Genomic DNA, 111,009 nt, shown 5'->3' on the forward strand with positions numbered 1-111,009 from the left:
AATGAATGCAAAACCCGATCGCGTGCTGTTTCCGAAGAGCAATTTGAGGTGAACTTCCTCACGCCCCCCGCGTCGCGGCAGGCAAGCCGGATGACCGACTATATGGGCTCCGTTTATCGGGCTCGTGCATGGATGTATCACGGGGACAATTCGCTGATCCGGTATCTGCAGGGCAATAGTGCGAGCTGGCGGGGCTTTCATGCATGACAACACCCGTTCTTCGCCGGGTGCACCCATTTCCGGAAGCCGAATGCATGCGAGATTGTCGCGGATGAAATCAGCCCCGATGGCTGGTGCCGCTTTTACAAGGCCGCGGCCCGGCCTGATCAGTCGAGCCGTCCTGGTATAACACACCCCCAACCGACAACACTGTATCACCGTTCCTCTGGCGGCTTGAGGTGCCGGAATTGCATCAGCAGCAGCAGGTCATAAATGATCTTTAGGGCACCGCAGATCAGGAGGGGCCATGCCCGGAACGAGGCAGCGAACAGAGCGCCCGCCAAGGCGGGACTGGCTGCGGCGGCTAGGCTGCGCGGGACAGATGTGAAGCTCGCGGCCGTCGCCCGCTCTGCCTCCGTGACGACGGCCATGACGTAAGACGATCGCGTCGGGACGTCCATCTGCGAAAGCGCAGCGCGGATCAACAGCAGGGCGAGTGCCAGAGGCAGCGTGGGCGCAAGCGCCGCCAACATCAGAGCAATGCTGGACGGAATGTGAGTGAACACCATCGTGTTGATGAGCCCGATGTGCCGGGACAGCCAAGCAGCAACGGGGAATGAGAACGCCGAAAGTACGCCGGACCAGAAGAAGAAAAAGCCCGCTTCCGAGAGCGACAGGTCGAATGTTTCGAAAAGCCACAGGGCAAGCAGCGACTGGACGACGAAGCCGCCGGCGAAGGCATCAAGGCTAAAAAGGGCCGCGAGCTTGAACACAATATTGCGCGAGGGGCCGAGCGCGGACGCGGTGCCGGAGTCCGACGCTGGACGGCGCTGCGGGATCCGCGCGTAGAGAAGGCCGCCGAGCAGGCCCAGAAATGCATAGAGCACGAACATCGCCTTGATGCCGGTGAGTTGGTCGAAGCCGGCTGGAGCCAGAAGATCAGGTGTCGCCGAAGCAAGCGCGCCAACCGCGCCTGCGAGCGCACCCACCAGGCTGTAACGCGCGAACATTTTGGTCCGGGCGGCATCAGTGACTTCGCGCGTGAGCACGGCATGCTCTAAAGGCACGAATACGCTGACGCTGCCGGCCGACGGGTTGATGGTGCCTGCGAAGGCGATCACCAAAAGCAGCGCGTAGTCGTGGACCACAGCAAGGGCCACACCTGTGGCGACCATCAGACTGGCGGCGGCAAGCAGGAGTTGGCGGTGATCGTGTCGGGCACCAAGGAGTCCGGCGGCGATGGTCATGAGCGCTGAACCGAGCAGCGATGCGGTTGCTATGATGCCGACCTGCAGAGGCGCGAAGCCTAATGCCAAGAGATAGACCGGCAACAGAATTGCCACGAAGCCGTCGCCCATGTCGCGCAGGGCTCGTGCCGCAAAAAGAAAAGTCGCCGGGCGGATCTGCTGCACTGATCTAGCCTGCCCTCATCACCTCGGCGTCACCGGCTTTGGCAGCGTCGCTCGACGGGGCCGGAAGATCATGACGGAGTCGCATTAGACATTTCAGCGAAGCGCATATCGGCTTCAATCCTCAGGCTACCGCCCAACAATGCTGATTCATATTGTGTCAAAGGGCTTGCAACGACCGAAGACGCAGCTGGCGCATATTGCACTTGGCTGTCAAGGGTCGGGATTGGGGGTCAGAATACCTGCTCGTCATCTTGCATTTAGGGAAGGTCCGAGAGGGGTCAGTTCACGTCGATGCACGCAGGGCACCAAAATGTCCGCTTCTGACATTCCGAGCCTCGAAGCCGCAAGTCCGCTTGCGGCCCAGAACGCGACGTTAGAGTATCTGCTCGGCAATAACGGCTTCTGGCGCTACCCGCGCATTGCGGTATTGGGCCCGGACGGCAAATCCCACCCAAAGCGGTGTCCAGCCTCGGGTAGCAGGCATCAGGTTTTCACCACTGGTCAGGCCGCCTTGACGAGCCTGGTTTCCGGCGTCGATGAAATCTGGCCGGCCCGATCGTCCTCGGTATCTTCCCACCAGTCGCCCAGGGCGTCGATGAGCGGCACAAGCTTGAGGCCGGGCGCCGTGAGGTCATAGTCGACGCGTAGCGGATAGCCGGCATGCGCAGTTCGCCGCACAATCCCGGCTTCTTCCAGCTTGCGCAGTTCCAGCGCCAGAATGCGGTGCGACACGGTCGGGTTGTCACGCCTCAGATCGCTGAAGCGCTTGGTTCCGTCCTTGAGATAGTAGAGCAGCAAGGTGGGCCAGCGACCGCTGAGCACGCGCATGGTCTCTTCGATCGGGCAGCGTGAGACGACATCTTTCATGGCGGGTCCCTGGTTACAGAATAGTGCGTAATTTACATGGGACGACCAGCGTTTAGGGTCAAGCTTCGCTGCGCAGCGTGATCCCTAACATGGAAGAGACAAAGAAATGGAACCTATCCTCCTTTACGGCGTCCCGGCGGGAAGTTCGATGGGGCTTGTCGCTGCTTTTGAACGCCTCGGACAGCCTTACCGCCTGTGTCGCGTCGACATGCTCACCGAAATGAAGAACGACGCCTATGCCAGCATCAACGGCCGTCAGGAAACGCCGGTGTTGATCACGGACCAAGGCAGAGTGCTCACCGAGACCATGGCGATTGCCGCTTGGCTCGAAGCCCGCGACACGCAACGTCGCATCAGCTTCGATCCTCGCTCGCCGGAAGCCGACCGGATGCATCAGCTGATGGCTTTCGTGAACACCGGTTTCACCGCCGCTTTCACTCCGCTCTGGGTTGCATATGAAATGGAATCGGCCGAGCCGGTCCTGCTGGCGACCTTGCGCGACTTTGGCCGCAAGGCCGTTGCCGAACGCCATGACCGGCTTGAGGCGATGATCGTCGACACGGACTTTCTGGTCGGCGATCGCCTGACGCTGGCGGATACCACGCTGATTGGCGTGGCACGCTGGGCGGAGTTCCACAAGGCGGTCGACGGCGCCTCCTACCCCAAGCTGGCGGCGTTGCGCCGCCGGATCGAAAGCGATCCGGACGTGCGGTATGCGCAGGCCATCGAGGATGGCGAAAAGCCGGCGGGTTCGGGTGCCTGCCTTGGCCACATTCGGCTGACCGAGGTAATTGAACGATTTGGTGCCTAGACTAGCACACGCCAGCCGCGCGGCACGGACGCGCCCTGTGCCGCGCGGCGCTTGCTCCGACACCACCCGATTCGCGACAATCACATCGAATTCGGCTATTATGCCATCGCTTTTGAAATGGCAGCTACGGGCGGCCATCCTGGCGGTGGCCGCCCCGACACACGGGAGAATGGTATGGCCAGCTTTCATGTCATGTCGGACGCGCGTGGAATGCACGTGCAGCCCACGGTGCGCCGCATCACCACGGCAGACCTGATGGATGTGCTACGGCTCGGCGTCGAGGATTTCTGGGCAAAGCCATCGCATTACGTGTTCATGTGCCTGATCTATCCGGTGGTCGGATTGATCCTGGCGCAGTGGACGACATCCGGCTCCAACGCCATCCAGCTCCTCTATCCCCTGATGTCCGGCTTCGCCCTGCTTGGACCGTTCGCCGCGATCGGCCTCTACGAGATCAGCCGCCGCCGCGAACTCGGCATGGACACGTCTTGGTGGCACGCGCTCGACGTGCGCCACTCGCCGGCGCTGCCGGCGATCGCAGTCATCGGCGTCATGCTGGTCGCACTGTTCCTGCTCTGGCTGTACACCGCGCAATCGATCTACACCGGCCTGTTCGGCAATCAGCCGCCCGCCTCGATCGGCGGCTTTTTGCGCGAGGTGCTGACAACGCCCAAAGGCTGGACGCTGATCCTACTCGGCAATGCGGCTGGCTTCGTCTTCGCCGCGATCGTGCTGGCGACGACCGTCGTCGCTTTCCCGCTGCTGCTCGACCGCGATGTCGGCGCGGTCTCGGCAATCGAGACATCGTCACGGGCGGTGATGACAAATCCGCTGCAGATGGCGCTGTGGGGCCTGATGGTGGCCGTGTTGCTGGTCATCGGCTCGATCCCGCTGTTTGCCGGGCTCGCCGTCGTCATGCCCGTGCTGGGCCATGCGACGTGGCACCTCTATCGCAGGGTGGTCGAACCGGAGCGGGCGCAGCAGGACCGGCGGCCGATGTAGGCTACGGCGGCAGTGCCGCCGCTCTATCTTTTCGTTTGAGCATCGGATTCTCCCAAAACCGGTACCCACTTTTGGGTCCGATGCTCTTAGTTAACGCTGCGCGTCGGTTGCCATCTTCAGGGCCAGTGCGGTCAGCACCGTGCCCATCATCCAACGCTGGATCACCAGCCATAGCGGTCGGCCGGCGAGGAAGATGGCGATCGAGCCGGCCGTAACCGCGATGATCGCGTTGACGGTGAGGCTGATCCCAATCTGCGTGGTGCCGAGCACCAGAAGCTGCGAAAGCACGTGGCCCTTGCCGGGGCTGATGAACTGCGGCAGCAGCGAAAGATAAAGCACCGCGACCTTCGGGTTGAGCAGATTGGTCATCAGGCCCATGGCGAACAATTTGCGCGGCCTGTCCTTCGGCAGTTCCCGGACCTGGAACGGCGAGCGTCCGCCTGGCCTCACTGCTTGCCAGGCAAGCCACAAAAGGTAGAGGGCGCCGGCAAAGCGCAGCGCATCATAGGCGTAAGGCACGGCAAGCAGCAGCGCGGTGATGCCGAATGCCGCCGACAACACGTAGAAGACAAAGCCGAGCGCCACGCCACCGAGCGAGATCAGGCCGGCTTTCGGCCCCTGAGACAGCGATCGCGAGATCAGATAGATCATATTCGGGCCAGGCGTCAGCACCATGCCGAGGCAGACCAGCGCGAAGGCGAGATGATTGGCGGCTTCGGGCACAGGTGCATCTCCGGATGGCGACTCCGCGCCTCCCGATGATCTCCATCCGATGTGCACGGTCAGGCGAACGCTCCAAGTGCCCTCGCTAGTCCGCACGCGCAAGAGCATGACAGCGCAAGCCATTGCGCCAGCCCGTCGCATCGCCGCTTACATGTCAGCCGACGATGCGCAGGTTCGACAATTCGTTGGCGATTTGCTTGAAATTGTCCGACAACGTCGCCCCGATCGCGTTCCAGAACAGCTTGGCCGGTTTGGTCGGATCGGTGGGATCCATGCGGAAGCGCGAGTCCGACGAGCATGCCTTCAGCGCATCGAGCGCTTTCTTATCGCCGGCATCGGTGGTCGACAGGTCGAGCGCGACGGTCATGACGAGAATGTTCGAACTCTTCGCGTTGGCGCAAAGGGTCTGCATCTGCTCGTCCAGAGCGGCGGTGTAATTGGCGCCCGTATAGGTGGTCTTGCCGATGTCCGTGCTCGTGTTCATGAACAGGCGCGTCACGCTTCCAGAGCCCGGATATGTCAGGCCGGTGTAGCCGTAAGCGGCATAGGTCGACCTGTTGTTGGCATAGCCGCTGTCGCTGACGGCGCTGTAGGTATTGGCGCCGTCAGTCAGCACGATCACCACTTTGTCGTTGCCCCTTTCGGTGTTCGGCCGGCCCTCGGTGAAAGGTTCGTTGCTCGACACCGTCCGCCAGCCCCAGGCAAGGCCTTCCGGAACGTTGGTATTGCCGTTCGGCGCCATGGCGTCGATGGCGTTCTTGATCTCGTCTTTCTGGGCAAGCTGGCTCACGTCTTTGAGCGTCGTGATCGGGTTGGTCGTGCAGGACGCATTCGGGCCGTCGCCCGAGGCAGCCGACTGCGAGCCGTAAGGCTTGACCAGGAAATACTTGCGCATGTCCGACTGCCGCTGTGAAGCGGTTGGGCTGCCGGTGTAATTGGGCCAGTCGGCCCACCAGTTGTTGCCGTAACCATAGGACAGATAGGTCACGTCGTTAGCGCCGTCGCGGTTGAAATCGAGCCAGAGGGTGCCAGCCTCGTCCGGCGCAAACATCGGCACGAACAGCGTGGCAGGCGTGGCGGTGTTCGGCGTCGTATCGTCGTTATTATACGGGTGCGGCCTCGCCTCGACGCAACCCTGCCAGCTCGCATAGCGACTAGTGGTGTAGATATATTCCGGAGTGGTCCAGTGGCCGCTGCTGCAGTTGCCTTTTTTGTTATAAGTGTCGCAGATATACTGTTTCGTGTTAGGCACTTCTTCGCGGCCGGACTCGACCGTGATGTCGGCGTAAAGGCTGAAGCGGGTCAGTGGTTGATCCTCGCTGTCGCCCCAGCCGGCGCCGCGCTTGTACCAGACGCCGTTGAGCTTCTCAGCGTATTTGTCCGGATCGTTGGCGGGGGTCATCTTCGTCCAGTCGAAATCCTCGTGCTGGATCGGGGAGATGCCGTCCTGGTCCATCCAGCTATCCTGGTCATGGGTGGGACCGACATTGACCGAAGCAGCGAACGGCACCAGGGAGAACTGCACCGGTTTAGTGACCTGCTTCATCTGCTGTGCCTGCAGTGCCAGCGTATCGACAAGCTGCTTGGCGGCAGTCTTCAGCAGGTCTATTCGCTTCGCGCCGGTGCCGGAACCCAGATTATTCATCGAGCCGGAATTATCGAGCACAAGGGCTACTTCCAGCGTGTTCTTGAGGCGGATTTCCGAGCACGCCGTGAAGGTTGTATCGCTGGTCGTCCCGCCGCCCATCAGCATAGCGGCGGCCGGCAGAAAATAGGGGCGATACGTCAGGGCGCTGCAGAGCTTCAACGTGCCGCCACCCGCATTGCTGTTGGGCAGGGTGACGGTAAGCACCGTATTGGCCGGATCGACAGGGCCGAGATTGGCTTCGAAGAAAGTCTTGGCATAGGCCTTGGCGTCGTCGTCGCTTGCGCCGGCGACGATCTTATGAGCGGTAGCGAGGCCGGCGCCGTCCAGGGCATTCAACGTAGCGTTCTTCTGGCGGAGCAGTTCCGAGTAGTCGACGCTGAGCGCCAAGCCGCCCATGAGCGGCACCATGGTGATGACCGTCATCAGCGTATAAGTGCCACGCCGGTCCCTACCGAATTTTCGGATCATTGCCGTCAGCACGCCGCCAGAACCCCTTTGTCGGCGAACAGATGCCACCAATCCTTAAATTTCAGATTGCTGAAATATGTCCAAGATCGACACACTTTTTCAAAGCTCGTTAACCACGCCGCCGCTGGGGCCAATGCCGCCCGCGATCGGGCCCGCCGCGGAGTGTCCGGAATCGGCTAAAGCTCTGGAAACGAAAATTTTTGTGCTTTGGGATTATGCCTTCATTGCTGGGCGGCGATGCTGAAACTCGGCGAAAGCTGGTGACAGGGTGAAGAGCTTCGGTTAATGCGGTCCAGTCGCTGCGGATCGTCGGCGGCGGCGCTCGCAACCATCATGACTTGGGAAACGATATGGCGGATTCGCCCGATATCATCGGCTCGCTCGCGGATTTGTCGGCAGCCTATTCTGCCATTCTTTGCGACGTGTGGGGTGTGGTCCACAATGGCGAACGACATTTTCCGGCCGCCGCTCTGGCGCTGGCCACCGCACGCGAAGCCAAGATACCTGTGGTGCTGATCACCAATTCGCCACGCCGCAGCGCCGATGTGGTGGCGCAAATGAATGCGATCGGCGTTCCCTCGGCGGCCTACGACCGCGTCGTCACCTCCGGCGATGTGACCCGCGACCTGATCATCGAGGGCCCGCGAAAGATCTTTCATATCGGCGCCGACCGCGACTTCACGCTCTATGACGGGCTTGATGTCGAGCTGGTCGAGGAGTTCGAGGCATCCGGCGTGGTCTGCACCGGGCTGTTCGAGGACGAGGTCGAGAAGCCGGAGGACTACGCAGATCTTCTGCGGCGGCTACGCGCCAGGAACCTGCCCTTCATCTGCGCCAATCCCGACATCGTGGTAGAGCGCGGCGAGCGGATGATCTGGTGCGCCGGGGCCTTGGCCCGCGACTATGCCCAGCTCGGCGGGCGGACGCTGATCGCCGGAAAACCTTATGCCCCGGTCTATGACGTAGCGATGAAGGAGATCGCCGATCTGCTCGGCCACCCGGTCGAGCGCTCGGACGTGCTGGCCATCGGCGACGGCATGATGACCGACATCAAGGGTGCTGCCGACAACGGCTTCGACGTGCTCTACGTGTCGGGCGGCATCCATGCCCGCGACTACGGCGATCCGCTACAACCGGATCCGGCCAGGCTAATCGCCTTTCTGGAAAGGCACGGCTACCGGCCGGTCGCGGTCATTCCGAGACTGCAGTAGGGTCGCTCGATGACGGAAGCCTTCGAACGCGTTTCTGCAATCTCGCCGCTGCCGGCCCATTTGCGGGGTGGCGTGGTGGCGATCGGCAATTTCGACGGTGTGCACCGCGGCCACCAGGCGGTGCTCGAGCGCGCGCTTGCCGAGGCCCGCCGGCGCGGCGTGCCGGCTCTGGTGCTGACCTTCGAGCCGCATCCGAGAAAGGTGTTCCGGCCTGAGATACCGCTGTTCGTGCTGACGCCGCCGCCGATGAAAGCACGGCTGTTGTCGTATCTAGGCTTTGCCGCACTCGTCGAACAGCCGTTCACGCGCGACTTCGCCGCATTGTCGGCGGAAGTGTTCGTGACCGACGTGCTGGACAGGAATCTCGGCATCAGTCACGCAGTGACCGGCTTCGACTTCCACTTCGGCAAGGACAGGCAAGGCGGCCCGGCCTATCTGATGGCGGCCGGCGAACGCCACGGCTTCGGCGTCACCCTGGTTGACGCGTTTCGCGACGAGGGCGCCGAGGTGGTGTCGTCGAGCCGGATCCGCGCGCTGCTGCGCGAAGGCGCGGTGGCCGAGGCCGCCGGCCTGCTCGGCTACCGCTTCACGGTTGAGAGCGAGGTGATCGGCGGCCAGCAGCTTGGCCGGACGCTCGGATTTCCAACCGCCAATATGAGGCTTTCGCCGGAAGCCACTCTGAAGGAAGGGATTTATGCCGTCCGCTTCCGTCGCGCAGACGGCACGCTTCACGATGGTGTTTCCAGCTTCGGCCGCCGCCCGACCGTCGATGACAACGGCGCGCCGCTTCTGGAAACCTTCGTCTTCGACTTCTCCGGCGATCTCTACGGCGAGATATGCGCTGTGATCTTCTTTGGTTTCCTGCGCGCCGAGGTGAAGTTCGACGGGCTCGACGCGCTGGTCGCGCAGATGAAGCGCGACGAGGTCGAGGCGAGGGCGCTGCTTGCCGGCGTCCGCCCGCTTTCCGATCTCGACGCGGCCATTGCTTTTTGAGCTTATTTTTTTAGCGCCAGGCCGACCGCAATGAAGGCCCAGCCCTGGAAGATCAGGTCGACGGCGAGAAACAGCCCCAGCACCCATACGCTGTTGACTGGCCAGCCCATAGCGATGACCAGGCCCGCCAGCGCGCTGATGACGCCGGCCGCCACCAGCCAGCCCCAGCCTTTTTCCGGTCTGTGCTTGTACCCGACCCAGGCCCTGAGCACGCCAGAGGCGAGAAGGGCGACCGCCAGCAGGAAGGTCAGCACCGCCGACGCCAGCAGCGGATTGTAGAAGGCGAAGAACCCGGCGACGGCATAGAGAAGGCCGCTGAGCAGCCAGTAGAAGAACCGGCTCCATGTCTTCACACCGAAGGCATGCATGATCTCGATGATTCCGGCCATCAGCATCAGCCAGCCGACGACATAGACCGAGGCGACCGTGGCGATGAACAGATTGCCGAATGCGATGCCGCCGAGGATCAGCAGCAGCACGCCGAGCCCGACGAACCATCCCCATTTCGCCCGCGTCTGACCAATCGCATCTTTTAAAGCATCGCCTTGCAGGGTCATCGCCGCCATCTCCATCGAGGTCGCCTGGCATCTTGCCGATTTGGAGGGTAGCGCCGAAGGCCTTGCCCGTCCAGCGAGCAGCTTGCACCGGACGCACGCCAAAAAAGCGAGGCAGCGTTTCGAATTTAAATCAAAGTTTACTGAACCGGCGCCATGGCTCTTGGCCAGGCCGGTTGTTCCCGCCGGCGTTTCGTGCGTATGGAGTGACGATGCGTTCTGTCAGGGTGTTTCAGGTGGTCTTGGCCAGCTTCGTGCTGTGCGCGCCCGCTGCCGCCGAAGCCGGCGAGGGCGCTTTGGGCTGGCTGTCCGGCGACTGGTATCTGACGGTCGGCGCCACCGGCATGGTCGCGCCGAACTTTGAGGGCGGCAAGAAGTACCTGCTCAGCGCCCAGCCGATCATCTCGCTCGGCAAGGCCGGTCCTGCGGCCCGCTTCACCTCGCGCAACGACAACATTTCGCTGGCGTTGATCGACGACGGCGGCCTCCGCGCCGGCCTGACCGGAAAATTGCTGTTTTCGCGCGATGGCGACGACGCCGACGAGCTGAAAGGCCTCGACCCGGTGCGCTGGGGTGGCGAAGCCGGCGGCTTCTTCGAATTTTATCCTTTTGACTGGTTGCGCGCCCGCGCCGAATTGCGGCGCGGCATTCGCGCCCATAGCGGCTTTGTCGCCGACATCGCCGCCGACGCATTCTATGATGTGACGCCCGACGTCAGAATTTCGGGCGGGCCGCGCGTCTCGTTTGCCTCGTCAGACTATTTCGACGCCTATTACGGCGTCAACGCCGAGGAAGCCGTGGCTTCGGGCCTCAGCCGATACCGTCCGGGCGGCGGCGTGAAGTCGGCGGGCCTCGGCGGCGCGGTGACCTGGAAAGTGACCGAGCCGATGACGGCCAGCCTGTTCGGCGAATATTCACGCCTGATGGGCCCGGCGGCCGATTCCAGCCTGGTCAAGGAGCGCGGCTCCAGAGATCAGTTCATGATCGGCGTATCGACGACCTATCGCTTCGATTTCTCGATGTGAGTGCTTAGCCCGGCAATCGCCTATCGGCCGGATGCGTTATGACGTCATTAGCTGCAATAAAGGCACCGAGAGTTCGGGCTTTTCAATATCGCCTGTCTCGGCTAAAAGCCCAGCCATGACGAGCGTTTCACGCCCTCTCGCGATTGCGATACGAATTACGAGCCCGGTGTTCCGGACGGCTTGAGCGCCGCCGGAGCCGCCGGGAATTTTGCGCTAGGCCTCTCGCGCTTTTTCCAGATCATGATAGTTCAACGCCCGGGCTCTTTTGCCGGGCAATGCATATGGCAGACCAATGACCGATACCCCAATGACCGACACTGTTGAAACGATCGACTATTCCAAAACGCTTTATCTGCCGCAGACGGATTTCCCGATGCGCGCCGGCTTGCCCGAGAAGGAACCGCTGCTGGTCAAGCGCTGGCAGGACATGGACCTTTACCGCAAGCTGCGCGAAAACGCCGCCGGCCGCGAAAAATACGTGCTACATGACGGCCCGCCCTACGCCAACGGCAACATCCATATCGGCCATGCGCTGAACAAGATCCTCAAGGACGTCATCACCCGCTCGTTCCAGATGCGCGGCTACGACTCGAACTATGTGCCCGGCTGGGATTGCCACGGCCTGCCGATCGAATGGAAAATCGAGGAGCAATACCGCGCCAAGGGCAAGAACAAGGACGAGGTCCCGGTCAACGAGTTCCGCAAGGAATGCCGCGAGTTCGCCGCGCACTGGATCAAGGTGCAGGGCGGCGAGTTCCAGAGGCTCGGTGTCGTCGGCGACTTCGACAATCCCTATACGACGATGGCGTTCCATGCCGAGGCGCGCATCGCCGGCGAACTGTTGAAATTCGCCATGTCGGGCCAGCTCTATCGCGGCTCCAAGCCGGTGATGTGGAGCGTTGTCGAGCGCACCGCACTGGCCGAGGCTGAGGTCGAATACCAGGACTATGAGAGCGACACGATCTGGGCGAAGTTTCCGGTCGTCAGCCTCGCTCGTCAGGTCACCAACGTCGAAGATGGGCAGCCTGCCTTGGATCCAAAGCTGACGCAGACGTCACTGGACTTGCTGGAGGCCCATGTCGTCATCTGGACGACCACGCCGTGGACCATACCCGGCAACCGCGCCGTAAACTATTCGCCACGCATCAACTATGGCCTCTACAAGGTCACTGCGGCCGAGAATGCTTTCGGCCCGCAGCCTGGCGAAAAGCTGATCTTTGCCGACGCGTTGGCGGACGAGGCTGCGGCCAAAGCCAAAGTGACGATGAATCGCTTCCGTAGCATTTCGGCCGAAGAGCTTGGAAGCCTTACACTTTCTCATCCCTTCAAAGATTTGAATGGCGGCTACGACTTCCCCGTCCCAATGCTCGCCGGCGACCACGTCACCGACGATGCCGGCACCGGCTTCGTTCACACCTCGCCCAGTCACGGCCGCGAGGACTTCGATGCCTGGACGGATGCTGCATCGGAACTGCGCCAACGCGGCATCGACACGGCGATCCCGTTCCCTGTCGACGACGCCGGCTTCTTCACCAAGGATGCGCCGGGCTTCGGCCCGGACCGCGAGGGCGGTGCCGCGCGCGTGATCGACGACAACGGCAAGAAGGGCAATGCCAATCAGGCGGTCATCGACGAGCTGATCAAGCGCAACGCGCTGTTCGCGCGCGGCCGGCTGAAGCATTCCTATCCCCATTCGTGGCGGTCGAAGAAGCCGATCATCTTCCGCAACACGCCTCAATGGTTCGTCTACATGGACAAGGAGCTCGGCGACGGCACGACGCTGCGCAGCCGTGCCTTGAAGGCCATCGACGACACCCGCTTCGTGCCGGCCGCCGGCCAGAACCGCATCCGCGCCATGATCGAGGAGCGCCCCGACTGGGTGCTGTCGCGCCAGCGCGCCTGGGGCGTGCCGATCGCCGTCTTCGCCGATGCCGACGGCAATGTCCTGCGCGACGAGGCCGTCAACCAGCGCATCATGGACGCCTTCGAGAAGGAAGGCGCCGACGCCTGGTTTGCGGCCGGCGCCAAGGAGCGTTTCCTCGGCAACCACGATGCCTCGAAATGGCAGCAGGTGATGGACATCCTCGACGTCTGGTTCGATTCCGGCTCGACCCATGTCTTCACCCTGGAGGATCGACCTGACCTGAAATGGCCGGCCGACGTCTATCTCGAAGGCTCCGACCAGCATCGCGGCTGGTTCCACTCCTCGCTGCTTGAAAGCTGCGGCACCAGGGGCAGGGCGCCTTACGACACCGTCGTCACCCATGGTTTCACCATGGACGAGGAGGGGCGCAAGATGTCGAAGTCGCTCGGTAACACCGTGGTGCCGCAGGACGTCATCAAACAGTCGGGCGCCGATATCCTGCGGCTATGGGTGGTGACGACCGACTACTGGGAGGATCAGCGGCTCGGCAAGAACGTCTTGCAGACCAATGTCGACGCCTACCGCAAGCTGCGCAACACCATCCGCTGGATGCTGGGCACGCTTGCCCATGACGATGGCGAGGACGTGCCGCTGGACAAGATGCCGGAGCTGGAGCGGCTGATGCTGCACCGGCTTTCCGAACTCGATGAAGTCGTGCGCGCGGGCTACGACGCCTTCGAGTTCAAGCGCATCACCCGCACGCTGCTCGACTTCATGGTGGTCGAGCTGTCGGCCTTCTATTTCGACATCCGCAAGGACGCGCTCTACTGCGAGGCGCCGTCCAGCGTAAAGCGCAAGGCGTCCGTGCAGGTGGTACGCCATCTGTTCGACTGCCTGGTGAAATGGCTGGCACCGATGCTGCCCTTCACTATGGAGGAGGCTTGGCTCGACCGCCATCCGGACGCCGTCTCGGTGCATCTCGACCAGTTCCCGCCAATCCCGTCCGACTGGAAGAACGAGGCGCTGGCGGAAAAATGGCGCAAGGTGCGGCAGGTCCGCCGTGTCGTCACCGGCGCGCTGGAGATCGCACGTGCCCAGAAGGTCATCGGCTCGTCGCTGGAAGCGGTGCCGGTCGTCATGCTCGACGATGCGGCGCTCGAAGCGGCGATATCAGATGTCGACATGGCCGAAATGGCGATCACCAGCGATCTGGTCATTGCGCATGGCGACGCGCCTTCTGGTGCCTTCACGCTGGACGACGTCAAGGGCGTCGCCGTGGTGGTCGAGAAGGCCGAGGACCGGGGCCTAGTCAAATGCGCGCGCTCATGGCGCTACACGGCCGATGTCGGGCAGAACGAGGAATTCCCCGACGTTTCGGCGCGGGACGCGGCGGTCCTGCATGAATTGAAGGCGCTTGGTCGTATATAAGGCGGTGCACAAATGCCACGGCGGGCGGCTGATCAGCCCCCGCTCGTTGCCCTTAACGAGCGGTTGAGGTAAACACGCGAAACTCCGGCCGACAAATTGTCGCCGGATTTCCGTCGGAAGCATAGGCGATGGGGGACCGAGCCTTTGGCCGGTGGCGATCGAGAGGCTGCTAGAGTGGGACTTTTTGCCATGACCGAAAGAACTTGCGCGCGCGTTGCGCTGCTGGCGCCGCTTGTCGTATCCGGCTTGGCCCTGTCCGGCTGCATGGGCTCGCCGACCTACGGGACCGACAAGACCGCCTCCGCCCAGCTTGCCGGCGATCTCACCAGCGCTTTCACAGTCATGCCGAAGAACAAGGAAAAGATCGACTACAAGCCGCGCCCCGAACTGGTGAAGCCGGCGCCGGGTCAGAAGGAACTGCCGCCGCCGCAGGACAGCATCGCGACGGCAAGCGCCGATTGGCCGGAATCGCCCGAGCAACGCCGCGCTCGCCTGCGCGCCGAGGCGACGCTCCATCAGGACGATCCGGACTACCAGGCGCAGATCGTCGATGACGTCCAGACGGATCCGTCGGCGGTCAAGACTGCGATGGCGCAGTCGGCTTCCAGTCATCCGCCGGCCTGGACGCCCGCGGATTCGGACAAGGGCCGCGCCGCCGAGGTCAAGCGCCGCCTCGCCGAAGCCAAGCAGGGTGATCCGAACACCCGCAGATATCTGAGCGAGCCGCCGGTGCAATACCGCGCCGCTGCCGCCACCGCGCCGGTGGACGACCTCGGCGAGGACGAATACAAGAAAGCACGCCGCCTCAAGAAGGAAGCGGCCGCCAAGAACAAGAGCGGCGGCATGTTCGACTGGCTGCCGTGGTAAGCTGCCGGCCCCAGGGAAATCCGGCGACGCTACGGTTCGCGTCGCTCTCTGAAAAAATCCTTCAGGAGCAGCGCCGCGTCGTTTTCGGCCATGCCTGGATAGATTTCTGGCACATGGTGGCAGGTCGGTGAGGCGAAGAAGCGCACGCCGTTGACCACAGCGCCGCCCTTCTCGTCGGCGGCGCCGAAATAAAGCCGGCGCAACCTGGCGAAGGAAATGGCGCCGGCGCACATGGCGCAGGGCTCCAGCGTCACATAGAGATCGTGGCCGGTGAGCCGCTCGCTCGACAGCTTGCGGCAGGCCTCGCGGATCGCCAGCATCTCGGCATGGGCGGTGGGGTCGGAAAGCTCGCGGGTGCGGTTGCCGGCACTGGCAACGACCATATCGCCGCTGGCGATGACCGCGCCGACCGGCACTTCGCCGCGTAAGGCGGCGGCTTCGGCCTCCTTCAGCGCCAGCGCCATGAAATCCGGCCGCTTCAAGCGGTTTCCATTCCTATTATCTCCTCGCTACTCCGGCGTGATCCTGTTATCTAGCGCATGACCCCGAAAACCGGAATCGGTTTCGGAAGGGATCATGCGCCAAATCAAAGTCCTACAGCGTCCTTTGCGCGTCCGTACGGACGCGCGGCGCTGTAGTGCAAACGAGCAAAAGCCACATGGACGACAAAGACAAGAAATTCCCGCGCCAAAAGGGTCCCCGCAAGAACGGCCCGAAACCGTCGGGCCCGCGTGGTCGTGATACCGCTGCCGGCAAGGGCGGTAAGCCGTCCTTCGGCGCGAAAAAGCCGTACGCGCCGCGCGACGATCGACCGATGGCGGCTGACGGCGAGCGGCCTAAGCGTGACTTCAAAAGCGGCGACCGGCCGATCAGCAAGGGGCCGCGCCCTGAAGGCAAGCCCTATAAAAAGCGTGAGGGGCCGCGCAAGCCATACGCCCCGCGCGGCGACCGCCCGATGGCGGCTGACGGCGAGCGGCCGAAGCGCAACTTCAAAAGTGGCGACCGGCCGTTCGGCAAGGGGCCGCGCCCTGAAGGCAAGCCCTATGAAAAGCGCGAGGGGCCGCGCAAACCCTATGCGCCACGCGGTGACCGGCCGGCAGCTGCCGCAGGCGAGCGCGGCGAAAGGCGCTTCGACCGTCCCAAGGGAGACTTCAGTGATCGCCCCAAGCGCGATTTTGCCGGTGATCGGCACCAAGGGGCATCGGCCGGCGGCTTCAAGCCTCGCCCGCGTCCCGCCGAAGCGACGGAAGAGGCTGGTGAGCGCATTGCCAAGCGGCTGGCCCGCGCCGGCCTTGCCTCGCGCCGCGATGCCGAGGAGCTGATCGCGGCCGGCCGCGTCAAGGTCAATGGAAGGGTGCTGTCCTCGCCCGCCTTCAATGTTATGCCTGGCGACATCATCCATCTCGACGGCATGGAGATCCCGCCGATCGAGCGCACCCGGCTGTTCCTGTTCCACAAGCCGGCCGGCGTCGTCACCACCAACCGTGATCCCGAGGGCCGCAAGACCGTCTTCGACGTGCTGCCGGCCGAGCTGCCGCGGCTGATGACTATCGGCCGGCTCGACATCAACACCGAAGGCCTGCTGCTGCTCACCAATGATGGCGGACTGGCGCGCGTGCTCGAACTGCCGGCGACCGGCTGGCTCAGGCGCTACCGCGTGCGCGTCCACGGCAAGGTCGAGGAAAGTGCGCTCGCCGGCTTGCGCGAAGGCATTGCCGTTGACGGCGTCTTTTATGGCGCCATCGAGGCGACGCTCGACCGCGAGCAAGGCACCAACGCCTGGCTGACGCTCGGCCTGCGCGAAGGCAAGAACCGCGAAGTCAGGAACATACTGGGCTCGCTTGGCCTCGACGTGACGCGACTGATCCGCATTTCCTACGGACCGTTCCAGCTCGACGACCTGCCGGAGGGCCATGTGCTGGAGATCAAGGGCCGGGTGCTGCGCGACCAGCTCGGCGAACGCCTGGTCGAGGAGTCCGGCGCCAATTTCGACGCCGACATCACCAAGCCGTTTTCCAACAGGCCGGTGCGGCGCGAAGCGGTGCGAGAAGAGGAACCTGAGCGGCCGAAATTCACCCGCGACGGCGAACGCCGCCCGATCGGCGAAGGCGGATTGATCAAGAACCGCAAACGGCGCGAAGGCAGCCGCGACGAGGCGCTGGGCAAGCTGTCGACAAGTCCCGGCAGAAGCTTTGGGCCGGAAAAGAGCTTTGGTGAGCGTGGCCCAAAATCTGAACGCAGCGGGCCTGAACGCGGCGGCTTTGGCGATCGCGGCCCCAAATCTGAACGTAGCGGGCCGGGCGGATTTGGCGGAAAACCGGGCGGCGGGAAAAAGTCCGAACGCGAGCAGCGTCCGATCGAGCCGCCGGGCCAGCGCAAGGCCAATGTCTGGATGGCGCCGGGCGCGCGGCCGATCGGCAAGGGCAGGGCGGACGCCGACGCCGCCAAGGCGGCCGAAGCCAAGGAACGCAAGGCCTCGTTCAAGCCGTCTTACGGCAAGCCGGCCAAACCCGGAGGGGCAAAGCCGTTCGGCAAGCCGCATGGCGAACGCCCATATTCCGGCAGCAGTGATAGCGGCAAAGGCGGCGACCGGCCGCGCAGCGGCCCCAAGGGATCAAGGGGAGGCAATGCGGATCGTCGGCGGTGAGTTTCGCGGGCGTCCGCTGGCGACGCCCCGCTCAAGCGCCATCCGCCCGACCACCGACCGCACCCGCGAGGCTGTCTTCAACGTGCTGGCGCATCGCTTTCCCGTTAGGCTGGTCGGCGCGCGCGTGCTCGACCTGTTCGCCGGCACCGGCGCGCTCGGACTCGAGGCGCTGTCACGCGGCGCATCTTATGGCGTCTTCATCGAAGAATCGGCGGAAGGGCGCGGCCTGATCCGCACCAATGTCGAGGCCTTCGGCCTCACCGGGCGTACCAAGATATTCCGTCGCGACGCTACGGCTCTGGGCGACGCGGGCACGATGGCCGCGTTCGGCCTGGTGTTCGCCGATCCGCCCTATGGCAAGGGCCTGGGCGAGCGTGCCTTGCGCTCGGCCAAGGCCGGCGGCTGGCTCGCCCCCGGCGCGCTCTGCGTCGTCGAGGAGGCGGCAGCGGCGCCGTTCGAGGCAGGGCCGGGCTTTTCGGTTGTCGATGAGCGCAGCTATGGCGAGACGGTTATCCGCTTCATCGAAGCCGCCTGAGTTCGGCCTCCTTTGCGCGCGAAAATGACGAACAAATCACTTTGCCTGTATCGCCATCCCCGCCTATCGTCCCGCCCATGACAACCGGAGCCATTGATGACATCTCACGCTGAATGGCTGCGCGGAACGCTCTTGGCGCTGGCTCTCGTGATGACCGGCCCGGTGCTGGCCGACAACAAGCCGGACGACGGCAAGGTGACGAATTTCCTGCTAGACAACGGCATGGAGGTTGTCGTCATTCCCGATCACCGGGCGCCGATCGTCACCCATATGGTGTGGTACAAGATCGGCAGCGCGGATGAGCCGCCCGGCAAGTCCGGCATCGCCCATTTCTTCGAGCATCTGATGTTCAAGGCGACGACCAATCACGCGGCCGGCGCGTTCGACCGCGCCGTCTCCGCGATCGGGGGTTCGAACAACGCTTTCACCTCCTATGACTACACCGCGTTTTACGAGACGGTGGTGCCGCAGGCGCTCGAGCAGATGATGGATTTCGAGGCTGATCGCATGCGCAACCTCATCCTCAACGACAATGTCATCGCCACCGAGCGCGACGTGATCCTGGAGGAACGCCGCTCGCGCATCGACAGCAATCCGCAGGCGGTGCTCGGCGAGGAGGTCGACGCCACGCTGTGGCAGAACCAGCCCTATCGCATTCCGGTGATCGGCTGGATGCAGGAGATGGAGAAGCTGAACCGCGCCGACGCCAAGGCTTTCTACGACAAATATTACACGCCCAACAACGCCGTGCTGGTGGTGGCCGGCGATGTCGACCCGGAGGTGGTCAAGGCGCTGGCCGAAAAGACGTATGGCAAGATTGCGCGTGGTCCAGACCTGCCGCCGCGCATCCGTCCGGTCGAACCCGAGCAGAACACCAGGCGCACGGTGACGCTCACTGACGCGCGTGTCAGTGTGCCGAACTTTTCGACGCAATGGGTGGTTCCCTCCGATCACACTGCAAAGCCGGGCGAAGCGGAAGCGCTGGACTTGCTGGCGGAGATCCTCGGCGGCGGTAGCCGCAGCCGGCTCCACCAGCAGCTTGTCGTCAAGCAGGGCATCGCCGCCGAGGCCGGCGCCTTCTTCCAGGGCACCATGCTCGATGCCACCAACTTCACCGTCTATGGCGCGCCGCGCGGCGATGCCAAGCTGGCCGATGTCCAGGCGGCGGTCGAGGCCGAGGTCGCCCGCATCGCCAAGGACGGCGTCACGTCAGGCGAGCTGGAGAAGGCCAAGGATCGTTTCGTCCGCTCGATGATCTTCGCCCGCGACAAGCAGGATTCGATGGCCAACATCTACGGCGCGACGCTCGCCACCGGCGGCAGCGTCAGGGATGTCGAGGAATGGCCGGGCCGCATCCGCAGGGTCACCGCCGACGAAGTCAGGGACGTTGCAGCTCGCTATCTCAATCTCAACCATTCGACATCAGGCTATCTCTTGCCGCAGACACAGGCGGGGAATTGATTTGATGAGGAACTTGAACGTTGGCGCTGCACCTCATCGCCCTGCCGGGCACTTCTCCCCGTATAGTGACGGGGAGAAGGGGGCTGGCCGCAACCCCAGCGCTGTTTCTGCAACGCTGGTGGTTGGCGAAACCGCCGACGAGAGCGCCCCTCTACCCGTCACTATACGGGGAGAGGATGCCGGCAGGGCAATGAGGGGCGGCGCTGACACCGACAGCTATTCGTCTCGAACATTAGTTGGAAGCTACCATTTGTCCGAAGCGACTGTCCTGAAGCGTGCCGCCACCCCTCTATTCACCCTGCTCCTCTCCCTATTCTTCCTCATCCTGCCGTCACTCACTGCTCGCGCGGCCATGAGCATCCAGGAGGTGACGTCGCCAAAGGGCATCACCGCCTGGCTGGTTGAGGACTATTCCGTGCCGTTGGTCGCCATCCGCTTCGTCTTCGACGGCGGCACGACGCAGGATCCCGCTGGGAAGGAAGGGCTTGCCAATCTGATGAGCGGCCTGTTCGACGAGGGCGCCGGCGATCTTGACAGCGAGGCCTTCCAGATAAAGCTGGACGACGTCGGTGCCGAGATGAGCTTCGAGGCGGCGCGCGACGGCACCTACGGCTCGATGCGCATGCTGGCCGAGCAGCGCGACGCGGCGTTCGACCTGTTGCGGCTGGCGGTCACAGAGCCGCGTTTCGACCAGGCGCCAATCGACCGCATCCGCGCGCAAGTGCTGTCCGGCATCATCGCCAACGAGCTTGACCCCGACACGCTCGCCCAGCGCAAATGGCTTGAGGCACTATACGGCACCCATCCCTATGCGCGGCCCGACCAGGGCACCAGGCAAAGCATCACCACGATCACGCCGGACGATCTCATCGCCTTTCACAAGGCGAACTTCGCTCGCGATGGTCTGCATGTGGCGGTGGTCGGTGCCATCGATGCCGAGACGTTGAAGAAAAAGCTCGATATGGTCTTCGGCGGCCTGCCGCAACACCAGGCGCTCGCGCCCGTCGCCGATGTCGATCCGAAACTCAACCAGCAACTCGAGGTCAATTACGACCAGCCCCAGACGTCGCTGCAACTCGCCTATCCCGGCGTCAAGCGGAGTGCGCCGGATTTCTTCGCCGCGGTTCTGATGAACGAGATCCTCGGCGGCAGCGCCTTCACCTCGCGGCTGTTTGAAGAGGTGCGCGAAAAACGCGGCCTGGCCTACAGCGCCAGCTCCGACCTGGTCGACCACCAGCACGCCAACGCCCTGGCCATCACCACGGCGACCCGCGCGGACCGGGCGGCGGACACCCTGGCCGTCGTGCGCGACGTGGTGAAGCGCATGGCCGAGGAGGGGCCGACCGAAGCGGAACTGGCGGCGACCAAGAAATACTTGATCGGCGCCTATGCCATCAACAATCTGAACTCCTCCGGCGCCATCGCCGCGACGCTGCTCGAACTGCAGCTCGACAAGCTCGGCATCGACTACATGCAGCGCCGCGCCGCCCTCATCAACGCGGTGACGCTGGATCAGGTCAAGGCGGCGGCGAAAAAACTGCTCTCCGCCGAGCCGGCCATCATGATCGTCGGGCCGAAGCACGGCGAGGCCAAGGAGGAATGAGCCCAAATGGGGGGCAAGTAATGAGCCCGAGCTTCGGCATCGCCTTCGGCGGCGGCGGCGCGCGCGGGCTGGCGCACATCCATGTCATCGAGGCGCTGGACGAGCTGGGTATCAGGCCGGTCGCGATATCAGGCTCATCGATCGGCGCCATCATGGGCGCCGGTATGGCTTCGGGCATGGCCGGCAGCGACATTCACCACTATATGCGCTCGATCCTCGGCCGCCGCGCCGAGGTGGCGGCGCGCATGTGGCGGGCGCGGCCAGGCACCTTTGCCGAGGCGCTGCAGGGCGGGCTGCGTGTCACCCAGTTCAATGTCGAGCGCATCCTCAAGGCATTCATGCCCGACGCCATACCCGAAAGCTTCGCCGAGCTGAAAATACCGCTGAAGGTGACGGCCACGGATTTCTTCGGCCATAAGCTCGCCGTGCTTAGCGACGGCGACCTGCATTCGGCGCTTGCCGCCTCGGCGGCTATTCCCGCGGTATTCCGCCCGGTGATGCGCGACGGCAGGCTGCTGATCGACGGCGGCATCTACAATCCGGTGCCGTTCGATCTGATCGAGCACGACGCCGATATCATCATCGCCGTCGACGTCGTTGGCGCGCCGACCAAAAGCGGGCGCAAATACCCGACCTCCGTCGATCTGATGTTCGGCGCCACGCAATTGATGATGCAGTCGATCATCGCCGCCAAGCTGAGGCAATGCCAGCCGGACATACTGGTCAGGCCGGCGGTGTCGAAATACCGCGTGCTCGATTTCATGAAGATCGACGCCTTGATGGCCGAAACGGCTGATATCAAAGATGAGCTGAAGCGGGAGATCGAGAAGGCGGTGGAGGCGCGGGCCAAGGTCGACACGGGCAAGCGCACCAAGCAGGTGGGGGGCGTGGCGCGGAAAGTCTGACGTTTGGTGGCCTCAATCGAACGAGCGCACTGCGATAAGCCCAGCAGACCCTTCGCGATATGACTATTCCGCCGCGGCCTGAACCGTTCGCTGGTCGATCGAACGGTTGAGGATCAGCGCCCGGGCATCGCTTTCGCACGTCGCTGTCCTTGGCTGTTGCTGCACATCCGGGCAGATCGCCGCAAGCCCCTCCATCGTGAGCACGTCGGGTATTCTGGTGTGGCTGACGCAAAGCGCGCCGTCGGCACCCCAAGCCGCCTCGAACGACATATCAGGCGCGGCCTCGTTCTGTTGAATGCCCTTGCGATCGTAGATCACGATCGGCGTCCCGTTGCGGGTATGGCCGAGGCCATCGCCGCAATAATCGGCGCGGATCATACGGGTGCATGCCTGATGATGATCCCACAGCGGTGTGCCATCCGGCGACCTTTCCCAGGGCCGATATCCGAAGCGCACGCATTTCGCCTGCGCGCCGCCGGTGCAGGTAATGCTGAACGCAGTGTCGGACGGCAAATGGCGGCCGTCCTGCGTCCAGGTGCCGGCGAGCGGAAAGCCCATGCGCCGGCCCTCGATGTCCGGTTCGCAAATGTTGCGCCATGCACCGCCAGCCGGGTCGCGGGTCGACATGGCGTAGAGCATGATCCCGCCATCCGGATTCCTCGGATCGATCTCGACCGCGTCGATGCGAAGCGGCACCTGGTCTTGTCCATCGCCAATCGTCAGAACGGCGCCGACGAGATCCGCTTGAGGAACAACGCGACCTTCTCCCATCGATACGTCGAACCTTGTGCCGACAACGGAGATCGAGCTGATCGCTTGCCCGGTCCCGGCCTCTGCGAGAGGCACCGCTGCCACGCTGGAAATGGCTGCGGCGACGGCGACCAATGCGCGGCGGCCGATATGGGCGAGGCGGTTTCTGTAGGCTGACATTGTTGGCTCCTGAAAGCACGTCTTGCGAGCGGGGATCGGGTGAAGCGCGGCCAAAGGCCGGGGCGTTTCGTAGCTGTATCGTTTGACGCAGAACGGAGGGCGCGAGGCCGTCCGTTCCTTTAACAAGTGAGGCCTAGCGCCTCGGCGAGGGGGTCGGCCGATCATGGTTGGTCCCGGCGCCGCTGCCAGTGCCGTGCTCGCCAGCCGGAAGGCCGTTGCTTTTCTTGCCGGCGGTCGATGACCGGACATTGTCCTTCTGGACAGCGGGCAAGTTGCGGTCGTTCGGGTCAACGACGGAGCGGTCGTTCGGGTCGACGACGGACCTGCCGGCCGGAGCGGGATTTTTCGCCAGAACGATGCCTTCGGCATGCACGCCGTTGAGTGCGTAGACGCCGAGACCGTTCGGGAAGATGGTATTGCTGGTGAGCGAATTGCTGGTCAACGAGTTGTGCTTGAGGCCGTTCAGCGATTTGCCGTTCCCGGTGCCGACGGGCCACTCGGCGCTGGCCGGGGTCGCGAGGCATGCCATTGCCGAGGCAGCAGCCAGGTAAGTCTTGAAGCGAAACATTTAATTTCCCTTTTCGTTTTCAGCGGAGCCGTCCCATCGGGTTCGCTCCATGCGGCGGCTTCTCGCTCCCGACTGTTTCGGACGAATGCCGAATTCGGTCCGAATTGTTTCGATTGTTGCGATGTGTCCGGACGCCGCCCCTGACGTGCCTGCGCGGCGACACAAAGGAAACCTTCGGCCGGCAATTCGGCAAACCCGCGCAACATCCCTGCGTCATCGGTGACGCCAGAAACGAGGAGATTTCTGGCGATGCAACCTTTGCGAAAAACCACTGACCGATCGATTGGCGAGGCGACGGCTGCCCGCACGGCACGTCTGGCGGTGCTGGCCGGCAGCCCGGGCCTGCTGCTGACGGCATATGCGGCGGCGACGTCCACGTCGCTGACCATCCGCGCCGATCTCGCACTGACGCTGATGGACATGCTGGTGCTGGCCACCGTCGCGATCGTGACTGGCGGCCGCAACAACGAGGGCACCGGCCGCAAGCGTCAGACGGCCTTGGCTGAGACGCTCGCCAATGCGTTCGCTGCGCTGGGCATGTGCCTTTCAATGGCCGTCGTCGCCAGCATCGCGGTCCAGCGGATCGCGGCCGGCGGAACCGAACCCCATGGCCAAGGCGTCGTTCTCGCCATGGGTCTGAACCTAACCTACGCAGTGGTCAATTTGTGGATCCTGGGCCGCTGGAAAGCGCGCAATGCGCTTGCCGCCTCCGCGCTGGCACGCGCGCAAATCTGTCTGTTTTCGGATAAGCTCTCATCGAACCTGCTTATCGCGGCATCGCTCGCAACCGCAATGATCTGGGAAGGCACGATGATTGCCCGCTTCGTCGATCCGGTTGCCGGACTGCTGATTGCGACGATGACCGCGCGCTGGACCATTCCCGTGGTCCGCGACGCCATTCGAAGCCTGCGACGGGAATATCGCCGGGCGCGCAGGCCGATCGCGTAGGGCAAAGCCATAAACCGTACCAGCTGGACGGCTCAGCCTCTTTAAAGCTCTGTATCTAGCGGCGCCGCGCCTCAGCTTGAACGGGCTCGTAGACATAGCCTTCGCCGCGAACCGTCACCAGGACCACCGGAGCGTCGGGTTCGGTCTCGAACTTCTTGCGCAGTCGGGTAATGCGGATGTCGATGCTCCGGTCGCCCGGCTCGAGGTCGCGGTTGTGGGCCAGCCTGCACAGCTGGTCGCGCGACAATATCTGCCGGGGATGGCGCGCGAAGACGCATAGCAGGTCGAATTCCATGGAAGTCAACTGCACGTCGACGCCGTCCGGATCCACCATGGTGCGGCCGTCCATATCGAGGATGCAGCCGCCGAAACGGATGCGGTTTTCCGGCATCCGCTCTTCCTCGCCCAGGCGCCGGATGACGCTCCTGACACGCGCCAGAAGTTCGCGTGGCTCGAACGGCTTGGCCATATAGTCGTCGGCGCCGGCGGCAAGACCTTCCAGCCGATGCGGCAGGTCACCGACGGCGGTCAGCATCAGGATGCCGGCGCGGCTCTGCTTGGCAATTTCGCGGGCAAGATCGTAGCCGCTTTCGCCGACAAGATTGACGTCGAGAATGACCAGGTTGGGGCCAAAGCGGTCGAGTTCGGTGTGCATTCCCGCTCCATCCGCAACGGATCGGACATCGAAGCCGTGCATGAGCAGGTAGTCCGACAGCATCTCGCGCAACGGCGCTTCGTCATCGACGATGAGCAATTTCTGTTTTGTCACGTTTCGGCCTCTTCCATTGCGCCGGTCTCCATCGCCCTTAAGCGTTCCATCACGAGCCTGCGAAAGGTCTGCGGATCGAGCGGCTTCTCGATGACCGGCGCGCCGGTCTCGCCGATGAAGCGATCGATCTCGGGTGCCAGCGTGTCGCCGGTCACGAACAGCAGCCGGCTGGCGAGTCCCGGACGCAATTGTTCCAGCGCGCGGTAGAGGCCGGGGCCGTCGAGGCCAGGCATGCGTATGTCGCTGATCAAAAGGTCGATTCCATCCTCACGCACAGCCTTGAGGGCGGCATTCGCGTCGTCGGCGATGGTGACGTCGTGGCCGTCGCGGCGCAGCATCTCGGCGATCATCGAGGCGATGTCGGAATCATCGTCGACCACCAGAATTCGTGCGGCCGAGGGCGCAGGCGGTATCCTGCCTGCAGCTTCGGGCGGAGCAACCGTCTCGGCTCGACCGCTCGGAAGCCGGACCGTGAACCGTGCACCGCCGCCCTGCGTCGAATCCAGCTTTATGCTGCCGTCGTGCGCCGTCACGATGCCCTGGCAGACCGATAGCCCGACCCCGGTGCCTTCGCCGGCCAATTTGGTCGTGTAAAAAGGCTCAAAAGCACGCGCGCGGACCGTCTCCGGCATGCCTGGACCATTGTCGGCGACAACGACCTCGACGACATCGTCTTCCCCGGTGGTGACAATGGTCAGCTGCCGCGGGTGCGGAACCTGCAGCAAAGCCTGCTGCGCGTTGACCACCAGGTTGGTGACCACCTGATGAAGCTGGTCCCTGTCGCCCCAGATATTGGGAAGCGGTTCCGCCAGTTCGGTGCGGATCTCGATCCCGGCCGAGCGCAGGCTGTAGGCGGCCAGTTCCAGCGAAGCGAGGACGACTTCATTGACGTCGACAGCGCCTCTGGTCGGCGGCTTCTTGCGGGCCATCGCCAGAAAGGTGCGGACAATCCGCGAGCACCGCTCGGCCGCCGCGTGGATCTTGTCGGCGCGCCCCACGGTCGCCTCGTCCGTCGAAAATTCCTTCAGCATCGAACTGTAGCCGATGACCACGGAAAGTGGATTGTTGAGCTCGTGCGCCACGCCTGCGAGCAGCGAACCGAGAGCGGAGAGTTTTTCCGACTGGTACAGCGTCTCGCGCTGGCGTGCGATCTCCGCCTCGGCTTCGCGCTGTCGCGTGATGTCGGTAACGGCGGCAAGCATGGCCGAACGACCGGCCTGCGTGATCAGGCGCGCCGAAACCAGCGTATCGATTCTTGAGCCTTGCATATTGGTCATGCCGGCCTCGAATGCGTCGACGATGCCGTCTCTCAGCAACAGCCGCAGGAGATCGTCTCGCCGCGAGAGATCTTCCCAGGTCGCCGTCGCTTCGGCTCCGATCTGGCCGACTTCGATGCCGAGCGTCTTGCGCGCCGGTTCGTTGACGAACAGGATTTCGGGCCCTTCGATTGCCGAGATGATGATCGGCAGCGGCACGCCTTCGGCCACGGCGCGAAACTGCGCCTCTCTTTCGGCCAACAGCTTCTCGGCTTCCAGTCTGGCTTGCTCGGCCAGGACGCGGTCGGAGATATCGCGGCCGACGGACTGCACTTCGACAAGGCGCCCGTCGCTGTCGAAAATGCCATGATCGTTCCAGGCGAGCCATCGGCGTGCGCCATCGGGCATAGCATTGACAAGTTCCACGCTGGCATCCGGCGCTTGCGGAGTGAGGCGGGCAAGATGGTCCAGGAACCTGCGCCGTTCGTCGGGCGGCAGCACATCGAGTTCGCACCAGGACGGGTCGAGAAGCTGTTCGCGGGTCATTCGGCACGCCCGGCAGTAGGCGTCGTTGACGAAGCTCAAATGACCCTCCGGCGACATCCGGACGACGAATTCTGTCTGCAGCTCGACGACGCTGCGGTAGCGCTGCTCGCTGGCCTCGAGTGCCTGACGGGCGAGTTTCTGCTCGGCAACATCGCGTCCGATCGACTGTATTTCGATGAGCTTGCCGCTGTCGTCGAAGATGCCGCGATCGGTCCAATGCACGTTGATTTCGCGCCCATCGTACAGGGCGCCTGTCTCTTCCACTTCGCAGACGGGCCGTTCCGGGGTCACTCGACCGATGATTTCGTCGAAGCTGCCGAAATCGGCGGAAAACGAGTTGAAATAGTGCCAGTCCGGGCTCAGCAACTCTTCGCGTGTCTTGCCGACAAGGCGGCAATAGGCGTCATTGGCAAAGCTCATGCGCCCATCCGGCGCGACCCGGATGATATATTCCGTCTGTGCCTCGACTACATTGCGGTAGGGCTGTTCGCTGTCGGCCAATTCGCGCAAGGCAGCGCGGTTTTCGGCGAAGATGCTTGAGGCCATGTCGATCCAGGGCTGCCAGAGCGCCGAGCTTTTGAGGGCGGCCCCGCGGTTGTCGGTGGGCTCGCCGACGGCGCCGGAGCGCACATGGTCGACGAGCGAGATCGCAGGATCGACGATCTCCCTCAGAAGCACTCTGTTCAAAGTATATACGCAGACAAGCGACCCGATCAAAATGACCGCATAAGGAATAAACGACTGTTGCTGGGCGTAGGACTGGTAGACGCCGATGCCGACGACAAGCACGAGCAGCGGCAGAACGCAGGCTGCCATCAACAACGCGTAATGCCTGGACAGCTTCGAGGAGGTCGGCACGGCGAGGTCTCCACAGACGGATGCGCCGTCACGACGGTTGCTGTTCCCGTGCGGCCAGTGGACTGAACGGCCCACGGCCTGTCAAGCCGGCCTTCTGCCCGACGTCGTTGAACATAACCGTGGGGATGTTTCACGATGATGCCGTACGACCGATTTCCCGGCTTCTATTGTTTCAATTGTGTCGAACCCGCCCGAAATCGCCAGCAGATGGGTTGCCCTTGCGATTGACCCGGGGTGAATGCGCCCTGTAGGTTTGCGCCGTCGCTCGCCGCGGGGGGACGCATGGCCGACATCATTATCGTGGACGACGAGACCGACGTGGCGTTCATGATCGCCGACTATTTGCAGGCAAAAGGCTACCGCATTCGCACGGCATCCGGTGGTGCCGAATTGCGCGAGGCGATCGCGGCGTCGAAGGCCGATCTCGTCGTTCTCGACCTCAACATGCCAGGCGAGAACGGCTTTAGCCTGGCCCGCTGGCTGCGCGAGCATCACGACACCGGCATCCTGATGCTGACCGGTGCCGATTCGGTGTTCGACAAGGTGGCGGGCCTCGAGATCGGTGCCGACGACTATCTGGCAAAGCCCTTTGCACCGGTCGAGCTGGAAGCCCGGATCGCGGCGGTGCTGCGCCGGCGCAGGCCGAAGGGATCGGACAATGCCGACGCTTTGCCGGCCGGGCATTTCGCCTTCGGAACCTATGTGTTCGAGGCCCGCGCGAGAAACCTCGTCGACGCCGACGGCGTGGCCATTCCGCTGACGCCGATGGAGCTCGATCTGGTGGCGGCCTTCGCCACCCGGGCCGGCCAGGTCATTGGTCGCGACGAATTGCTCGATCTGGCGCCGCCCAGGGGCGACGAGCCGTTCGACCGCAGCATCGACAGCCGCATCACCCGGCTGCGCCGCCGGCTCGAAAAGGACGCGGCCAAGCCGGAACTGATCAAGACGATCCGCGGTGTGGGATACCTGTATCCAAGACGGTGAATGAGTGTGATCAGGGACCAGGCTGCCCCGCGGGTGGAACGATCTGCATGACAAGGCGCATCAGGTCGGCCTGACGGGAGGCGCCGGTCTTCTGGAAAATATTGTCGAGATGCGTCTTGGCGGTCGCGTTGGCAATATGAAGGCTGGCGGCGGTCTCGGCCAGGGTGTGCCCGGCCACAAGGCTGGCGAGCACACGGGTTTCGGCCAGCGTAAGCCCAAAGGCTCTCGCCAGCATTCCGGCGGCGTCATGCTCGTCCGGTGCATTGCCGATGAACACCGCGGCTACCGCCGCAGGTTCCATGCCGGCGCGCAGGTCGCCGCCGGCCATCGGGAGCACGCGGGCGAAGACGGGCGGCAGGCCGGATTCGGTGAGGAGGACGGCAAGCCCTGTCTTGCCGATGCTGACCTCATCCTGAGCCGCAAGCATGATGGCGCTGTGAAGCTCCCTGGAAGCCGACGGGAGCTTCGCTTGCAGAATGCCCCGGACATCCTGGATTGGGCCGCCGCTCTGCAGCATGTGCTTGGCCGAGCGGTTGGCGTGCAGGACGGCGCCACGTTCATTGGTGAGGACCACGGCGCATGTGAGCGCATCGAGCGCCTCGGCCATTCCTGCGCGCTCGACAGTGCCGATGTCCAGCATGTTGCTGATTATCACCGAACGGCGCACATGCGGCAGCAACAGTCTGCCAAGCTTGATTTCGCGCTCGGTGATAATGCCTTGCCGCTTGTGTCGGGCAACGGCGAAGCCGGCAAGACGGGTAGGGGTGTGGATCAGGAAGAACGACATAACGTCGACCAGGCCTTGCGGCTTCAGGTACTCCTGAAAATATCGGGAGGTCTCCAGGTAGGTTTGAGGGATATGGCGTGAGACCACATGCGGCATATCGAGCGAAGGCCATGTCGAGAGATCCTCGAGCAGCCGGGCGTGGATCTCTGGGATATATTTTGCCTGTTGCTCCAGCCAGTATGGCTCTATTCCCACGGTCCTGTAGATCAGCAGCCGGTCGTTGGCGAGGTCGTCAAGGTGCAGCACCGCAGTCTGGGCATCGAGCGCATCCCTGATCCCAGCCAGCGCGTGCTCCCATCGCCCCGGGTCGAGTGCGCAATCGTAGATCGAGCCGATCAGCTTCGACAGATCATGATGCGACAATGCCTTAGCCATCGACGGCCCCCGCATGTCGACAGCGCGTCCGACGCGGAAAGCAGCGCGCTCTCACAGGTGCTCTCGCCTCTCCAAATTTTAGCGATCGCTTAAATTCCGATTATCTCCCCCAAACAGGGGATGCGCAAGCAGCCGGGCGGTGAAATACTCGCCCCCAAGACAAGGTCACACTTAACTGTGACAACCAGTGGGGTTCAGCGCGTTCCTGGCTCGCGGGCCTTGGCCACTGTGATTCAGCCGGGGGGATTAATCAAGAATTCTGCCTGCGTGCGCCGACTATCACGGCGCGCGACCGCCTATTGCTGAAACGTTAAGCCGGGCTCGACCCGGACAATTCGGGATGGAGCAGCATTATGTACAGATACATTGCTTTTGCAGCACTTTGCATGGCGGCGATGCCCGCGCATGCCGACGAGCTTGGAGCCATGAAGGCTGAAAGCCTCGATCTCGCCGGCTTCCTTGGTGTCGTCTATTATACGCCTCAGGAGGACGGCTATCGGGTGGTCACCACAATCGCGCAGGGCGAGGCTGGCTTGCCCGTGCGTTTCGTGGCGACACTGACCGAGAACCAGATAGTCGCGGTCTCCGTGCCGGGCAAGCTGGGAGAGTCGGACCAGATCATCGAGATATCCCGTGTCGGCGGCAAGCTTGTCGTCAGCCCACAACCGATAGACGGGATCGTTGTTTCTTCTCCGAAGCCCGCCGTCGACTGATGACCGCCGTCGAGTGATCCAAGGTCGAGTGATCCAAGGTCGAGTGATCCGGGGGCATGCGCGTTGCGACGGCGCTGTATGAGCCTGCAACGTGGGCGACAGACGATGTCCCTGTGGCTCGTCCTCCCGTCTGTCGTCATCTTTTCCGTTGGCGCCGGCTCCGCCGCGTCTTCGCAAGCCGAGCTGGCCTCAGGCAAGTTCTACGAAATTGTCGGCGGCAAGGTCGATGCGCGGACTTATAATGGCTTCCGTCGCTACCATGGCAGCTGCAATCACTGCCATGGTCCCGACGGCATGGGCTCGACCTTCGCCTCGGCCCTTGTCGACCGGCTGCCCGGCATCGAGGTCTTCCGGCGCAGCGTTCGCGACGGCGTGCGCAGCGGCCCTTCAGTGATGAAGGGCTTCGCCGACGACCCCAACGTCGCTCCTTACGTCGACGACATCTACGCCTATCTGCAGGCCCGCGCCGACGGTGCGCTTGGCCGAGGCCGGCCTGAGCGGCTTGAACCCTAGATATCGCAGGCTGCCAGCTTCACCAAAGGACAGTGAGACGGTCATCGAGCGCCACATGAGTGCCGAAGGGCGAGCTCTCTCGCTCAAGCACGGCCTCGAGCCAGGCGACATCTTCGGGCGAGGCGCGGTTTAGCCGGAATTTGCGGAGCTCGAACGGCACCAGCTCGAGCGACAGAAGCCTGCCCTCAGGCATCGCGAGCCGCGGCAGGTACATCAGCGCAAGCTCACCGCGAAAGGTCTTGTAGCCTGTGATTCCCTCATAGTCGGTGAGGAAGTCGCCGCATCCAAAAAGGATCAGCCGGCCGTCATGGATTTCGATCGGCTTGGGATGGTGGGAGGAGTGCCCATGCACGACGTCGAAACCTGCAACATCGATGAGAGCATGGGCAAGCGCCCGTTCTTCCGTGGGGACTTCGTAGCCCCAGTTGCCGCCCCAGTGGATCGAGGCCACTGCGAGGTCGCCAGGCTGCTTCATGGCCTCCACGGATCGGGCGATCTGCGCGAGCGAGCGGGCCGAGACATCCGCCAGCAGGTTGACCCCGGGCTTGTAGGCTCCGGCTGCCCATGAAGCTGGAACGCCGCTCGTCTCGAGCGCGAAGCCGAACACGAGCACGCGGCCGCCGCCGGTCAGTTCAATGACGGCAGGCGCCGCCGCTTCATCCGCGTCAAGGCCGGCCCCGGCATAGGCGAGGCCGGCATGCCGGAGCGTATCGAGGGTTTCGACGAGGCCAGGCTCATCCCAGTCGAGCACATGGTTATTGGCGAGCACGCAGCAGCTTACCCGCGCCGCCGCCAGGCAGCCGATGTTTGCGGGGTTCATTTTGTAATTGATCCCCTTGGGCACCAAAGCCAGGCTGGTGGTAATGCTGGTTTCGAGGTTGATGATCCGCGCGTCGGGAGCTTCACGGTCCAGTTCGGCGAGCGCATCGCCCCAGACATACGTGTCGTCGACCTTTCTCGGGATCGGGCCATTGATGCGTTCGGCAAGCTCGACATAGGTCGTCGCCGATCTGACATAGCGCTCGTGCAGATGCGGATCGCCCGGATTGGCGAGGATCTGGTCGATCCCGCGCCCGAGCATGACGTCGCCGCACAGGAACAGCTTTGCGCTGCTTCGGCCGGGCCTTTCAGGTCCTGCGGCGGCATTGTTCGCGATCTGCGGCATCCCAAACCTCCTTCCCCCGCCAACAACCAGTGACGCCAAGGGTTCCAGCCCAATTTGTGCGGATCGGATCGCGCGCCCAGTCGTTAACGCAGGAGAACCGAGTTAACGCAGGAGAACCGATAGCCGAGGCCAGAAATGAAGACACAGCCTTCTCCTTCATCCCGCGCGCCGGACGCTCTCCCAAGCCGCGCAAGACCGGCCTGACCGAGATTCGCGGGCCCTATTACAGCGCCTATGGGCCGCGCCATTTGGCCGACCTCCTGGAAATCATGGGCAACTGGATCGACGGCATCAAATTTGCCGGCGGATCATTCGCCCTGATGCCGCCCGAAGCGGTGAAATCGATCAACAAGCTGGCGCATGATCACGACGCCTATGTTTCGACAGGCGGCTGGATCGAAAATGTCCTCCGCTTCGGCCCGGACGCCGTCGATCGCTACATCGAAGAAGCCAAGTCGCTCGGGTTCGACGTGATCGAAATCTCCACCGGCTTCATCAGCCTGCCCACGGAGGCGCTGCTGCGGCTGGTCGAAACCGTAAAACAGGCCGGGCTCAAGGCCAAGCCGGAGCTCGGAATCCAGTTCGGGGCCGGTGGTGACACGTCGGCCAATGAGCTCGAAGCCGAAGGCACCAGGGATGTCGGCTGGCTGGTCGCACAGGCCCGGCGTGCCCTCGATGCCGGCGCCGATATCATCATGATCGAGAGTGAAGGGATCACCGAAAACGTGACGTCCTGGCGTACCGAAATGGTGGCCCGCATCATCAACGAGCTCGGCCTGGAGAAGGTGATGTTCGAGGCCGCTGACCCGGCGGTCTTCGAATGGTACATCAAAAATTACGGCAACGAGATCAATCTGTTCGTCGACCACAGCCAGATCGTGCAGCTCGAAGCGCTACGCTCCGGCATCTGGGGAACCATGAGCACCTGGGGGCGGATTCAGAATATTGGGTGAGAGGGCTGAGCGGCCTCGTTCCAGCTTGGGTTCCTCGCCCCACGAAAGTGGGGAGAGGTGGCTCGGCGAAGCCGAGACGGAGAGGGGACTGCGCCTTACGAAAGCCCTCTCTCCGGCCGCTTCGCGGCCACCTCTCCCCCACCTTTCGGTGGGGGCGGGGAACCCAGGTCGTGCCCTCAGCCCCACTTCATCTCGCCGGTGGCGACCTTGGAGCCGATGTCGAGCGCAACGCCCATGCCGAGGCCGGGGAAGCGGGCCTCCATGGCGCCCTTGAGCGCGGCCGCGTCCTTGGCCTTGGCCAGCTCTTCCTCGAACGCGATGAGATAGGATTTGGTGTGCTCGACGCCCGAAAGGTCGGTGGCGGCCTGCGGCGTCATGTGGCCAGGCACGACGATTTCAGGGTTGGCGGCAACAATCTTTTCGAGATTGGCGAGCCAGGCGGCGCGCTGTTCCTTGCTCGACGTGTCGGCGGTCCAGACATGCACGCCCGCAAAAATCATCACCCCGCCGAACACCGCATTCAGCGACGGCACCGAGAGATAGCGCCGGTTGGCAAGGCCTTCCGCGTCGACGATCTCGATGGTCTCGCTATCGACGGTGAGCGCCTTGCCGTCGAAGACTTCGGGGATGACGACATCGGCGAGCGCCTGCGGGCCGTTCTCCTTGAGCTGCGGCCCCCAGACGGCGATTTTCTTGTCGACGCTGCCATTGATGGCGGCCACCGTCTCGGCAGCGGCTATCACCCGTGCCTGCGGAAAAACCTCCTTGATGGCCTTGAGGCCGAAATAATAGTCCGGGTCGGACTGGCTGACATAGATGGTGGTGAGCGTCTTGCCGGTCGCCTTGATCGCCTCGGCCACGGCGCGGCCGTCGGAATAGGTGAAACCGCCGTCGATCAGCAGCGCCTCGGAGGCGCCGGTGATCAGCACGGGGGCGCGAAAGAAGCCGTTTTCGCCGGCCGGAAAATGCTTCCAGGAAAGCCCTGCGGCGGCATGGCCAAGCCCGGCGGGAGCGAAGACGGCGGCGGCGCCGGCGGCGAGGGTGGTTTTCATGATGGCTCTCCGTGTGAACATGGATGTCTCCTGGGAGATGCGGAATTCGGGCGAGGCGGGCGCATCTCCCCCACGCAGCCTCGATGTCCGGAAGATGGCAAAGCCGGAATGCGTATTGAAGGCCAACAAAATAGACGTAATGTATGCCATTGCCTGACAATAGGATCGCCCCTGCCATGAACCACGCATGAACCTGAACCGGCTGGCCTATTTCGCCGCGGTGGTCGACGCCGGCTCCTTCACCCGAGCTGCCGAGCGGCTGGGCATCACCAAGGCGGTCGTCAGCCAGCAGGTGGCGCGACTGGAGCGCGATGTCGGAACGACGCTGCTGATCCGCACGACGCGGCGCGTCCATCCGACCGAGGCCGGCCGGACATTCCATGCCCGCTGCCTAAACGTCCTGCAGCAGGCCGAGGATGCCTTCGACGAGCTCGCGCAGGCGGCCGCCGAGCCGACCGGCACGCTCAGGATCGCGGCGCCCAACGACTACGGCACGTCGGCGGTGGTGCCGGTGGTCGCCGCCTTCAGCGCGCGCCATCCCGCCTGTCGGGTGGAACTGACGCTGGGCGACGAGACCATCGACCTGGCGTCCGGTGGGATGGACGTGGCGATCCGCGTCGGCTGGCTGGCCGATTCCAGCCTGCAGGCGCGGCGGATCGGCACATTTGGGCAATTCATGGTGTGCGGCGCCGAGTTCGCAGGGAGCTTTAAGGCCGGCGAACCGCAAGACTTGGCCGGGCTGCCCTTCGTCGCCAACATGGCGCTGCGCGAACCGCTGCTATGGCAATTTTCGCGCGGCGACGCCGTGCAAACCGTGCCCATGCAGGCAACGATCGCAATCGAGGCGACGCCGGCAGTGCTGGCGGCCGTCCGCGCCGGCGCCGGCCTGTCGGTGCTGCCGGATTTTTTGGTGCGGAATGAACTGGCCGCAGGGCGGCTCGTCCACATCCTGCCCGAGTGGCGGCTGCCCTCCGGAGGCATCTACACAGTCTACCCCGCCGCGCGTTTTCGGCCGCCCAAGGTGACGAGGTTTGTCGAGATGCTGGTCGCGGCCGAGCAGGAGATGGGGCCCGTCGGGCAGGGGCGAGGAGGCTGAAGCTGCCGATCTCCCCCCTTGAGGGGGAGATGGCCGGCAGGCCAGAGGGGGTCGTCTAGCGTAATGCGCCAACCTCCACTGTCGCAAGAGAGGAGGCCGGGCCCGGTCGAACCGACCCCCCTCTACCCTGCCCGGCATCAACCCCTCAAGGGGGGAGATTGGCCGTCATCCGCGCCTTCGCCGATCACCAGTGTTGCAGGATGAGCGCCAAGACCCGAACAGCCGATCTCCCCCCAAGTGGGGGAGATGGCCGGCAGGCCAGAGGGGGGCGCTGTCCCGCCAACCACTTCGAAGCGCTCAACCGCCAAACCAATCCGCCAACCCTAGGCGCTTCGCCTGAAAGGAAACGTCATCGCCTGAAGATGTGAATCGCGCCTCCGGCGTCGTCGGATACGAGCACGGAACCGTCCGGCGCTTCCTTGACATCCACGGGCCGACCGACGCCTCTGAGGAAAGTCGTCGCCGAGACGGGCCGGCCGCCCTTGAAGCGCACGCGCACGACCTGACGTCCGACTGGAACTGACCTGTTCCAACTGCCGTGCTCGGCGACTAGAGCGTCGCCGCCGAGGCTGCGGAAGAAATGGATTCCGAGGGTTGCGACATGCGCTTGAAATTCGAAGACGGGCGGAATCTGCTGCGCGGGCGGCCGTGCGTCCCGGAACCCTTTAAGCCGAATTCGGCCTCCGAAGTAGGGAAAGCCATAAAAGCCGCCCGGCCGAAGCGCGTTCAGCTCATCCGGCGGGATATCGTCGCCCATTCGGTCGGCGCCGTTGTCAGTGAAGAACATGGTGCCGCCGCGCCAGTCGAAGCCGACCGAATTGCGAACGCCCCAGGCGACGCGTCGAAGATCGGACCCGTCCTGGTTCATGCTGACGATCGTGCTTTGCAGTCCACGCGGCAAACAAATGTTGCAAGGCGATCCGAACGAGACATAGAGCCGGGAATCGGGGCCGACGGCAATATAGCGAAGACTGTGGGCTCCCGAATTCGGCAGCCCTCGGCGAATGTCGCGCCTGCCGCTCAGAGCGCCCCCCGGCCCGATGTCGAACGCGGTCACGCGGTCGCTCGAAGCTACGAACAAACGACCGCGTGAGCATGCGACTCCATTCGGAGCGGAGAATCCGGAGGCGACCCGCCGGGCGCGGCCGCCGGACACCGGCACCGCGTAGACCGAAGAACGTTTGGTTCCGACGAACAGTACGTTGCCGCAGACCGCCATTTCGCGCGCGGCGGGAACGCGGGCGAGAACCTCAGCCCGCGCGGGTCCGGGGGCGAGAGCCACGCCAGAGGCGGCCGCCGCGACCGAGATGAGAGCGAGAAGCCCAATTCTAGCGGAAAGGAACCCGGCCTTAGGGGAAAAAACGTCCATCGGCGCCCTCCGAATACAAGCTGACTTTGCTGGAGGGAATTGGGGCGGCTTGTTCTCGTTTCAAGCCGGAGCCCAGGCCTCGTTGCGGCTGAGCAGCAGATGGGGTGAAACGGGGAGGGGCGAGGAGCGGTAAAGCGTATTACGACCTCGCTATTACCGGCGCATACTCAAGCGCAACCACGCCGTTGCTGAATGGCGTGGCCGAAATGAGCTCGAGCGGCACTGGCTCGCCGGGCGGGAACAGCTTCTTGCCCTGGCCGCCGGCGCCGGGATAGCTGAGTAGCCTGACGCGGTCGACCAGACCGTGGCGCAGCAATTCCTGTCCCACGCTGAGGCTGCCGTGCACATAGATGTTGCCGCCGCGGCTTTGCTTCAGGTCTCTGACTGCATCCGGCAGTTCGCCCTTCAGCAGCTCGGCCGGTTTCCAGTCGAGCGCCTTCAGGCTGGTCGAGGCGACATATTTCGGCAGCGCGTTGAACCGCTCGGCGAAGTCTCCAGTTTCCTTGGGCCAAGAGCCGGCAAAAATCTCATAGGTCGTGCGCCCCAGAAGCATGGCGCCGCTGTCGGCAAGCTCGTCTTCCTTGAACCTTTGCATTTCATCGTTCCAGGCCACGCCGGGCAGCTTCTCGACCTCGGCGATGCCATCGACGCTGATGAATTCGGTGACGATAAGTTTTCGCATGGCGCTCTCCTTTTGGCGGAGGACGGACGGCGCGGGGCTTCTACGACACGCTCCGTGAAAATAGCGCGGTCGCTTTGAACGGCCTTTCCCTATCAAAGGACCGATACCATGGGGAAAAGCTTCTCCGACCTGGACTAAGTTCCCAAGATCGGATTGGTGTTACATCTGAGGCAGATATTCCCAAAGAACGCATTGCAGGAAGATCATGGGATTCGGGTCTTCATTCATCGATCAGATTCGAGATACAACGACCGCCCCGAAGAGCAATATCAATTTCCCAGCCAGTATCTGCGTCGTGTCGAGGCATGCGTCGGCGACTGGATCATTTACTACGAGCCCAGCAAGGTAAGCGAGACGCGTGGATATTTCGCCATGGCCAAAGTCCAGGAAGTTATTCCCGATCCCGTGACGCCCGAAATGTACCTCGCTCTGATTGAGCCTGGAAGCTACCTCGAATTTTTCAACCCAGTTTCATTTAACGGAACCGATGGTCTTGTTGAGCGAGGCTTGCTCAACGACCAAGGACGGATTTCCGGTCGTGCCCAATCGGCCGTCCGCCCAATCAGTCCAGCCGATTTCAACCGCATTATCGATCTGGGCCAGGACACGAATGAGTTGTTGCTGCCGCGCGTTGATGAGGCCGGCACCGGCTTCCACGATGAGCAGGCGCCATTCGAATTCGAGCAGAGCCGTGATCGCGTAAACTACATCGGATCGCGAATTGTGCGGGACCGCATTTTCCGTCGCATCGTCTTGCGCGCCTATGATGAGCGGTGCGCGATCACGGGACTGAAGTTGATAAATGGCGGCGGCCGAGCAGAGGTTTCTGCCGCCCAAATTCGACCGGTCGAAGCGAACGGGCCTGATGTCATCAACAATGGGATCGCACTGTCAGGCACGGCGCATTGGATGTTCGATCGCGGGTTGATCAGCCTATCCGACGATTTGGAAATCCTGATCTCGCGACAGGTCAACGACCTCGACAGCGTTCAGGCATTCATCAACAAGAATCGCCGCGCACTTCCGCCGGGCCGACAGTTTGAACGCCCGCATCCTCGGTTTTTGCAATGGCACCGCGACCACTGCTTCAAGCAGTGAAGCACCGCCGGCGTGGCAGCGTGTTGGTAGGTGAGTGAAACGGCCGCTTTGACCCTAAGCCGCCCGTCGTTCGGTCATGCCACAAGGTCCGCATCGGGTGGGGCCCGGTCTTTTTTGCCTGTCCCCGATTGGATCTGGTTCGTAGTTGCGGGCTGGCTACAGGTCGGCAATACCGGCTTTCAGCAGCCCTTCGCGGACGTGCTGCACATCAGACTCCTGGGCGAAGTGCAGGGTGGCGATAAATGAATCGAGGTCGAATTGCGGATCGAGCGTTCTGATCTTGGCTAGATGCGCCGCGGCCGCGATTTCGTCGCCGAGCCAGCCGTAGCAGGCAGCGGCGAAAGCGTGCTGAACCGAGTCCATGGTTGACAGATGCATGAAAGCTTCGATCGCCTCGCCATACTGGCGCGCGGCGAAATGCGCCTTTCCCAGATGGCTCCAGAACCTCTCCGGGTGGTGCGGGTTCAACTGCATTGCCTTGCGAATCCATTCGATTCCCTCTTCCGGCCTCCCCAGCCACGTCAATAACTCGCCTTGCTGCACCACCACGAGGTCGTAATTGGGATTGAGGGCGAGGGCGCGCTCTTGATGGTAGCGCGCTGTGGTCAGCTCATTGTTGTTCACGTTCACTGCGGCGAGGATGCGGTGGACATCGGCATCGTTGTCGTCCAGCGCCAGCGCCCTGTCCAGCGCTGCCATGATGTCGTTCCAGACGCCATCCCTGTCTTCGCACCAGTTATGGACCCAGGCCTGGCCAAGGATGCAGGCCCGCCAGGAATGGGCGTGAGCATAATCGGGGTCGAGCGCGACGGCCCTGCCTATCAAGGTTTGCGCGCGTTCATTATCCGCAATCGTGCTTCGGTGATGCAGCACCTTGGCAGCAAGCACACATTCATAGGCGGCCATGTTTGCAGGTTTCGCCCGCGCGAGCTGGTCCCGCTGAGCCGCCTCGACACGACCGGGCAGCGTGGCTGCGATCGCCGAGGTCACCTCATCCTGAATCGCGAATATGTCGTCCAGCTTCCGGTCATACTTGTCTGCCCAGATATGAGCGTCATTCGCCGTGTCGATGAGCTGAACTGTCACGCGCACCCTGTTGCCGATCTTGCGGACGCTTCCCTCCACCAGGTATTGGACGTCGAGTTTCTCGGCCACTTCGCGCACATTCACGGCGCGGTTCTTGTAGACGAAGCTGGAATTGCGCGAAATGACGAACAGCTCATGGTGGCGGGACAATTCGGTGATGATGTCCTCGGTCAGTCCGTCCGCGAAAAATTCCTGCTCGGGGTCGCCGCTCATGTTGTTGAATGGCAGCACCACTATCGAAGGTTTCGAAATGGATCGCTTTGCCTCGACTTCCGGCAGGACAGAACTGTCAAACCCAATGCGATAGAGGCGAACCGGGCGGCTGATGTTCTTTAACGTCTTCTCGCCCAGGTCCTCCATGGCAATTTCGAGACGGTCGGCAATTTGGGTCGCCACCGCTGCTGTCACGCAGATACCGCCGACGTCGGCGAGTTGCTCGATGCGCGAGGCAATATTGACGCCGTCGCCGAAAATGTCCTCATCTTCGAAAATGATGTCGCCGAGATTTATGCCGATCCTGAATTCGATACGCCGTTCTTGCGGCACATCCGAATTGCGCCGTTTCATGCGCTGTTGGATTTCCACGGCGCATTTCACGGCATCGGTCACGCTCTGGAACTCAACGAGCATGCCGTCTCCGGTGGTCTTGATGATCCGGCCCTTGTTCTTCGCGATGGCCGGATCGACCAGTTCTATGCGATGGGTCCGAAGGCGTGCGAGCGTGCCGGATTCGTCGGCCTCCATTAGCCGACTGTAGCCCGCCATATCGGCAGCCAGAATTGCGGCCAGTCTCTGTTCCATCGCTTGTACCAAAAACCAAGCCTATCCCTCCTGGGCTGCCAAATCCAGCAATTTGGGCTTGCGGCTAAATCAAGAAGTCTTCCTACCGCAGCAGCAAGCAAGGGCGGATCAGAACCTTCCGCCTTTCGCCAGGTGGCTGCGAACTCGATCGCATCAATGGCGGGAGGGATCCGCGCGGCGTGAGACCGGAAACGTCCGATATGAACACGAGTTGGACCATAGTGGCTGCACTTGCTGACGTCTGCAAATGGGCGCAGGGCGGTCGTTGATCACAGCACCTGGCAAAGAAATCTGAAACACGCCCAAAACCAAATCTATCCCACTTGCCATCGCCTATACCTTCCCCTAATCTCCCTCTGAGAAAACCTTTTCCCAAAGCGCGCCTAACCCGCTGACCTCACCAATCAGCGTCTCGCAGGACGATAAGAGAAAACCTTTTTCCAACCAAGGGATTCGCCGCGCACATCATGGCTTCCGACGCCCAGCCAGTCTTCACCAAGCCCGTCACGCTCCGAGAGGTAGCCGCCCTTGCCGGCGTCAGCGTCGCCACGGCCTCAAAGGCGCTGAACGGGCAGGGGCGGATGACGGCCGAGACGCGCGAGCGCATCCGCGAGACGGCGCAGCGGCTCGGCTTTCGCCCGAACAGCCTGGCGCAGAGCCTGTTGCGGCGGCGCTCCTTCACCGTCGGGCTGCTCACTAACGATACCTATGGCCGCTTCTCGCTGCCGGTCATGTCGGGCATTTCGGATGCGCTGGTCGACAAGGGCGTCTCGGTGTTTCTCTGCAACGTCGAGGACGACAAGCGCCTCGGCCAGCTTCATGTCGATGCCATGCTCGACAAGCGCGTCGACGGCATCATCGCCACCGGCAAGCGCATCGACCGCCATCTGCCGGTCGACCTGTCCAATCTCGGCGTTCCCACGATCTATGCTTTCACCCAGCCCGATCCTGGCGCAATCGCCTTTGTGTCTGACGACGCCGGCGGCGCGCGCCTGGCGGTCGAGCACTTTTGCCGGCTCGGGCGGCGCCGCATCGCCCATGTCACCGGGCCGGCGAGTTTTGCGGTGGTGCACGCGCGGGCACAGGCCTATCGTGACGTGCTGACCGAGAAAGGCTTGCCGGTCATGGAACCATTGCTCGGATCGTGGTCGGAGGCCTGGGGCCACGAGGCGGTGAAGAAGCTCTTCGACGGCCGACTCTTCAAGGGAAATGGCGAAAAGCCCGATGCCATCTTTTGCGGCAACGACCAGATCGCGCGCGGCGTCATCGACGCACTGCGCGAGCGCGGGCTTGGCGTGCCGGACGATGTCGGCGTCATCGGTTTCGACAACTGGCAGATCGTGGCCGAGGCAACCCGCCCGCCGCTGACCTCCGTCGACATGAACCTGGCGGCACTCGGGCGCGAGGCCGGCCTCACCTTGCTTTCGCTCGTCGGCGGCGAACCCGCCGAGCCGGGCATCCGAAAACTGCCGTGCCGGCTGGTGGTGCGTCAGTCATGCGGCCGTCCGCCGGACGGCTGAACGAATGCATGTCGCCCAAAAGTGCATAGCGGTTTTGGGATAACGGCATGCATGAAACTAAAGGCAGCCGTGCCGATAGTCACCCGCTTGGGAGCGCGGTTGCAGGAAACAAAACCATGAGGAGGAGAACATGAGGACCATCATTACCGGGCTCGCCTTTGCCGCGAGCATTTTTTCCACGCTGGCAGCAGTCGCGCCGGCCGCCGCCGAGACCGCCAACATCTGGGTTCGCGCCGACGGCTCGAACTTCATGCCGCGCATCGTCGACGCCTTCAACAAGGGGCATGAGAACCAGATCAAGCTGGACATCATCCCCAATGCCGAGATCATCCCGAAATACGGCGCGGCCGCCGCCGGCGGCACAGCACCCGATGCGCTGTCGCTCGACCTGATCTACACGCCGTCCTTCGCTGCCGCCGGCCAGTTGGAAGACATCACCGACTGGGCGAAATCCCTGCCTTATTTCGCCAGCCTGTCGCCGGCGCATGTCAAGACCGGCACCTACAAGGGCCGCATCTACGGGCTGCCGTTCTCCGCCGATAGTTCGGTGCTGATCTGGAACAAGAAGCTGTTCAAGCAGGCCGGTCTCGACCCTGAAAAAGGCCCGACCAACTGGGCCGAGATCGAAGCCTATGCCGAAAAGGTCAACGCGCTTGGCGGCGACACCAAGGGGTTCTATTTCTCCGGCAATTGCGGCGGCTGCAACATCTTCACCTTCACGCCACTGATCTGGGCCTCGGGCGGCGACATCCTCACCGAGGACGGCTCGAAGGCGACGCTCGACAGCCCGCAGCTGCGCGGCGCCATCGACCTCTACCGCTCGATGGTCAAGAAGGACCTGGTGCCGGCAGGCGCGCAGACCGACACCGGCTCCAACTTCTTTGCTGCGTTTGCCGCCGGCAATATCGGCATCTCGCCGTCCGGCGCCTTCGCCATCGGCGCGCTGAACACCCAGTATCCCGATATCGACTACGGCGTCACTTTCCTGCCTGGCAAGGATGGCGGCTGGTCGTCGTTCGCCGGCGGCGACAATTTCGTCGTCACCAAGGGCACCACCAAGATCGCGGTGGTGAAGGAGTTCCTCGATTTCGCCTATTCGCTCGAAGGCCAGACCATACTGGCGAAATATGGCAGCCTTCCCGTGCGCGGCGACATCGCCAATGAGGCGCTGAAAGATCTCGATCCGCGCTACAAGGTCGCCGCAGAGGCCATGGCCAAGGGCCGCACGCCCTATTCGGTGGTGTTCAACGACCTGATCAACTCCGCCAACGGTCCGTGGAACCAGATGGTCAACGAGGTCTTCTTCGGCGAAGACGTCGATGGCGCCATCGCCAATGCGCAGGAAACCATGCAGTCGATCATCGACTCGGCGCCGCAACAGTAGGCGCCGTTACCTCCCCCTCGAGGGGAGGTCGGACCGCAGGTCCGGGTAGGGTCGTCTCGGCAGTGCTCGACGTTTTTTTGCGTCGGCGCGCGTCGGAGGCGACCCCACCCCCGGCCTTCGGCCGGACACCCCCCTCAAGGGGGAGGGGGACGTAGCGCTAACGGAAGTACAGGCATGACCTCCATCGCAGCAATTTCCACCCCAGCGCGTCGCCGCAAACTGGTCGGCGCCGGCCGCCGGCAGTGGATCGGCCTGCTCTATGTCGCGCCGGCCGTCGCCCTTGTCGTCGTCTTCTTCATCATCCCGCTTTGCATGACGGCGTGGATGTCGCTGCACAACTGGCCGCTGATGGGCGCGCACTCGTTCATTGGCCTCGACAATTACTGGGCGATCCTGCGCGACACTAGGTTCTGGAACGCACTCAAATTCACCGGCTACTACACGGTGGTGGTGACGATCGCGATCTTCGCCGTCGCCTTTCCGCTGGCGCTTTTCATCGAAAGGCCGCGGCCGCTGACCGGCTTCTACCGGACGTCCTTCTTCATGCCGGCGGTCATCGGCTTCGCCTCGGCCAGCCTGCTCTGGTCTTGGCTTCTCAATGTCGATTCCGGCCTGTTCAGCCCGGCCGCCTTCGAACTCGGCCTGACCGAGAAGAAGGTCAATCTGCTGGCGACGTTCCAGCCGGCCTTCTGGTCGATTATCGCCATGGTCGTCTGGAAGGTGGCGGGCTTCACCATGATCATCCTGATGACCGGCCTGCAATCCATCCCGCCGGATCTGCAGGAGGCGGCGATGATCGACGGGGCAGGGCCGCTGGCGCGGTTTCGCGCCATCACTCTGCCGTTGATGCGCCGCACCCTGGCGCTGGCGCTGATCCTGTCGGTTGCCGGCTCGGTGCTCGCCTTCGACCAGTTCTACATCATCCTGCGCGGCGGGCCGCGCAACCAGACGCTGACTGCCGTCTACTGGATTTTCAACCAGTCATTCGTGTCGTTCAAGCTCGGCTACGGCGCCGCATTGTCGATGATCCTGCTGATCATCCTGGTCGCGCTCAGCCTGATCCAGCTGCGGCTGCTGCGCCAACCGGAGGGCGTTGACTGATGGCGCAGGCAAGGAGCCGCAGAACCCGCATCGGCATGCAGATCGCCGAGCACTCGACGGGCATCATCGCCTCATTGCTGTTCCTGGCGCCGATCGTCTGGACCGTGCTTTCGGCGTTCAAGCCGGCGCAGGAGTCGCGTCAGCCGCCGCTGCCGCCCTGGCCGACGACGGGTTTTTCGGTCGAGAATTACGCCACGCTCAACACTTTCGGCGATGGCCTCTGGCTGCCGGCGCAAAACAGCATCTATGTCTCTGTCATGACGGTGGTGCTGTCGGTGATCGTCAGCGTGCTGGCCGGCTACGGTTTCTCGCGCTTCCGCTTTCCGCTGAAGAACCTGCTCTTCGTCGTTATCCTGTCGACGATCATGATCCCGTTCCAGTCGATCCTGACGCCGATCTTCCTGGTGCTGACCAAGATCGGCCTGCACAATACGCTGACCGGGCTGGTCTGCGTCTATGTCACGCTGCAGCTGCCGTTCTCGATCTTCATGATGCGCAACGCCTTCGACGCGGTGCCGCGCGAGATCGAGGAAGCCGCCCGCATGGACGGCGCCAACAATGTCACCATGCTGCTGAGGGTGATGCTGCCGCTGGTCTGGCCGGGCATCGTCACCATCGCGCTGTTCGCATTCCTCGGCGCCTGGAACGAATTCCTGGCGGCGCTGGTGCTGATGACGGACCAGTCCAAATTCACGCTGCCGATCATGATGACTGCGCTGCAGTCCGGCCGCTTCGGCGCCATCGACTGGGGCGCGGTGCAGGCCGGCGTCACCGTGATGATGGTGCCATGCCTGGTGCTCTTCCTGTTGCTACAGCGCTTCTACATCCGCGGCCTCATGGCAGGGGCCGTGAAGTGACCAATCGAATCGAACCGGAGTAAATTGATGACCGCATCGCAATCCGTCAGTCAGGGCACTACGCCGGGCCAAACCGGCAAGTTGGGCAAGCCAAGACTCGCCTTCCGTCCGCTGCCCGTGCCGCAGGTCGATGTGCGCGGCTTCTGGGGCGACCGTGTCGATGCCGTCGCGACCAGGACCGCCGATATCCTCTATGACCGCTGCGTCGAGGCGCGCATGCTGGAGCAGATCGACCCGGACCGGCCATCGCCGGGCGTCGTCATTCCGTTCCACTCACCCTCGCCGGACGAGGCAGCCACCGCCGGCAACGAGTTCACGGGATCTACGGTGACGACCCAGATGTTCTGGGACAGCGATTGGGGCAAGACCATCGAGACCGCGGCCTACTCGCTCTATCGCCGCCGCAATGACGAGCTGGAGCAGAAGATCGACGCCGTCATCGACATGTACGGCAAGCTGCAGCAGCCCGACGGTTATCTGTCGAGCTGGTACCAGCGCATCCAGCCCGGCTTGCGCTGGACCAACCTGCGCGATTGCCACGAGCTTTATTGCGCCGGCCACCTGATCGAAGGTGCGGTCGCGTATTACCAGGCGACGGGAAAGCGCAAGCTGCTCGACATCATGTGCCGCTATGTCGACCATATCGCCGAGACGTTCGGTCCCGAGCCCGGCAAGAAGAAGGGTTATTGCGGCCACGAGGAGATCGAGCTGGCGCTGGTTAAGCTCGCGCGGATCACAGGCCAGCAGAAATACATGGACCTCGCAAAATACTTCATCGACCAGCGCGGGCAGCAGCCGCATTATTTCGACGAGGAGGCGCGTGCCCGCAGCGTGGACCCCAGAGCGTATCATTTCAAGACCTACGAATACAGCCAGTCGCACAAGCCGGTGCGCGATCAGGACAAGGTCGTCGGCCACGCGGTCAGGGCGATGTATCTCTATTCGGGCATGGCCGATATCGCCACCGAATATGGCGACGACACGCTGCGGGTGGCGCTCGACCGGCTGTGGGACGATCTCACGACCAAGAACCTCTACGTCACCGGTGGCATTGGACCGTCGTCGCACAATGAGGGTTTTACCGCCGACTACGACCTGCCCAATGACACCGCCTATGCCGAGACCTGCGCTTCGGTCGGATTGGTGTTCTGGGCAAGCCGCATGCTCGGCATGGGTCCGAATGCCCGCTACGCCGACATGATGGAGCGAGCTCTCTACAACGGCTCGATCTCGGGCCTGTCGCTCGACGGCTCGCTGTTCTTCTATGAAAATCCGCTGGAAAGCCGGGGGGAGCACAACCGCTGGAAATGGCATCGCTGCCCGTGCTGTCCGCCCAATATCGGGCGCATGGTGGCTTCGATCGGCAGCTATTTCTACAGTCTGTCGGACGATGCACTCGCCGTCCATCTCTATGGAAACAGCACGGCTCGTTTCGATATCGCGGGGACGCAAATAGAGCTGACCCAGGCCAGCAATTATCCGTGGGACGGGGCAGTTTCGATCACGATCGAGCCCGAGGCGCCGACCGAGTTTACCTTGCACCTGCGCCTGCCAGCCTGGTGCCGCAAGGCGGCGCTCAAGGTGAACGGGGAGGCAGTCGATCTGGGTAGCGTAACCAACGACGGCTATGCCGCGATCCGGCGCGAGTGGCGCAAGGGTGACCAGGTCGAGCTCGACCTCGAAATGGCCGTCGACCGGCTCTACGCCAATCCGGAGGTCCGGCAGGATATCGGCCGCGTCGCGCTTGCCCGCGGTCCGCTGATCTATTGCGTCGAGGAGACCGACAATGCCGGCCAGCTGCACCGCATCGCCTTGCCACGGACGGCAAACATCGAGGCGCGTGAGGAGCCGAACCTGTTGGGCGGCGTCGTAACGCTCTCGGCAGTTGCCGAGAAAGAGGCCTTTGAAAACTGGAAAGACGGGCTCTACCGCACCGAACCACCGGCGGTGGAGGAGACGAAAGTCACCGCCGTTCCCTATTTTGCGTGGGACAACCGCGATCCCGGCGAGATGCTCGTCTGGCTGAGAGACTCGTGATCCGGGGACGAAGATGATGCCGCCGACGAAAGGGATGTCTTGAATTTGCCCCGGCGGCGCTAGGTTTAGAGGGGAGAGTGGCGCCAGCCACTCGAATGGGTGGAGGCAGAGTTGGCGCTCGAAGATGTCGCGCGTGCGAGCGCTGGCGCTCGCGCCATGGTCCTGACCGTCGCAGCGGTGCCGTTGCTGTTCGTGATCAGCGGACTGGCCATTCGCTATGCAGCATTTGTTTCTGTGTCGGAGGAACCAGGTTTCGCGGCTTATGCCCGCGCTCTCTGCCGCTGGGATTGCGCCTGGTATATTGACATCAGCGAACAAAGTTACGAGCGCTTTCCCATTCCTGACCACAGCAATGTCGGTCGCTGGGGCTTCTTCCCGCTCTACCCGATGCTGGTGGCGACGATTCGGGTTATCTTCCCTTTCCAGACGATACTGGTCGCCACCATCACCTCCATTGTCTGCAGCTACGCCGCCTGTCTGGTGGCATGGCCGCTGCTCGAGAAGAACATGCGGGCCTATGTGCTGTATTGCGCTTTTCTGCTGAGCGGCCCGTTCTCCTTTCACTTCACGACCTTCCTGAGCGAACCTCTTTTCGTGCTCCTGACCTCGTGCGTTTTTCTGGCGCTCAAGCGGTCCAGCTATCTCGCCGCGGGTGTTTCATCCGCGCTGCTGTCGGCGACCAGGCTAGTCGGGGTCTTCGTCGTATTTGCGACCGTGATTCAAATGTTCAGGGAGCACCGCGAGCAGGGCGGGTCGACGCTGTCTTTCCCGCGCTGGGTGCTTGGCCGGCCGGATCTGCTGGTCGCTGTCTTCATCTCGCCTGCCGGTTTGTTCGCTTACATCCTGTTCCTGTACCTCACCGTCGGAGACGGCTTTGCATTCTTGCACATCCAGCGCGCCTTCGGACGCGTGGCCGGCAATCCGCTGGTCTTTCTATGGGACGGGCTCTCAGCTGTTCCGACCATCGGATGGCTGCCCACGGCGCCGCAATGGAGCGCGCTGGCCGCGATCACCGGATTGGCGCTGTCAGCCGTTCTGGCGGCTCGCAGGCAATATGGCGCGGCACTCTTCTGCGCGCTCTGCATCATCCTGCCGCTGATCACCAACCTGGCCTCGATGGTCAGATACGTCATTGGGCTTGCGCCTCTGACAATGTTGCTCGCCGTCCTGTTGTCGGCGTCGAGGCTCATTTGGCTCGCAGCTTTGGTTCTCTTCCTCGGCGCCTGTTATTTCACGACGGTGGCGTGGATCGGAGGCTACCTTGCCTTGGTCTGACACTCTGGGGCCTTACAGACGCGCCGCCTCGCTCGGCGGCTACGTGCTCGCGGCGGTTCTGGCCGGGTCCGAGATCGTCATCCTAGCGCTTGCTCTCAATCCGAACGTCAATGCCGATTATCGCGCATATTACATCGATCGGACGACGACCTGCCTCAACCGCGATGCCGTTGGCAGCTACACACTTGGCCAGACGATATCGTTCCGGAATGACGGCGCCAAGCAGGCAGCTGGCATAAAGGTCTGCGGCTGGTCGGGACCCGTCGCCGACGGCACCCATTCCCTGGGCGAAACCTCGCGGCTCCGCGTGAAGATACCGCCGTTGCGCAACGGGCTGACAGCCACACTGCAGATGGCCGCCGTCATTCGTCCTCCACAGATCACACAGAGGGTTGTGATCTCGGTGAACGGTGTTCGGGCGCATGCGGTGACGCTGTCTGGCAAAGAACCCCGAACGGTCTCGTTCGTCATTCCGTCGGCGGCGCTCGGCAAGGCCGATACACTCGAAATTGCCTTCGATTATCTCGACGGCATTCCGCCAACTCCGGCCGCCAGCAACATCTATAAGCGCTCCATCAAGCTGGTGTCGTTCCGGCTGGATGCCATTGAGGTGGATTAGGTAGAGCGGTCGCCTTGCTGGCCGGGTCTACGCTGCGCAAAAACCCATCGGTCCAGCATGAGCAGATTGACCGCTGGAATAAGCAGGCATGTAACCAGAATGGCAATGATGGGCGGCAGGCCGAGTTTCGCGGTCAAAAGCGCCGGCGCCGTGTAAGCCACGGCGAAGCCTGTCGCCGTCAGCAGGAGAAAACGCGCAGCTTCCGATCGGTGCGATCCGCTCGACATGAACGTTACTGACTTATGGGCGAGATACGAGAACACGGCAGCCGCGGCGTAAGCTGCAAGCGATGCTTGGACGGGCGAGAAGCCGATCCATTCCGATTTGACCAAACCGATAGCCAAGGCAGCATACAGGATTGTCGCGGCGATGCCGACCAACCCGAAGCGCGCCAGCAGCTTCAGCCCGATGCGGGCGGTCGAACGGCCCTCAGACATACGCACTGCACGCGTACTGGGCTCCAAGCGGCATGGGCGCGAGCACGCGTTCGAGTCTTCGGGCGAAGGGCCTGGCCGAGGGCAGCAGCAGGAAATGCTCGGATCGGATATCGCTGAAGCCCGTCTCCTGAAAGAGGGACCTTGCTTTGGCCGCGTTGAGCAGGACCGCGTCCTGGTCGAATGGACACCGCAACACCGCAAGACGCGTCAGCAGGTTATAGGGATTGTGTTCGATGATGCAGGCGACGCCGCCCGGCCGCACCACGCGCCGCATCTCCCGGAAGAAATCGAGCCAGGAGACGGGCGGAACATGATGGACGACGCAACTGGCGAAAGCCAGATCGAACGCGCCGTCCTCGTAAGGCAGGCTCGGCGTGGTACAGGCGCGGTAGGTCACACCTGGATTGTCCTGACCGGCGCGCAGGATCGATTCCTCCGAGACGTCGCAGCCATCCAGGCGCTCGAAGACGCCTTTGAGATAAGGGTGGAGCGACCCGACGCCGCAGCCGACATCCAGCGCCCGCACACCGGCACCGCCCTGCCGAAGCCTTCGCTCGACCACGAGACGCCGCAGCAGGTCGGCCTTGGCGATCAGAAAGAAGTCGTGCTTGAGTCCGGAAAACCGGATGGATCCTGCGACCGCCTCGCCATAATTTGATTTATAGCTGTCGAAGAGTTCGGCCATCGGCCGAGGCTCCGTTTCTGGGTTTCCGAAACGATCGACGGCTATCACCCGGGGTGGCAGCGCGCACTGCCGTGTCGAAGCCGGCGACCCGATCGATCACGTAAAGCGGACGGCGTTTGACCTCAGCGTGGATACCGCCGACATAGAGCCCGATCACGCCGGTCATGAAAAGATTGATGCCGCAAAGGAGCGACACGATCACCACAGTGGATGTCCAGCCGGCAATGATGCCGGTTTCAAAAATCCAGGCGAAGATGGCGAAGGTACCGAACACCACCGCAAGCGCGGAGATGGCCAATCCGCCCCACAGCGCCATGCGCAGCGGCTTCTCGGAGAAGCTGACGATGCCGTGAACGGCAAGGTGCATCATCTTCCAGAATGGGTATTTGGTCTGGCCAAGCGTCCGCGCGGGGCGTTCGAAAGGCACCGCCGTCTGCTTAAACCCCATCCAGGCGAACATGCCCCTGACGAAACGATCATGTTCGGGCATTTGCTTGAAGGTTTCCAGAGCCTTGCGTCCGACCAGGCGAAAATCGCCGACGTCGCGCGGGATGTCGACCGACGTCATCTTCTCCAGCAGGCGGTAGAAGAGGCTCGCCGTCAAGCGCTTGAACCAGGATTCGCCCTCACGCTTGACACGGCGGGCATAGACGATCTCGAAGCCTTCCTTCCACTTCGCCACCAGATCGAGAACCACCTCCGGCGGGTCCTGCAGGTCGGCATCCATGACGATGACGGCATCACCCGCAGCCGCGTCCATGCCGGCAGTGATCGCGACCTGGTGGCCGAAATTGCGGGAAAGCTCGATCAGCCGGAAGCGCGGCTCGACGGCGACGACGTTCCGAAGGTATTCGACGCTTCCATCGAGGCTTCCGTCATCGACGAAGATCGCCTCAGCCTCGCCGTCCAACCGGCAGATCAGCGAACTGATCCGCTCGATTAGTCGAGGCAGCACCTGTTCTTCATTGTATATGGGAAGGACCAGCGAGTACCGCGGCGGCGACACGTTCACCGCAGTCCTGATGCTTTGGATCACAGAGTCTCGCATGCGATTGAAAATGGAACGCAAGCTACAAAGTTCCAAGGACACACGAGAAATCGCTAAATTTAGCGGTTTCGGGCAGGTGCCGATCATGAGTGGAAAGGACAAAGGCGTTACCGCAATCGCACGTCCGCATGTGGTCGGAGCACGGCGTCAAAGGGCCATCGGCCAGTCCGAAATCGCTGCGAAGCAGCCTTTGAGACCCGCTCGGATCATGCCGCTTAAAGACGAGTGTCTGCTGGCCGATCTACCCTGCTTGCCACTTCTGCCATTGCACAAGCCACATTGGAACAATAGATGGTGCGGAGCGCCCGCCCGGCGGGAAAACAGGACTATGCACATGACCGATACGCTGGACTCAGCGAAATTGACCGACCGCGTCGCGGCCCTGGTCGAGGCTGCCAAACGGGCCGGCGCCGACGCCGCCGACGCGGTTGCGGTGCGCGGCCGTTCGACCGGCGTGTCGGTGCGGCTTGGCAAGGTCGAGGGCACCGAGGCGTCCGAGAGCGAGGATGTTTCGCTACGCGTCTTCGTCGGCAAGCGGGTGGCGAGCGTCTCGGCAACCGCTGCCTCCGACCCGAAAGCGCTAGCCGAGCGCGCCGTGGCGATGGCGAAAGTCTCGCCGGAAGATCCCTATCAGGGCCTCGCCGATCCGGCCTTGCTGGTCAAGAAGCCGCGCGACCTCGATCTGTTCGATCCAACGGAAGTCTCGGCCGACCAGTTGAAGGAAGCGGCGCTGGCCGCGGAAGCGGCGGCCCTTGCCGTCAAGGGCGTTACCAATTCGGCCGGCAGCGGCGCCAACGCCGGGCTTGGCGGGCTGGTGCTCGCCACCTCGCACGGCTTTGTCGGCCACTACGTCGCGTCGCGCTTTTCGCGCTCGACCAGCGTGATCGCCGGCGAGGGCACCGGCATGGAACGCGACTATGAATTCTCCTCGCGCCAGCATTTCTCCGACCTGGACGCGCCCGAGGACATCGGCCGCAAGGCCGGCGAACGCGCCGCGCGGCGCATCGGCGCGCGCAAGGCGGCGACCGGGCCGGTCGATGTAGTGTTCGACCCGCGCGTCGCCCGCGGCATTGCCGGTCATCTCGCCGGCGCCATCAACGGCGCGTCCGTCGCGCGCAAGACCAGCTTTCTGCGCGACATGATGGGCAAGCAGGTGGCGGCGGCCGCGATCACCGTCACCGACGAGCCGCTCCGGCTCCGCGGCCAGGCGTCGCGTCCGTTCGACGGTGAAGGCATCGAGGGCGAAAAGCTGCTCATGGTTGAGAAGGGCGTTTTGAACCACTGGTTCCTCTCCACCTCGGCCGCGCGGGAATTGGGGCTGACCACCAACGGGCGCGGTTCGCGCAACGGCTCCTCCGTCTCGCCGTCATCAACCAACCTCGCTATCGAGCCGGGCGAGCGGACGCCCGAAGACCTCATCAAGTCGCTCAAATCAGGCTTTTACGTCACCGAAGTGTTCGGCCAGGGCGTCGACATGGTGACTGGCGAGTACAGTCGCGGCGCTTCCGGCTTCTGGATCGAGAATGGCGAGCTCGCCTATCCGGTTGCGGAAGTGACCATCGCCTCGAACCTGAAGTCCATGTTCCTCAACATGGTTCCGGCGAGCGATCTCGATCGCAATTTCGGCACCGCCGCACCAACGCTTCTGATCGAAGGCATGACCCTTGCCGGAGCTTGACCAGGTCACCTCCGCCGGGGCTCGCGAGGATCTGCCACTGCTGCGCGACGCCGCCCGCGAGGCGGGCGCCATCGCCATGCGCTATTTCGGCAACAATCCGCAGGTGTGGATGAAGGGCGGCACCTCGCCGGTGAGCGAGGCCGATCACGCCGCTGACGCCTATCTTCGCGAAACCTTGCTTGCAGCGCGGCCGGACTATGGCTGGCTGTCGGAGGAGACGGCCGACGATCCGGCAAGGCTTGCCGCCCGCCGCACCTTCGTCGTCGATCCGATCGATGGCACGCGCGGCTTCCTCGAAGGCCTTCGCTCCTGGTGCGTCAGCGTCGCGGTGGTCGAGGACGGCCGCACCCTTGCCGGCGTTCTCGAATGTCCCGCCACCGAGGAGACCTATTGGGCGCTGCCCGGTGAGGGGGCGTTCCTGAATGGCCGTCGCATTGCCGTGCGCCGCCCGGCAGCAATGGTCGAAATCGGCGGGCCGAAGCCATTGGTAGGGCTGATGCCGGCGGAATGGCAGGGCCGGCTGAGCCGCGTGCCCTATATTCCCTCGCTCGCATACCGGCTGGCGATGGTCGCCAATGGCAGGCTCGACGCGACCTTCGTCAAACCCAACGCCCATGACTGGGACATCGCCGCGGCGGATCTCATCCTGCGCGAGGCCGGCGGCGCATTGCTCGACCAGAATGGCCGCGCACCGCGCTATGCCGGCGAAGTGATCCACCACGGCGCGCTGGTTGCCGGCAGCGGCGAACTGCTCGCCGTGCTCTCCGGCATCATCGCAGGGCTGAACGGTTGAACATATCATCAATGGTTCCAAAGTCGGCGGCTTTGGTCTAGACCTGTCACAAACTCACGATATGTGAAGGACCGACATGACCGCGGAAGACGGAAAGAAGCAGCTTTTGCACCTGGTGTTCGGCGGGGAACTGAAGACGCTGGGCGGGACAGAATTCCGTGATCTCGACGCGCTCGATATCGTCGGCATCTATCCGGATTATCAGTCCGCGCAAACGGCGTGGAAAGCCAAGGCCCAAGCCAGCGTGGACAACGCCCACATGCGTTATTTCGTCGTTCACCTGCACCGGTTGCTCGACCCCGACAACAAGGCCGCCGGTTGACATTGATGGATCATGAAGCCGTGAAAGGGCCGCCCACGAGGTCCGCGGTAAGGGGGCGCCGCGGTGGCACCTCGAAGACATTCTGGCGCAAAATACGCGAACCGCTGGCGCAATCGCGATTCGTCAAGAACGCCATCGCCAGCCTATTTGCGCAGTTCGTTCGCATCATCCGCCTGACCAACCGTGTCGTCGACGGGTCGGCGCAGATGTCGGGCGGCGCCTATTCGCAGTTCGAACCCATCATCATCGCGCTATGGCACGGCCAGCATCTTCTGACTCCGGCCTACTATCCCAAAGGACGGCCGCTGGTCGCCATGGTGTCGCGTAGTGCCGATGCCGAGCTCAATGCACTGATGATCGAGAAATTCGGCATCGAGGCGGTGCGCGGCTCGGGCGGACGCGAAAACTCGAAGCGCCGCGACAAGGGCGGCGCCACAGCGCTGATCGCCCTGAAAAAGTCACTCGCCACCGGCAAGAACGTCGCCATGATCGCTGATATTCCGCATGGCACGCCGCGCGATGCGGGGCTTGGCATCGTTCTCCTGGCGCGGCTTTCGGGCCGACCGATCCTGCCCGCCGCCATCGCCACCAGCCGCCGCAAGGTGCTGGAGCGCAGCTGGGACAAGACCACGATCAACCTGCCGTTCGGCCGCTCCTCGATTGTCGTCGGAGCGCCGGTTTTCGTTCCGGCCAATGCGGATGAGGCCGAAATGGAACGCAAGCGCCAGGAGGTCACGGCCGCGCTCAACGCCGCGACCGCCGAGGCCTATCGCCTCGTGGATGGCTCAAAATGAGCGAGCGCTGGGCGCGCACCTTCCTGACGGCGTATCGTTTCGCAGGCGCAGTCGCCTACCCGCTGATCGGACCCTATGTCGCCTGGCGCACCTCCAGGGGCAAGGAGGACCGAATTCGCCGGCGCGAACGCTATGGCATCGCCGGGCGCGAGCGCCCTGAGGGACCGGTGATCTGGATCCACGCGGCGAGCGTCGGCGAGACAATCGCCGTCGTGCCGCTGGTCGAGAGCATCCTCGACTACGGCGTCAACATCGTGCTGACGACAGGGACTGTCACCTCCGCTCAGGTTGCCGACGAACGGCTCGGCGATCGCATCATCCACCAATATGTGCCGCTCGACCTCAAGCCGGCGGTCAGCCGCTTCCTCGACCATTGGCGGCCGGATCTGGCGATCATCGCCGAATCGGAGATCTGGCCGATGACCATCCTGGAGCTTGGTGCGCGCCGTGTGCCGCAGGTGCTGGTCAATGGCAGGCTGTCGGACCGTTCGTTCAAATCCTGGAAGAAACGCGCCAACATCGCCGAGGCGCTGTTCGAGAATCTTGCCCATGTTGTTGCCCAGTCGGATGTCGACGGCGAGCGCTTCCTCTCGCTCGGCGCCCGGCCGGTCACCGTATCCGGCAATCTCAAGGTCGACACCACGCCGCCGCCGGCCGATGAAAGGGCGCTGTACACGCTGAAGCGCCAGATCGGCGCCCGCCCGACCTGGGCGGCGATCTCGACCCATGACGGCGAGGAGGTGGTCGCTGCCGAGGTTCACGCGATGCTGCACAAGCGTCACCACGGTCTTTTGACGATCGTCGTGCCGCGCCATCCCGATCGCGCCGAAGCGCTTGCCGCGCAGATTTCCGGCATGGGCCTGAAAGTCGCTCGGCGCAGCAAGGGCGACCGGATCATCGCCGATACGGACATTCTGCTCGGCGACACGATGGGCGAGATGGGGCTTTATCTCCGGCTGACAGAGATCGCCTTCGTTGGTCGTTCGCTCACCTCGGAGGGCGGCCAGAACCCGCTGGAGCCGGCCATGCTCGACACGGCGGTGCTGGCCGGCCGCAATGTTCAGAACTTTCGCGAGACCTATCAGCGCCTGCTCGACAGCGGCGGCGCCAAGCTGGTGCGCGACCGCGACATGCTGGCCGGCGCCGTCAATTTCCTGTTGAGCAACGAGGTGGCTCGCCATGAGATGATGGCGGCCGGCGCGGCGACCGTCGACGAGATGCGCGGTGCGCTGGCGCTCACGTTGAAGTCGCTCGAACCTTACATTCAGCCATTGGTCGTCAAGTCGCGCCTCAAGGGCGCCAACGGCCGCTAAGATGGCCAGCGAAGCGCCCCCCTTCTGGTGGGAAGAACCGGACTGGCGGGCGCTGGCGCTGGCGCCGCTGTCCGCGATCTATGCGCTCGTTGCCGGCCGCCGCATGCGCTCGGCCGCGCGCGAAAAAGTCGAGGCGCCGGTGCTGTGCGTCGGCAACTTCACCGTCGGCGGCACCGGCAAGACGCCGGTGGCGATCGCCCTGGCCCGGCAGGCCAGGCGCATGCAGCTCAATCCCGGTTTCCTGTCGCGCGGCCATGGCGGCTCCTTCGCGCAGCCGCATGTCGTCGATCCGCATCACGACGCCGCCAAGCATGTCGGCGACGAGCCGCTGCTTTTGGCCGAGCACGCGCCGGTCGCAGTGACGCCGAACCGTGCCGCCGGCGCGCGCCTTCTACTGGAAAAGCATGGCTGTGATTTCCTGATCATGGATGACGGTTTCCAGAGCGCCCGCATCCATATCGACTATGCGCTGGTCGTCGTCGATGCACGCTACGGCGTCGGCAACGGCCACGTCATTCCTGGCGGTCCGCTCAGGGCTGATATCGTCGACCAACTGGTTTTCACCAGCGCGCTGCTGAAGATGGGCGATGGCCTTGCTGCCGATGCGGTCGTCCGCCAGGCGGCGCGTGCCGGCCGGCCGATCTTCGAGGCGCGTACACGGCCAAGCCGCAAGGCGGGGCTGGCCGGCAAGCGATTCCTCGCCTTTGCCGGCATCGGCCATCCCGACAAATTCTTCGACACGGTCCGTGAGGCCGGCGGCGAGGTTGCGCTGACCCGGTCGTTTCCGGACCATCATTTCTATGGCGAGGACGAGCTTGCCGAACTGTCAGCGACAGCGCGAGGTGCCGGACTTGGGCTCATCACCACCGCCAAGGACGCCGCTCGGCTGCGCCACGATGCCGCGTCCGCCGATTTCCTCGGACAGCTCGATGTGCTGGAGATCGACACCGTGTTCGATCCCGACCACGTGCCTGAACGCATCATCGACGAGACGCTGGATGCCTGGCGGCAGCGCAAGCTGCAGGGCTGAATCAGAGAACCTTCGAGCGCCGCGGCGGTCGAACTTTTGCGGAGATGCCGGAGGGACAGGATCGCTACAGAGCGGCTTTCATATGCGTCAGACTAGCGCCGGCTGCGCATTTCGGGATGTGCCTCGATCTCGCGGCGCAGCGAGGCCGCGGCACTCACATAGGGCTCCTGCCTGGCGACGCTCCAGTATTTGAGCTCATCGAGCGGGATGCTTTCGCCAGTGACCGCGCAGCGCACGAAGGCGCCGGGGCTGGTCACCTGGAAGTCGCCGTCCAGGTAGCGGATACGGGCTTCCTTGCCGCCGGGGCCTTCGAAGCGGTTCATCATGACATGGAGCCGAGGTTCATGACGATGTCATCGCCACAAAATGCCGGCAAGGTCAAGCTTGAGCGAGACAAGATTGGCTCTGGTCGGCTCTGTTTCAGACGACAACCAGCCGAGCAAGCCGGCAAAGTGGATGTCCGGCATCCTACTGTTCGGCTACGATGAACTCCTCGATCTTTTCCGCCGCCAGCCCGGCCTGGGCCGCGATGCGCCGGGCAAGCTCGGCGGCGGCGGCGCGCGGTCGCCCTGTAGGCCGGTCGAGCCAGTAGGATATCGGGCTGAGAACGATGCGGTCGTCCACAGCGACGATGCGGCCTGACTTCAGTTGATTCTCGGTCATCGGCGGCCGCGCCAGCGCGATGCCGAGACCATGGGCTGCGGCGTCGAGCACCAGATTGTAGTCCTCGAAGCGGCGGTCCTGCGGACGCGGGCGATAGTCCATGTCCTGCGCGGCAAACCAGGCGCGCCAGGCCGAGGCGTCGGAATCGTTGATCAGCGGGAATTTGAGCAGCCGGGCAGGGTCGCCACGGCCGATCTCGCGGGCGAGGTCCGGCGAGGCGACCGGAAACACATGTTCCTCGAACAGCTGCACCGAGACGCGGCCAGGGATGCGGCCGCGGCCGCAGCGGATCGACAGATCGATGCCGTCATCGGCAAGGTCCGCCTGGCGGATGTCGACGTCGAGCACGATGCGCAGCTTGGACGGATTGTTTTCCAGCGCCGCCATGCGCGGCATCAGCCACAGCCCGCTGACCGAAGGGATCGAGGTCAGCCGCACCACGGCGGTGCCGCGCGGTTCGACCCAGCGGTCCGAATTGCTGGATATCAGCGCGAAGGCCTCAGTGGTGCGCAGATGCAGGCGGTTGCCTTCGATCGTCAGCGCTACCCCACGCGCGCCGCGATCGAACACTTTCAGCCCGAGCCAGTCCTCGAGCTTGGCGATCTGCCGGCTGACGGCGCCATGGGTGAGGTTGAGTTTCTCGGCAGCCGCCGAAAAGCTGCCCGTCCGCGCCGCGGCGTCGAAGGCGCGCAGGGTTTCGAGCGGCAGTATTGCGTCCGAGCTGTGATCCATAGTCACAGCTGACCCTCGATTTGGTCGTTTGTCAACCGATCAGGAAAGGCGTTTTGTGTGTTTAAGGACATGAAACGCGGGAATAATGACATGAACGCCTGTACCGGCACGTTGAATACGACACAGCGGATAGATACCACGGCGGCCATTGCGGTGGCGCTGACAGTGGTCGGCTGGGCCTCCGCCTTTCCGGCGATCCGTGCCGGCCTCGTCGCTTTCGGGCCGCTGGAACTCGGCGCGTTGCGCTTCGCCATCGCGGCGGTACCGGCGGCGATCTTCCTCGCCGTCAAGCGGCCGGCGCTGCCCCGGCTCGATGAATTGTGGCGCTTCGGGTTCGGCGGCGCCGTCTTCGTTGCGCTGTACACGGTAATGCTCAATTTCGGCGAACTGACCGTTTCGGCTGGTGCTGCCGGGTTCATCATCAACGTCAGCCCGATCTTCACCGCGATCATGGCGATGGCGCTGCTCGGCGAACGCTTCTCGGGCCTGGCGTGGGCCGGCACATTCCTGTCCTTCGCCGGCATCGGCATCATCGCCATGGGCGAGGGGCAAGGGTTGTATTTCAACAATGGCGCGCTTCTGGTCCTCGGCTCGGCGCTGTGCTCTGCCGTCAACACCATCGTGCAAAAGCCGTTGTTTGCCAGCCATCATCCATTGACCATTTCGGCCTCGAACATGGTGCTCGGCGCGCTCTGCCTGTTGCCTTTCCTGCCGAGCGGCCTGGCGCAGGGGGCGGTTGCCGACAACGCCGGTCTCGGCGCCGTCATCTTTCTCGGCATCGTGCCGAGCCTCATCGCCTACGCCGCCTGGTCAACAGCGCTTTCGCGGCTGCCGGCGGCGCGCGCCTCGAACTTCCTCTATCTGGTTTCGCCGGTAGCGACGCTGATCGGCTTCTTCTGGCTGGGCGAGGTGCCGACGCTGCTCGGCATTCTCGGTGGCGCACTGGCGCTGGGCGGTGTGATCGTGGTGAATTTGAAGAGGTAAATCAGAGGCTCGAAGGTTTGCTTGAATCATAGAGATCTGTTTCGAACGGCTCTTTATGATTTCCCCTCTCCGGTTTGCTTCGCAAACCACCTCTCCCCACTTCGTGGGGCGAGGAACCCAAGTTTTCCGGGGTCGCGGCCTTGGCGATTGGTGTTTCCTCGCCCCCATTTTAATGGAGGAGAGGTGGCCGCGAAGCGGCCGGAGAGGGGGACTGCGCCGTCAGAACTGACAAGCTCAGTCCCTTCACCGCCGCCCGAACAGTCTTTCGATATCAGCAAGCTTGAGCTCGATATAAGTCGGGCGGCCGTGGTTGCAGGTGCCGGATCCCGGCGTCGCTTCCATCTGGCGCAGCAGTGCGTTCATCTCCTCTGCCTTGAGCAGGCGGCCGGAACGCACCGAGCCGTGGCAGGCCATGGTCGCGGCTATCCTGTCCAGCCGCTCTTTCAGCGTGTCGACCGTGTCGTTGTCGGCGATCTCGTCGGCAAGGTCGTGTACCAGCTGCTGGACATTGGTTTCGCCGAGCATCGACGGCGTCTCGCGCACGGCGACAGCACCCGGGCCGAAACGCTCTATGCCGAGGCCGAAGCGGGCCAGCGTTTCGGAATGCAAGGCAAGCCGCTCGGCATCCTCTTCCGGCAGATCGATGATCTCGGGCAAAAGCAGCATCTGCGACGGCACCGCGCGTGAGTGGAGGGCGTTCTTCAAGGCCTCGTAGACCAGCCGCTCATGCGCCGCGTGCTGGTCGACAATGACAAGCGAATCCCTGGTCTGGGCGACGATATAGTTCTCATGCACTTGCGCGCGCGCGGCGCCCAATGCCGTGCCGAGCAGCGTGTCCGCCGCTTCGGTTTGCCCGGCGCGCGCGTCGGCACTGTGCAGCGGCCCGGCATCGAAGGCCGCCTGCTCGTCCTCGCCGAAGCCGCCATTTGCAGAGCCCATATCGAGCGGCCGCTGCGGCGAACGGGCAGCATCGAACCCGGCAAAGCCCGATGCCCGATAGGCGGCCTCGTAGCCACGATGGCCATTGGCCGGACCGGCATGGGCATAGGACGCCGCGCCCGGCCGGAACGCCGCCATCATGCCGGCCGCACCTGATGTGGCGGCGCGGATGCCGGCATTGGCGAGCGCCTCGCGGATGGCGCCGACGATCAGCCCGCGCACCAGCCCCGGATCGCGGAAGCGGACATCGGCCTTGGCCGGATGGACGTTGACGTCGACGATGGCCGGATCGAGCGTCAGGAACAGCACCGTCACGGCATGGCGGTCGCGCGGCAGCACGTCGGCGAAGGCGCCACGGATGGCGCCGGCGATAAGCTTGTCGCGCACCGGCCGGCCGTTGACATAGGCATATTGCTGCAGCGCATTGGCGCGGCTGAACGACGGGATCGAGACGTGACCGGCGAGATGCACGCCGTCCCGCACGGCGTCGATGGCAATGGCATTCTCCGGAAAGTCGGCGCCCATCACTTGCGCGACGCGGCGCAGCCGGCCTTCCGGGCTGTCGTCGGTCGCCGGCAGTTCCAGCGTCGAGCGGTCGGAACCGGCCAGCGTGAAGCGCACGGCGGGGAAAGCGATGGCGATGCGCTTGATCACATCGCTGGTCGCCGAGCTTTCGGCGCGCTCGCCCTTCATGAATTTGAGCCGCGCCGGCGTGGCGAAGAACAGGTCGCGCACCTCGATCGTGGTGCCGCGATTGGCGGCCGCCGGCCTGATGGCGGACACGCGCCCGCCCTCGATGCCGATCTCGGCGGCGCTGTCGCCGTTGGCCGTGCGCGAGCGGATCGACAGCCGCGCCACCGAGCCGATCGACGGCAGCGCTTCGCCGCGAAAGCCAAGCGAGCGGATGTCGTGAATGTTGTCGGCGAGCTTCGAGGTGCAATGGCGTGCGATCGCCAGCGCCAGTTCATTCTCCGGGATGCCGCAGCCGTCGTCGGTGACGCGGATCAGGTTGAGGCCGCCGCCGGCGGTGACGATCTCGACTCGGGCAGCGCCGGCATCGAGTGCGTTCTCGACCAGTTCCTTGACCACGCTTGCCGGACGCTCGATGACTTCGCCGGCGGCGATCTGGTTGATCATCGTTTCGGAAAGCTGGCGGATGGGCATAAAGGCACTATACGCGGATTCGCCGCCCATGCGGGAGAGGCAGAATTGAGGAATCCGCGCCGCCCACCGCACTCCTGCATTTCACGTCATCAGCCTGGGCAGTGCTGCCGCCAGCGCATCGACGGCCAGACGGACCTTCAGCGGCAAGTGAGACGTCTGCAGCCATAGCGCATAGGCGTCGTAAAGAAATCCCGGCTGTTCCGGCAACAGCGCGACAAGTGCGCCGGCCTGAATGCGTTCACGAACCAGCCAGTATGGCAGCCAGGCAAGCCCCATGCCGGCCGCCGCGACATCGGCGATGGCATCGAGGTCGTCGAGCCGCAGCCGGCTGACCGGCATGACCTCCAGCGCAGGCTGGCCATTGCGTGGAAACAGCCATGGTTGAACGACACGGCCCAAACGGCGGTAGATGATAGCCTGGTGGCTGCCGAGATCCCCTAGCTGCCGTGGCCACCCGTGCATATCGAGATAGGATGGCGACGCGCAGACGACCATGCGCTGGCGCGCGATGCGCCGGGCGATCACGCCGGCCTGACCCTCCAGATTGCCGGTCCGGATGGCAAGATCGCAGCCATCCTCTGCAAGATCGGCGATGGGATCGCTGAACGACAGGTCGAGTTCCAGAGCAGGATATCGCTGCGCAAGCTCCAGCAGGATCGGGGCTACGCAGCGCCGGCCGAAATGCACAGGCATGATGACGCGCAGCTTTCCGCGTGGTTCGGAAAGTTGATCGGCCGCGAGTGCATCTGCAGCCTCGGCTTCAGCGAGCACCAGCCGGCAGCGCTCATAATAGGCGCGCCCGAAGTCGGTCAGGCTCTGGCGGCGAGTGGTCCGGTTGATGAGGCGCACACCCAGACGCTCCTCGAGAAACCGGACATGCTTGCCGACCATCGGTCCCGACAGATCGAGAGCGGCAGCAGTCGCCGCGAACGAACCCAGATCGACGGTTTTGACGAACACGGCCATGCTGGTAAGGCGATCCATATTCAAAACTCTCAGTTTCTACTGTTCTGCCCAGGCAATCATTTATCTGCCAGACGGCCCTTGGCATAGCGTATTCAGTTCAAATGATTTGGAGTTATGACCCGGATGGCGCGTGTTGTTCGTTTTCATGAGCATGGTGGTCCCGAGGTTCTGCGCATCGAGAATGTCGATATTCCCAGGCCTAGTCGGGGCGAGATTCAGATCCGGGTCAAGGCATTGGGTCTCAACCGGGCCGAGGCGCTGCTGCGTTCGGGCACTTATATCCAGACGCCGCCGTTGCCTTCCGGTCTTGGCCTTGAAGCAGCGGGTATCGTCGAAGCCGTCGGCGAAGGCGTGGGCGGTTTTGCGCCAGGTGAGGCCGTCAGCGTCGTGCCGCCACTATCGATGGCCCGCTGGCCCGCCTATGGTGAGATTGCCACATATCCCGCCCATCTCGTGGTCAAGCACCCGCCATCGCTCAGCTGGGAAGAGGCGGCAGCCGTCTGGATGCAATATCTCACCGCCTATGGCGCTTTGATCGACATTGCCAAGCTCAGCAGGGAGGACTTTGTCGTCATCACCGCAGCCTCGAGCAGTGTCGGACTTGCAGCGATCCAGATTGCCAACATGGTTGGTGCGACCCCGATCGCGGCCACGCGGACATCTGCCAAGAGAGAGGCCCTGCTCGAGTTTGGCGCGGCCCATGTCATTTCTTCAGCGGAAGAAGATCTGGAAGCCCGGCTGAAGGAAATCGCCAGCCCGGACAACATCCGAGTGGTGCTCGACGCGGTCGGCGGCCCGATATTCGGGCCTTTGACGGCGGCGATGGCACGGGGTGGCATTCTCATCGAATATGGCGGCTTGAGTCCCGAGCCGACGCCGCTCCCGCTGTTCGCCGTGCTGGCCAAGACGCTGACGCTGCGCGGCTATCTCGTCCACGAGATCACTGGCGATCCGGTGAAGTTGGAAGCTGCCAAGGCGTTCATCCTCGACGGATTGATGTCAGGTTCGCTAAAGCCGGCAATCGCCAAAACCTTTTCATTCGACCAGATCGTCGAAGCGCATCGCTTTCTCGAGTCGAACGAGCAATTCGGCAAGATTGTCGTGACGGTTTGACGAGCATTAATGGGAGCCTCGCGCTTGCGCGGCCAGCCAGTCCCGAACCTTGCGGGCGTTGTCGCTGAGCTCGCGGTTTCTCGACCAGATGATATGAAATCCCTTGCCGGTCGTCATCGTGTGGCCGGTCGCACGCACCAGCAGTCCCGACGCCAGCAGCCGCTCGGCGAGGTGACCCCAGCCGAGCGCAATACCTTGCCCTTCCATGACCGCCTGGATCACCAGCGCATAGTCGTTGATGCGCAAACCGCGCCCGGCATCGGTGATGTTGACCCCGGCCGACTGGAACCACTCGTCCCAGCTCGCGGCATCGCGAAACGGCTCTTCGAGATGGATGAGCCGGTGTGATGGAAGATCCTCGACCGTTTCCGGCAGCCCGAACCGCGCCACATAGCTCGCGCCCGCAACCGGGAATATTTCCTCATCGGCCAACGGCAGCGAATGATAGTCCGGCCATTCCCTCGGTTCGCCGCCGCGAACGCCGAGCGGGATGTCTTCGGCGATGATGTCGAGATCGCGGTCGGCGGTCTGGATGCGCAGGTCGATGCCCGGCAGTTCGTCGCGAAACTGCTGCAGGCGCGGCATCATCCAGAACGAGGCAAACGCCGTCGACGCGGCGAGCGTCACATGGCCGCCGGTCGCCTGCTGGCGCAGGTCCTCCGCTGACCTGCGGATGTGCGACAGGCCGAGCGAGACGTCGGCGTGGAAGCGCTCGCCGGCTTCGGTAAGGCTGACCTGCCGATGCCGGCGCTGGAACAGTTTCGCGCCCAGCTGCTCTTCAAGGCCGCGGATCGCATAGGACACGGCAGCCTGCGTCATGCCGAGCTCTCGCCCGGCGGCGGTAAAGCTCGACAACCGCCCGGCGGCCTCGAAAATGATCAGGCTGCCAGCCGATGGCAGCAGATGGCGCAAGCTTCGCATAAGCTGAGCTTATACAAGAGATCAGGATTTTCCAGCGTCACAGCTGTATTTCCTCTCGCTAGGCTGGTCGTCATTGGGAGGATAGAGTTGCCATGAACGCACCGGCCGCCGAAGTCACCGAACACGCCAGCCGCCGAGGTGGCGGCCGCTTGGGCCGCAAGGCGCTGCGGGGAACTCCCATGGCGTCGTTTCCGACGCTCGTTCGCAACATACCCGCATACCAAATGGTCCCGGACGAGGCTGTCGAGCTTATCCACCAGGAGTCGCTCGCCATCCTCGAAGAGGTTGGCTGCGAGTTCCGCGACGACGAGGCCATAGCACTGTGGATGGCCGCCGGAGCCGATGTCTCTGAGACGCGCGTCCGCATTGACCGCGCGCTCTTGATGGAACTCGTCTCGAAAGTCCCGCCGGAGTTCACGCTCAATGCGCGCAACCCTGAGCGCTCGGTCCGCGTCGGCGGTAAGAATTCCATCTTCGTGCCGATGTATGGCGCGCCTTACGTGCGCGACCTCGACAACAACAGGCGCTATGGCACGCTCGCCGACCTTCAGAATTTTCATAAGCTCGCTTACATGGCGCCGGCGCTGCACTCGTCGAGCTCGATCATCTGCGAGCCGATGGAAATTGCGGTGCCGAAGCGTCACCTCCACATCATTCATTCGGCGCTGAAGCATTCCGACAAGCCGTTCATGGGCATCGTGACGTCCAGGAATCGAGCCGAAGACACGATGGCGATGGCAGGCATCGTTTTCGGCGAGGACTACGTCCGTGACAACCCTGTGTTGGTGGCGATCACCAATTGCAACTCGCCACTGGTATGGGACGCCACCATGCTGGACGCGATGAAGGTCTATGCGCGTCACAACCAGCCGCTGATCCTGGCACCGTTCGCCCTCTGCGGCGCCTCGACTTCGGCCTCTGCCGTAGGTGCGGTCGCGCAGGTCAATGCGGAAGCGCTGGCTGGCGTCGCGTTCACACAGCTCCTCCGTCCAGGTTCGCCTCAGATCTACGGGCAGTTCATGGTTACGGTGGACATGAAGACCGGCGCTCCCATGGGCGGCACGCCTGAGGCGGCCCAGATGATGTATCTGATGGGGGCGCTGGCGCGGAAATACCGGCTGCCCTGGCGCACGTCGGGCTTCCATGTCGGATCGAAGCTGAATGACGCCCAGGCGGGCTACGAGGCGAACATGCTGATGCATGCCGCCATCCTTGCCGGCGCCAACTACATCTGGCACTCCGCCGGATGGCTCGAGGCCGGCCTGACCTGCGGCTATTCAAAATTTGCGACGGACTGCGAACAGCTTGTTGGCTGGTACAAATATGCTGGCGGCCTTCCGTTCGACGATTTCAAGGAAGCGATGGCGGCGATCCGCGAGGTGGGGCCGCAGGGCCACTTCCTCGGCACCCAGCACACGCTTGAACATTTCGAGTCCGCCTTCTTCATGCCCAGCATCATGGACTTCAATTCCTACGAACAGTGGAAGGCTGAAGGGGCAAAGGACCACGACACGCGCGGCCGCGAGAAAGCGCGCAACATGCTCGCGGATTATGAGGAGCCGAAGCTCGATGAGGGCATTGCCGATGGTCTCGAAGATTTGATTGCGCTGCGTGAGGAGAAGCTGCCGGACAGCGTTAGTTAATAGGACAGGCGAAGACCTGACGGGAATCAGACGGGAGGAAAAAATGACAATCTTCAGAAGCAACGGCGATCGCGTGCCGAATGCGATCGAGGCAATGGCGGCAGAGACGCGTGCAGGCCGGATAGACCGGCGCGAATTTCTGGCGCTGGCAAGCGCCTTTGGGGCATCGACGGCCCTTGCCTACGGCATGATCGGCCTTGCCGTGCCGGAGCGGGCCTTGGCCGAGGAGCCGAAGAAGGGCGGAACGCTGCACGTTTCGATGTCGGTGAAGGCGCAGAAGGATCCCCGCACTTATGACTGGGTGGAGATGGCAAACGTCACCCGCACCTGGCTGGAGCCGCTGGTGCGCTACACCAAACAGTTCACCTTCGAACCGGTTCTGCTCGAAAGCTGGGACGTCAATGACGACGCCACCGAATATACGCTGCACCTGCGCAAGGGCGTGACCTGGAACAATGGCGATGCCTTCAACGCCGATGACGTTGTCTTCAATCTGACGCGCTGGTGCGAGAAAGGCGCCTCGGGCAATTCGATGGCCGCGCGCGTCGGCGCGCTGATCGACGCAAAGACCGGCAAGGCAAGGGATGGCGCCATAACCAAGGTCGACGACAACACCGTCAAGCTGAAGCTGAACGAGCCTGATATCTCGCTGATCCCGAACTTCACCGACTATCCGGCGCTCGTCGTCCACCGCAACTTTGACGCCGACGGCGCCGACCCGATCAAGAAGCCGATCGGTACTGGACCTTTCGAGCTTGTCTCTTATGATGTCGGCCAGAAAGCGGTCGTCAAGCGTCGTGAGAACGGCAAGTGGTGGGGCGGCGAGGCGCCTCTCGACAGTGTCGAATTCATCGACTACGGCACCGACTTCAACGCCACCGTGAACGCGTTCGAGTCCGGCGAGATCGACATCAACTTCGAGACGCCCGCAGACTTCATCGACATCCTCGACAAGATGGATTTGGTGAAATCGGAGGTCGCGACAGCGACCACACTGGTTGCCCGCACCAACATCACCCACAAGCCCTATGACAACCAAAAGGTGCGCAACGCGCTGCAGATGGCGGTCGACAACGGCGCCGTGCTGCAACTTGGCTATGCCGGGCGAGGGACCGTCGGCGAGAACCACCATGTCAGCCCGATCCATCCGGAATATTATCCGCTGCCCAAGAAGACGCGGGACGCGGCCGGCGCCAAGAAGCTGATGGCCGACGCGGGGCAGGCGGACTTCGAGCATGAGCTGATCACCGTCGAGGACGAGTGGCAGAAGAACACCGGCGATGCGATCGCCGGCCAGTTGCGCGATGCCGGCATCAAGGTGAAGCGAACGGTGCTGCCGGGCTCGACCTTCTGGAACGACTGGACGAAATATCCTTATTCCATGACGATCTGGTACATGCGCCCGCTCGGGGTTCAGGTGTTGGCGCTCGGCTATCGCACCGGCGAGGCCTGGAATGAGACGGCGTATTCGAATCCCGATTTCGACGCCAAGCTCAAGCAGGCCCTGTCGCTCGTCGACGTGGAGAAGCGGCGCGAGGTGATGAAGGACATCGAGCAGATCCTGCAGGATTCGGGCGTCATCATTCAGCCGTTCTGGCAGAAGCTGTACAGCCACATGGACAAGAAGGTGAAGAATTACGCTGTCCACCAGACTTTCGAGATGGATCTCCAGAACGTCTGGTTGGACGCCTGAGTTAACGCCCAAGGGGCCCTGAGTTAACGCCCAAGGGCGCCTGAGTTAACGCCCAAGGGCGCCTGAGTTAACGCCCAAGAGGATTTCATGGGCCGCAAAAAATCCGGGATGCAGGATTCGTGGTATTGAACGGTTCCCACCACGAAAACCTGGAGATTATCGGATGAGACTGACTGTTCTTGCCGCCGCTCTCTCGATCGCAGCGCCTGCGCCCGCTCTGGCCGGGCCGGCAGCCAATGCGGTGAAATTCTTCTATATGCCCGAGGTCAAATTCGAGCCCGACGCGAAATACCGCGACCGTTTCACCGAGCCGGTGACCAAGTTGTTCGACCTCAACGACCAGGCACAGAAGAAGAAGCCGGACGAGGTGCCTTGCATCGACTTCGCCCCCGGTCTCGACGCGCAGGACTATGACGAGGAGACAGTCGCCAAGACACTGAAGCTGTCTGAAACAGTGGATGGCGACAGCGCCAGCGTGACAGTGACCTTCAACCTTTTCCCGGAAGGCGATGACTCCAAACGCGAAATGGTCTGGTCGCTGAAGAAGGTTGACGGCAAATGGAAGGTCGCCGACATCACCTCGAAGAGCAGTGGCTGGACACTGAGTGCGCTCGAGTGCCTGGCTGGCCAGACTCCGGAGTGATGCTATGGCCCGCGCCCTGGCCCTGGCGACTGTGTGCCTGCTGGCAGCGGGCTTGAGCAGCACCGCCGCTCAAGGCCTGTTCGGCGCGCCGCCCGCAAATGCGCCGGCCGATAATGCTGCAACTTCGCCGACCGCGTCCCAGCCGACTGATAGCGCCCCGGCAGCGCCGGTGCGGCTGGGTTCGCCAACGGCGGTGGTGAAACCGTTCTACGAGCATGTCGGGCTCGAGCTCGATCCGGCCCAGCGCAGCCACTTCGCCGATCCCGCGAAGTCGGTGCTCGACAAGAGCGATGCGCTGCGGAAATCCGGGCAGGGCGAATGCCTCGATCCCAACATGGCGCTGGACAATGCGGAATACGACAAGACCGAAATCGATAAGAGCCTCAAGACCATTGAAGCGGTCAAGGGCGACGAAGCCAAGGTGGTCGTCGCCTTCGTCGTCGCCGGCAATCCGCACCGGCTGGAGTGGAAATTCAGGAAAGTCGACGGCGACTGGAAGGTATCAGACCTTCTGTCGGTGACCGGCGAATGGGCGCTCAGCCAGTACCAATGCGAGTAGGCAGACGATGAAGATCACCAACATCCGCGTCACCCATGTCAACGTTCCGCTAGACGCCCCATTCTGGTGGACGGCCGGACTTTATGGCGGCGCCTCGAAGTCGATCATCGAGGTCGAGACGGACGAAGGGGTAGTCGGACTAGGCGAGGCGCCGTGGTGGCATTTCGGCGAGATGATCAAGGCCGAGATCGCGCCGGCGCTGATCGGCGCCGATCCGCTCGACATTGCCGACTGCGAGGCGCGCTGCGTGCCGCCCTGGCAGATTACCGCCAACACCGGCGAGAATGCCGCATCAGTGGCGTTCGGAGCCGTCGAGCTGGCGCTGTGGGACATCAGAGGCAAGGTCTTCGGCATGCCGCTCTACAAACTCCTCGGCGGCGCGGTGCGCAAGGACATTCCGTTTTCGGAATATTTTTCGTTTCGCGCCGCGCAGAATGGAGCGGGCGGCGAGATGACGTCCGAAGCGATCGTCGAGTACTGCCTAAAGATGCGCGAGGAGCATGGCTCGACCATCTTCGAGGGCAAGCTGATCATGGGCGATCCCGAGCTCGAGATCAGGACCGTGCGCATGCTGCGCGAGGCGCTTGGCGATAAGGCGCAGATCAAACTCGATTCCAACATGCAGTGGTCGCTGACCACGGCGCGCTGGGTGCTGCGCGAGATCGAGCCGTTCAACATCCGCAATTATGAGGATCCGGTCGCGACCTTCGAGGAGATGGCGGCGCTGCGCCAGCATTCGCGCATTCCGTTCTCCACGCACATCCCGGATCTCAGACGGGCCGTCGCGCTTGGCGCGCCGGATTACTTCGTCTGCAATTTCGCAGCACTCGGCGGCTTGTCGAAAACCCTGAAGTTCATTGCCGCCTGTGAGGCGATGGGCAAGGGTTTTTGGTGCTATTCCAACGACCTCGGCATCATGACATCAGCCTATCTGCATGTCGTGGCGGCGACGCCATGGATTACCGAAGCATCGCAATCGCTGTTTCGCTGGCAGATCGGCGACGTTATCAAGGACGGTCCGTTCCGGCAGGCGGGCAACACGGTGCGTGTGCCGGAGGGCAACGGATTGGGCGTTGAGCTTGATCCCTCTGCGATGAAGCGCTGGGCGGGGCACTTCGCCGAGCATGGGCCGATGGGCCATTTCAGCGACCCGAACAACCCTGGCCGCTACCGGCGGCTGCCGCTCAACTGATGCAACGTATTTTCCGTAGAAACTCAGGCTCAGCCGCGCCCGCGATAGGGCGCAACACCGGTGTCGGGCAGCCATGCGCCTTCCGGCGGCGCGCCGGTCTGCCAGAACACGTCGATCGGAATGCCGCCGCGCGGATACCAATAGCCGCCTATGCGCAACCACAGTGGTTTGGTCGCGGCGACAATGCGGCGGCCGATCATGACGGTGCACTCTTCATGGAAGGCGCCATGGTTGCGAAACGAGGTCATGAACAGCTTGAGCGACTTCGATTCCACCAGCAGCGTATCGGGCGCATAGTCGATGACGATATGGGCGAAGTCCGGCTGGCCGGTGACCGGGCAAAGCGACGTGAATTCCGGGCAGGTGAAGCGGACGATGGCCGGGGGCCCGTCGCCGCGCGAAAACGGCACGGTTTCCAGGACTGCCGCCTCAGGGCTCTGTGGCGTCTCGACGTTGGTGCCGAGCTGGGTAAGGTTTTTCGTATCGATCATGGGCGGGTTCCCTACTGCATGTCGCCCAAAGCCTGCCCACGGGCCAGACCCGAGGGTGCGCAGCGGTTTTGGACAACGAGCGTAAAAACAAAAATTTGCCGCTCTTTAGCACAATTTGAAACAGTAGGAAGACGATGACCACCAACGATCCGCTTCTCCGGCCCTATCAGCTCAAACATCTGACGCTGAAGAACCGGGTCATGTCGACCAGCCATGAGCCGGCCTATTCCGAGGACGGTATGCCGAAGCAACGTTACCGGCTCTACCACGCCGAAAAAGCCAAGGGCGGCATGGCGCTGACCATGACCGCCGGTTCGGCGATCGTCTCGCGCGACAGCCCGGCCGCCTTCGGCAACCTGCATGTCTATGACGACCGCATCGTGCCGTGGCTCACCGAACTCGCCGATGCCTGCCACGAGCATGACTGCAAGGTGATGATCCAGATCACCCATCTCGGCCGCCGCACCGGCTGGAACAAGGCCGACTGGCTTCCGGTGCTGTCCGCCTCGCCGGTGCGCGAGCCGGCGCACCGCGCCTTCCCAAAGACCATCGAGGACTGGGATATAGAGCGCATCGTCGCTGACTACGCCGCCGCCGCCCAGCGCTGCCAGGCCGCCGGCCTCGACGGCATCGAGTTCGAGGCCTATGGCCACCTGATGGACGGCTTCTGGTCGCCCGCCACCAACCAGCGCGACGACGATTTCGGCGGCTCGCTAGACAACCGCTTGCGCTTCACCGGCATGGTGCTCGACGCGGTGCGGGCAGCGGTCGGCGACAAATTCGTCGTCGGCATTCGCATGGTCGCCGACGAGGATTTTGAGAAGGGCCTGTCGAAGCAGGAAGGCGTCGAGATCGCTAGGCGGCTGGCCGGCTCCGGCAAGGTCGATTTCCTCAACATCATCCGCGGCTCGATCGAAACCGATGCCGCGCTGACCAGGGTCATCCCGGTGACCGGCATGCGCTCGTCGCCGCATCTCGACTTCGCCGGTGAGGTCAGGGCGGCGACAAAATTCCCGACCTTCCATGCGGCGCGGATTGCCGATGTCGCCACCGCGCGTCACGCCATCGCCACCGGCAAGCTCGACATGGTCGGCATGACCCGCGCCCACATCGCCGATCCGCACATCGTTCGGAAAGTAATGGAGGGCCGCGAGCACGAGATCCGCCCTTGCGTCGGCGCCACTTACTGCCTCGACCGCATCTATGAAGGCGGCGAGGCGCTGTGCATCCACAACGCGGCAACCGGCCGGGAGGCCGATATCCCGCACATCATCCGCAGGACCGAGGGACCGAAGCGAAACGTGGTCGTCGTCGGCGCTGGGGCCGGCGGGCTGGAGGCGGCGCGTGTCGCTGCCGAGCGCGGGCACCAGGTCACGGTGCTGGAAGCGTCGAGCCAGGCCGGCGGCCAGGTGCGGCTGGCGACACAGAACCCGCGCCGCAAGGAACTGATCGGCATCATCGACTGGCGGCTGGCCGAACTCGACCGGCTCGGCGTCGAGATCCGCTATGACACCTGGGCGGAGAAGGACGATGTTCTGGCGCTGTCGCCCGACGTAGTGGTGATAGCCACCGGCGGCCTGCCCCAGAACCCGCCGCTGGCGGCGGGCGACAATCTCGTCACATCGAGCTGGGATATCATGGCCGGCAGCGTCAAGCCGGCCGAAAACGTGCTGCTCTATGACGACAATGGTGGCCATCAAGGCATGGGAGCCGCCGAGCTGATCGCGGGCAGCGGCGCAAGGCTGGAGCTTGTTTCGCCCGAACGCTTCTTCGCCCCGGAAATGGGCGGCATGAATCACGTGCCGTATATGCGCGCCTTCCAGGAGAAGGGCGTCACCATCACTATAAACACACGGCTGCGCTCGGTACGGCGCGAGGGCAATCAACTGGTTGCGGAGCTCGGCTCAGACTTCGCCGACGGCTGGCGCGGCGAGCGGCGGGTCGATCAGGTGGTGGTCGAGCACGGCACGCTGCCGCTCGATGACCTCTATCTCGCACTGAAACCGCTGTCGAAGAATGGCGGCGCGGTCGACTACGAGCGGCTGGTCAATGGCGGCGACATTTTTCCGGCGCGCAATCCGCAAGGCGGTTTCGTGCTCTTCCGCATCGGCGATGCGGTTGCATCTCGCAACATCCACGCAGCGATCTATGACGGCATCAGGTTCAGCCTGCGGATCTGAGGATCGCTTTGGATTGGTGGTCGCGTTGTAACGATTGTCCTGATGTTTCTGCTGGACACCAACATCATCTCAGCAATCGCTCCGGCCAAGAAGGCGGATCGGGCGGCGCTGGCAACGTGGCTCGACAAAGCCAGCGATTACCTGTTCCTGTCCGTTGTCACTGTATCCGAAATCGCCGCAGGGATAGCCAAGGCCCAGCGCGAGGGTGCGACGACAAAGGCGGCTTTGCTACGCAATTGGTGGCAAGCGGTCGAGCACCTTTACGGACAAAGGGTTCTTCCCTTCGATTTGCGCACCGCACATGCCGCCGGGTCTATTCTTGATCGGGCAAGGGCGCATCGGCCAGGGTTCGAACACATAGCGATCGCCGCTACGGCCGAGGTCCACGGTTTGACGATACTGACGGACAGCGAGCGTCATTTTGCACCGCTCGGGGTGCCGATGCTCAATCCGCTGAAGAATTTGCCACCATTGCGGGAGTCAGCGGCAGATCGGCCTTAGCCGGACTCACCCGTCAGGCCGCCATTTCCAAAGAGGCATGTCAGGGCTGGCGCCTTACGCCAACCTTCCCTGCAGCACCGTTAGCCTGGCTCTCTTCGGCGCCCGCGCGACCAGCCATTGGCGTGCCTTGTCCTGCGGCATCGGGAAGGCGATGGAATAGCCCTGCACCTGGTCGCAGCCGATCGCCATCAGCGAATCGAGCTCGGCCTCGGTTTCTGCGCCCTCGGCGATGATCGAGATGCCGAGGCCGCGGGCGAGTTCGGTGATGGCTCGCACGATCTTGGTGTTGTCGCCGTTCTCATTGATGTTCTGGACGAAGCGGCGATCGATCTTCAGCCGGTCGATCTCGTTCGGGTTGACGTGGCTGAGCGAGGCGTAGCCGGTGCCGAAATCGTCGAGTTCGAGATGAACACCGGCGGCGCGGATGTGCCGTAGCTTTGCTGCGATGCCGGTCTTCTCGTCGTCGAGAATCACGGATTCGACGATTTCCAGCGAAAGTCTTTGTGGCGGCAGGCCGGCCTTTTCCAGCGTATCGAAGAGGAAGGCGTCGAAATCGGGCTCGCGCAATTCGCTGCCGGATACGTTGACCGCGAGCCGTCCGAAGGCGACGCCGGCGCGGTTCCACTCGGCCGCCTCGCTGATTGCCTTGGCGATGACAATGCGGCCGATCGCAGGCATGAGTCCGCATTTCTCGGCGACGGGAATGAACTCGCCCGGTGTGATCATGCCGCGCTCGGCATGTTCCCAGCGAACCAGCGCCTCGATGCCGCCGATCGTACCGTTCGACAACGAAACCTGTGGCTGGAAATAGACCTGGAACGCCTTCTCCGCGATTGCGATCCTAATGTCATGCTCGAGCTGCTTGCGGTAATCGAGTTCATGCCGCAATTCCTCGGAGAAGAATGAGAGACTGCCACTCTGCTTCTTGGCGGAGTGGAGCGCGAGGTCGGCATGGACGAGCAGATCTTGCGCATTGTCGGCGTCGACCGGATAGACGGCGACGCCGGCGCTGGCGCCTGGAAGGATGGTCGTGCCCTGAAAGACGATCGGTTCGTTGATCTGCGTCAGCACGCGCCTGGCGACCATGTTGATGTCCTCGGTGCCGCCGGCACCATTGAGGATCATTACGAACTCGTCGCTGCCGAGACGCACGCAGAGATCCGATGCCCGGCAGGAATCGCGCATGCGCTGCGCCGTCACCACCAGCACATAGTCGCCGGCGGCGTGGCCAAGCGTGTCGTTGATCTGCTTGAACCGGTCGAGGTCGAGGTGGACCGCCGCAAGCCGCTCTCGCCGACGCTGTGCACCCTTGATCAGCGTATCGAAATGGTCGGTCAGGAAGGTGCGGTTGTGCAGGCCGGTAAGGCCGTCATGCACGGCGATGAAAGCCATGGAATTCCGGGCATCGATCAGTTCGTGTGTCTTGCGCAGGATGGCGTTCGACATCGGCCTGAAGATGAAAAGTGCCACCAGCACGATGACGCCGATGGTGGTGTAGAACAGCGTTCGATGGAGATCGAGAAGTGTTTCCGATCGCGCATCGGCATGGGCGCTGATGCGCTGGCCGAGTGCCGCATAGCCCGACAGGGTCGCATTGGCGATGGAAGCGTCGAGGTTGACGCGTTCGCCGCCGCCCTTGTAGCCGCCATTATCGGCCATGCCGAGTCGTGATTCGAACGCCGAAACCAGGCGTTGGGCGTTGGCGATAAGCCCGACCGAGAAGTAGTCGAGATGAAACGGCTTGGCGAAAAGCACGCTCTCGACTGATTTCGGATCGAACCTTGCCGGTGACGCCGGGTCGGCGACGACCCGCTCGAGCAGAAGGTCATAGTTCCTCTCGAACTCCGCCGTGGCCTGTTTGAATGCGGTGACCAGAGCCGGTTGTTGGTTGCGCGAAGCAGTACCTGCCGCGTTGGCAAGGAAGACAATGCGTTGCGACAGCGTCTTTTGCATGCCGACAATATCGAGCAGCGTATCGTCGTGCCGCTGGTCAGCCATCATCTGCTGGAGAAGGATGAAGGAGGCCATCACCATGGCTGCAATGATCAGCAGCGCCAGCCAATAGCCGGCCTTGATCAACAGTATAAGCCTGCCCGAAATGGTTTGCACCGGTTGCTGCGACATTTTCTGAGGCGGTCCCTCTCGCCGACAGATTGTTAGGTGTGAGAACCATTGGCTTGAAAGTGTTAACAGCTCTGGAAGTCGACAGAGCTGCGACAGCGGCAGCGGTGGAAAGCTCGCGAAATGGTTATCGCGTTCTTTCGCGCCGCAGCTGCATTTGAGCATCCGCCAGTTGGCGGCATTCTAGCCACATTCTGGTCACTGACCGTCGCATCACCGAAGCGGTCGCTTTTGCGGTGGATTTTTCGCCCGCGCGGGGCGACAGTCCATTCAATCTCAACAGGGCCTGATCATGAGTGCGGCATTCCTCTCCCATATCGATAGCGAGCTTCAAGGGCTGAAATCGGCCGGCCTCTACAAATCCGAGCGGGTGATCACCTCGACGCAGTCGGCCGAGATCGAGGTGGGTGGCGAAAAGGTGCTGAATTTCTGCGCCAACAATTATCTCGGCCTCGCAGACAGCGCCGAATTGCGCGACGCGGCCAAGCAGGCACTCGACCGCTATGGTTATGGCATGGCGTCGGTGCGCTTCATCTGCGGCACGCAGGAAGAGCACAAGCAGCTCGAGGCGACGATTTCTGGCTTCCTCGGCATGGAGGATACGATCCTCTACGGCTCGTGCTTCGATGCCAATGGCGGCCTGTTCGAGACGCTGCTCGGCGAGGAGGATGCGGTCATCTCCGACGCGCTGAACCACGCTTCGATCATCGACGGCGTGCGGCTGTCGAAGTCGAAGCGCTTCCGCTATGCCAACAACGACATGGCCGATCTGGAGGCGCGGCTGAAGGAGGCAAGGGATTGCCGTTTTCGGCTGATCGCCACCGATGGTGTATTTTCCATGGACGGCATCATCGCCAATCTGAAGGGCGTCTGCGATCTCGCCGAGAAGTACGATGCAATGGTAATGGTGGATGACAGCCATGCAGTCGGCTTCGTTGGCAGGAACGGCCGCGGCTCGGCCGAGCATTGCGGCGTTGAGGGCAGGGTGGATATCATCACCGGCACGCTCGGCAAGGCGCTGGGCGGCGCGTCGGGCGGCTACACATCGGGCAAGAGCCAAGTGGTCGACTGGTTGCGCCAGCGCTCGCGTCCCTATCTGTTTTCCAACACGCTGATGCCGGCGATTGCGAGCGCCTCGATCCGGGTTTTCGAACAGATCGGCAATGGCGATGCGCTGCGTCAGCGCCTCTATGCCAATGCGGCGCGCTTCCGGTCTGAAATGGGTAAGCTCGGCTTTACGCTTGCAGGCGCCGATCATCCGATCATCCCGGTCATGCTGGGCGATGCGACGCTGGCGCAGGAGATGGCGGCGCGCATGCTGAAGCGCGGCATCTATGTCATCGGCTTCTCGTTTCCGGTGGTGCCGAAGGGCCAGGCGCGCATCCGCACCCAAATGTCGGCCGCCCATTCCAGCGCCGACATCGATCGCGCGGTCGAGGCGTTCGGCGCGATCGGGCGCGAACTCGGTGTGATTTCCTGAACGGCCGGAACAGAAAAGCGATTTCGGATCATTCGGATCAAGAGATTCAAGGGACAAAAGAATGTCGAACATGATGAAGGCACTGGTCAAGGCCAAGGCCGAGCCGGGCATCTGGATGGAAGAGGTGCCGGTGCCGGAAATCGGCCCGAACGACGTTCTGATCAAGATCACGAAGACAGCGATCTGCGGTACCGACGTTCACATCTACAATTGGGACCAGTGGGCGCAAAAGACCGTGCCGGTGCCGATGGTGACCGGCCACGAGTTCGTCGGCACGGTCGCCGACTTCGGCGCGGCGGTCACCGAATACAAGATCGGCCAGCGTGTTTCGGGCGAAGGCCATATCGTCTGCGGCCATTGCCGCAACTGCAGGGCGGGCAGGGGGCATCTGTGCCGCAACACGCTCGGCGTCGGCGTCAACCGGCCGGGCGCCTTCGGCGAATATCTGGCGATCCCGCAGCACAATGTCGTGCCGATTCCCGACGACGTGCCCGACGAGATCGCCGCAATCTTCGATCCCCTAGGCAATGCCGTGCACACGGCATTGTCCTTCGATCTCGTCGGCGAGGACGTGCTGGTCACCGGCGCCGGGCCGATCGGCATCATGGGTGCTCTGGTGGCGCAGTGCGTTGGCGCGCGAAAAGTGGTCATTACCGACATCAACCCGGTGCGCCTGGCGCTGGCGAAAAAGCTCGGCGTCCAGCATGTGGTCGACGCGTCGAAGGAAAAGCTGCGCGATATCATGCCGGCGCTCGGCATGACCGAAGGTTTTGACGTCGGCCTCGAAATGTCTGGCGCCGCACCCGCCTTCCGCGACATGATCGACGCCATGAATAATGGCGGCAAGATCGCCATTCTAGGCATCGCGCCGACCGGCTTCGAGATCGACTGGAACAAGGTCATCTTCAAGATGCTGCATCTCAAGGGCATCTATGGCCGCGAGATGTTCGAGACCTGGTACAAGATGATCGCACTGGTGCAAGGCCCGCTCGACGTCACCGGCCTCATCACCCACCGCATCGGCATCGACGATTTCCAGACCGGATTCGACGCGATGCGCAGCGGCAATTCGGGCAAGGTGGTGATGGACTGGTGAGCGCCTAGTCCTTGCCCAGAGCCTCCTTGAGCGCACCCAATCCATTTGTGATCGCGGTGCGCTCGCCAGCGCTGAGCTTTGCCAGCAATTCCTGCTCGAACGCCTTTGCTAGCGGCACCATCTCGCGATAGGCGGCAAGGCCCGCCCCAGTCAGCATCAGGTGCTCGATTCGGCGGTCATTTTCATCCGGTTTTCGCGTGAGCCAGCGGCGCCGTTCGAGCTCGGCGACGGCGCGCGAAACCTTGGTCTTGTGCATCGCCGACTGTTCGCCGAGCGCCGTCGCGGTCATGCTGCCGTGCTGTCCTAGACCGGCCAGCGTGCGCCATTCGGGCCGCGTCAGGCCGTGGCGATCCTTGTAAATCCTTGAGAATTCGCGGCTGACGGCATCGGCGAGCCGGTAGAGCCGGTAGGGCAGGAAGCTTTCGAGTTCCAGGACGTCCATGATTTTGTATCCCGGCAGACACCGCGGTTGATAGTTACATTTTCGATGGTTACAAATGAAACCAATTACGTCAATGCCAGCGTGCCGCAACCGTTGGAGGCGAGGAGCGCTCTGTCAGTTTCCAGGGAGGATGCCATGGCCTATTCCTACATGCCGGGGTTCGGCAACGACTTCGAAACCGAAACCTTGCCTGGCTCGCTGCCGCAGGGGCGGAATTCGCCGCAGCGGCCGGCCTACGGTCTCTATGCCGAGCAGCTTTCCGGCTCGCCCTTCACCGCGCCGCGCGGCACCAACGAGCGCTCCTGGCTCTATCGCATCAGGCCGAGCGTCAGGCACACCGGCCGCTTCAAACCAGCGAACTATCCGCTGTGGAAGAGCGCGCCGAATGTCGGCGATCACGAACTGGCGCTCGGCCAATATCGCTGGAGCCCGGTGCCGATGCCGAAGGAGCCGACCGACTTCATTGCCGGCATCCGCAGCATCACCACCGCTGGCGACGTGCTCGGCCAGACCGGCATGGCGGCTCATGTCTATGTCGCCAACCGTTCGATGGTCGACGACCACTTCTTCAACGCCGACGGTGAGCTGCTGGTCGTGCCGCAGGTCGGCAGCCTGCGCTTCGTTACCGAAATGGGCGTCATCGAATTGCGACCGGGCGAGATCGCCGTGCTGCCGCGCGGCCTCGTGTTCAAGGTCGAACTGGTCGATGAAACAGTGCGCGGCTATGTCTGCGAGAATTACGGCGCCAAGCTGACGCTGCCGGATCGTGGCCCGATCGGCGCCAATTGCCTGGCCAATCCGCGCGATTTCAAGACGCCTTGCGCATGGTTCGAGGACAAGGAGACGCCTTGCCGGCTGATCGTGAAATGGTGCGGGCAGTTTCATGTCAGCGAACTCGATCATTCGCCGCTCGACGTGGTGGCGTGGCACGGCAATTACGCGCCCTATAAATATGATCTAGCGACCTTTTCGCCGGTCGGCGCGATCCTGTTCGACCATCCCGATCCATCGATCTTCACAGTGCTGACCGCGCCGAGCGGCGAGGAGGGCACCGCCAACATCGACTTCGTCATCTTCCCGCCGCGCTGGCTTGTGGCTGAAAACACGTTCCGCCCGCCTTGGTACCACCGCAACATCATGAGCGAGTTCATGGGCCTGATCCACGGCCAGTACGACGCCAAGGAGGAGGGCTTCGTTCCGGGCGGCATCAGCCTGCACAATCTGATGCTGGCCCACGGGCCTGACGCGTCTGGCTTCGAAAAGGCCTCGCGCGCTGAGCTGAAACCGGTCAAGCTGGACAACACCATGGCCTTCATGTTCGAGACCCGATTCCCGCAGATGCTGACCCGCTACGCCGCCGAGCTCGAAACCCGGCAGGACAATTACATCGACTGCTGGGCCGATCTGAAGAAGCGCTTCAACGGCACGCCGGAGGGCGACTGGTCTTGAGCGCTGATCCAACGCGGGATCGGCTGGTGCTGCTGGGCTCGAAGGGCGGCCCGGCACTTCGGCCGGGCGGACCGTGGCCGAGTTCATCGGTGTTGGAGATCGGCGGGCGCAACATCGTCGTCGATTGCGGGCTTGGCGTGACGCGCGGGCTGGCCGACTCCGGCATCAGCCTGAAGGCGCTAGACCTGGTCTTCATCACGCATCTGCATTCCGACCATGTGCTGGAACTCGGTCCGCTGGTCCACACCGCCTGGACGGCGGGTTTGGCGACACCGGTCACCGTGTTCGGCCCGCCCGGCACCGGCCATTACTGGCAGCGTTTTTGTCAGGCGATGGAATTCGACATCGAGACACGCATTGTCGACGAAGGCCGGCCTGATATCGAAGATATGGTTTCGATTATCGAATTCAGCGAAGGCCCGGTAATGGAGGAACGTGGCCTGAAGGTTTCGGCGCTGCGCGTCGACCATCCGCCGGTGACCGACTGCTTCGCGGTGCGCTTCGAGCATGCCGGACAAAGCGTGGTGTTCTCCGCCGATACGGCATTCTTTCCGCCATTGGCCGATTTTGCCAAAGGCGCCGACATCCTCGTCCATGAAGCGATGCTGGAGGAGGGCATCGAGCGGCTCGTCGCGAAAACCGGAAACGGCGCGCGGCTCAGAGAGCATCTGCTCGCCAGCCACAGTCTTGCCGGGGAGGCGGGACAAATCGCGACCGATGCCGGGGTAGGCAGACTGGTGCTCAACCACCTCATTCCCGCCGACGATTCCGAGATCGGCGAGGCCGAATGGATCGTCGCGGTCAGGAAAACATGGGCCGGAGACTTGACGATCGCCCGCGACGGCCTTGTTGTGGAACTCAAGCATTGATCCCGAAAAGTGGGAACCGGTTTTCGGAAAAAGATCATGCTTAAAACAAGAATCTAAAGCGGCACCAAACCCGCAACTGGAGAGGAAACCGCATGAAGCTTGCCACATTGAAGGACGGGACGCGCGACGGAAAGTTGGTCGTCGTCTCGCGCGACCTGACGCGCTTTACCGATGCCTCGTTCCTCGTGAGGACGCTGCAGGCCGCGCTCGACGACTGGAGCCGCATCGCCCCGCATCTGGCGACAATAGCGGAATCGCTGGAGAATAATGCGGTGCCGTCAGCGCGTTTTCACGAGCATGATGCCCATTCGCCGTTGCCGCGCGCCTACCAATGGGCGGATGGTTCCGCCTATGTGAACCATGTCGAGCTGGTGCGGAAGGCGCGCGGCGCCGAGATGCCGGCAAGCTTCTGGACCGATCCGCTGATCTACCAAGGTGGTTCGGACAGTTTCCTCGCGCCGCGTGACCCGATCCGCGCGGTCGACGAGGCTCTTGGCGTCGACATGGAAGGGGAAGTCGCTGTCGTCGTCGACGATGTGCCGATGGGGGCAAGCCTCGATGAGGCAAGAGCCGCGATCCGGCTGGTCATGCTGGTCAATGACGTCACGCTGCGCTCCCTCACCGCGCCAGAGCTTGCCAAGGGTTTTGGCTTCTTCCAGTCGAAACCGTCCTCGGCTTTTTCGCCGGTCGCGGTAACGCCGGACGAACTCGGCGATGCCTGGGATGGCGGCAAGGTCAGCCTGCCGCTGCTGGTCGACCTCAACGGCAAGCCATTCGGCCGGGCTAACGCCGGCGTGGACATGACCTTCGATTTTCCGGCGCTGATCGCGCATGCCGCAAAAACCCGGCCGCTGGCCGCCGGGACGATCATCGGTTCGGGTACGGTCTCCAACAAGCTCGACGGCGAGCCGGGCAAGCCGGTCTCCGCGGGCGGCGCCGGCTATTCCTGCATTGCCGAGTTGCGCATGATCGAAACGATCGAGGCCGGCGAACCGACAACCCCGTTCCTGCGCTTTGGCGACACTGTGCGCATCGAGATGAAGGACAGGACCGGACATTCGATTTTTGGTGCGATTGAGCAGAAGGTCGAGAAATACGCAATTTGAAGCAATCCTATATCTAGCGTCATTCCGAAGCGCTGGCAGGATCAGGATGCCGTACACTGCTACTTATCTCTGGTTTGTGGGAATTTGTGGCATCGCTACTGCCTGGCTTCTAATTTCGGCAATCCGACTTTGCCATCAGGTTGAGGACCGATCTGAAAGACTCCGCAACTTCAGCAGCGTTGCGCGTCGGGCGAAGCTTATTTACGTCGCTTTGAACCGGGACGTTGCAAGCGATGTTGAAACGCAAGCGCTGCGGCGTGGCATGATCGCTCGTCTGCTAGCCATAGGTGCTATCGGTATTGCTGTGAACTTGATTGCCTGGGCTGGTTGGGCGAGTATGTGACGTGGACTTGCTGGACCATAATCGCCGCATGGCGCGCAACAATCTTTGGTCGAACGACCGGCTCTATCGCGCCGTGCTGGAGCTTAAGCCTGGTGAATTCGAAGCCGAGCGAACCAGCTTCTTTCCCTCGATCAAGGCAACGCTCAATCACATCCTGGCTGTCGATCATCTCTATCTCGATTTTCTCGAGCAGGGCGGCGTTGGCGCCGCGGCCCATGACGATTTCGTGCCGTTCGATGAACCACAAGCGCTGTTTGCCGCCCAGGCTGCATCCGACCGGCGGCTGATCGCCTTTTGCGATCGTCTGTTGCCAGACGATCTCGACCGCAGTGTCGTCACCGACCGGCGCGAGGACGGAAAAATACCGGAGCGGATCGGCGATCTGCTCGCCCACCTCTTCATCCACGACATCCACCATCGCGGCCAGGTGCACGCCATGCTGTCCGGCACGTCGGTGAAGCCGCCGCAGCTCGACGAGTTCTTCCTGGACTATGATCTGAAGCTCAGGAAAGAAGAGGTCGAGCGGCTGGGACTGTAAGCCACTCGACCGGCCGCTTACTCCGCTGCCTGCACCTTCAGCACGCCGCGCTTGATCTGGTCCTGCTCGATCGATTCGAACAGCGCGCGGAAATTGCCCTCGCCAAAGCCTTCGTCGCCCTTCCTCTGGATGAATTCGAAGAAGATCGGGCCGATTACGGTTTTTGAAAAGATCTGCAGCAGGATCTTGGTCGTGCCGCCGTCAACCACGCCTTCGCCGTCAATCAGGATGCCGTGCTTTTTCATCCGCTCGATCGGCTCGTCATGGTCGTGCACGCGGGCATGGGACATATCATAATAGGTTTCCGGCGGGCCCGGCATGAACTTCAGCCCGTTAGCTGCCAGTCTGTCGGTGGCGCCGTAGATCTCGTCCGTGCCGACGGCGATGTGCTGGATGCCTTCGCCATTATATTTCTTCAAATATTCGGCGATCTGGCTGGTGTCGTCCTTGGACTCGTTGAGCGGGATACGGATCTTGCCGCAGGGCGAAGTGATGGCGCGGCTGACCAGGCCGGTGATCTTGCCGTCGATGTCGAAGAAATGGATCTGCTTGAAGCCGAACAGGTCGCGATAGAAATCCCACCATTTGTCCATGTTGCCGCGATAGACATTGTGGGTGAGGTGGTCGAGATAGTAGAAGCCGACGCCTTCCGGCTTCGGGTCGCGTGCGCCAAGCCATTCGAACTCGGCATCGTAGGCCGAGCCCTTGTCGCCGTAGACCTCGATGAAATAAAGCAGCGAGCCGCCGATGCCTGATATCGCCGGCACGTCGAGCGTTTTATCGTTGCCTTCATAGGGCGTCGCACCCTTGGCGACGGCATGGTCGAACGCATGCTTGGCATCGACGACCCGCCAGGCCATGGAGGAAGCGCAGGGGCCGTGCTTGTCGACGAATTTCATCGCATGCGAGCCGGGTTCGGCATTGACGACATAGTTGATGTCGCCCTGCCGCCAGACGGTGATGTCCTTGGTGCGGTGATTGGCTACCGGCACATAGCCCATGCGGGTAAAAAGCTCGGCGAGCTTTTCCGGTTCGGGATGCGCGAACTCGACGAATTCGAAGCCGTCGGTGCCGGCGGGATTGGCCTTGCTGATCTTTGCGGGCGGTGCGTCGTGTGGGAAGGGGCCCATGGTATTGTCCTCCAAAGAGCTCTGTGGCCGAAAAGGGCCATTTTCCCATAATCATAGCGCGGAACGGGCGCATGGTGCTTGCATTCAAACGCTTTAAATGATCGAGTGATGCGCGAACTGTGCACGTATGGAGACGAATCCATGGATGACGCGCGCGTTGACCAGTTCGATCGCAAGATAATGGCTCTGTTGCAGGGCGACGCACGGCTGACCAACAACGATTTGTCGGAACGGGTGAACCTGTCGGCGTCGCAATGTTCGCGCCGCCGCCAGAGGCTGGAGGAGGACGGCTACATCAGGGGCTATCGCGCGGTGCTCGACCGCGACAAGCTCGGCTTCTCGCTGGTCAACGTCATCTCGGTGACGCTCGCCACCCACAACCGCGACAATGCGCAACGCTTCGGCGAATTGGTGGCGCGGCTGCCGGAAGTGCAGGAGGCACACGCGCTGACCGGCGAGATGGACTACATCCTGAAGGTGGTGACGCCGGACCTGAAGTCACTGTCGGAATTCGTCAACGGCGTGCTTCTGCCGCACGAATCAGTGCAGCACGTGAAGACGGCGATCGTGCTCGAAACGCTGAAGGAAACCGGCGCGCTGCCGATTTAGCCCTTCGACTGCTGGATCAGTCCGTAAAGATTGGTGCAGCGTGCGCCCGAACGGCAATAGGCGAACACCGGGCCTTCGAGTTCGTCGAGCGCCTCGGCCTGGTCCTCGACGTTTTCGGCCGTGATCTGGCCGCTGATCACCGGGATGTAGCGGAAGGCAAGCCCGGCTCCCTCCACTGCTGCCTTGACGGTGTCGGCCGATGGCTGGCCGGGTTGCTCGTCGTCGGGCCGGTTGCAGATCACGCTCTTGAAGCCGGCGTCCTTGATGGCGGCGACGTCCTCGGGCTGGATCTGGCCGGAGACCGAATAGTCCTCGCTGATCTGACGGTATTCCATGGCTCTGTCCTCGCAATCTGAATTTAGCGGCAGTCTTGCCACTCCCTGGCATGGGCTGCAATCCGCATCGGGGGAATTCTCTGCCAAATAGATATTGCAGGCCGGAAAATCCAACCGGGGCGATAATGCCCCGATCGCATAGACACGCTCGAGTCAGCTTCCGAGGATCGCGCCTTTGATCTGGGCGATGTTGTTGTGCATCAGGTCGATATAGGTCGAGGCCGGGCCGTCGGGCTGCGACAGCGCATCCGAATAGAGCGTGCCGCCCACCTTGATGCCGGTCTCGCTGGCGATCTGCTCGATCAGCCGCGCGTTTGTGATGTTCTCGATGAAGACAGCCGCCGCCTTGTCCTGCTTCACTTGGCTGACCAGCTTGGCGACGTCGGCAGCGGACGGCTCCGACTCGGTCGACACCCCTTCGGGGGCCAGGAAGGTGAGGCCATAGGCCTTCTCGAAATAGCCGAAGGCGTCATGCGAGGTGATGACCACGCGTTTCTCTTCCGGGATCGACTGGATTGCCGCCTTCACTTGGCCTTCGACCGCATCGAGCTTCGCGGTGTATGCTGCGGCATTGGCGTTGTAGCTCTCGCAACCCGCGGCGTCGGCGGTGCAGAAGGCGTCGGCGATGTTCTTTACATAGATTTTGGCATTAGCAATCGACTGGAAGGCATGCGGATCGGTGGCCGTATCGCCATCGGCATGGGCGCCTTCAGCGGCATCGGCATCGGCGAATTCGGGTTTGAAGTTGATCGGCGTGACGCCCTTGGTCAGAACGGCGATCGTCGCCTTGGTGGCGCTGGCGTCGACCAGGCGCTGCAGAAAGCCTTCGAAATGCAGGCCGTTTACCAGCACCACATCCGCACTCGCCATCGCCACCGCGTCAGCCGGGCTCGGCTCGTAGACATGGGCATCGCCATCCGGCCCGACGATGGTGGTCAGATTGATGCGGTCGCCGCCGACATTTTTTGCGAAATCGGCAATGATCGTGAAGCTGGCGACTACTTTCAACGGCTCCGCGAGGGCCGATGACGCACCAAAGGCAGTTAACGTTATAACGCTCATTGCCAAGGCGGCGCGGATCGATTTCAGCATGGACAGCTCTCCTCTGTTGGGATCAGGCGGTTCTGTGGCGGTGATGGATAATACGGGCGCGCAGGACACCGCGCGTGCCGAACAGGATCGAGGCAAAATAGACGACGCCCGCAGACAGGATGATGGCCGGGCCGGAAGGCAGCGACACGTGATAGGACAGAAGCAGCCCCGCGACGCAGGAGGCAAAGCCGATCAGCACCGCCAGCACGCACATCGGCTCGACGCGCATGGTCCAGAAGCGGGCGGCGGCCGCAGGCAGCATCATCAGCCCCACGGAAAGCAGCGTGCCGAGCGCCTGAAAGCCGCCGACCAGGTTGAGCACGACGAGGCCGAGGAAGATGAAATGCACCGGACTGCCTAACCGGCTGACCGAACGCAGGAACAGCGGGTCGAGACATTCGGCGACCAGCGCCCGCCAGAAGATGGCGAGGCTGACCAGCGTAACCAGCACGATGCCGCCGATCAGCGTCAGCGCTTCATTGTTGAGCGCCAGCACGGTGCCGAACAGCACATGCATGAGATCGACACTGGAGCCGCGGATCGACACCATCAGCACACCGATGGCCAGCGAAATCAGGTAGAAGGCCGCCATCGAGGCATCCTCTCGCTGGATGGTAAAGCGCGAGACGGCGCCGGCGCCGAGCGCGACGATAATGCCGGCAATCAACCCGCCGATGGTCATCGGCAGGATCTCCAGCCCATAGAACAGGAAACCGGCGGCGGCACCTGGCAGGATGGCGTGGGCCATGGCGTCGCCGGAAAGGCTCATGCGGCGCAGCATCAGGAAGACGCCGACGGGGCAGGCGCCGAGCGACAGCATCAGTGAGCCGAGGAGCGCCCGCTGCATGAAGGCGAAATCGGCGAACGGAGCGATGAAAAGACCGTAGAGCGCGTCCATCATGCCGCCCTCGGCCCGGAACCGTGATGATGGTCGTGCCCATGATCGTGAGGGTGATCGCCGTGCTCATGGTTGTCGGGCTCGCACCAGGGCGCGTTCTCCTCCCAGGCTTCATGGAAGCGGCGCGCGCGCAACAGGTTTTCCGGCCGCAGCGTTTCCTTGGTCTCGCCCCAGGCGATTGGTTGGCGCGCCAGCAGCAGCGTCTCGGGGAAATTATGGCGAACCAGATCCAGGTCGTGAACGACCACCATGATGGTGCGCTCCTCACCATGCCAGCGCTTGATCAGCGTGATCAGGTCGCCGACGGTCTTGGTGTCGACGGCGTTGAACGGCTCGTCGAGCAGGATGAGATCGGCGTCCTGCAGCAGCACGCGGGCAAACAGCGTGCGCTGCAGCTGGCCGCCCGACAATGTGTCGATCGGGCGCTTTTCGAAGCCGCCGAGGCCGACGGCCATCAGCGCCTGGCTGACCGAATCGCGATCTTCCCTGGTATGGCGGCCGAGCAGCCCGCGCCGTGGCCACAGGCCCAGGGAGACCAGATCGACGACCCTGGCCGGAAAGGAGCGGTCGAGCTCCGACTGTTGCGGCAGATAAGCGGCGCGCACGCCGGGCTCGCGGACAACCGTGCCGGCCATCGGCTTCAACACACCGACGATGCCCTTCATCAGGGTCGACTTGCCCGAGCCGTTGGCGCCGACGACGGCGGTCAGCGATCCCCGGCGGATCGTGCCGTCGAGATGATGGATTGCCGGATGGCTGTTGTAGCCCAGTGTCAGGTCGCGGAAGGTCAGGCAGGTTTTGGTCATGTGACGATCCGTGGGACACGACTAATACGGCAGCGGCGGTTGATATGTGATGTTATTACATTAGTCAACAAGTCAATCCGGCGGAATTGCGGCGACCGGAGCAATTTGGCGTGTGCCTATTTTCGCCCCACGCCTGCTGGCTCAAGAGGATTCGCTCATGCAACCTTGCCCCCGGTGGACCGCGACTCTAAAGAGGCGCGACCCACAAAGGAAGGAAACGTCCCATGAGCATTCGTCGCATCGATGTTGGCCCGCGCATGAGCCAGATCGTCATCCACGGCAATACCGTCTATCTGGCCGGTCAGGTCGGCGAGCCGGGCGGAAACGTCGGCGCCCAGACAAGGGACATCCTGGCTGCCATCGACGAATTGCTGGCCAAGGCCGGTACCGACAAGACCAAGATCCTGCAGGCGATCATCTGGCTGGCCGACATGAGCACGTTCGCCGAGATGAACGCGGAGTGGGACAAGTGGGTGCCGCAGGGCCATACCCCGGCGCGCGCCACCGGCGAGGCCAAGCTTGCCGGACCGGAATATCTGGTCGAGATCATTGTCACGGCCGCGATCTGAGGCAGAGCGCTTTACCCTCCCCCTTGAGGGGAGGTCGGCGAACGGTCGAAGCGAAGCGGAAACTGCGAGACGGGTGGGGTCGGCGAAGCTGCACTGACCCCACCCGCGTCGCAAAGTGCCGCCCTGCGGCATTTGCTCCGCGACCCTCCCCTCAAGGGGGAGGGTAAGAGTTACCCCTGCGAAGGCGTGAATCTTGCCACCAGCGTGTGGCTCTCGGCCGCATAGGTGAAACGGACATGGGTGACGGGGTGCTCGGCGCTCCATGTCCGTCGCTCGACCACCAGGCACGGTGCGCCGACCGCGATGTCGAGTGCCGCCGCAATGTGTCTGTCGGCGGCGACGGCGCGGATGCGGTGCTCGGCGGCGCTCCATGGCACGCGGGCGATCAGCCACGGCCCGGGCGCGATGGCATGAAATTCCTCGTCGGCGGCCTCGGCCACGGCGGCCAGGTTGATAAGCCGCTGTTCGCGGGCGAACGGCCGCTTGCCGGCGAAATGCCGGCATTCCAGCGCCAGCACAGGTCCGGCAGCAGCGAGTTCCAGCAAGGCGCGATCCTCCGCGCTGCTGCGCCTTTTGTGTCGCACCACACGCTCGTAGCGATAGGGCAGGCCGAGCGCTTCGACCTCGATCCTGATGTCGTGGATTTCCAGTACCGCGGCTTGCGACTGCGGCCGCCGGACAAAGCTGCCGGAGCGGCGGCGGCGCTCGATCAGCCCGGCCTTGGCAAGCTGCGACAGCGCCTTGTTCACCGTCATGCGCGAACAGTTGTACTCGGCCGTCAGTTCGTGCTCGAACGGAATGCGGTGGCCGGGCGCCCAGGCACCGGACAGAATCCGCTCGCTGATGTCGGACAGGATGCGCTGATGCAGCGAGAGGGGCTCGCCGACGTCCACATCGATTGTTCCGATCATGCTCATGCCGAAAGCGCCGTCATCACCTTGCGAAAACGCTCGGCAATGGCATCGCGCCTTGCATGCCTGCCGCCGCTGACCAGTTTCTTGCCATGCACCCAGACGCAATCGATATTGGTGGCATTGGCGAAGATCCAGGCATCGAGCACCGCATCGCCCGTCTTGCCGGCCAGCGAGGGATGATTGCCATCGAGCGAGACGAAATCGGCCGGGGCACCGGCGGCGATCCGCGAGAGACCTGCGCCAAGCGCGGCGCTGCCGCCGTCGAGCGCTGCATCGAACAGTGCGCGGCCGGTCGAACCGCCGGCGACCGCCAGCACGTTGCGGGCACGGTGGGCGAGGCGCTGCGAATATTCGAGCTGCCGCAATTCGTCGGGCAGGCCTATCAGCACGTTGGAATCGGAGCCGACGCCGAAGCGGCCGCCATGTTGTTTGAACAAAGGTGCTGCAAAGGTGCCGTCGCCGAGATTGGCCTCGGTGATCGGGCAGAGGCCGGCGATGGCCCCGCTTTTCGCCATGGCCGCGGTCTCGGTCTCGGTCATGTGGGTGGCGTGGATCAGGCACCAGCGCTTATCGACCTTGGCATTGGCGAGCAGCCATTCGACCGGCCGCGCCCCGGACCAGGCAAGGCAGTCCTCAACCTCCTTCACTTGCTCGGCGATATGGATGTGGATCGGTCCGCCGGGTACCATTGCCGCGATGTTTTCCAACTCCTCCGGTGTCACGGCGCGCAGACTGTGCGGGGCGATGCCGACGACGCCGTGATTCAAGGTGCGAACGGATTCGCGGCATTTCTCAACAAGCCGCGAGAACCGTTTCACATCGTTGATGAATCGCCGCTGGCCGTCGTTCGGCGCAGCGCCGCCGAAGGAGGAATGCGCATAGAAGACCGGCAGCAGCGTCAGCCCAATGCCGGTGTCGGCAGCCGCGGCAGTGATGCGCTCAGCCATCTCGGCGACGTTGGCATAGGGCTGGCCGTCACGGTCGTGGTGGAGATAGTGAAACTCGCCGACCCGGGAGAACCCGGCCTCAAGCATCTCGACATAGAGCTGGGCGGCGACCGCCTCGACCTGGTCCGGCGTCATCGAGAGCGCGAAGCGGTACATCACCTCGCGCCAGCTCCAGAAACTGTCGGCAGAAGGGCCGCGCAACTCGGCGAGGCCGGCCATGCCGCGCTGAAAGGCGTGGCTGTGCAGGTTCGGCATGCCTGGCAGCAGAATGGCATGGCGTTCGTCGCCGGGCCGGGGGGTGGTGTTAGGTTCGACCGCGGCGATGCGGCCTTCACTGGCGACGATCCGGGCGTTGGAATGCCAGCCGTCGGGCAGAAGCACCTGTTCCGCAAAGATCGCCGTCACGTTTTTCTCTCCGATTCCCTGTGTCCCGTGCAATGATACCACTTGCAGGGCATCTCAATATGTATATACATAATCGCCGCAGATTGAAACGGAAAAGATGATGGCAGGAGAGAGCAAAGGTCGGGCAGGGGAGGTTCGCCTCTGGCGCAACGCGCGTCTGGCAACCATGGCTGACAGCGCCGCCGCACTGGGTATCGTCGAAGACGGCGCGATCGCCGCGCGCGATGGCCTGATCGTCTATGCCGGCCCGGAAGCCGACATGCCGGCAGCGCTGGGCCAAGCAGCCGAGATTATCGATTGCGAAGGGCGTTGGATAACGCCGGGCATGATCGACTGCCACACTCATCTGGTCCATGCAGGCAACCGCGCTAACGAATTCGAGATGCGGCTGGCCGGCGCGACTTATGAGGAGGTGACTCGAGCGGGCGGCGGCATCGTCTCGTCGGTCAAGGCGCTGCGGGCTGCCAGCGAGCACGAACTGGTTGCGCAGTCGGTGCCGCGCCTCAACGCGTTGATCGCGGAAGGCCTCACCACCATCGAGATCAAGTCGGGCTACGGGCTCGATCTTGAAAACGAGAGGAAATCGCTGCGCGCCGCGCGGCTCCTGGGCGAACATCGTCCAGTAACAGTGAGGACGAGCTTCCTCGGCGCACATGCCCTGCCGCCTGAAGCGAAAGGCGACAAGGACGCTTTTATCAATCTGGTCGCAAACGAGATTTTGCCGGCCGTCGCTGCCGAAGGCCTGGCCGATGCGGTCGATGGCTTTTGCGAGGGCATCGCCTTTTCGCCCGAGCAGATTTCTCGCGTGTTCGACGCGGCCAAGCCGCTAAGTCTGCCGGTGAAACTCCACGCTGACCAATTGTCCAATCTGCACGGCGCAGAACTTGCGGCGCGTTATGGCGCCCTGTCGGCCGACCATCTCGAATACACTGACGAGGCGGGTGCGGCGGCGATGGCGAGGGCAGGAACCGTGGCGACGATCCTGCCCGGCGCCTACTATTTCATCCGTGAGACCAAGAAGCCGCCGATCGGTCTGTTTCGCCAGCACGGCGTCAAAATGGCGGTCGCCACGGACTGCAATCCCGGCACATCGCCGCTGACCTCGCTGCTGCTGACCATGAACATGGCGGCGACTTTGTTTGGTCTGACTGTTGACGAATGCCTTGCCGGTGTCACCCGCGAGGCCGCCCGCGCGCTGGGGCTGCTCGGACAGACCGGCACGCTGGAGGCCGGAAAGTCAGCAGATCTTGCGATCTGGGACATCGAGCGCCCGGCCGAGCTCGTCTATCGTATGGGCTTCAACCCGCTGCATGCCCGAATCTGGAGAGGACGATGAGCGAACTCAAACTCAAGCCGGGCAACACAACGCTGGCCGACTGGCGCGAAATCTATCGTGGCGCCGTGCCGAAGCTGGACGCTGCCTGCCGGCCGAAGATTAGGGCGAGCGCCGAGGCGGTTGCGCGGATCGTCGCCAGGGGTGAGCCGGTCTATGGCATCAACACCGGTTTCGGCAAATTGGCCAGCGTCCGCATTCCCCCCGCCGACCTCGAGACGCTCCAGCGCAACATCGTGCTGTCGCATGCCGCCGGCGTCGGCGAGCCGATGCCGGTTGCTGTTTGCCGGCTCATGATGGCACTGAAGCTTGCCAGCCTGGCGCAAGGCGCCTCCGGCGTTCGGCCGCAGACCATCGAATTGCTGGAAGCAATGCTGGCCAACGACGTCATTCCGGTGGTGCCGGCGCAAGGCTCGGTCGGCGCATCCGGCGACCTTGCGCCGCTGTCGCATATGACGGCGGTGATGATCGGCGTCGGCGAGTGCTTTACCCCGCATGGCCGGTTTCCGGCCAAGGTCGCTTTTGTCTCACACGGGCTGGAGCCGGTCACGCTTGGCGCCAAGGAGGGGTTGGCGCTGCTCAACGGAACGCAGTTCTCGACCGCCTATGCATTGGCCGCCCTGTTCGACGCTGAAGTGCTTTATCAGTCGGCGCTCATCGCCGGTGCGCTTTCGACCGATGCCGCCAAGGGCTCCGACGCCCCCTTCGATCCGCGCATCCATCTGCTCAGGAAGCATCCTGGCCAGATCGAGACGGCAGAGGCGCTGCGCAACCTGATGGCCGGCAGCGCCATCCGTGAATCGCACCGGGTCGGCGACGAGCGCGTGCAGGACCCATACTGTTTGCGCTGCCAGCCGCAAGTAATGGGTGCTGCGCTCAGCGTGCTGCGCCAGGCCGCCGACACGCTGGGTACCGAGGCCAACGGCGTCACCGACAATCCGCTGATCTTCGCCGAGGACGACACAGCACTTTCCGGCGGCAATTTCCACGCCGAGCCGGTGGCCTTCGCTGCCGACATGATCGCGCTCGCCGTCTGCGAGATCGGTTCGCTGTCGGAGCGGCGCATTGCCATGCTGGTCGACCCGGCGCTGTCGGGCATGCCGGCTTTCCTGACACCGAAGCCCGGCTTGAATTCCGGCTTCATGATCCCGCAGGTGACGGCGGCGGCACTCGTCTCGGAAAACAAGCAGAAGGCCTATCCGGCCAGCGTCGATTCGATCCCGACCTCTGCCAATCAGGAAGACCACGTCTCGATGGCAGCACATGGCGCGCGCCGGCTGATCGGCATGGTCGAGAATGCGACGGCCGTCATCGGCATCGAATTGCTGGCCGCTGCGCAAGGCTGCGATTTCCATGCGCCGCTGGCATCGAGTGCGCCGCTCGAAGCGGTGCGCAGGCTGGTCAGGGCCGAGGTGCCGCATCTCGACAATGACCGGCATTTCCATCCCGACATGGAAAAAGCCTGCGCTATGGTGCGCAGCGGCGCGGCGGTGAGGGCGGCGAGCGCGGTGGCGCTGCCGGCGATTTCTGGAGCCGCATGATGAACGAGCGCGACTGGCTTACTGTCCATGAGGGAACCAAGCCGCTGCTTGTCAGCTTGCCGCATACCGGCACCGATCTGGTTGGTTTGGAAGATCGATTCGTTTCGCCGTGGCTTGCACGTCGCGACACGGACTGGTGGATCGAACAACTCTATGACTTTGCGGCTGATCTTGGCGCCAGCATTGTTCGAACGTCGATCTCGCGCAGCGTCATCGACGTCAATCGCGATCCGTCAGGTGTTTCTCTGTATCCCGGCCAAACCACTACCGGTCTTTGCCCAACGGAGACGTTTGACGGCGATCCGCTCTATCGCCCCGGCTTGGAACCAGACGCTGAAGAGACAGAGCATCGGAGCCGTCGCTTTTTTTATCCGTATCACAGCGCAATTGCTGGAGAAGTTGCGCGGATAAAGGGCGCTCATGGCAGGGCCGTGGTCTATGACTGCCACTCGATCCGCTCGGTGCTGCCGCGGCTGTTCGAGGGGACGCTGCCGGTGTTCAATCTCGGCACCAATGACGGCAAGAGCGCCGATCCGGCCTTGCAGGCGATGGTCGAAGAGATCCTCGCCGGAACCGTCGAGACATACGTTGTAAATGGCCGCTTCAAGGGTGGCTGGATCACGCGCCATTTCGGCCAGCCGCAGAACAACGTCCACGCGCTGCAAATGGAACTCTCCAACCGCGGCTATATGCGCGAGCCCGAGGGCAAGGGGACGCCCGACAATTGGCCGGTGCCTTACGACCCCGCATTCGCCGCGCCGATCCGCGCCACGCTGAAGCGGATCCTGGAAAGCGCGATTGCCTGGGCCGGGCGCTGACGCTCCGCCGCGCAGCTCATTCGAAAGGAAAAGTGACGCCATGACCGATCCTCGTCATAACATCCGCGAAGTCCGCAGCCCACGCGGCAGCGAGCTCAATGCCCGCTCGTGGCTGACGGAAGCGCCGTTGCGCATGCTGATGAACAATCTCGATCCCGACGTCGCCGAAAACCCCAACGAACTGGTCGTCTATGGCGGCATCGGCCGGGCGGCGCGTACCTGGAACGACTTTGATCGCATCGTCGCCTCGCTGAAGACGCTTGGAGATGACGAGACGCTTTTGGTGCAGTCCGGCAAGCCGGTCGGCGTGTTCCGGACTCACACCGATGCGCCGCGCGTGCTGATCGCCAATTCCAACCTCGTGCCGCACTGGGCGACATGGGAGAAATTCAACGAGCTCGATAAGAAAGGCCTGATGATGTACGGCCAGATGACGGCCGGCTCGTGGATATACATCGGCACACAAGGCATCGTGCAGGGCACCTACGAGACCTTCGTCGAGGCCGGCCGCCAGCATTACGGCGGCAACCTCAGGGGCAAATGGATCCTGACCGGCGGCCTCGGCGGCATGGGCGGCGCCCAGCCGCTGGCTGCGGTCATGGCCGGCGCCTGCTGCCTGGCGATCGAATGCGATCCCGACCGTATCGATTTCAGGCTGCGCACCCGCTATGTCGACGAGCGCGCCGACACGCTCGACGAGGCGCTGGAAAAGATCGAGCGCTGGACCAGGGCCGGCGAGGCGAAATCGGTCGGTCTGGTCGGCAACACCGCCGACATCGTGCCGGAACTGGTGCGGCGTGGCGTGCGCCCCGATATGGTCACCGACCAGACGTCGGCGCATGATCCGCTCAACGGCTATCTGCCCAAGGGCTGGTCGCTCGCCGAATGGCGCGAGAAGCGCACCAGCGACCCGAAGGCGGTCGAGAAGGCGGCGCGCGCGTCGATGCGCGAACATGTCGAGGCGATGGTGGCGTTCTGGAACGCCGGCGTGCCGACGCTTGATTACGGCAACAACATCCGTCAGGTGGCGAAGGAGGAAGGATTCGAGAACGCCTTTGCCTTCCCGGGTTTCGTGCCGGCCTATATCCGACCGCTGTTTTGTCGCGGCATCGGCCCGTTTCGCTGGGCAGCCCTCTCCGGCGACCCCGAGGACATCTACAAGACCGATGCCAAGGTGCGCGAATTGACGCCCGGCAACACCCACCTGCACAACTGGCTCGACATGGCGCGCGAGCGTATCGCCTTCCAGGGCCTGCCGGCGCGCATCTGCTGGGTCGGTCTCGGCGATCGCCACCGGCTCGGCCTCGCCTTCAACGAAATGGTGGCGAAGGGCGAGCTCAAGGCGCCGGTGGTCATCGGCCGCGATCATCTCGATTCCGGCTCGGTTGCATCGCCGAACCGTGAGACGGAATCGATGAAGGATGGCTCGGACGCCGTGTCCGACTGGCCGCTGCTCAATGCGCTGCTTAACACCGCCTCCGGCGCAACCTGGGTGTCGCTGCACCATGGCGGTGGGGTCGGCATGGGTTTTTCGCAGCATGCCGGCATGGTTATCGTCGCCGATGGCACGCGCGAAGCGGCCAAACGCCTGGAGCGGGTGCTGTGGAACGACCCCGCAACCGGCGTCATGCGCCACGCCGATGCCGGCTATGATCTCGCCATCGACTGCGCCAGGGAGCACCAGCTCAACCTGCCAGGCATCCTCGGCTGAACCGCGCCTTGCGCATTCTCCGGGCAGCCGAATACCGGTCTATGCCGTGGAAGAACGGCGGCGGGGTGACGACGGAAATCGCCGTCTCGCCCGCAGGTGCTGCGCTCGACGATTTCGACTGGCGCATCTCCATGGCGCGCGTCGAAAGCGGTGGGCCATTCTCCGGGTTTGCCGAAGTGGATCGAACCTTGGCCGTGCTGGAAGGCGAGGGGATTGTCCTTGACATCGCCGGCCGCCCGGCCGCTACGGTGACCAAGGCTTCCGCCCCGCTTTCCTTTCCGGCCGATGTGCCGACGCAAGCGGCGCTGATCGCCGGTCCGATTATCGATCTCAATGTTATGACGCGGCGCGGACGGATGACCCATGCCGTCGAACGCGTGATGATTTCGACCTCGACGGACATCCACGCGGTGGCCGATGTGACTCTCATCCTGTGTTTTGACGGCGAGATCACGGTGGCCGGCGCGGCGCCTGTCCGCATCGGACCGCGCGATACGCTGTTGCTCGGGCCGGACGCCTTGAAGTGGTGCCTGGAGCCTGCGCGACCGGCGACGCTGTTCGTGATCCGCATCGATCGCGTTGCTGCAAACGATTAACGCCTGTTTCGAAACATGATCACAACCCCGGCGAAATATGCCGTAAGCTCAAGCCCAGATCACGAAAAAGCCCGAATCCTTCCGTCGATCAAGTCCCGGCGGGGGGGAGAGGTGGTTCGTCTGTAAGTTGCGGTGCGAAAACAAACTTTCGGCCCTTGTTTCGATGCAACCATTGCATTTCAATTGGTTTCAGGGACATTGCCGTGGCGGTGACGCCGCTAACGCGTCCCCCATACGGAATTTTCAATGAATATCCAAACAGACCCCACCCAAATGGAAAAGACGAGCGCGAGCTTCCCGGCCATCACGGAAGAGCCGATACGCTCCAATTTCCTGCCGGAAGAGCGCCTGCGCACGCTGGGTACAACCCTCGCCAAGGGCGACGTCAAGGATCTGTTCGGCCTGGAGCCGTTCGATTTCCAGCCACGCGTCCGCGACAGTGCCAGCAAGATCCTCGAAGTCTACCGCTCGACCAATGCCGCGCAGGCGAGAGGCGAGACGATCACGCCGGCCGCGCAATGGCTGCTCGACAACAACTATCTGGTTGAGGAAACCATCTTCCAGGTCAAGCGCGACTTGCCCCGCCGTTTCTATCGGCAGTTGCCGACGCTGAAGCTGTCCGACGGCGCCAGCGTGCCGCGCGCGCTTGCGCTGGCCTGGACCTATGTCGCGCATTCGGACAGTTCCGTCTCGGCTACCATGTTCAAGGCGATCGTCGAAGGCTTTCAGTCCGTCGAGCCGCTGAAGATCGGCGAACTCTGGGCGCTGCCGTCGCTGCTGCGCTTCGTTCTGATCGAAAATCTTCGCCGGATCGCGGTCCGGGTCAATCGTACCCGGCAGATGCGCCAGATTGCCAACGAGGTTGCCGACCGCGTGCTGGCGGTCGACGACAGCGCCGACCGTCAGGCGATCCTGTCGAACTACGTCGCCCATGCACAAGACACCACCTTTGCCACACAATTGCTCTACCGCCTGCGCGACGGGTCGCAAAATGCCGGCAGGGCGCTGGAATGGCTGGAGGGCGAACTCGAAAAGTCCGGCTCCGATGCCGAGGAAATCATAATCAGCGAGCATCGCACGCTGTCCGGCGGCAATGTAACCACCGGCAACATCATCCGCGGCCTCAGGCTGATCAACGATATCGACTGGACGGTTTGGTTCGAAGGTGTCAGCCGCATCGATACCTTGCTGCGCGAGCGCACCGATTTCGCCGCGCTCGATTTCTTCTCGCGCGACCAGTACCGGACCGCGATCGAAGAAATGGCGCGCCGCTCCGATCGTTCCGAATTCCGCGTTGCCGAAAAGGCGATCGAACTCGCCGGCCATGCCGCTGTCGCCGATACCACCGGCACCGGTCCGACCGCTCACACCGACGTCGGGTTCTTTCTGGTCGGGCCGCGCCGGCTGGAACTGGAAGAGGCGATCGGCTATCGGCCGACCGTCAGCGTCACGATCAAACGGGCGTTCCGCAAGATCGGATGGCTGGGCATTGTCTTGCCGGTGTTCGCGCTGACGGTCCTGCTTCTGGTCCTCTCCGGCAACGCCCTTGCCAATCTCGGCCTGTCCAAATGGTCGATCGCCTTAATGCTGGCGCTGTTTGCCGTGCCGGCCAGCGAAGGCGCGCTTGCCTTCTTCAACACTGTCGTATCGTTGTTCCTGAAGCCCACGCGCCTCGTCGGCTACGACTACAGACGCGGCATGCCGCCCGAGGCCCGAACGCTGGTAGTGGTGCCGTCGCTGATCGGCTCGCGCGACGACGTCGAGGAGAACATCCGCAATATCGAAGTGCATCACCTGGCCAACACGGCGGACGAAATCCATTTCGCTCTGCTTTCGGATTGGCCGGACAGCAAAACCGAAATCGATGCGGCGGATATTGAGATCCTCCAATATGCTCGCGACGAGATCGCACGGCTGAACGCCCGTTATCCCAGCGAAGGGGCGCCGCGCTTCTACGTCCTGCATCGCCGGCGGCTCTACAATGAATCCCAGGGCGCCTGGATGGGCTGGGAACGCAAGCGCGGCAAGCTGCACGAACTGAATCTTCTGTTGCGCGGTGACAGCGACACCACCTTCCTGCCGCTGGATGTGCCGTTGCCAGAAAACGTTATCCATGTGATGACGCTCGACGCCGACACGCGCACCACCCGCGATGCCGTCGCCAGTTTGGTTGGCAAGCTTTGCCATCCGCTCAACCGCCCGCATTACGATGCGGCAAAGCGCGTTGTCACCGCCGGCTACACCATCCTGCAGCCGCGCATCACCGCTTCCCTGACCAGCGGCGACGATGCATCCTTCTTCCAGCGGGTGTTTTCCGCCAATCGAGGCCTTGATCCCTACGTATTTGCCGTCTCGGATATCTACCAGGACGTCTTCGGCGACGGCTCCTTCACCGGCAAGGGCCTCTATCATGTCGACGCCTTCGAAGCGGCGCTGAAGGGCCGCATCGACGAAAACACCATCCTCAGCCACGATCTGCTCGAAGGCGCCTTGGCACGCGCGGCACTGGTCACGGACGTCGAACTGGTCGAGGACTATCCGACCCGCTATTCGGTCGACGCGTCGCGCCACCATCGCTGGGCACGCGGCGACTGGCAGCTTCTGGGCTTCATTCTCGATCCGCGCTCCGGCGTACCGGCGCTGTCGCGCTGGAAGATGGTCGACAATCTGCGCCGCTCGCTGACGCCGATCTTCTGGGTGATGGCGGCGATCGCCGGCTGGACGTTGCTGCCTTTCACGCAGGCCGCGCAATGGCAGGCGCTGCTGATCCTCACGCTGTTCATGGCGCCGACATTCGATATCGTCCACGCCATCCTGCCGAAAAGCGGCGACCAGACGCCGCGCGGCCATTTCTCGGCGCTGGCGCGCGACGTTGTCTTCGGCACCGCCCTGGTGGCGCTGAAGATCGTGCTGATGGCGCATCTGGCCTGGATGATGGGCGACGCCATCATTCGCACACTCTACCGTCTGTTCGTCAGTCGGCAGAATCTGCTCGAATGGCGCACTGCCTCGCAGGCGCACAAGAATGGCGACAACGATCTCGGCTCCTATTACGGCATGATGTACGGCGCGGTGATTGTCGGGGTCGTCGGCCTCGCCATCCCGGTTCTGGCCGATTCCACCGGAGCTTTCGTCGCCTTCTTCTTCGCGCTGTTCTGGATCGGCTCGCCGGCGTTCGCTTTCTGGATCAGCCGCTCGGCCGAAACCGAGGACCGTTTGCGCATATCGGCGGCTGACATCCATGCGCTGCGCACCGTTGCGCGGCGCACATGGCATTATTTCGAGACCTTCGTGACGGCCGAGCATCACAACCTGCCGCCCGACAATTTCCAGGAAAGTCCGGCGCCTGTCGTGGCGCCCCGCACCTCGCCGACCAATATCGGCGTCTATCTCCTTTCGGTGATTTCAGCGCGCGACTTCGGCTGGATCAGTCTGTCCGACGCGACCACCCGCATCGACGCGACGATGTCGACCATCGAGAGCATGCCGCGTGAGCGCGGCCATCTCTTCAACTGGTATGACACGACGACGCTGAAACCGCTCTATCCGCTCTATATTTCCGCCGTCGATAGCGGCAATCTTGCCGGCCATCTGGTGGCGGTGGCGGCCGCCTGCGCCGAATGGGCGGAAGCGCCTGCAGTCCACCTTCAGGGCGACTTCGAGGGTATCCTCGATACGGTGACGATCCTCGACGAAAGCCTGGCGGAGTTGCCTGACGACCGCCGCCAGTTGCGGCCGTTGCGCCAGCGGCTCGCCGATCGCCTCGACGGCATGCGGCGCGCGGTCGAATCGATCAAAGCACAGCCCGAGATGGCATCGATCCGCACCATCAACCTGGCCGTTCTGGCCGGCGAGATTCGCAAGCTCGCCATCGCCATCCATACCGAGGCCGCATCGACACAGAGCGATACCATCGCCGACTGGGCGGCGAGACTGGAAGCAACTTGCGAAGCGCATGTCCATGACGCGCATAGCGACGACAATGCCGTCGAAGCCTTGCGGGCCAAGCTTCTTTCGCTGCGCGAGCGCACGCGTCGCTTCGCCTTCGAGATGGATTTCTCCTTCCTCATGCGGAAGGAACGCAAGCTCCTGTCGATCGGCTACCGGGTCGAGGAGCATCAGCTCGACGAAAGCTGCTACGACCTCCTGGCTTCCGAGGCGCGGCTGACCAGCCTGTTCGCCATCGCCAAGGGCGATCTGCCGACGGAGCACTGGTTCCACCTCGGCCGGCCGATCGTCGAGATCGGGTTCAAGGGCGCACTGATGTCCTGGTCCGGCTCGATGTTCGAGTATCTGATGCCGCCGTTGGTGATGAAGGAGGCGCAAGGCAGCATCCTCAACCAGACCAGCAAGCTCATCATCAAACGTCAGATCCAGTACGGCCGCTCGAAGAACGTGCCCTGGGGGATATCGGAAGCGGCCTACAACGCCCGCGACCGCGAACTGACCTACCAATACACCAACTTCGGCGTGCCCGGGCTGGGCCTGAAGCGAGGTCTTGGCCAGAACACGGTGATTGCGCCTTATGCGACCGTGCTGGCGGCGCAGTTCACCCCGCGTGAATCGGTGCAGAACCTTGCCAGGCTGAGGCGGCTTGGCGCCCTTGGCCGGCACGGCTTCTACGATGCGGTCGATTTCACGCCGCAGCGCGTGCCGGAGGGCACCGACCATGTCGTCGTGCTGAACTACATGGCCCACCATTCCGGGATGTCGATCGCCGCCGTTGCCGATGCCATCTTCGAAGGACGTCTGCGCGACCGCTTCCACAGCGATCCGGTGATCGAGTCGGCCGAGTTGCTGCTGCAGGAAAGAGCGCCGCGCGACATCCCGACCGCCACCGTCAGGACCGAGGCCGACGAACGGTCGAAGGACGAAACGGAAGTCGAGAGCCCCGATACGCGCATCGTGCTCAACCCGCTCAAGGCGCTGCGTTCGACCAGCGTCATGTCCAATGGCCGCTACTCGGTCATGGTCACTGCGACCGGCTCCGGCTATAGCCGCTGGGGCGAGCTTGCCGTCACGCGCTGGCAGCCGGATCCAACCGAGGATCGGCTTGGCTCCTATATCTTCCTGCGCGACGCCGGCACCGGCGACTGGTGGTCGGCCACCGCCGAGCCGAAGCGTGCCACCGACGAAGAAGTGCAGACGCTGTTCTCCGACGACAAGGCGAGCTTCATCAAGTCGGTGGGATCACTGCGTTCGGAGGTCGAATGCATCGTCATCTCGGAAGGAAACGGCGAAGGCCGGCGGGTGACGCTCTACAATGACGGCCCGGTCGATCGGCATATCGAAGTGACCTCCTTTGCCGAACTGGTGCTGGGCTCCGACGCATCCGACAACGCGCATCCGGCCTTCTCGAAAATGTTCGTGGAAACCGAAATCGCTGCGAATAACGGGGCGATCTTCGCCACAAGACGCAAGCGGGAAACGGACGAGCCTGATGTCACCATGGTGCACTTCGTCACCGACCCGTCTGGGTCGACGCGCGACGCCGAGGCCGAAACCGACCGGCGCGCCTTTATCGGCCGCGGCCGCACCATAACCGAGGCCGCCGCCTTCGATCCCGGCGCCAAGCTTGGCGGCCATTCCGGCTTCACGCTGGATCCGGTCGCAGCACTTCGCCGACAGGTGCGCGTGCCGGCCAACAAGAAGATATCGCTGACCTTCTGGACTGCCGTCGGCGCCGACCGTGCCGAACTCGAAGATGTCATTGCGCGGCTCGATCATCCGGAAGCCTTCGCCCGTCAGGCGATGCTCGCCTGGACCCGCTCGCAGGTGCAGACCCGTCATCTCGGCCTCAGCCTTGCCGATGCCGCCAATGTGCAGAATCTGGCGCGTTATCTGATCTATCCTGATCCGTTCCTGCGCCTTCCGGCCGAATCGATCGCCTCCGGGCTCGGTAAGCAGTCCAGTCTGTGGCCGACCAGCATATCCGGCGACTTTCCGATTTTCCTGGTCAGGATCGGCGATGTCGCCGATCTCGAAATCGTTGCCCAGGCGCTCCGCTTCCAGGAATATATGCGCGCCCGCGGCATGATGATCGATTTTGTCGTGGTCAACGAGCAGGCTTCATCCTACGTGCAGGATCTGCAACGGGCAGTCGAGACGCTGTGCGAAAACAGCCGTCTGCGCGGCAAGGAGCTCGGACCCCGCCAGCACATCTTCGCCGTGCGCCGCGATCTCATGGACGAAACGACCTACAAGACGCTGCTCGCCGTCGCCCGCGTCGCCCTGCACACGCGAAACGGCACCATCTTCGATCAGATCGAGCGCGCCGAGGCCGCTGCGCTGCAAGCACGGGACGCTTTGCAGCCGGCAGGTGCAGCAGCGCTTCGCGAACCGTCTCCGCCGGCGCCGCAGGCATGGGCTGCCCAGGCCTCGATCGAAGGCAGTGCCGACGGCAGCGGGCTCAACCAGTGGAACGGTTTTGGCGGCTTCGAGGGCGACGGACGCCACTATGTCGTGCGCCTTGCTGGCCGGCGTACGACGCCGCAACCCTGGATCAACGTCGTCTCCAACGCCTCGTTCGGTTTCCATGTTTCGGCTGAAGGCTCTGCCTTCACCTGGAGCCGAAACAGCCGCGACTATCAATTGACGCCGTGGGCGAACGACCCGGTCACCAACCGGCCCGGCGAGGGCATCTATATCTACGATCACGCCAACGGCCGGGCGTTCTCGCCGCTGGCCGCAGTGGTGCGCGATCCCGCCATGACCTACGAAACATGGCACGGACAGGGTTTTTCGACCTTCCGTTCGAAGCGCGGACCGCTGTCGATGGACCTGACCCATGTGGTGGATCCTGTCGATCCGGTGAAAATCTCCCGATTGCGCATCCAGAATTCGGGTTCGGTGCCGGCGCGCCTGCGCGTTTATGCCTATGCGGAATGGGTTCTTGGCAGCCATCGTTCGCGCACGGCGGCGACCATCGTTCCGTCCAGGGATGCTGTGACGGGCGCGTTGCTGGCGCAAAATCCGTACGGGCTCGACTTCAGCGACCGGGTCGCCTTCCTGGCCACCGACAGCGCGGCACATTCTGTGACGGCCGACCGCGGCGAGTTCATCGGCCGGCACGGCACCAGCGAACTTCCGCATGCCGTGCTCAGCGGCGCCAGCCTGTCGGGCCGCGTCGAGGCCGGCGATGATCCTTGTGCTGCAATTGCACGCGACATCGACATCCCTGCCGGCGGCGACGTGACGCTGCTCTGGCTGCTCGGCGATGCAGCCTCTGCCGAGGAAGCCAGCGCGCTGGTACAGCATCATAGCAGCAAGGATTTCGATCAGCGGCTGGCTGACAACGAACGCACCTGGCGGGGGTTTCTCGACACCATCCAGGTCGAGACGCCGGACAAGGCGCTCAACGCCATGGTCAACCACTGGCTGCCCTATCAGAGCCTTGCCTGCCGCATCCGCGCCCGCTCCGCGTTTTACCAGGCGAGCGGCGCTTTTGGCTTCCGCGATCAGTTGCAGGACACGCTGGCTCTGCTTGTCCATGATCCGAAATTGGCGCGCGACCAGATCCTCAACGCGGCGCGGCGGCAATTCCCCGAAGGTGACGTGCAGCACTGGTGGCTGCCGCGCACCGAGGCAGGCGTCCGCACCATGATTTCCGACGACGTGGTCTGGCTCGCCCACGCCACGTCACACTACTTGCAGGTGACCGGCGATACCGCGATCCTCAGGGAACAACTGCCCTTCATCGACGGGCCGCCTCTGGAAGAAGGCGAGCACGACGCCTTCTTCACCCCGGAAATCTCGAAGAAGACCGCTTCACTCTATGATCATTGCGCACGCGCACTTGACCTTGCGATCAAGCGCAGTAGCCCCGCCGGACTGCCGCTGATCCTCGGTGGCGACTGGAACGACGGCATGAACCGTGTCGGCGAGCACGGTAAGGGCGAGAGCGTCTGGCTGGGCTGGTTCCTGCTGAAGACGCTGGGCGACTTTGCACCTGTCGCCAAGGCGGAAGGCGATACCAAGCGCGCGCAAGCCTGGACAAAACACGCTGACGTGCTGAAGCGGGCGCTGGAAAGCACGGCCTGGGATGGTGAATGGTATCGTCGCGGCAGCTTCGACGACGGCACGCCACTGGGGTCGCGCGGTTCGCAGGAGTGCAAGATCGACTCGATTGCCCAGTCGTGGAGCGTGCTGTCGGGCGAGGGCGATCCGGCGCGGTCGACGACGGCGATGCAGCAGGCGATGAAAATGCTCGTCGACGACGAGCTCAAGATCGTCAAGCTTTTCACCCCGCCCTTCTCCAGGACGGAACAGAATCCAGGCTACATCAAGAGCTACCCGCCGGGTGTCCGTGAAAACGGCGGCCAGTACACCCACGCGGCGACATGGTTCGTCATTGCGCTCGCCGAAATGGGGCGCACCGACGACGCCTACCGCTGTCTCTCGATGCTCAACCCGGTCAACCACGCGCTCGACAAGGCCGCTGCCGAGCACTACCGCGTCGAGCCTTATGTCGTCGCGGCCGACGTCTACGCCGGGCAAGGCAAGGGCGGCCGCGGTGGCTGGACCTGGTACACCGGCTCGGCCGGCTGGCTTTATCGCGCGGCGGTCGAGGGCATCCTCGGCATTGAGCGCAGGGGCGAGCGCATTCGGTTCAGGCCGAAACTCCCCAGCCATTGGAATGGTTATACAGCAACGCTCAAGGTGCTGGGGGCCGAACTCAGGGTTCGCGTTGTCCGCGACGCCAAGGTCAAAGCCATCTCGTTAGAGGTAGATGGTAAAAAGACGAAGGCTTCGTCTTTCGAACCGAAAGCCGGCGACAAGGCCGAGGTGGTCGTCAGGATACCGGCGTAGTTCCAAGGATTTTGGCGTTTTTGGACGTCTTGGGGATGCGCGTTGTTTAAGGTTGCTCTGGAAATTCTATTGCGCATGAGCTTTCCCAAAAGCCGGTGCAGCCTTTAGGGATTCGTACATGACCAGTTGCTGATTAAAATTGCGGCAGTGCTTGCAGCCTGCCACGATTTTGCCGCAGGGCTGACATTTTACCTTTTTTCTCAAACCGTTAGGTGATCACGACAGATTTCGCAGCGTCGCCATCTTTTGTTCGCGAATTGGGAACTGAAGGGGTACACGAGCATTGTTTCGCGACACGTCAACGGGTACGTGTAGAAAATGATGCAGTGCACAATAACAATTTGCCGGAGTAGCTGAAGTGTCCCTTCTGCAGATCTACTGGAGAGCGCTTGGTTATCTCGCTGCCGACAGAAAACGCGTAGCGTTTATCTGCGGGGCGAATGTCGCGCTGGCCATTATCGCCATCCTTGAGCCGATCATGTTCGGACGGGTGATCGATGCTATTTCGGACGGCGGCTCGGTCTTTTCGACGCTCGCCGTATGGGCCGGTATAGGGGTCTTCAACGTCGTCGCCTTCGTTCTGGTGGCGCGCGGCGCTGACCGCTTTGCCCATGCACGACGCAGCGAGGTGCTTTGCCAGTCATTCGAGCGCGTGATCACCATGCCACTTGCTTGGCATCATCAGCGCGGCACATCCAATTCTCTGCATACGCTTCTGCGCGCGGTCGAGACCCTGTTCAGCCTCTGGCTCGAGTTCATGAGGCAGCATTTGTCCACTGTCGTCGCACTGGTTCTGCTGGTGCCGACGGCGCTCAGCATGGATATTCGCATGTCGATGGTCCTGCTGGCGCTGGGCGCACTCTATGTCGGAATCGGGCGGCTGGTGATGCGTCGTACCAGGGAAGGCCAAGCGTCCGTGGAGCGGCATTTTCACCAGGTGTTCGCGCATGTGAGCGACTCGGTCAGCAACGTCGCCGTGCTGCAGAGCTACAATCGAATCGGCCACGAGACCGACGCCTTGAAGCGTTATGTCAAGAATCTGCTTGATGCCCAATATCCGGTGCTCGACTGGTGGGCATTGGCCAACGCCCTGCACCGCCTGTCGTCCACCATTTCGATGATGGTCGTGCTGTTGATCGGCTCCTATCTGGTCATGCATGGCCAATTGCGTATCGGTGACGTCATCGCCTTTACCGGCTTTGCAACGCTGCTGATCGCCCGGCTCGACCAGATGTCGGCCTTCGCCAACCAGATTTCGGAAGCCAGGGCCAAGCTTGAGGAATTTTACCGCCTCGAGGACTCCGCGGCCGACGCCGCCGAGCCGGACGGGTTGCGTGACCTCGGCAACGTCACTGGTCATGTGCGTTTTGAAAACGTCAGCTTCGAATTCGCCAATTCGGGGCAGGGCGTGAACGACGTGTCGTTCGAGGTCCATGCCGGCCAGACCGTCGCCGTCGTCGGTCCGACGGGCGCGGGCAAGACCACGCTCATCAATCTTTTGCAGCGCGTCTTTGCGCCGTCCAGCGGCCGGATTCTGATCGATGGCATCGATACCCGTACGGTGACCCGCAAGTCGCTGCGCCACTCGATCGCCACCGTGTTCCAGGATGCGGGCCTGCTCAACCGCTCGATCGAGGACAATATCCGCGTCGGGCGCGCCGAGGCGACCTATGATGAGGTCCACGCTGCCGCCAATGCCGCTGCTGCGCAGGATTTCATCCTATCGAAGAGCAACGGCTACGACACGGTCGTCGGCGAACGCGGGGGACAGCTTTCGGGCGGCGAGCGCCAGCGTATCGCGATCGCGCGCGCCGTGCTGAAGGATTCGCCCATCCTGGTGCTCGACGAAGCGACCAGCGCGCTCGATGTCGAGACGGAAGACCGCGTCAAGGAAGCGATCGACGAATTGCGGCGCGGCCGCACTACCTTCATCATCGCCCACCGCTTGACCACCGTTCGAGATGCCGATCTGGTTGTGTTCATGGACAAGGGCAAGGTGGTCGAAATGGGTGGCTTCGCCGAATTGTCGATGCGCAATGGCCGCTTCGCCAGCCTGCTGCGCGCCGGCGGCCTGCTCAACGACGAGGAAGTCCGCCGCCTCAGCCGCACCATCACGGACGAGGCCGCCTGAGCGGCCAGGCTGCCTTCCCTTCTCACCTGTCCTATGGGAGAAGGGAAGGCAGCCTGCGACACCACCACTCGATTGCCCCAAAAGCGTCGCCGGTTTATGTAAAGCCGTATGAGTGACCTGACTTCACGCCTCAGCGGCTGGATGGATTTCGCCAACCCGACGCGGTTTGTCTGGTTGGCCGACAAGGTGGTGCCGTGGCTGGCGACCATCGCCGCACTCATCTTGGCCGCCGGGCTCTATATGAGCTTCGCTGCGCCGGAGGATTTCCAGCAAGGCATCACCGTGCGCATCATGTATATCCATGTGCCCTTCGCCTGGCTGGCCATGATGTGTTTCACACTGATGGCGGTTTTCGCGTTGGGCACGCTGGTATGGCGCCATCCGCTGGCCGATGTCGCGCTGAAATCGGCGGCACCCATCGGCGCCGTCTTTACAGCACTCGCGCTGATCACCGGCTCGATCTGGGGCAAGCCGATGTGGGGCACCTGGTGGGTGTGGGACGCGCGGCTGACCTCGGTGTTCGTGCTGTTTCTGATGTATCTCGGCATCATCGCGCTGACGCGGGCACTCGACGATGCGGCGCGCGCCGCCTGGGCCGCCGCAATCATCACCCTGGTCGGCTTCATAAACATCCCGATCATCAAGTTCTCGGTCGACTGGTGGAACACGCTGCATCAGCCGGCTTCGGTGTTCCGCATGGGTGGCTCGACCATTGACCCCTCTATGCTGAGGCCGTTGCTGGTGATGGCTCTAGGCTTTACCGTGCTGTTCTTCGCGTTGCATCTGATGGCGATGCGCACGGAAATCCGCCGTCGCCGCGTCATCTCGATGCGACGTATCGCGGCGAAGCAGGCCGAACGGCAGTCAGCCTAATATCCGATCTTCGGTCCGGGCCTGATATCCGAACTTCGGTCCGGTAAGGAAACTCGGGTGACGGGGTCAGCCCATGCGGCCGCGCGCCGCCACCGGCAGCGTTTCCAGCACTTTTTCGCCTTCGATCAAATGCACCTCGTCGAACAGATTGGTGACGACGCAGCAATGGTCGGGCACGACGCGGACGCGCTCGCCGATGTTGAGGCCGGCGCCGTCCATAAGCGTCACCGTGCCGTGCTCTTCGCTGAGGCCGGTGACGGTAGCGCCCGGAAGACCCAGCAATTCGCCGAAATCAGGCAGCCCCAGCGTATCGCTGGACAAGGCCTTGCTGCCGGCATCGAGGATGGCCCGTGTCGGCGTCGGGTGGCTGACCACCGTCGACAGCACCGTCAGCGCGCAGTCGTCGAGACTGCCGACGCCTTTGGCGACCTGGTAGCGGTCGAGATAGATGTAGGTGCCGGGGCGGTACTCGGTAACGACGGAAGCCTCGCTTGAGCGCCACATATCCGGCGTGCCGCCGCTGGAGATGCGTTCGCAGCCAAAGCCGCATGCGGCGAGCGCTTGGCGCGCGCCGGCGAGCCACGTCTCGGCCTCGGCAGCGCGGCCTGCCGCCGGATAGGTCATCAGCCCGCCGAAGGCGAGCCCCTTGGCCTTGTCGATCTCCCTGGCCAATGCGACCGCCTCGCTGGCCGACTGGACGCCGCAGCGGCCCATGCCGGTGTCGCATTCCACCAGCACCTGTAGCGGCTGGCCTGGATCGGTGAAGGTGGCGGCGAGACCCGCAAGTGTTTCCAGGCTGTCTGATGTCACCGACAGCGTCACACGACCGTGCAGCGCCTTGAGGCGCTCCAGCTTGCCCTTGCCCAGAATGTTATAAGGGAGAAAAATGTCGGTGAGGCCGGAATCGGCCATCACCTCGGCTTCACCGATCTTCTGGCAGGTGATGCCGACCGCACCCGCTGCGATCTGCTTCTTTGCCCAGTAAGGCAGTTTGTGGGTCTTGATGTGCGGCCTGAGCTTCAGACCGTGGCGATCGGCATGGGCCTGCGCCCGCGCGATGTTGGCTTCGGCGCGATCGACATCGATCAGGATCGCCGGCGTATCGAGATCTTCTATGCTCAGCATGGAATGCCACCATCAGGAAACTGGTTGCCGTTATGACCTCGATCGAACCGGATGTCATGAGGCCAGCTCATGCAGTTTACGTCGACACCGGATCGGCGTTCGGCTATTCGGTTTGGAGATCGCCTAGGCCGACTGGAAGGAACCACGATCATGAAACGCTCCGCTATCAACGACATCATCCGAGATGCCGACACCTTCATTCGCTCGTTCGGCTACATAATGCCGCCCTTCGCCTATTGGTCACCCGAAGAGATGAAGGCGCGCCGGCAGGATTCGTCGGCCATCTTCTCGTCCCGGCTTGGCTGGGACATCACCGATTACGGCCAGGGCAAGTTCAGCGATCTCGGCCTCTTCCTGTTCACTGTCCGCAACGGTCGCTACGAGGACATGAAGAAGGGCATGGGCATGCTCTATGCCGAGAAGATCATGATCTCGCGCAAGGATCAGCTGTCGCCGATGCACCGCCACAACATCAAGGCCGAGGACATCATCAATCGTGGCGGCGGCAAGCTTGTGCTGGAACTGTTCATGCACGATCGCGATGGCGGCATTGATCCGAAGGCCGAGGTATCGGTGCCTGTCGACGGAACCATCCACAGGCTGCCTGCGGGCGGGCTGCTGAAGCTCGACCCGGGCCAGAGCGTCACGCTTCTTCCGGGTGTCTGGCACGCCTTCTGGGCCGAAGGCAAGGACGTGCTGATCGGCGAGGTCTCGACCGTCAATGACGATCTCACCGACAATGTCTTCCGCGAACCGATCGGCCGCTTCGCGGACATCGACGAGGATGTCGCGCCGCTGCACCTGCTCGTGTCCGACTACGAGAAGTGGGTGGGGTAGGAGCCATGCCTTCTAGAGCGCTTCGCCTTTTGACTGAATCTGGATTCCCAAGTTTGCGCAAATCAGATTCGATGTCCT

The 111,009-nt window shown here is 63.0% G+C and carries 94 protein-coding genes; 59 read left to right on the top strand and 35 right to left on the bottom strand.

All coding sequences use genetic code 11. The annotated features are described in order from the left end of the window. A partial coding sequence (locus ACWUKX_RS21720) for a hypothetical protein (RefSeq protein ID WP_456008886.1) occupies nucleotides 1-207 on the top strand: 207 nt, incomplete at its 5' end. A 167-nt stretch (nucleotides 208-374) separates the two neighbouring features. Here the strand turns inward: ACWUKX_RS21720 and ACWUKX_RS21725 are convergent. Both ACWUKX_RS21725 and ACWUKX_RS21730 read right to left on the bottom strand, forming a co-directional pair. After that, entirely contained in the window at nucleotides 375-1,571 is a 1,197-nt protein-coding gene (locus ACWUKX_RS21725) for an MFS transporter (protein ID WP_287382265.1), read from the bottom strand. Between the two features lie 501 nt (nucleotides 1,572-2,072). Next, nucleotides 2,073-2,438 carry a winged helix-turn-helix transcriptional regulator gene (locus ACWUKX_RS21730; protein ID WP_065009653.1) on the bottom strand — a complete coding sequence of 122 codons (366 nt, stop codon included), beginning with the start codon at nucleotides 2,436-2,438 and terminating at the stop codon, nucleotides 2,073-2,075. 106 nt (nucleotides 2,439-2,544) lie between these two features. On the opposite strand from ACWUKX_RS21730, the gene ACWUKX_RS21735 reads away from it, so the two are divergent. Beyond that, nucleotides 2,545-3,249 carry a glutathione S-transferase family protein gene (locus ACWUKX_RS21735; protein ID WP_456008887.1) on the top strand — a complete coding sequence of 235 codons (705 nt, stop codon included), beginning with the start codon at nucleotides 2,545-2,547 and terminating at the stop codon, nucleotides 3,247-3,249. Between the two features lie 174 nt (nucleotides 3,250-3,423). Further along, nucleotides 3,424-4,251: a DUF2189 domain-containing protein gene (locus ACWUKX_RS21740; protein WP_456008888.1), complete on the top strand. Its 828-nt coding sequence runs from the start codon at nucleotides 3,424-3,426 to the stop codon at nucleotides 4,249-4,251. 90 nt (nucleotides 4,252-4,341) lie between these two features. On the opposite strand, the gene ACWUKX_RS21745 is transcribed toward ACWUKX_RS21740, so the two are convergent. Both ACWUKX_RS21745 and ACWUKX_RS21750 read right to left on the bottom strand, forming a co-directional pair. Then, complete coding sequence (locus tag ACWUKX_RS21745; protein WP_456008890.1) at nucleotides 4,342-4,974, bottom strand: LysE family translocator; 633 nt, start codon at nucleotides 4,972-4,974, stop codon at nucleotides 4,342-4,344. 154 nt (nucleotides 4,975-5,128) lie between these two features. Beyond that, nucleotides 5,129-7,090 (bottom strand): hypothetical protein, encoded by a 1,962-nt coding sequence (locus ACWUKX_RS21750; protein WP_456008892.1) that lies wholly within the window; start codon nucleotides 7,088-7,090, stop codon nucleotides 5,129-5,131. Nucleotides 7,091-7,440: 350 nt separating this feature from the next. Here ACWUKX_RS21750 and ACWUKX_RS21755 point away from each other — a divergent pair, with 350 nt between their 5' ends. Continuing rightward, nucleotides 7,441-8,301: a TIGR01459 family HAD-type hydrolase gene (locus ACWUKX_RS21755; protein WP_456008893.1), complete on the top strand. Its 861-nt coding sequence runs from the start codon at nucleotides 7,441-7,443 to the stop codon at nucleotides 8,299-8,301. 9 nt (nucleotides 8,302-8,310) lie between these two features. Next, nucleotides 8,311-9,294, top strand: coding sequence for a bifunctional riboflavin kinase/FAD synthetase (locus ACWUKX_RS21760; protein ID WP_456008894.1), 984 nt, complete (start codon nucleotides 8,311-8,313; stop codon nucleotides 9,292-9,294). 2 nt (nucleotides 9,295-9,296) lie between these two features. Here the strand turns inward: ACWUKX_RS21760 and ACWUKX_RS21765 are convergent, their stop codons facing one another. Further along, the gene (locus ACWUKX_RS21765; protein WP_029354161.1) at nucleotides 9,297-9,851 is read right to left on the bottom strand and encodes an HdeD family acid-resistance protein; all 555 of its coding nucleotides are present in this window, start codon (nucleotides 9,849-9,851) and stop codon (nucleotides 9,297-9,299) included. A gap of 209 nt (nucleotides 9,852-10,060) precedes the next feature. Between ACWUKX_RS21765 and ACWUKX_RS21770 the strand changes: the two genes are divergently transcribed. The 3 genes from ACWUKX_RS21770 (at nucleotide 10,061) to ACWUKX_RS21780 (ending at nucleotide 15,032) form a co-directional block, all read left to right on the top strand. Further along, nucleotides 10,061-10,873: a MipA/OmpV family protein gene (locus ACWUKX_RS21770; RefSeq protein WP_456008895.1), complete on the top strand. Its 813-nt coding sequence runs from the start codon at nucleotides 10,061-10,063 to the stop codon at nucleotides 10,871-10,873. 307 nt (nucleotides 10,874-11,180) lie between these two features. Continuing rightward, on the top strand, nucleotides 11,181-14,165 hold the full coding sequence (ileS, locus tag ACWUKX_RS21775) for an isoleucine--tRNA ligase (RefSeq protein WP_456008896.1): 2,985 nt from the start codon (nucleotides 11,181-11,183) through the stop codon (nucleotides 14,163-14,165). Nucleotides 14,166-14,354: 189 nt separating this feature from the next. Beyond that, on the top strand, nucleotides 14,355-15,032 hold the full coding sequence (locus tag ACWUKX_RS21780) for a hypothetical protein (protein WP_455848329.1): 678 nt from the start codon (nucleotides 14,355-14,357) through the stop codon (nucleotides 15,030-15,032). Nucleotides 15,033-15,061: 29 nt separating this feature from the next. Here the strand turns inward: ACWUKX_RS21780 and ACWUKX_RS21785 are convergent, their stop codons facing one another. Continuing rightward, entirely contained in the window at nucleotides 15,062-15,514 is a 453-nt protein-coding gene (locus ACWUKX_RS21785; protein ID WP_456008897.1) for a nucleoside deaminase, read from the bottom strand. A 176-nt stretch (nucleotides 15,515-15,690) separates the two neighbouring features. On the opposite strand from ACWUKX_RS21785, the gene ACWUKX_RS21790 reads away from it, so the two are divergent. The 5 genes from ACWUKX_RS21790 to ACWUKX_RS21810 all read left to right on the top strand — a co-directional run bounded on the left by ACWUKX_RS21790 (nucleotide 15,691) and on the right by ACWUKX_RS21810 (nucleotide 22,183). Beyond that, complete coding sequence (locus ACWUKX_RS21790; RefSeq protein WP_456008898.1) at nucleotides 15,691-17,679, top strand: pseudouridine synthase; 1,989 nt, start codon at nucleotides 15,691-15,693, stop codon at nucleotides 17,677-17,679. Continuing rightward, a complete protein-coding gene (rsmD, locus tag ACWUKX_RS21795; protein ID WP_456008899.1) occupies nucleotides 17,660-18,214 on the top strand; it encodes a 16S rRNA (guanine(966)-N(2))-methyltransferase RsmD in 555 nt (184 codons plus the stop codon). The genes ACWUKX_RS21790 and rsmD overlap by 20 nt, the downstream gene beginning before the upstream one ends. A gap of 96 nt (nucleotides 18,215-18,310) precedes the next feature. Further along, nucleotides 18,311-19,675, top strand: a complete 1,365-nt coding sequence (locus ACWUKX_RS21800) for a M16 family metallopeptidase (protein WP_456008901.1) — start codon at nucleotides 18,311-18,313, stop codon at nucleotides 19,673-19,675. A 250-nt stretch (nucleotides 19,676-19,925) separates the two neighbouring features. Continuing rightward, entirely contained in the window at nucleotides 19,926-21,278 is a 1,353-nt protein-coding gene (locus tag ACWUKX_RS21805) for a M16 family metallopeptidase (RefSeq protein WP_456008903.1), read from the top strand. 20 nt (nucleotides 21,279-21,298) lie between these two features. Next, nucleotides 21,299-22,183: a patatin-like phospholipase family protein gene (locus tag ACWUKX_RS21810; RefSeq protein ID WP_456008904.1), complete on the top strand. Its 885-nt coding sequence runs from the start codon at nucleotides 21,299-21,301 to the stop codon at nucleotides 22,181-22,183. A gap of 63 nt (nucleotides 22,184-22,246) precedes the next feature. On the opposite strand, the gene ACWUKX_RS21815 is transcribed toward ACWUKX_RS21810, so the two are convergent. Next, the gene (locus tag ACWUKX_RS21815; protein ID WP_456008905.1) at nucleotides 22,247-23,113 is read right to left on the bottom strand and encodes an ADYC domain-containing protein; all 867 of its coding nucleotides are present in this window, start codon (nucleotides 23,111-23,113) and stop codon (nucleotides 22,247-22,249) included. A 133-nt stretch (nucleotides 23,114-23,246) separates the two neighbouring features. Continuing rightward, nucleotides 23,247-23,681: a hypothetical protein gene (locus ACWUKX_RS21820; protein WP_456008906.1), complete on the bottom strand. Its 435-nt coding sequence runs from the start codon at nucleotides 23,679-23,681 to the stop codon at nucleotides 23,247-23,249. 249 nt (nucleotides 23,682-23,930) lie between these two features. On the opposite strand from ACWUKX_RS21820, the gene ACWUKX_RS21825 reads away from it, so the two are divergent. Next, nucleotides 23,931-24,629: a hypothetical protein gene (locus ACWUKX_RS21825; RefSeq protein WP_456008907.1), complete on the top strand. Its 699-nt coding sequence runs from the start codon at nucleotides 23,931-23,933 to the stop codon at nucleotides 24,627-24,629. 55 nt (nucleotides 24,630-24,684) lie between these two features. Here ACWUKX_RS21825 and ACWUKX_RS21830 read toward each other — a convergent pair whose 3' ends face one another. After that, nucleotides 24,685-25,398 carry a response regulator gene (locus tag ACWUKX_RS21830; protein ID WP_456008908.1) on the bottom strand — a complete coding sequence of 238 codons (714 nt, stop codon included), beginning with the start codon at nucleotides 25,396-25,398 and terminating at the stop codon, nucleotides 24,685-24,687. Beyond that, the gene (locus ACWUKX_RS21835) at nucleotides 25,395-28,058 is read right to left on the bottom strand and encodes a hybrid sensor histidine kinase/response regulator (RefSeq protein WP_456008909.1); all 2,664 of its coding nucleotides are present in this window, start codon (nucleotides 28,056-28,058) and stop codon (nucleotides 25,395-25,397) included. The genes ACWUKX_RS21830 and ACWUKX_RS21835 overlap by 4 nt, the downstream gene beginning before the upstream one ends. 282 nt (nucleotides 28,059-28,340) lie before the next feature. Here ACWUKX_RS21835 and ACWUKX_RS21840 point away from each other — a divergent pair, with 282 nt between their 5' ends. Beyond that, nucleotides 28,341-29,042 carry a response regulator transcription factor gene (locus ACWUKX_RS21840; protein WP_456008910.1) on the top strand — a complete coding sequence of 234 codons (702 nt, stop codon included), beginning with the start codon at nucleotides 28,341-28,343 and terminating at the stop codon, nucleotides 29,040-29,042. Between the two features lie 10 nt (nucleotides 29,043-29,052). Here ACWUKX_RS21840 and ACWUKX_RS21845 read toward each other — a convergent pair whose 3' ends face one another. Then, nucleotides 29,053-30,204: a helix-turn-helix transcriptional regulator gene (locus tag ACWUKX_RS21845; protein ID WP_456008911.1), complete on the bottom strand. Its 1,152-nt coding sequence runs from the start codon at nucleotides 30,202-30,204 to the stop codon at nucleotides 29,053-29,055. A gap of 353 nt (nucleotides 30,205-30,557) precedes the next feature. On the opposite strand from ACWUKX_RS21845, the gene ACWUKX_RS21850 reads away from it, so the two are divergent. Together ACWUKX_RS21850 and ACWUKX_RS21855 are read left to right on the top strand one after the other, a co-directional pair. Then, a complete protein-coding gene (locus ACWUKX_RS21850; RefSeq protein ID WP_456008912.1) occupies nucleotides 30,558-30,917 on the top strand; it encodes a hypothetical protein in 360 nt (119 codons plus the stop codon). A gap of 105 nt (nucleotides 30,918-31,022) precedes the next feature. Then, a complete protein-coding gene (locus ACWUKX_RS21855) occupies nucleotides 31,023-31,430 on the top strand; it encodes a c-type cytochrome (RefSeq protein WP_456008913.1) in 408 nt (135 codons plus the stop codon). 19 nt (nucleotides 31,431-31,449) lie between these two features. Here ACWUKX_RS21855 and ACWUKX_RS21860 read toward each other — a convergent pair whose 3' ends face one another. Continuing rightward, nucleotides 31,450-32,595: a CapA family protein gene (locus ACWUKX_RS21860; RefSeq protein WP_456008915.1), complete on the bottom strand. Its 1,146-nt coding sequence runs from the start codon at nucleotides 32,593-32,595 to the stop codon at nucleotides 31,450-31,452. A 56-nt stretch (nucleotides 32,596-32,651) separates the two neighbouring features. Here ACWUKX_RS21860 and ACWUKX_RS21865 point away from each other — a divergent pair, with 56 nt between their 5' ends. Beyond that, a complete protein-coding gene (locus tag ACWUKX_RS21865) occupies nucleotides 32,652-33,548 on the top strand; it encodes a phosphosulfolactate synthase (protein WP_456008916.1) in 897 nt (298 codons plus the stop codon). Between the two features lie 176 nt (nucleotides 33,549-33,724). On the opposite strand, the gene ACWUKX_RS21870 is transcribed toward ACWUKX_RS21865, so the two are convergent. After that, nucleotides 33,725-34,621: an MBL fold metallo-hydrolase gene (locus ACWUKX_RS21870; protein WP_456008917.1), complete on the bottom strand. Its 897-nt coding sequence runs from the start codon at nucleotides 34,619-34,621 to the stop codon at nucleotides 33,725-33,727. Between the two features lie 166 nt (nucleotides 34,622-34,787). Between ACWUKX_RS21870 and ACWUKX_RS21875 the strand changes: the two genes are divergently transcribed. Beyond that, nucleotides 34,788-35,696: a LysR family transcriptional regulator gene (locus tag ACWUKX_RS21875; RefSeq protein WP_456008918.1), complete on the top strand. Its 909-nt coding sequence runs from the start codon at nucleotides 34,788-34,790 to the stop codon at nucleotides 35,694-35,696. Between the two features lie 349 nt (nucleotides 35,697-36,045). Here ACWUKX_RS21875 and ACWUKX_RS21880 read toward each other — a convergent pair whose 3' ends face one another. Together ACWUKX_RS21880 and ACWUKX_RS21885 are read right to left on the bottom strand one after the other, a co-directional pair. Then, the gene (locus tag ACWUKX_RS21880; RefSeq protein WP_456008919.1) at nucleotides 36,046-37,065 is read right to left on the bottom strand and encodes a PQQ-dependent sugar dehydrogenase; all 1,020 of its coding nucleotides are present in this window, start codon (nucleotides 37,063-37,065) and stop codon (nucleotides 36,046-36,048) included. Between the two features lie 139 nt (nucleotides 37,066-37,204). Then, the gene (locus ACWUKX_RS21885) at nucleotides 37,205-37,747 is read right to left on the bottom strand and encodes a dihydrofolate reductase family protein (protein WP_456008920.1); all 543 of its coding nucleotides are present in this window, start codon (nucleotides 37,745-37,747) and stop codon (nucleotides 37,205-37,207) included. 192 nt (nucleotides 37,748-37,939) lie between these two features. On the opposite strand from ACWUKX_RS21885, the gene ACWUKX_RS21890 reads away from it, so the two are divergent. Next, the gene (locus ACWUKX_RS21890; protein ID WP_456008921.1) at nucleotides 37,940-38,845 is read left to right on the top strand and encodes an HNH endonuclease; all 906 of its coding nucleotides are present in this window, start codon (nucleotides 37,940-37,942) and stop codon (nucleotides 38,843-38,845) included. A 156-nt stretch (nucleotides 38,846-39,001) separates the two neighbouring features. On the opposite strand, the gene ACWUKX_RS21895 is transcribed toward ACWUKX_RS21890, so the two are convergent. Continuing rightward, nucleotides 39,002-40,732 (bottom strand): adenylate/guanylate cyclase domain-containing protein, encoded by a 1,731-nt coding sequence (locus tag ACWUKX_RS21895; RefSeq protein WP_456008922.1) that lies wholly within the window; start codon nucleotides 40,730-40,732, stop codon nucleotides 39,002-39,004. A gap of 467 nt (nucleotides 40,733-41,199) precedes the next feature. Here ACWUKX_RS21895 and ACWUKX_RS21900 point away from each other — a divergent pair, with 467 nt between their 5' ends. The 7 genes from ACWUKX_RS21900 (at nucleotide 41,200) to ACWUKX_RS21930 (ending at nucleotide 49,525) form a co-directional block, all read left to right on the top strand. Beyond that, nucleotides 41,200-42,252: a LacI family DNA-binding transcriptional regulator gene (locus ACWUKX_RS21900; RefSeq protein WP_456008923.1), complete on the top strand. Its 1,053-nt coding sequence runs from the start codon at nucleotides 41,200-41,202 to the stop codon at nucleotides 42,250-42,252. Between the two features lie 130 nt (nucleotides 42,253-42,382). After that, nucleotides 42,383-43,636 (top strand): ABC transporter substrate-binding protein, encoded by a 1,254-nt coding sequence (locus tag ACWUKX_RS21905; protein WP_456008924.1) that lies wholly within the window; start codon nucleotides 42,383-42,385, stop codon nucleotides 43,634-43,636. 174 nt (nucleotides 43,637-43,810) lie between these two features. Then, nucleotides 43,811-44,737 (top strand): carbohydrate ABC transporter permease, encoded by a 927-nt coding sequence (locus ACWUKX_RS21910; protein ID WP_095521830.1) that lies wholly within the window; start codon nucleotides 43,811-43,813, stop codon nucleotides 44,735-44,737. After that, complete coding sequence (locus ACWUKX_RS21915; RefSeq protein ID WP_065009682.1) at nucleotides 44,737-45,594, top strand: carbohydrate ABC transporter permease; 858 nt, start codon at nucleotides 44,737-44,739, stop codon at nucleotides 45,592-45,594. The genes ACWUKX_RS21910 and ACWUKX_RS21915 overlap by 1 nt, the downstream gene beginning before the upstream one ends. 27 nt (nucleotides 45,595-45,621) lie before the next feature. Beyond that, a complete protein-coding gene (locus ACWUKX_RS21920; RefSeq protein ID WP_456008925.1) occupies nucleotides 45,622-47,631 on the top strand; it encodes a glycoside hydrolase family 127 protein in 2,010 nt (669 codons plus the stop codon). A 156-nt stretch (nucleotides 47,632-47,787) separates the two neighbouring features. Beyond that, nucleotides 47,788-48,906, top strand: a complete 1,119-nt coding sequence (locus ACWUKX_RS21925; RefSeq protein WP_456008926.1) for a hypothetical protein — start codon at nucleotides 47,788-47,790, stop codon at nucleotides 48,904-48,906. After that, nucleotides 48,893-49,525, top strand: a complete 633-nt coding sequence (locus ACWUKX_RS21930; protein WP_029354110.1) for a hypothetical protein — start codon at nucleotides 48,893-48,895, stop codon at nucleotides 49,523-49,525. The genes ACWUKX_RS21925 and ACWUKX_RS21930 overlap by 14 nt, the downstream gene beginning before the upstream one ends. Here the strand turns inward: ACWUKX_RS21930 and ACWUKX_RS21935 are convergent. The 3 genes from ACWUKX_RS21935 to ACWUKX_RS21945 are packed head-to-tail and all read right to left on the bottom strand — an operon-like array spanning nucleotide 49,522 to nucleotide 51,695. Then, on the bottom strand, nucleotides 49,522-49,905 hold the full coding sequence (locus ACWUKX_RS21935) for a GtrA family protein (RefSeq protein WP_456008927.1): 384 nt from the start codon (nucleotides 49,903-49,905) through the stop codon (nucleotides 49,522-49,524). The two genes, ACWUKX_RS21930 and ACWUKX_RS21935, sit on opposite strands and share 4 nt — an antisense overlap. Before the next feature lie 49 nt (nucleotides 49,906-49,954). Further along, on the bottom strand, nucleotides 49,955-50,647 hold the full coding sequence (locus ACWUKX_RS21940; protein WP_456008928.1) for a class I SAM-dependent methyltransferase: 693 nt from the start codon (nucleotides 50,645-50,647) through the stop codon (nucleotides 49,955-49,957). Beyond that, on the bottom strand, nucleotides 50,622-51,695 hold the full coding sequence (locus ACWUKX_RS21945; RefSeq protein WP_456008986.1) for a glycosyltransferase family 2 protein: 1,074 nt from the start codon (nucleotides 51,693-51,695) through the stop codon (nucleotides 50,622-50,624). Before ACWUKX_RS21945 ends, ACWUKX_RS21940 begins: the two co-directional genes overlap by 26 nt. A 334-nt stretch (nucleotides 51,696-52,029) precedes the next feature. Here ACWUKX_RS21945 and ACWUKX_RS21950 point away from each other — a divergent pair, with 334 nt between their 5' ends. The 6 genes from ACWUKX_RS21950 (at nucleotide 52,030) to lpxK (ending at nucleotide 57,625) form a co-directional block, all read left to right on the top strand. After that, the gene (locus ACWUKX_RS21950) at nucleotides 52,030-53,373 is read left to right on the top strand and encodes a TldD/PmbA family protein (protein WP_456008929.1); all 1,344 of its coding nucleotides are present in this window, start codon (nucleotides 52,030-52,032) and stop codon (nucleotides 53,371-53,373) included. Beyond that, nucleotides 53,360-54,166 (top strand): 3'(2'),5'-bisphosphate nucleotidase CysQ, encoded by an 807-nt coding sequence (locus tag ACWUKX_RS21955; protein WP_456008931.1) that lies wholly within the window; start codon nucleotides 53,360-53,362, stop codon nucleotides 54,164-54,166. Before ACWUKX_RS21950 ends, ACWUKX_RS21955 begins: the two co-directional genes overlap by 14 nt. 76 nt (nucleotides 54,167-54,242) lie before the next feature. After that, nucleotides 54,243-54,488 carry a DUF4170 domain-containing protein gene (locus ACWUKX_RS21960; RefSeq protein WP_029354097.1) on the top strand — a complete coding sequence of 82 codons (246 nt, stop codon included), beginning with the start codon at nucleotides 54,243-54,245 and terminating at the stop codon, nucleotides 54,486-54,488. A gap of 5 nt (nucleotides 54,489-54,493) precedes the next feature. Beyond that, nucleotides 54,494-55,282, top strand: a complete 789-nt coding sequence (locus tag ACWUKX_RS21965) for a lysophospholipid acyltransferase family protein (RefSeq protein ID WP_456008933.1) — start codon at nucleotides 54,494-54,496, stop codon at nucleotides 55,280-55,282. Next, complete coding sequence (gene waaA / locus ACWUKX_RS21970) at nucleotides 55,279-56,595, top strand: lipid IV(A) 3-deoxy-D-manno-octulosonic acid transferase (protein ID WP_135937209.1); 1,317 nt, start codon at nucleotides 55,279-55,281, stop codon at nucleotides 56,593-56,595. Before ACWUKX_RS21965 ends, waaA begins: the two co-directional genes overlap by 4 nt. A 1-nt stretch (nucleotide 56,596) precedes the next feature. Continuing rightward, nucleotides 56,597-57,625: a tetraacyldisaccharide 4'-kinase gene (lpxK, locus tag ACWUKX_RS21975; RefSeq protein ID WP_456008934.1), complete on the top strand. Its 1,029-nt coding sequence runs from the start codon at nucleotides 56,597-56,599 to the stop codon at nucleotides 57,623-57,625. 92 nt (nucleotides 57,626-57,717) lie between these two features. Here the strand turns inward: lpxK and ACWUKX_RS21980 are convergent, their stop codons facing one another. Together ACWUKX_RS21980 and ACWUKX_RS21985 are read right to left on the bottom strand one after the other, a co-directional pair. Next, nucleotides 57,718-57,951, bottom strand: a complete 234-nt coding sequence (locus tag ACWUKX_RS21980) for a DUF2093 domain-containing protein (RefSeq protein ID WP_095496171.1) — start codon at nucleotides 57,949-57,951, stop codon at nucleotides 57,718-57,720. A gap of 142 nt (nucleotides 57,952-58,093) precedes the next feature. After that, a complete protein-coding gene (locus tag ACWUKX_RS21985; RefSeq protein ID WP_456008936.1) occupies nucleotides 58,094-59,020 on the bottom strand; it encodes a LysR substrate-binding domain-containing protein in 927 nt (308 codons plus the stop codon). A gap of 90 nt (nucleotides 59,021-59,110) precedes the next feature. Here ACWUKX_RS21985 and ACWUKX_RS21990 point away from each other — a divergent pair, with 90 nt between their 5' ends. Next, entirely contained in the window at nucleotides 59,111-60,004 is an 894-nt protein-coding gene (locus ACWUKX_RS21990) for a DMT family transporter (protein ID WP_456008938.1), read from the top strand. A gap of 243 nt (nucleotides 60,005-60,247) precedes the next feature. Here the strand turns inward: ACWUKX_RS21990 and mutL are convergent, their stop codons facing one another. Continuing rightward, nucleotides 60,248-62,107 (bottom strand): DNA mismatch repair endonuclease MutL, encoded by a 1,860-nt coding sequence (gene mutL, locus ACWUKX_RS21995; RefSeq protein WP_456008939.1) that lies wholly within the window; start codon nucleotides 62,105-62,107, stop codon nucleotides 60,248-60,250. Between the two features lie 81 nt (nucleotides 62,108-62,188). Beyond that, nucleotides 62,189-63,091, bottom strand: coding sequence for a LysR family transcriptional regulator (locus ACWUKX_RS22000; protein ID WP_456008941.1), 903 nt, complete (start codon nucleotides 63,089-63,091; stop codon nucleotides 62,189-62,191). A gap of 105 nt (nucleotides 63,092-63,196) precedes the next feature. Between ACWUKX_RS22000 and ACWUKX_RS22005 the strand changes: the two genes are divergently transcribed. Beyond that, nucleotides 63,197-64,186, top strand: a complete 990-nt coding sequence (locus tag ACWUKX_RS22005; RefSeq protein ID WP_456008942.1) for a zinc-dependent alcohol dehydrogenase family protein — start codon at nucleotides 63,197-63,199, stop codon at nucleotides 64,184-64,186. 6 nt (nucleotides 64,187-64,192) lie between these two features. On the opposite strand, the gene ACWUKX_RS22010 is transcribed toward ACWUKX_RS22005, so the two are convergent. Next, entirely contained in the window at nucleotides 64,193-65,107 is a 915-nt protein-coding gene (locus tag ACWUKX_RS22010) for a LysR substrate-binding domain-containing protein (protein WP_456008943.1), read from the bottom strand. 92 nt (nucleotides 65,108-65,199) lie between these two features. On the opposite strand from ACWUKX_RS22010, the gene ACWUKX_RS22015 reads away from it, so the two are divergent. The 5 genes from ACWUKX_RS22015 (at nucleotide 65,200) to ACWUKX_RS22035 (ending at nucleotide 70,837) form a co-directional block, all read left to right on the top strand. Next, nucleotides 65,200-66,750 (top strand): trimethylamine methyltransferase family protein, encoded by a 1,551-nt coding sequence (locus ACWUKX_RS22015; RefSeq protein ID WP_456008945.1) that lies wholly within the window; start codon nucleotides 65,200-65,202, stop codon nucleotides 66,748-66,750. A 43-nt stretch (nucleotides 66,751-66,793) separates the two neighbouring features. After that, entirely contained in the window at nucleotides 66,794-68,443 is a 1,650-nt protein-coding gene (locus ACWUKX_RS22020; protein WP_456008947.1) for an ABC transporter substrate-binding protein, read from the top strand. Nucleotides 68,444-68,606: 163 nt separating this feature from the next. After that, nucleotides 68,607-69,086 (top strand): DUF3828 domain-containing protein, encoded by a 480-nt coding sequence (locus ACWUKX_RS22025; protein ID WP_456008949.1) that lies wholly within the window; start codon nucleotides 68,607-68,609, stop codon nucleotides 69,084-69,086. 4 nt (nucleotides 69,087-69,090) lie between these two features. Beyond that, nucleotides 69,091-69,645, top strand: coding sequence for a hypothetical protein (locus ACWUKX_RS22030; RefSeq protein ID WP_455838064.1), 555 nt, complete (start codon nucleotides 69,091-69,093; stop codon nucleotides 69,643-69,645). A 7-nt stretch (nucleotides 69,646-69,652) separates the two neighbouring features. Further along, a complete protein-coding gene (locus tag ACWUKX_RS22035; protein ID WP_456008950.1) occupies nucleotides 69,653-70,837 on the top strand; it encodes a mandelate racemase/muconate lactonizing enzyme family protein in 1,185 nt (394 codons plus the stop codon). 29 nt (nucleotides 70,838-70,866) lie between these two features. Here the strand turns inward: ACWUKX_RS22035 and queF are convergent, their stop codons facing one another. Beyond that, the gene (gene queF, locus ACWUKX_RS22040; RefSeq protein ID WP_456008951.1) at nucleotides 70,867-71,328 is read right to left on the bottom strand and encodes a preQ(1) synthase; all 462 of its coding nucleotides are present in this window, start codon (nucleotides 71,326-71,328) and stop codon (nucleotides 70,867-70,869) included. A gap of 134 nt (nucleotides 71,329-71,462) precedes the next feature. Here queF and ACWUKX_RS22045 point away from each other — a divergent pair, with 134 nt between their 5' ends. After that, a complete protein-coding gene (locus ACWUKX_RS22045; RefSeq protein ID WP_456008953.1) occupies nucleotides 71,463-73,508 on the top strand; it encodes an oxidoreductase in 2,046 nt (681 codons plus the stop codon). 42 nt (nucleotides 73,509-73,550) lie between these two features. Beyond that, a complete protein-coding gene (locus tag ACWUKX_RS22050) occupies nucleotides 73,551-74,009 on the top strand; it encodes a PIN domain-containing protein (protein ID WP_456008954.1) in 459 nt (152 codons plus the stop codon). Between the two features lie 54 nt (nucleotides 74,010-74,063). On the opposite strand, the gene ACWUKX_RS22055 is transcribed toward ACWUKX_RS22050, so the two are convergent. After that, nucleotides 74,064-76,133, bottom strand: coding sequence for a putative bifunctional diguanylate cyclase/phosphodiesterase (locus ACWUKX_RS22055; RefSeq protein ID WP_456008956.1), 2,070 nt, complete (start codon nucleotides 76,131-76,133; stop codon nucleotides 74,064-74,066). Between the two features lie 289 nt (nucleotides 76,134-76,422). On the opposite strand from ACWUKX_RS22055, the gene ACWUKX_RS22060 reads away from it, so the two are divergent. Both ACWUKX_RS22060 and tdh read left to right on the top strand, forming a co-directional pair. After that, the gene (locus ACWUKX_RS22060; RefSeq protein ID WP_456008958.1) at nucleotides 76,423-77,610 is read left to right on the top strand and encodes a glycine C-acetyltransferase; all 1,188 of its coding nucleotides are present in this window, start codon (nucleotides 76,423-76,425) and stop codon (nucleotides 77,608-77,610) included. A gap of 61 nt (nucleotides 77,611-77,671) precedes the next feature. After that, the gene (gene tdh / locus ACWUKX_RS22065) at nucleotides 77,672-78,706 is read left to right on the top strand and encodes an L-threonine 3-dehydrogenase (RefSeq protein WP_456008960.1); all 1,035 of its coding nucleotides are present in this window, start codon (nucleotides 77,672-77,674) and stop codon (nucleotides 78,704-78,706) included. Nucleotides 78,707-78,710: 4 nt separating this feature from the next. Here the strand turns inward: tdh and ACWUKX_RS22070 are convergent, their stop codons facing one another. Then, nucleotides 78,711-79,148 carry a MarR family winged helix-turn-helix transcriptional regulator gene (locus ACWUKX_RS22070; protein ID WP_029354053.1) on the bottom strand — a complete coding sequence of 146 codons (438 nt, stop codon included), beginning with the start codon at nucleotides 79,146-79,148 and terminating at the stop codon, nucleotides 78,711-78,713. Between the two features lie 135 nt (nucleotides 79,149-79,283). On the opposite strand from ACWUKX_RS22070, the gene hmgA reads away from it, so the two are divergent. From hmgA to ACWUKX_RS22090, 4 genes are all read left to right on the top strand, one after another. Further along, a complete protein-coding gene (gene hmgA, locus ACWUKX_RS22075) occupies nucleotides 79,284-80,597 on the top strand; it encodes a homogentisate 1,2-dioxygenase (RefSeq protein WP_456008962.1) in 1,314 nt (437 codons plus the stop codon). Beyond that, nucleotides 80,594-81,466 (top strand): MBL fold metallo-hydrolase, encoded by an 873-nt coding sequence (locus tag ACWUKX_RS22080; RefSeq protein WP_456008964.1) that lies wholly within the window; start codon nucleotides 80,594-80,596, stop codon nucleotides 81,464-81,466. Before hmgA ends, ACWUKX_RS22080 begins: the two co-directional genes overlap by 4 nt. A gap of 92 nt (nucleotides 81,467-81,558) precedes the next feature. Next, complete coding sequence (locus tag ACWUKX_RS22085) at nucleotides 81,559-82,572, top strand: fumarylacetoacetate hydrolase family protein (RefSeq protein ID WP_456008965.1); 1,014 nt, start codon at nucleotides 81,559-81,561, stop codon at nucleotides 82,570-82,572. A 344-nt stretch (nucleotides 82,573-82,916) separates the two neighbouring features. Then, nucleotides 82,917-83,453, top strand: coding sequence for a DinB family protein (locus ACWUKX_RS22090; protein ID WP_456008966.1), 537 nt, complete (start codon nucleotides 82,917-82,919; stop codon nucleotides 83,451-83,453). A 17-nt stretch (nucleotides 83,454-83,470) separates the two neighbouring features. Here the strand turns inward: ACWUKX_RS22090 and hppD are convergent, their stop codons facing one another. After that, nucleotides 83,471-84,583, bottom strand: coding sequence for a 4-hydroxyphenylpyruvate dioxygenase (hppD, locus tag ACWUKX_RS22095; protein WP_456008967.1), 1,113 nt, complete (start codon nucleotides 84,581-84,583; stop codon nucleotides 83,471-83,473). A gap of 141 nt (nucleotides 84,584-84,724) precedes the next feature. Here hppD and ACWUKX_RS22100 point away from each other — a divergent pair, with 141 nt between their 5' ends. Next, the gene (locus ACWUKX_RS22100) at nucleotides 84,725-85,192 is read left to right on the top strand and encodes an Lrp/AsnC family transcriptional regulator (protein ID WP_077372472.1); all 468 of its coding nucleotides are present in this window, start codon (nucleotides 84,725-84,727) and stop codon (nucleotides 85,190-85,192) included. Here ACWUKX_RS22100 and ACWUKX_RS22105 read toward each other — a convergent pair. The 4 genes from ACWUKX_RS22105 to aztA all read right to left on the bottom strand — a co-directional run bounded on the left by ACWUKX_RS22105 (nucleotide 85,189) and on the right by aztA (nucleotide 88,323). Continuing rightward, complete coding sequence (locus tag ACWUKX_RS22105) at nucleotides 85,189-85,527, bottom strand: TIGR01244 family sulfur transferase (RefSeq protein ID WP_095521799.1); 339 nt, start codon at nucleotides 85,525-85,527, stop codon at nucleotides 85,189-85,191. The genes ACWUKX_RS22100 and ACWUKX_RS22105 overlap by 4 nt on opposite strands. A 153-nt stretch (nucleotides 85,528-85,680) precedes the next feature. Next, a complete protein-coding gene (gene aztC, locus ACWUKX_RS22110) occupies nucleotides 85,681-86,619 on the bottom strand; it encodes a zinc ABC transporter substrate-binding protein AztC (protein WP_456008969.1) in 939 nt (312 codons plus the stop codon). Between the two features lie 22 nt (nucleotides 86,620-86,641). Then, the gene (aztB, locus tag ACWUKX_RS22115) at nucleotides 86,642-87,517 is read right to left on the bottom strand and encodes a zinc ABC transporter permease AztB (RefSeq protein ID WP_456008987.1); all 876 of its coding nucleotides are present in this window, start codon (nucleotides 87,515-87,517) and stop codon (nucleotides 86,642-86,644) included. After that, complete coding sequence (gene aztA, locus ACWUKX_RS22120) at nucleotides 87,517-88,323, bottom strand: zinc ABC transporter ATP-binding protein AztA (RefSeq protein ID WP_456008971.1); 807 nt, start codon at nucleotides 88,321-88,323, stop codon at nucleotides 87,517-87,519. Before aztA ends, aztB begins: the two co-directional genes overlap by 1 nt. A 224-nt stretch (nucleotides 88,324-88,547) precedes the next feature. On the opposite strand from aztA, the gene ACWUKX_RS22125 reads away from it, so the two are divergent. Next, nucleotides 88,548-88,892: a RidA family protein gene (locus ACWUKX_RS22125; RefSeq protein WP_095496140.1), complete on the top strand. Its 345-nt coding sequence runs from the start codon at nucleotides 88,548-88,550 to the stop codon at nucleotides 88,890-88,892. A gap of 170 nt (nucleotides 88,893-89,062) precedes the next feature. Here ACWUKX_RS22125 and hutC read toward each other — a convergent pair whose 3' ends face one another. Then, a complete protein-coding gene (gene hutC / locus ACWUKX_RS22130; RefSeq protein WP_456008973.1) occupies nucleotides 89,063-89,809 on the bottom strand; it encodes a histidine utilization repressor in 747 nt (248 codons plus the stop codon). After that, nucleotides 89,806-91,158 (bottom strand): formimidoylglutamate deiminase, encoded by a 1,353-nt coding sequence (locus ACWUKX_RS22135; protein ID WP_456008975.1) that lies wholly within the window; start codon nucleotides 91,156-91,158, stop codon nucleotides 89,806-89,808. The genes hutC and ACWUKX_RS22135 overlap by 4 nt, the downstream gene beginning before the upstream one ends. A 100-nt stretch (nucleotides 91,159-91,258) precedes the next feature. Between ACWUKX_RS22135 and hutI the strand changes: the two genes are divergently transcribed. From hutI to ACWUKX_RS22175, 8 genes are all read left to right on the top strand, one after another. Then, nucleotides 91,259-92,494: an imidazolonepropionase gene (gene hutI / locus ACWUKX_RS22140; RefSeq protein WP_456008977.1), complete on the top strand. Its 1,236-nt coding sequence runs from the start codon at nucleotides 91,259-91,261 to the stop codon at nucleotides 92,492-92,494. Next, a complete protein-coding gene (gene hutH / locus ACWUKX_RS22145; protein ID WP_456008979.1) occupies nucleotides 92,491-94,032 on the top strand; it encodes a histidine ammonia-lyase in 1,542 nt (513 codons plus the stop codon). Before hutI ends, hutH begins: the two co-directional genes overlap by 4 nt. Next, complete coding sequence (gene hutG, locus ACWUKX_RS22150) at nucleotides 94,032-94,850, top strand: N-formylglutamate deformylase (RefSeq protein WP_456008980.1); 819 nt, start codon at nucleotides 94,032-94,034, stop codon at nucleotides 94,848-94,850. Before hutH ends, hutG begins: the two co-directional genes overlap by 1 nt. 40 nt (nucleotides 94,851-94,890) lie before the next feature. After that, complete coding sequence (gene hutU / locus ACWUKX_RS22155) at nucleotides 94,891-96,561, top strand: urocanate hydratase (protein ID WP_456008981.1); 1,671 nt, start codon at nucleotides 94,891-94,893, stop codon at nucleotides 96,559-96,561. Between the two features lie 8 nt (nucleotides 96,562-96,569). Beyond that, a complete protein-coding gene (locus tag ACWUKX_RS22160) occupies nucleotides 96,570-97,157 on the top strand; it encodes a HutD/Ves family protein (RefSeq protein ID WP_456008982.1) in 588 nt (195 codons plus the stop codon). A 246-nt stretch (nucleotides 97,158-97,403) separates the two neighbouring features. Then, complete coding sequence (locus tag ACWUKX_RS22165; RefSeq protein WP_456008983.1) at nucleotides 97,404-105,965, top strand: GH36-type glycosyl hydrolase domain-containing protein; 8,562 nt, start codon at nucleotides 97,404-97,406, stop codon at nucleotides 105,963-105,965. Nucleotides 105,966-106,323: 358 nt separating this feature from the next. Further along, nucleotides 106,324-108,096 carry a glucan ABC transporter ATP-binding protein/ permease gene (locus ACWUKX_RS22170; RefSeq protein WP_128342918.1) on the top strand — a complete coding sequence of 591 codons (1,773 nt, stop codon included), beginning with the start codon at nucleotides 106,324-106,326 and terminating at the stop codon, nucleotides 108,094-108,096. A gap of 108 nt (nucleotides 108,097-108,204) precedes the next feature. Continuing rightward, nucleotides 108,205-108,969 (top strand): heme ABC transporter permease, encoded by a 765-nt coding sequence (locus ACWUKX_RS22175; protein WP_456008984.1) that lies wholly within the window; start codon nucleotides 108,205-108,207, stop codon nucleotides 108,967-108,969. 66 nt (nucleotides 108,970-109,035) lie between these two features. Here ACWUKX_RS22175 and ACWUKX_RS22180 read toward each other — a convergent pair whose 3' ends face one another. Further along, entirely contained in the window at nucleotides 109,036-110,094 is a 1,059-nt protein-coding gene (locus ACWUKX_RS22180; protein ID WP_456008985.1) for a D-TA family PLP-dependent enzyme, read from the bottom strand. Between the two features lie 150 nt (nucleotides 110,095-110,244). Between ACWUKX_RS22180 and ACWUKX_RS22185 the strand changes: the two genes are divergently transcribed. Beyond that, nucleotides 110,245-110,931: a D-lyxose/D-mannose family sugar isomerase gene (locus ACWUKX_RS22185; protein ID WP_095521782.1), complete on the top strand. Its 687-nt coding sequence runs from the start codon at nucleotides 110,245-110,247 to the stop codon at nucleotides 110,929-110,931. The last annotated feature ends 78 nt before the right edge of the window (nucleotides 110,932-111,009 follow it).

The sequence above is a fragment of the Mesorhizobium sp. f-mel genome (genome assembly GCF_053850215.1).

What these genes read in the sequence shown, in the direction of transcription:
- hutU (WP_456008981.1), top strand. Translation starts at nt 94,891, where the DNA reads ATGACCGATCCTCGTCATAACATCCGCGAAGTCCGCAGCCCACGCGGC.
- ACWUKX_RS22165 (WP_456008983.1), top strand. Translation starts at nt 97,404, where the DNA reads ATGAATATCCAAACAGACCCCACCCAAATGGAAAAGACGAGCGCGAGC.
- ACWUKX_RS21960 (WP_029354097.1), top strand. Translation starts at nt 54,243, where the DNA reads ATGACCGCGGAAGACGGAAAGAAGCAGCTTTTGCACCTGGTGTTCGGC.
- ACWUKX_RS22105 (WP_095521799.1), bottom strand. Translation starts at nt 85,527, where the DNA reads ATGGAATACCGTCAGATCAGCGAGGACTATTCGGTCTCCGGCCAGATC.
- ACWUKX_RS21950 (WP_456008929.1), top strand. Translation starts at nt 52,030, where the DNA reads ATGACCGATACGCTGGACTCAGCGAAATTGACCGACCGCGTCGCGGCC.
- ACWUKX_RS21965 (WP_456008933.1), top strand. Translation starts at nt 54,494, where the DNA reads ATGGATCATGAAGCCGTGAAAGGGCCGCCCACGAGGTCCGCGGTAAGG.
- ACWUKX_RS21990 (WP_456008938.1), top strand. Translation starts at nt 59,111, where the DNA reads ATGAACGCCTGTACCGGCACGTTGAATACGACACAGCGGATAGATACC.
- ACWUKX_RS21820 (WP_456008906.1), bottom strand. Translation starts at nt 23,681, where the DNA reads ATGTTTCGCTTCAAGACTTACCTGGCTGCTGCCTCGGCAATGGCATGC.
- ACWUKX_RS22055 (WP_456008956.1), bottom strand. Translation starts at nt 76,133, where the DNA reads ATGTCGCAGCAACCGGTGCAAACCATTTCGGGCAGGCTTATACTGTTG.
- ACWUKX_RS21750 (WP_456008892.1), bottom strand. Translation starts at nt 7,090, where the DNA reads ATGATCCGAAAATTCGGTAGGGACCGGCGTGGCACTTATACGCTGATG.
- ACWUKX_RS22000 (WP_456008941.1), bottom strand. Translation starts at nt 63,091, where the DNA reads ATGGATCGCCTTACCAGCATGGCCGTGTTCGTCAAAACCGTCGATCTG.
- ACWUKX_RS21920 (WP_456008925.1), top strand. Translation starts at nt 45,622, where the DNA reads ATGACCGCATCGCAATCCGTCAGTCAGGGCACTACGCCGGGCCAAACC.
- ACWUKX_RS21885 (WP_456008920.1), bottom strand. Translation starts at nt 37,747, where the DNA reads ATGCGAAAACTTATCGTCACCGAATTCATCAGCGTCGATGGCATCGCC.
- ACWUKX_RS21855 (WP_456008913.1), top strand. Translation starts at nt 31,023, where the DNA reads ATGTCCCTGTGGCTCGTCCTCCCGTCTGTCGTCATCTTTTCCGTTGGC.
- ACWUKX_RS22010 (WP_456008943.1), bottom strand. Translation starts at nt 65,107, where the DNA reads ATGCGAAGCTTGCGCCATCTGCTGCCATCGGCTGGCAGCCTGATCATT.
- ACWUKX_RS22005 (WP_456008942.1), top strand. Translation starts at nt 63,197, where the DNA reads ATGGCGCGTGTTGTTCGTTTTCATGAGCATGGTGGTCCCGAGGTTCTG.
- ACWUKX_RS21985 (WP_456008936.1), bottom strand. Translation starts at nt 59,020, where the DNA reads ATGGATCACAGCTCGGACGCAATACTGCCGCTCGAAACCCTGCGCGCC.
- hutI (WP_456008977.1), top strand. Translation starts at nt 91,259, where the DNA reads ATGGCAGGAGAGAGCAAAGGTCGGGCAGGGGAGGTTCGCCTCTGGCGC.
- ACWUKX_RS21765 (WP_029354161.1), bottom strand. Translation starts at nt 9,851, where the DNA reads ATGACCCTGCAAGGCGATGCTTTAAAAGATGCGATTGGTCAGACGCGG.
- ACWUKX_RS21780 (WP_455848329.1), top strand. Translation starts at nt 14,355, where the DNA reads ATGACCGAAAGAACTTGCGCGCGCGTTGCGCTGCTGGCGCCGCTTGTC.
- ACWUKX_RS21925 (WP_456008926.1), top strand. Translation starts at nt 47,788, where the DNA reads ATGGTCCTGACCGTCGCAGCGGTGCCGTTGCTGTTCGTGATCAGCGGA.
- ACWUKX_RS22030 (WP_455838064.1), top strand. Translation starts at nt 69,091, where the DNA reads ATGGCCCGCGCCCTGGCCCTGGCGACTGTGTGCCTGCTGGCAGCGGGC.
- ACWUKX_RS21870 (WP_456008917.1), bottom strand. Translation starts at nt 34,621, where the DNA reads ATGTTCACACGGAGAGCCATCATGAAAACCACCCTCGCCGCCGGCGCC.
- ACWUKX_RS21815 (WP_456008905.1), bottom strand. Translation starts at nt 23,113, where the DNA reads ATGTCAGCCTACAGAAACCGCCTCGCCCATATCGGCCGCCGCGCATTG.
- ACWUKX_RS22035 (WP_456008950.1), top strand. Translation starts at nt 69,653, where the DNA reads ATGAAGATCACCAACATCCGCGTCACCCATGTCAACGTTCCGCTAGAC.
- ACWUKX_RS21730 (WP_065009653.1), bottom strand. Translation starts at nt 2,438, where the DNA reads ATGAAAGATGTCGTCTCACGCTGCCCGATCGAAGAGACCATGCGCGTG.
- ACWUKX_RS22020 (WP_456008947.1), top strand. Translation starts at nt 66,794, where the DNA reads ATGACAATCTTCAGAAGCAACGGCGATCGCGTGCCGAATGCGATCGAG.
- ACWUKX_RS21790 (WP_456008898.1), top strand. Translation starts at nt 15,691, where the DNA reads ATGGACGACAAAGACAAGAAATTCCCGCGCCAAAAGGGTCCCCGCAAG.
- ACWUKX_RS22085 (WP_456008965.1), top strand. Translation starts at nt 81,559, where the DNA reads ATGAAGCTTGCCACATTGAAGGACGGGACGCGCGACGGAAAGTTGGTC.
- ACWUKX_RS22100 (WP_077372472.1), top strand. Translation starts at nt 84,725, where the DNA reads ATGGATGACGCGCGCGTTGACCAGTTCGATCGCAAGATAATGGCTCTG.
- tdh (WP_456008960.1), top strand. Translation starts at nt 77,672, where the DNA reads ATGTCGAACATGATGAAGGCACTGGTCAAGGCCAAGGCCGAGCCGGGC.
- ACWUKX_RS22185 (WP_095521782.1), top strand. Translation starts at nt 110,245, where the DNA reads ATGAAACGCTCCGCTATCAACGACATCATCCGAGATGCCGACACCTTC.
- ACWUKX_RS22050 (WP_456008954.1), top strand. Translation starts at nt 73,551, where the DNA reads ATGTTTCTGCTGGACACCAACATCATCTCAGCAATCGCTCCGGCCAAG.
- ACWUKX_RS22180 (WP_456008985.1), bottom strand. Translation starts at nt 110,094, where the DNA reads ATGCTGAGCATAGAAGATCTCGATACGCCGGCGATCCTGATCGATGTC.
- queF (WP_456008951.1), bottom strand. Translation starts at nt 71,328, where the DNA reads ATGATCGATACGAAAAACCTTACCCAGCTCGGCACCAACGTCGAGACG.
- aztC (WP_456008969.1), bottom strand. Translation starts at nt 86,619, where the DNA reads ATGCTGAAATCGATCCGCGCCGCCTTGGCAATGAGCGTTATAACGTTA.
- ACWUKX_RS22025 (WP_456008949.1), top strand. Translation starts at nt 68,607, where the DNA reads ATGAGACTGACTGTTCTTGCCGCCGCTCTCTCGATCGCAGCGCCTGCG.
- ACWUKX_RS21825 (WP_456008907.1), top strand. Translation starts at nt 23,931, where the DNA reads ATGCAACCTTTGCGAAAAACCACTGACCGATCGATTGGCGAGGCGACG.
- hppD (WP_456008967.1), bottom strand. Translation starts at nt 84,583, where the DNA reads ATGGGCCCCTTCCCACACGACGCACCGCCCGCAAAGATCAGCAAGGCC.
- ACWUKX_RS21905 (WP_456008924.1), top strand. Translation starts at nt 42,383, where the DNA reads ATGAGGACCATCATTACCGGGCTCGCCTTTGCCGCGAGCATTTTTTCC.
- aztB (WP_456008987.1), bottom strand. Translation starts at nt 87,517, where the DNA reads ATGGACGCGCTCTACGGTCTTTTCATCGCTCCGTTCGCCGATTTCGCC.
- ACWUKX_RS21940 (WP_456008928.1), bottom strand. Translation starts at nt 50,647, where the DNA reads ATGGCCGAACTCTTCGACAGCTATAAATCAAATTATGGCGAGGCGGTC.
- ACWUKX_RS22175 (WP_456008984.1), top strand. Translation starts at nt 108,205, where the DNA reads ATGAGTGACCTGACTTCACGCCTCAGCGGCTGGATGGATTTCGCCAAC.
- ACWUKX_RS21800 (WP_456008901.1), top strand. Translation starts at nt 18,311, where the DNA reads ATGACATCTCACGCTGAATGGCTGCGCGGAACGCTCTTGGCGCTGGCT.
- ACWUKX_RS22125 (WP_095496140.1), top strand. Translation starts at nt 88,548, where the DNA reads ATGAGCATTCGTCGCATCGATGTTGGCCCGCGCATGAGCCAGATCGTC.
- ACWUKX_RS21760 (WP_456008894.1), top strand. Translation starts at nt 8,311, where the DNA reads ATGACGGAAGCCTTCGAACGCGTTTCTGCAATCTCGCCGCTGCCGGCC.
- ACWUKX_RS21915 (WP_065009682.1), top strand. Translation starts at nt 44,737, where the DNA reads ATGGCGCAGGCAAGGAGCCGCAGAACCCGCATCGGCATGCAGATCGCC.
- ACWUKX_RS21880 (WP_456008919.1), bottom strand. Translation starts at nt 37,065, where the DNA reads ATGGACGTTTTTTCCCCTAAGGCCGGGTTCCTTTCCGCTAGAATTGGG.
- waaA (WP_135937209.1), top strand. Translation starts at nt 55,279, where the DNA reads ATGAGCGAGCGCTGGGCGCGCACCTTCCTGACGGCGTATCGTTTCGCA.
- ACWUKX_RS22060 (WP_456008958.1), top strand. Translation starts at nt 76,423, where the DNA reads ATGAGTGCGGCATTCCTCTCCCATATCGATAGCGAGCTTCAAGGGCTG.
- ACWUKX_RS21910 (WP_095521830.1), top strand. Translation starts at nt 43,811, where the DNA reads ATGACCTCCATCGCAGCAATTTCCACCCCAGCGCGTCGCCGCAAACTG.
- ACWUKX_RS21755 (WP_456008893.1), top strand. Translation starts at nt 7,441, where the DNA reads ATGGCGGATTCGCCCGATATCATCGGCTCGCTCGCGGATTTGTCGGCA.
- ACWUKX_RS21900 (WP_456008923.1), top strand. Translation starts at nt 41,200, where the DNA reads ATGGCTTCCGACGCCCAGCCAGTCTTCACCAAGCCCGTCACGCTCCGA.
- ACWUKX_RS22070 (WP_029354053.1), bottom strand. Translation starts at nt 79,148, where the DNA reads ATGGACGTCCTGGAACTCGAAAGCTTCCTGCCCTACCGGCTCTACCGG.
- hmgA (WP_456008962.1), top strand. Translation starts at nt 79,284, where the DNA reads ATGGCCTATTCCTACATGCCGGGGTTCGGCAACGACTTCGAAACCGAA.
- ACWUKX_RS21875 (WP_456008918.1), top strand. Translation starts at nt 34,788, where the DNA reads ATGAACCTGAACCGGCTGGCCTATTTCGCCGCGGTGGTCGACGCCGGC.
- ACWUKX_RS22015 (WP_456008945.1), top strand. Translation starts at nt 65,200, where the DNA reads ATGAACGCACCGGCCGCCGAAGTCACCGAACACGCCAGCCGCCGAGGT.
- hutH (WP_456008979.1), top strand. Translation starts at nt 92,491, where the DNA reads ATGAGCGAACTCAAACTCAAGCCGGGCAACACAACGCTGGCCGACTGG.
- ACWUKX_RS21845 (WP_456008911.1), bottom strand. Translation starts at nt 30,204, where the DNA reads ATGGCTAAGGCATTGTCGCATCATGATCTGTCGAAGCTGATCGGCTCG.
- mutL (WP_456008939.1), bottom strand. Translation starts at nt 62,107, where the DNA reads ATGCCCATCCGCCAGCTTTCCGAAACGATGATCAACCAGATCGCCGCC.
- ACWUKX_RS21895 (WP_456008922.1), bottom strand. Translation starts at nt 40,732, where the DNA reads ATGGAACAGAGACTGGCCGCAATTCTGGCTGCCGATATGGCGGGCTAC.
- ACWUKX_RS21850 (WP_456008912.1), top strand. Translation starts at nt 30,558, where the DNA reads ATGTACAGATACATTGCTTTTGCAGCACTTTGCATGGCGGCGATGCCC.
- ACWUKX_RS21770 (WP_456008895.1), top strand. Translation starts at nt 10,061, where the DNA reads ATGCGTTCTGTCAGGGTGTTTCAGGTGGTCTTGGCCAGCTTCGTGCTG.
- hutC (WP_456008973.1), bottom strand. Translation starts at nt 89,809, where the DNA reads ATGAGCATGATCGGAACAATCGATGTGGACGTCGGCGAGCCCCTCTCG.
- ACWUKX_RS21735 (WP_456008887.1), top strand. Translation starts at nt 2,545, where the DNA reads ATGGAACCTATCCTCCTTTACGGCGTCCCGGCGGGAAGTTCGATGGGG.
- ACWUKX_RS21810 (WP_456008904.1), top strand. Translation starts at nt 21,299, where the DNA reads ATGAGCCCGAGCTTCGGCATCGCCTTCGGCGGCGGCGGCGCGCGCGGG.
- ACWUKX_RS21980 (WP_095496171.1), bottom strand. Translation starts at nt 57,951, where the DNA reads ATGATGAACCGCTTCGAAGGCCCCGGCGGCAAGGAAGCCCGTATCCGC.
- lpxK (WP_456008934.1), top strand. Translation starts at nt 56,597, where the DNA reads ATGGCCAGCGAAGCGCCCCCCTTCTGGTGGGAAGAACCGGACTGGCGG.
- ACWUKX_RS21945 (WP_456008986.1), bottom strand. Translation starts at nt 51,695, where the DNA reads ATGCGAGACTCTGTGATCCAAAGCATCAGGACTGCGGTGAACGTGTCG.
- ACWUKX_RS21740 (WP_456008888.1), top strand. Translation starts at nt 3,424, where the DNA reads ATGGCCAGCTTTCATGTCATGTCGGACGCGCGTGGAATGCACGTGCAG.
- ACWUKX_RS21860 (WP_456008915.1), bottom strand. Translation starts at nt 32,595, where the DNA reads ATGCCGCAGATCGCGAACAATGCCGCCGCAGGACCTGAAAGGCCCGGC.
- ileS (WP_456008896.1), top strand. Translation starts at nt 11,181, where the DNA reads ATGACCGACACTGTTGAAACGATCGACTATTCCAAAACGCTTTATCTG.
- ACWUKX_RS21840 (WP_456008910.1), top strand. Translation starts at nt 28,341, where the DNA reads ATGGCCGACATCATTATCGTGGACGACGAGACCGACGTGGCGTTCATG.
- hutG (WP_456008980.1), top strand. Translation starts at nt 94,032, where the DNA reads ATGAACGAGCGCGACTGGCTTACTGTCCATGAGGGAACCAAGCCGCTG.
- ACWUKX_RS22045 (WP_456008953.1), top strand. Translation starts at nt 71,463, where the DNA reads ATGACCACCAACGATCCGCTTCTCCGGCCCTATCAGCTCAAACATCTG.
- aztA (WP_456008971.1), bottom strand. Translation starts at nt 88,323, where the DNA reads ATGACCAAAACCTGCCTGACCTTCCGCGACCTGACACTGGGCTACAAC.
- rsmD (WP_456008899.1), top strand. Translation starts at nt 17,660, where the DNA reads ATGCGGATCGTCGGCGGTGAGTTTCGCGGGCGTCCGCTGGCGACGCCC.